The organism is Aeromonas sp. MR16, from assembly GCF_022549315.1.
GTDB classification, from domain to species: domain Bacteria; phylum Pseudomonadota; class Gammaproteobacteria; order Enterobacterales; family Aeromonadaceae; genus Aeromonas; species Aeromonas aquatica.
Window position 1 is genome coordinate 1 of sequence record NZ_JAKZFK010000006.1, and the last position, 112,283, is coordinate 112,283.

The window sequence follows — 112,283 nt, forward strand, 5'->3', positions numbered from 1 at the left end:
GGCGAACCCGACTGCATCGATGAACGGGACAAGTGGTTTATCACGCTGAACTAGCCGCACGGCGGCGCTGGATCGCCCCTCTTCATGATGTGCCGCATCCATGAGGTGCGTCTTTTAATCTGCCGCGCGTTCGAGATGGGTGAACCCGACTGCATCGACGAGCGGGACAAGTGGTTTATCACGCCGAACTCGCCACGACACCCGACGCCGATTGGGTACGCCATGTTCTATTGCAGTTAATAAAACGTTGCTGCTATCATCCGCGCCACCCAAGGTTCCACCTGCCGTAACCTTTCACACCGCCGCAAGGATCAGAGATGAAAACTCACGATGCGAATCATTACCAACGGATCTGGCGCTGGCACTTCTACGCCGGGCTCTTCGTCGCGCCCTTCCTGATCCTGCTCTCCCTCACCGGCATGGTGTATCTGTTCAAGCCTCAGCTCGACAACATCATGTACCCCGAGCTGATGAAGGTGATCCCCGCTAGCCAAACCCTGAGCGCCGATGCCCTGCTGGCCAAGGCGATGATGGCCATGCCGGACGCCAGCCTCAGCAAGTACCTGCCCCCTGCGGCCCCCGATCAGAGCGCCCAGTTCATCGTCCGCCAGCAGGGCAGCGAACTGACCCTGTTTATGGATCCCGCCAGCGGCGCCCTGCTCGGCACCATGGACAACCAGTGGAATCTACAGGCGGTCGCCCGCGCCCTGCACGCGGAGCTGCTGATCGGCACCACGGGGGATCGCCTGATAGAGCTGGCCGCCGGCTGGGGCATAGTGCTGCTCATCAGCGGCCTCTATCTGTGGTGGCCGCGCAAGGGCCCCGGCGTCGGTGGCATCCTCTGGCCCAGAATGAGCCAGCGTGGGCGCCTCTGGTGGCGGGATCTGCATGCCGTGGTCGGCTTCTGGGGAGCGGGCTTCCTGCTGCTGTTGTTGCTGAGCGGCATGACCTGGACCGGCTTCTGGGGCGATCAGTTCGCCAACGTCTGGAATCGCTTCCCTGCCGCCATGTGGAACGAGGTACCGAAATCCGCCCCCCTCACCCGCAGCCTCAACCAGGCTCACTCGCAGACCGTCCCTTGGGGGACTGAGACCCTGCCCATGCCGAGCTCGCAGCCAGTCGCCGAGGGTCATGACCACAGCGCCATGAACCACGGCGACGGGCACGATGGCATGGTGATGCCAAGCCATCGCATCCCGCTGCAGCAAGTGGTGGAGATCGCCAGAGAGCGCAAGGTTACCCCGGGTTACAGCATCACCCCGCCCGCCGGTGAGAGCGGCGTCTACACCATCGCCCTGTTTGCCGACGATCCGCGCAACGACGCCACCCTGCACATCGATCAATACAGCGGCAAGGTGCTGGCCGACGTGCGCTGGCAGGATTACGGCCCGGTCGCCAAGACGGTGGAAACCGGCGTCATGCTGCACACCGGCAAGCTCTACGGCTGGCCCCACCAGCTCGTCATGCTGATCATCTGCCTGATGGTGTTGCTGAGTGCGGTGAGCGGCCTCTGGATCTGGTGGAGCCGCCGCCCGCAAGGCCGGCTCGCCGCCCCCCCCCTGCCCGCCAAACTACCGCCGATGCGCGGTGCCATCGCCGTGCTGGTGCTGCTCGGCGTCTGTTTCCCGTTGGTCGGTGCCTCCATGCTCGTCATCTGGCTGCTGGACAGCCTGATCTTTTCCCGCCGGGAAACCGAAGCGGCGCAGACCAGCTGAGCCATCAGGCATAAACGGCGGCCTTGGCCATCAGTTCTATTAATGCAATAAGGGCTCCCATTAGGAGCCCTTATTAATTTATTCATCCCTAGGCAGTGGCTTCCACCAGCCTGATGATCTTGCTGGCCTTCTCGAAGTGGTCGAGCTCATGGGTCTGGATCCACCAGGTGGCGGCCTCCATCAACAACGCCGGATCCTCATTCTTGTTGGCAAAGAAGGCGTAGAAGGAGACGCCAACCCCCTCCCCCTTCCGGGCGATTTTCTGGTGGCAGACCCGGATCATCTTCTCTCTCAGTGATGCGCGCATCGGCGGATATTCCTCACTCTTGTGTCTGCAGAAAACCGGCTCGCAACTCGTCGACGGGCAGGTAGCGGCCGATGATCACCAGCTTTGAGCGCGGGATTTCCTCTCCCCAGGGGGAGCCATAATCGAACCCCGCCACCTTGTGCACCCCCTGCACTATCAGCCGGCGTGGCTCACCCGCGATGGCCAGCACCCCCTTGTAGCGCAGCATGTCATTGCCATGCTGATCTATGCACTGCTCCATGAAGGCGTCGATCCGCTTCAGATCCAGCTCGCCCCCCTCGAACAGCTGGGCCGAGATGGCGTCGTGCCAGGAGCGCGGCTGGGCCGAGAGCGGCGAGAAGGCCTCGAAGCCCTGGCGCCCGGCCCGCACTATGTTGAGGCCAGGACTCAGGCCGAGCTCGTCGCTGAGGGTAAAAGCATCGAGATCCAGCCAGAGTGCGGCCGGGCACTCCCCCTGCACTATGTCGATGATCTGCGCCCTGGGGTTGATCCTGTGAACGCGGGTGATGGCGGCCTCCCGCGTCCCCTCGTCCACCCTGTCGGTCTTGGTGAGCAGGATGCGATCCGCAAAGCCGAGCTGGGCCGCCGCCACCGGATGCTCGTCCAACTGGCGGGCGATGTGCTCACAGTCGGCCAGGGTGATGACGGCGTCCAGGCGCAGGGCATCGCGCAATTCTTCTTCGACGAAGAAGGTCTGGATGATGGGGGCGGGATCGGCGAGCCCCGTGGTCTCGACGATCAGCCGCTCGAACTTCAGCTCTCCCGCCGTCCGCCGGGCCAGCAGATCGGCCAGCGCGGCCCTGAACTCACCGCGCACGTTGCAACAGACGCAGCCGTTGCTGAGCTCCACCACGCTTATCCCCTCACCCCCCTCAAGCAGGGCGCCGTCGATATTGGCGGCGCCGAACTCGTTCTCGAGGATGGCCACGGAGGCATCGGCCTGGTGGCGCAGGAAGTGGTTGAGCAAGGTGGTCTTGCCGGCGCCGAGAAAACCGGTCAGCAGGGTGACCGCTACAGCCTGGGTCATGATGAAAGTCCTGTGGTGAGGGGATATATCTAGCCAGAGCCGAGAAAACCATTCAAGCAAGGGTGACCACTACCGCTTGCGTCATGATGGGCTCCGGTGATGGATGTATGAGGGGCCGTTGAGGTTTCATCGCGACAGCGCCGAAACCTCAACGTCTCCTAACAGCAGCGTCCGCCATTCTTGCCGCCGTAGCGGGCATCCTGGCGTTCGCGAAAGAACTCGTCGTGGCTCATGGGGGTCTGCTCTGGATGAGTCAGCCGCATGTGCTGCACGTAGTTGTCGTAATCGGGCACACCCACCATCAGTCTGGCGGTCTGCCCCAGATACTTGCCCGCCTTGGCCAGGGTATCGAACATGCTAGCTCCTTGGGGCTATCGATGAGGGCCGGCACCCAGGGGTGCCGGCCTGCTGACTCGCTTACTTGAGGCTGGGGGCCAGATCGCCGTCGTCATCAGACTCGGGCTGAGCCGCCCCCTTGCCCGCCGGCATCGGCTGATAAGGGGTCTCGTTGGCGGTCGGCTGCGGGTTTTGCAGCGCCTTGAGCGCCGTCTTCAGGGAGAAGGCGGCGAGCACCACTACCACCAGCATGAAGAACATCGTCAGCCCCGCATCCAGCCGGTTGTTGAACACCAGCTGAGCCAGCTGGGTTTCGGTGTACTGGGCCGGGATGCTGCCGCTGTCGATCATGGCCTGGAACTTGTTGGCGATGGCCAGGAAGCCGAGCTTGGGATTGTCGCTGAAGGTCTTCTCCCAACCGGCGGTCAGGGTACAGATCAGCAACCAGCTGGTGGGCAGCAGCGCCACCCAGGCATAGGCCTGACGCTTCATCTTGAACAGCACCACGGCGCACAGCATCAGCGCCATGCCCGCCAGCATCTGGTTGGCAATACCAAACAGCGGCCACAGGGTATTGATGCCACCGAGGGGATCCACCACCCCCTGATGCAGGAAGTAACCCCAGGCCAGCACGCACAGGGCAGTGGCCAGCAGGTTGGCGGGCAGGGAGTCGGTGCGCTTGAGGGAGGGCGAGATGACCCCCATCAGATCCTGCAGCATGAAGCGTGCGGCCCGGGTACCGGCATCCACCGCCGTCAGGATGAACAGCGCCTCGAACAGGATGGCGAAGTGATACCAGAAGGCGACGTTCATCAGGCCGCCGAGGGCGCCGTGCAGTATGTAGGCCATGCCGACCGCCAGGGTCGGGGCGCCGCCGGCACGGGAGATGATGCTCTGCTCACCCACTTCGCTGGCGATGCGGGTCAGGGTCTCCGGGGTGATCTGGAAGCCCCAGCTGCTCACCACGGCGGCGGCGGAGACCACCACGTCGGCGGTGCCCGCCGGTGCCAGCACCGCCATGGGGCTGTTCATGGCGAAGTAGACGCCCGGATCGATGACGCAGGCCGCCACCAGCGCCATGATGGCGACGAAGGATTCCATCAGCATGCCACCGTAGCCGATGAAGCAGGCCTGGTTCTCGTTGGCCAGCATCTTGGGGGTGGTACCGGAGGCGATCAGCGCGTGGAAGCCGGAGACGGCACCACAGGCGATGGTGATGAACAGGAAGGGGAACAGATCCCCGGCCCAGACCGGGCCAGTGCCGTCGATGAACTGGGTCAGCGCCGGCATCTGCAGGGTCGGTTGGGTCACCAGTATGCCGATGGCCAGACCCACTATGGTGCCGATCTTGAGGAAGGTGGAGAGGTAATCCCGCGGGGCCAGCAGCAGCCAGACCGGCAGCACCGAGGCGACGAAGCCGTAGCCCACCAGCATCCAGGTCAGTTGCACCCCGTCGAAGTCAAAATAGGGCGCCCAGGTCTCGCTCTCGGCCACCCAGCCACCGGAGACGATGGCGAAGATGAGGCACACCAGGCCGATGATCGACACCTCACCGATGCGCCCTGGCCTCAGGTAGCGAGTGTAGATCCCCATGAAGATGGCGAGCGGTATGGTGAAGGCCACAGTGTAGGTGCCCCAGGGGCTGTGGGCGAGCGCCTTGACCACTATCATCGCCAGCACCGCCAGGATGATCACCATGATCATGAAGGTGGCGACCAGGGCGATGACGCCGGCCGTCGGCCCCATCTCCGCCTTGACCAGCTCACCGAGGGAGCGACCATCGCGACGAGTGGAGACGAACAGCACCATGAAGTCCTGTACCGCCCCCGCCAGCACCACCCCGGCCAGCAGCCAGAGCATGCCGGGCAGGTAGCCCATCTGGGCCGCGAGCACGGGGCCGACCAGGGGGCCGGCACCGGCGATGGCGGCAAAGTGGTGGCCGAACAGCACCTTCTTGTCGGTCGGCACATAGTCCAGACCATCGTTGTGGCGCACCGCCGGCGTCATGCGAGTGCCGTCCACCGCCAACACGTGCTTGGCGATAAACAGGCCGTAGTAGCGATAGGCGATCAGATAGACGCACACCGCCGCGACCACTATCCAGAGTGCGTTGATCTGTTCGCCCCGATTGAGGGCGATATAGCCGAGGGAGCTGGCACCGACCAGCGCCATCAGCATCCATCCCAGGTGTTTCCCTAACTTGTCCATAAGTCTCCCTTCATCGTTTTTACATATACGTCCAGGTACGGTTACATCTCTATAGCAATCCCCCGAACGCCACAATCGGGGACCGTCACAAGTCGGCGAGCTGCCCCGAGAATTTATCAATATTGCCGACCGGATCACGGCCGCTTGAGGAGACGTGACATAGATGAGACTGAATTAATTGGAAAAAATGGCGGGAAGAGCCACAAAAAAGCCCCTCGAAGGGGCCTTTCATACCAAGGATTGGACGCTTCGTTTTGCCTAGGAAAGCGCCAACCCGATGGCGAGCAGCAGGCTGAACAGGAAGGCGCTGATGGCGGTCTTCTTGAGGGCGCCCGTCAGCACCTCGCCATCGAAACTTTCCCGCAGGGTGCGGGCGGCATCGGCGAGGGGCTTCATGGCAGGCAGGAAGATCCAGGGCCAGAGGCTGGCGGGCTGGATCAGCAGGAAGCCGACGGTGGCGAGCAGCGCCGCCCCCAGCAGCACCCAGTGGTAGGCGATGGCGCGGTTGCGACCGAGCCGTACCGCCAGGGTGATCTTGCCGCTGGCGGTATCGGTCTCGATGTCGCGCACGTTGTTGATGTTGAGCACCGCCGTCGCCAGCAGGCCGCAGGCGCCGGCCGGCAGCAGCAGATCCCACTGCAGGCTGTGGGTGAACAGGTAATAAGAGCCGAGCACCCCCAGCAGGCCGAAGAACAGGAACACCGAGATGTCGCCGAAGCCGCGATAACCGTAAGGGGTCTTGCCCACCGTGTAGGTGATGGCCGCGACGATGGCCGCGCCGCCCAGCAGGACGAAGGTCAGGATCTGCTGCCAGGCCTCACCGAAGGCGCAGACCAGCAGGGCGAGCCCGCTCACCACCGCTGCCAGTGCGGTCAGCCCCATGGCCACACACATCTGCTTGCGGGTGATGAGGCCTGAGACAACGGCGCGCTGGGGGCCGATCCGCTCGCCGTTATCGGCGCCGGACACCGCATCGCCGTAGTCATTGGCCAGGTTGGAGAGGATCTGCAGCAAGATGGCAGTCAGCAAGGAGAGGCCCATGATGGCACCGTCGAAGGCACCCCGGCTGGCAGCCAGTCCGGCGCCCAACAAAATAGAAGAACAGGCAAGGGGCAGTGTGCGCAAACGCGCCGCCAGCAACCACACAGAGAAGGTATTTGTCATATTGTGTTGGCCAAACAATCAGATATTGATCGTGTTAAGGGTTATCGAACCGGATTTAGGTATACTTGGCTCCGTGGGGGCTCAGGCTCCCTCGGGCAATTTACATGGACGAATGGGCAGATAATATATAGGAAATCATCGCCCTTTGGCATCAACCTGCGCCATCCTCCCCCAGAGCGATTGCGACTATCCGGCTCAGACAAGACATCCATGTTGGCTCAGACCCATATCAAGCAACAACTGGACGCCCTGCGTCACAACAATGTCAGTGGCTTCGTGCGGTTGCGCGTGGCGGCCCCGGTGCACTCCTTTCTGGGCTGGCTGACGGCGCAGAGCCTCTATCCCCGCATCTATTGGCAGGCACGCGGCCCCAAGAGTCCCGAATATGTCGCCCTCGGCCGCATCCATGAACTGAACCAGCCGCAGGATGTTCGCCGGGTCTGTGACAACACGGCCGCCAGCAGCGAAGACAGCCCCCGTTACTACGGCGGGCTGGCATTCGATCCGACCCAGCCCGGCTGGCCGGATTTTGGCCCCTGCCGCTTCGTGCTGCCGCGCATCGAGCTGGTGCGCCGGGGCGAGTGTGTCAGCCTCTGCCTGAACCTCTGGTTGCCCAAGCGGGAACGGGTGGCCGACTTCGAGGCCGAGATGCAGGCCGCCCTGGCCGCGCTGGATAGGCTGCAACCGGAAGCGCCTCTGCCGCCCCTGCACAAGCACGATTGGCAGCGAGAAGATTGTCCCTCCCGTGCCCAGTGGCAGCAACTGGTGACCCGGGTCACGGCCCCCGAATTCCAGGCTCACACCCCCAAGGTGGTGCTGTCCCGGGAGAGCCGGCTCACCCATGGCGACAGCACAGGCGAGGAGGCCGTTCCCTCCCCCTGGTCCCTGCTGGCCCAGTGGGCGCAACACGCCCAGGAGTGCTTCCACTTCGGTTTCCAATTCTCCCCCGAGCAGAGCTTCATCGCCTGCTCCCCCGAGCGACTCTATCGTCGGGAGGGGCGCCACCTGTTTACCGAGGCGCTGGCGGGCACCATTCGCCGCTCCGGTGACGAGGCGACCGATGCGGCCCTGGCCGCCGAACTGCTGGCCGACAACAAGAACCGGCTGGAGAACCGCCTGGTCCACGCCGACATCCTCAGTCGGTTGGCGCCGCTCACCACCAGCACCAGCCTGACCGAGCCGCGCATCCTCAAACTGCGGCTGCTGCAACACCTCAAGTGCGACATCGAGGCCGAGCTCGAACCCGGGGTGGGCGACTGGCAACTGCTGGATGCCCTGCATCCCACCCCGGCGGTGGGCGGCGCCCCGCGCGAGGCGGCGCTGGCCTTCATCCGCGAGCACGAGCCCCATGATCGCGGCTGGTACGCCGGCGCCTGCGGCATGCTGAGCCGGGAGACCTCGGAGTTCTCCGTCGCCATCCGCAGCGCCCTCGTCAGCGAGCAGGCCATCCACCTGTTCGCCGGGGCCGGCATAGTGGCGGGTTCCGAGCCCGCCGCCGAGTGGGCCGAACTCGACAACAAGATAGCCAATGTGCTCTCCCTGCTGGGATAGCGTTTTCCATTGTTTCCTCACTGCGAGAGCCCTATGCCCGCCAGCCCAGTGTCTGTGCACCAAGCGTTTGCCAGTCAACATGCCACCTTCAACCACGTCTGGTCTTCCCTCCTACTGGAGGAGCTCCATCGCCTCGGCGTGCGGGACATAGCGCTGGCCTCCGGCTCCCGCTCGGCGCCGCTCACCATGGCCGCCGCCGCTCACCCCGGTTTTCGCCGCCACCTGCACTTTGACGAGCGGGGCCTCGGCTTCATGGCACTGGGCCTCGCCAAGGGCAGCGGCCGACCGGTGGCGGTGATCATGACCTCGGGCACCGCGGTGGCGAACCTCTGGCCTGCGGTGGCCGAGGCGCAGCTGACCGGGGTGCCGCTCATCATCCTCTCCGCCGACCGGCCCCCCGAGCTCATCGACAACGGCGCCAATCAGGCCATCGACCAGCAGGGGATCTTCGGGCGCTACCCCGTCTATCAGCAGAACCTGCCGAGCCCGACTCCGACCATACCGGCCGCCTTCGTGCTGAGCTCGGTGGATCAGGCGCTGGCCCAGCAGGCGCACACCCCCGGGCCAGTGCACTTCAACTGCATGTACCCCGAGCCGCTCTATCCCGGCGACCACTATCTGGACTTTGCCGACTACCTGGCGCCGCTGGGCGACTGGCTGCGCTCGGACGCGCCCTGGAGCCCCTGGCTCGCGATCGAACCAGGCTGCCCCGTTCAACCCGACTGGGCCGAGCTGCAGGGCAAGCGCGGCGTCATCATCGCAGGGCGCATTCAGGATCCCCTACAAGGGCAGGCGGTGGCCGAACTGGCGGAGCGCCTCGGCTGGCCGCTGCTGGCGGATCTGCAGAGCCAGATCCGCTTCGACAGCCGCAACCTCATCCACGTGGATCTCGCGCTGCAAGACGACTGCTTCGTCGCCGAGCTGGCCCGCGCCGAGGTGCTGCTGCAGTTCGGCGCCCGCCTCATCTCCAAGCGGCTCGGCCAGTTCATCAAGCAACACCCCTGGCAGGACTACTGGCTGGTGGACTCGCAACCGGCCAGGCTGGATCCGGACTACCGGCTGCGCCGCCGCCTGCTGTGCGAACCCGCCGCCTTCGCCGCCAGCCATCCGCTCGCCACTCAACAGCCGCCCTGGCATCGGCTGGGGGAGCGCCAGCAACGGGCGACCCTCCAGATCCGCACCGCCTGCGATCGCTTCTCCGAGCTCGGGGTCTGCCACCGCCTGAACGCGCTGATCGAAGGCCAGCTGTTCGTCGGCAACAGCATGCCGGCCCGGCTGATGGACATGCTCGGCGAACCCGGCAAGGGGCCGAGCCGGGTGATGACCAACCGCGGCGCCTCCGGCATCGACGGCCTGATCGCCACGGCCTATGGCTTCGCCCAGAGCCGCGATGAGCCAACCACCTTGCTGCTCGGGGATCTCAGCGCCCTCCATGACCTCAACAGCCTGGCCCTGCTCGGCAAGACGAGCCGTCCGCTGGTGGTGATCCTGCTCAACAACGATGGCGGCAGCATCTTCCGCATGCTGCCGGTGCCCACCGGCGATCGGCTACTGGAGACCTACTACTGTCTGCCCCACGGCCTGCACTTCGAGCACGCCGCCGCCATGTTCGGCCTCCAGTATCGGGCGCCGACCACCCTGGCCGAGTTTGAACTGGCCTATGCCGCCGCCCTGGAAAAGGGCGTAACCCTGATTGAAATCAAGGTACCGAGCCAGGAAGTGGCCGAGGATCTGAAGGCATTGGGAAGCGCGATCCGTGGCAGCTAGAGCACAGGCAAGCATCATCCAGATTGAAATCAAGGTTCCACATCACAGCGAACTGGCCGAGGATCTGAAGGCATTGGGAAGCGCGATCCGTGGCAGCTAGAGCACAGGCAAGCATCATCCAAATTGAAATCAAGGTTCCACATCACAGCGAACTGGCCGAGGATCTGAAGGCTCTGGGAGTGGCGATCCGTGGCCATTGAAGCCAGAGAACAAGTGCCGCTGGTGCTGCTGCACGGCCTGCTCGGCGACGGTCACGACTGGCAGCAGGTTATCGATGCCCTGCCGAGGTACGAATGCCATGCGCTGGATCTGCCGGGCCACGGCCACAACCAGCCTCTGCGGGTGAGCGGCTTCGAAGAGGCACATCAGTGGCTCTGCGGCGAGCTCAGAGCCCGTGGCATCGTGCGCTATCGGCTGGCGGGTTATTCCCTCGGCGGGCGGTTGGCGCTCTATCACGCGAGCCAGTCCCCCGCCGGGCTGCAGGCCCTGTTGCTGGAGAATTGCCATCCTGGCCTGGCCGCCGCCGAGCGCCCAGCCCGCATCGCCCACGACCAGGGTTGGGCCAGCCGCTTCGAGTGCGAACCGCTGGCCGAGGTATTGGCAGACTGGTACCGGCAGCCGGTGTTCGCGGATCTCGACGCCGCCGAACGGGCCCGCCAACTAGCCAGGCGCCTCGGCAACGATGGCAAGGCCGTCGCCGCCATGCTGCGCGCCACCTCGCTCGGCAAGCAGCCGGATCTCGCCCCCTGGCTTCGGAATCCCCGGTTGCCGGTGAGCTGGATCTCAGGCACAACAGATCAGAAATTCCATGCGCTGGCTTGCCAGTTGGTCGAGCAGGGCTGCAATATCAATCACTTGACGCTGGATGGCGGCCATAATCTGCACGCCAGCCAGCCAGAACGCTTCGCCGCCTGCCTGCGGGAGTGGCTGGCAAGCGACGCCGATCCGGCCTGATCTCAGCCGGACATCTTTGCCCCGGCCTGCGCGAGCGGGCTTATCACCCATAACAAGAGAGTGAACATGATTGAAGCAATGACAGAAGCGGAACTCTACGCACCCGTGACGTGGCAGGATTGCTCCGCCGGTTACGAGGACATCCTCTATCACAAGTCCCAAGATGGCATTGCCAAGATCACCATCAACCGTCCCCAGGTGCGCAACGCCTTCCGCCCCCGCACCGTCAAAGAGATGCTGCAAGCCCTGGCCGATGCCCGCTACGACGATCATATCGGCACCATCATCCTCACCGGCTTCGGCGAGAAGGCGTTCTGCGCCGGTGGCGATCAGAAGATCCGGGGCGACTACGGTGGATACCAGGATGACGAAGGCACCCACCACCTCAACGTGCTCGACTTCCAGCGCGACATCCGCACCTGCCCCAAACCCGTGGTGGCCATGGTGGCCGGTTACGCAGTCGGCGGCGGCCACGTGCTGCACATGATGTGCGATCTGACCATAGCGGCGGACAACGCCCAGTTCGGTCAGACCGGCCCCAAGGTCGGCTCCTTCGACGGCGGCTGGGGCGCCTCCTACATGGCCCGCATCGTCGGCCAGAAGAAGGCCCGCGAGATCTGGTTCCTGTGCCGCATGTACGATGCCAAACAGGCCCTCGACATGGGACTGGTCAACACAGTGGTGCCGCTGGCCGAGCTGGAGCGCGAAACCGTGCGCTGGTGCCGCGAGATGCTGCAGAACAGCCCGATGGCGCTGCGCTGCCTGAAGGCGGCGCTCAACGCCGACTGCGACGGCCAGGCCGGCTTGCAGGAGTTGGCGGGCAATGCCACCATGCTGTTCTACATGACCGAGGAGGGTCAGGAAGGGCGCAATGCGTTCAACGAGAAACGCCGTCCCGACTTCTCCAAATACAAGCGGAATCCCTGATGACACTCGCCCTCTATCGCTATCATCTGCCCTTTACCCAGCCCCTGACCTTTCACGGCAAGGTGGAGGTGGCGCGAGAGGGCCTGTTGGTGCGCATCGGCGATGGCTGGGGGGAGATAGCCCCCCTGCCCGGCTTCTCCAGGGAGACGCTGGCCGAGGCGCAGACCGAAACCCTCGCCTGCCTGGCGCAACTGGCCCGGGGGCAAGCCATCGCCCCCGCGCTCCCCTCGGTGCAATTTGGCCTCGACTGTGCCCGCCGTCACTGGCCCGCACAGACGGCCTCCCTGCCCGAGCCCTATCCCCTCATTCAGGGCTCCCCCCAGGAGCTGCTCAAGCACTGGAAGGAGTGGCTGCACCAGACTCCCAACAAGGCCAAGCTGAAGGTGGCCCGCTACCCCATGCGGGACGAGCTGGCGCTGATCCGCCTGCTGCTCGATCGGCGCCCGACCCTCAAGCTGGTGCTGGATGCCAACCAGGGCTGGACCCGCGAGGAGGCCTGGGCCTTCTGCGGTCACCTGGATCCGAACCGGATCGAATACCTGGAAGACCTGTGCGCCAGCTTCGACGACATCGCCTTCGTGGCGGCCCGCACCGGCATGCCAGTGGCGCTGGATGAACTGCTGACCCGGGGCGAACCCTGGCAGCCCATCCCCCAGCTCAAAGCGCTGGTGCTCAAGCCCATGCTGCTCGGCGCCCTCGCCAACAGCGAGGCGCTGGTGGCCCGCGCCCGCGAGCTGCGGCTGAAGGTGATCGTCTCCTCCTGCTTCGAGTCCGGTGTCGGCCTCGGCCAACTCGCCCGCCTCGCCGGGGAGTGGGCACCGGATCAGGCCCCCGGCCTGGATACCCGCCGCTGGATGACCGGCGATCTGCTGGATAAACAGGGCCAACCCGACCTGAGTCTGCTCGAGCCCCTGTTCCACCGTGATTGAGGCCAAGTCCCCCCTGATCGGGCAGGGCAGCGAGCCCTGCCCGGTGCGCCACTGGGCCAGGGTTGCGCCGGAGCGGATCGCCATCCACGGCAACGAACCTCTCAGCTACCGACAGCTGGATGCGCGGCTCAACGCCCTGTGCCGACAGCTTGGATCTGCTGGCCTGAGCAAAGGCGACAGGTTGGCCGCCGTGGTACGAGGCGCTCTGGCAGATGTGTTGATTGCCTGGGCCTGTGTACGCAGTGGGATCGTCTTCTGCCCGCTCAATCCCGCCTTTCCCCTCCCCAGACAAGCCGAGCTGGCGGCCCAGCTAGGGGTTGCCGCCTTCTGGTCGGCAGGGGAGATCCCGGACGGCCCCTGGCAGCCCCTGCGGCTGGATGTCGAGGCCGAGCTGGCCGCAAGGGAGGAGCCCTGGCCGCTGGATCCCGCGCAACTCGGCAATATGATCCTCACCTCCGGCTCCAGCGGCACGCCCAAGGCGGTGGTGCACCGCCTCGCCAACCATCTGGCCTCGGCCCGGGGCTCCGCATCCTTGATCCCGCTGGACGGCGACTGCGGCTGGTTGCTCTCCCTGCCGCTGTTTCACGTCGGTGGCTACGCCATCCTGTTCCGGGTCTTCCTGGCGGGGGCCAGCCTGGTGCTGGACGATCGCGGCCAGCCCCTCAAGGAGCGGCTCGAATGCCAGCCCGTCACCCATCTCTCGCTGGTACCGACTCAGCTCTGGCGCCTGCTGGCACAAGGCTTCGACCCCGCCCGCACCCGGCTGCGCGAGCTGCTGCTCGGCGGCGCCGCCATCCCAGAGCCGTTGGTGAGCCGACTCAGGGCCATGGGGCTCACCCCCAAGGTGAGCTACGGGCTGTCGGAGATGGGCAGCCAGGTCTGCACCGGACTGCCGACCGGGGCCGGCGTGGTCGGCAAGCCGCTGCCGGGGCGAGAAGTCTGCATCCGGCAGGGGGAGATCTGCGTGCGCGGCGCCACCCTGTTCGCCGGCTACTTCAAGGCCGGGCAGCTGGCGCGACCGCTCGATGAGGCCGGCTGGTTCCACACCCGCGACAAGGGCCACTTCACCCCAGCTGGCGAGCTGGTGGTGGAGGGGCGGCTCGACAATCTCTTCATCTCCGGCGGCGAGAACATCCAGCCCGAGACCATAGAGCAGCGGCTGGTGGATCACGGCGCCGTTGCCCAGGCGCTGGTGGTCCCCATCCCGAGCGACGAGTGGGGCCAGCGCCCCGCCGCCTTTATCGACTGGCACGGCGAGCCGGTGCCCCATGACGAGCTGGCCGCCTGGATCCGCGCCGCCCTGCCCGGCTTCATGGTGCCGGACCGTTGGCTGCCCTGGCCGGATCTCGGTGGTAACCTGAAACCTTCCCGCACCAAGCTCGCCATGCTTGCCGCCTCGACCTGAAGCCCGCACTCGGCATCCGCTGCCCGACCCTTCCGCCCGACTCGCCCCCTCTGATACTGACCCCCATATGGGACTAAGTCCTTGCTATCGATACAGCCCCTAATGGGGCTGTTTTTGTGATGTCGCATGGGAAGGGGATGATTCCCCCGCCCCATCTGGCTGGTTGATGTTCTTTTGGAACCCAATACCTTGTCTGGTCCCCCACGCCCATCCATTCATCAAAGGGATCACCATGAACCACCTGGGTACCCGGCTGCTGTTATTGGCAGCCCCCGGCCTGCTCGCCACCTCGGCGCTGGCCAACTATTCCCCCGACTGGCAGCACTACCGGCTGAACGGCGAATCGAGCCGCCAGCTGGGGGATCGCCTCACCGAAGTCACCTATGAGCTGAGCGCAAGCGATGCCGGCGTCCCCTATCAGCAGCTGAGGGTCTATCGCCGCTTCGACTGGCAGGCCACCAAGCTGGACGCCCTGGCCGAGCAGCAGTGCGGCGAGCCACAGCTCAGGGTCGAGCAGGGCTGGCAGATCCGCTATCGCAGTTGCGAGCAGGTGGTGCCGGTGGGCAAGGTCGTGCCGGCCAGCAGCTATGACTTTGGCTACGGCCTGAAGCAGGGGCGCTGGGAGCCACTGGCGGGCACCCCGACCGCCCCGCGCCAGGATACCCTGCCGCTGCCCGAGCGCCTCGTTCTCGGTCACAGCGAACAGGAGCTGGATCGCTGCGAGCTCAACGCCCAGGGTCGCTGCGCCGAGCAGAGCTGGCAGTATCGACCGCAAGACTGGCAACAGCTGAGCGTGCTGGAGGAGACCCCCAACGAGCGGGACGGCCGCCTCGAGCAGATCTTCTTCCGCCTGCAGCCGGTGGCGGGCAGTCTGGCCGCCAGCCAGGTGCGTGAGCTGCACGTCTGGCGCCAGTACAGCTGGCTGCTGGACGAGGCCAGGGCCCAGCAGGAGTGCGACCAGCCCCAGACCCGCCAGGAGGGGGACAAGACCATCAGCTACCGGATCTGTCGCCAGACCCTGCCCGCCGGCAGCGAGGTGCAGGTGGTGCTGAAAGACAGCGGCTATCAATATCCTGTGGGTGGCAACGAGTGGCAGGCCCTGCCGGACACCCCCGAGTGGCAGGAGAGCCGGGTGCTCAATCGCCCCATCGTGCTGGCCAGCGTGGAGGAGCAGCTCGACTGCCGCCGCGCCGATGGCCGTGCCTGCTCTGAGCCGGAGCAGCCGGGCACGGATCTGCTGGACGCCGAGGCTGCCAGGATAGTGCAGGATGCCAGCGGCCAGCCCGCGCCTGTGTGGCAGGAGAACTATGGCCACGACGACCGCAAGCTGCTGGCCGTCTCCCGCGGCATCCAGAGCCTGCTGGCGGCCAACCAGCCCACCCACCCGGCCATGAAGCTGCTGCTCGAATACGTGCGCGCCCACAACTACCACAACCATGGCAAGCACAGGGAAGACGGCACGGCCGCCGCCGAAGCGCTGGCCGAGGCGTTGACCGCGCTCGGCGCCCATCCGCTGCTCTATCCGGCACAGGCAAACGACGAGGTGGGGACCGTCATCGGCGCCTGGAGCATAGCCCTGCACGGCCAGTTCAGAAGCCCGGCGGTGCAGAGCCGCTTCGGCGCCTTGCTCGCTGAGTTCAACCAGATGCTGGCCTACAGCAGTCGTCATGCGAGCGAGATCAATGGCCGCCATGCCTGGGCGACCGGCCTGTTCGATCTGCTCAACTTCCTCGATTTCGCCAGCGACTACGCCGAGCCCTTCGCCAACGACTTCCGCCAGCAGGATGGCGAGCTACGCCAGCAACTGCACGCCCTCGGCATGAGCGAACTCGCCCTGTGGAAGGGACGGGAGGGGGCGGATCTCTTCCTGCTCAACAACGTGCTGGATGCCTATACCCGCCTCTACCGGATCGCCCGTTACACCAGACCCGACGAGAGCGAGGGTTATCGCACGCTGCTGGATGACGCCGTCATCGCCCAGATCCGCCACCACGGCCTGATCCCGGGGGGTGCCCAGAATCCGGCGCTGCTGGAAGACATGTCCCTGACCCTCTCCACCTACTACCTGACCTACACGGATCGCACCGCCGAGGCCTGCATCAGCGGCGACTTTGCCGGCCTCTGCACCCCCATCCGGATGGAGGACGTGCTGCCGTTCGAGCACACCTGCTCGCCGACCCTGCGCCTGCGGGCCCAGGACTTGAGCCAGGATCAGGCAAGCAACATCTGCCGCGAGCTGGGGGCCGAGGAAGAGCAGTTCCATCGGCAGCTGGAGACCGGCGGACAGCCGGTGGCCGACGACCATAACGAGGCCCTTGAGCTGGTGATCTTCGACTCCTCCGCCGACTGGAAACGCTATGGCAGCGCCCTGTTTGGTGGCGTCTCCACCGACAACGGCGGCATCTATATCGAGGGAGATCCGGCTCGTCCCGGCAACCAGGCCCGCTTCTTCGCCTATGAGGCGGAGTGGAAGCGCCCCGCCTTCCAGGTGTGGAATCTGCGCCACGAGTACGTGCACTACCTGGACGGCCGCTTCAACCAGTACGGCAGTTTCGGCCACTACCCCCTCAACCGCACCACCTGGTGGTCGGAAGGGCTGGCGGAATTTGTCGCCCACGGCCAGTGCTTCGCCCGCGGCCTGGACAACGTGACGGCTCGCCCGGCCGGCGAGCGCCCCAGCCTCGCCGACATACTGCACCTGGACTACGACAAGGGCGGCGAGATGGTCTACTCCTGGTCCTACACCGTGCACCGCTTCCTGAACGAGACCGGTCGCGGCGCCAGCTGGCTCGCCATGGCCGAGGCCCTGCGCAACCCGGATCAGGGGCAGGCCATGGGCGCCTTCGAGGCCGAGCTGGATCAGCTGATCACCGGTGACAGCGAGGCCTACCAGCAGTGGCTGGCAGGCGAATTGCTGCCCTGGTGGGAGTCCAACAAGGCGTCCGATGCCTGCAAGGGCAACGACTCAGCCCACTGAGGCGCAGAGGCAAACGAGGGGCCGGTTACCTGCAAAGGCGACGGCTCCCCCCACCGAGAAACCGACACATACACGGGGCGGCCAGGGCCGCCCCTCATTCGAAACGAAGCCCCCCAGCGACAGTCTCTGCCCGAGTGACATTCCTCGCGGTCATCAAGCCTGACGCGGCACACCAAGTTGTAATAGAATGGCTCCCTGTCATTCCCTATTTCAGATCCGAACCGCATCGCGCATGAAGAAGTTTGCCAAGATCCTGCTCGCCTGCCTCTGCCTGCTGCTGGCCTCCGCCATCGCGCTGCTCGGCTACAGCGAGTGGACCGTCTCGGACGCCCGTCACTACACCTATGACGACGTCAATGCGGTGCCCTACAACCGGGTCGCCCTGGTGCTCGGCACCTCCAAATACCTGATCGGCGGCAGCCCGAATCACTACTTCAAATACCGGATCAAGGCCGCCGCCGAGCTCTACAACAACGGCAAGGTGGACTACATTCTGGTCTCCGGCGACAACGCCACCGTGCAGTACAACGAGCCGCGCCAGATGCGGCGCGCCCTGATCCAGGCCGGCATCCCGGCCAGCGCCATCTACAGCGACTACGCGGGCTTTCGCACCCTGGACTCCATAGTGCGGGCCAAGGAGGTGTTCGGCCAGGCTCAGTTCACCGTGGTTTCCCAGGCCTTCCACAACGAGCGCGCCATCTTCATCGCCCGTCACTTCGGCATCGATGCAGTCGGCTTCAACGCGCTGGATCCCAGCGCCTATCAGGGGATCCGCACCCGGGTGCGCGAGGTGTTCGCCCGGCTGATGGGGTTGCTCGATCTCTACGTGCTGGACAAGGGGCCCAAGTTCCTCGGCGAGCCCATCGTCATCGGCGGTCCCATCCCCTGCCAGGCCCTGAGCACCCTGGGCGCGAGCCAGCCCTGCCTGCCCATCCCGGCCAAGACCACTGCGGCGAAAGCGGCCCCGAGCAAGCCGCTCGACAAGGCCGTCGGTGTGGCCAGCGCGGCGGTGGCAACCAGCGCAGCGACCGTGACAAGCTCGGCAGCGGCGACGGCGACCACCGAGGCCAGTGCGGTAGCAGCGACAGATGCAGACAAGGCGACCAGTGCCGCAACGGCAACCCACGCCGCCCCCTGAGCAGACAGAAACAAGAGACCCGCCTGATGGCGGGTCTCTTGTTTTGGCAGGGGCAAAGCGCGGTGCTTACGCCAGCGCCAGCCGGTAGCGGCGTGCCACTTCCGGCCAGTTGATGACGTTGTAGAAGGCGGCGATGTAGTCGGGACGCTTGTTCTGATACTTGAGGTAGTAGGCGTGCTCCCACACGTCCAGCCCCAGGATGGGCACATTGCCCTGCATCAGCGGGCTGTCCTGGTTGGCGCTGCTCTCCACCTGCAACCTGCCCTCCCTGTTCACCGTCAGCCAGGCCCAGCCACTGCCGAAACGGCTCAACGCCGCCTGGGTGAAGGCCTGCTTGAAGGCATCCAGCCCCCCCAGATCCCGCACTATCGCCTCGGCCAACTCGCCACCGGGCTCGCCGCCCCCCTGCGGACTCATCACCTGCCAGAACAGGCTGTGGTTGGCATGGCCACCGCCGTGGTTGCGCACCGCCCCCTGTACCTTGGCCGGCAGGCTGTCGAAGCTCAGTAGCAGCTCATCCACCGGCAGGGCCGAAAACTCGGGGGCCCCCTCCAGCGCGACGTTGAGGTTGGTGACATAGGTCTGATGGTGACGGCTGTGATGGATCTCCATGGTCAGCGCGTCTATGTGGGGTTCCAGTGCGTCGTAGGCATAGGCGAGGGCAGGCAGGGTATGGCTCATGTTCGTCTCTCTGTTGTGATCAGTGCAGTCGGGAGGCGGGCTCGGCCTGGCACAGGCATTGGCCGAGGCAGCGTTGAATGCCGTCGTGGGTGCCGTGCTTGCGCACGAAGGCGAGCAGCTCGGTGCGGGTGTTGTGGCTATGGCGCGAGGCGGAGGCGCGCAGCGAGTCTGAGCAGGCGGGGGACTGGCTGGTGGCGAGCAGGCAGTCGTGCACGTGGCACAGTATGTCGGCGGCCCTGTCCGGCAGCGTCATGGCCACCAGCAGATCCGCCAGGTTGTGGTGCGCCACCACCAGTGCCGCCACCGCCTCGTCCGCATCCTGCCAGCAGGAGAACTGCTGGCGGGCCAGCCAGAGCGCCTGCTGGTAACAGTCGAGGGCCTTGGCATATTCGCCGGCATCGAAGTGACGGTTGCCGCAGAGGGTCTGCTGCTTCCAGTGCACCATGCTGTTGTCCGTCTCGGTGGCACCGACCCACCCTTTTACCCAGCTTGCTGTCATGGCTCCATCACCCAAGTGATAATAGTTATTATTTAACTTATCTGGGGGACGAACACAAGGGATAGTTCAATCCCGGGCCTCTGCCCATATGGGCAGTGCTTTATCGAGATGGCCAGTTTAGTGATCGTCCCCACAGATACAGTCGAGTGCGGATACCATGCTGATGGCACTGGCATGAGGCCGGTGGCTGCCCATTGGCAGCCTTGGACACAAGGATGATGACAATGAAGAGATGGCTGTTGATGCTGTTGTGCGCCCTGCCCATGCTGACTCAGGCGGCAGGCTATACCCAGACCCGTTACCCCATAGTGCTGGTGCACGGGCTCTTTGGCTTCGACAAGTTGCTCGGGGTCGATTACTTCTACGGCATCCCCCAGGCCCTGACCCGGGACGGCGCCCGCGTCTACGTGGCCCAGGTCTCCGCCACCCAGAGTTCCGAACTGCGCGGTGAACAGCTGCTCAAGCAGGTGCAGCAGGTGCTCGCCATCACGGGGGCCGAGAAGGTGAACCTCATCGGTCACTCCCACGGCGGCCCCACCATTCGCTACGTGGCCTCGGTCGCCCCCGAACTGGTCGCCTCCGCCACCAGCGTGGGCGGGGTCAACCAGGGCTCAGAGATAGCAGATCTGGTGCGCGCCAACGTCAAACCCGGCTCTGTGACCGAGCGGCTCGCGGTGGCGGCGGCTTCGGCGCTCTCCGGCGTCATCTCCCTGCTCTCCGGTGGTAGCAAGCTGCCGCAGGATCCCCTCGCCTCCCTCGATGCCCTGACCAGCGCCGGCGCCCAGCGCTTCAACCAGCGCTATCCGGAAGGATTGCCCAGCCGCTACTGTGGCGAGGGACCGCTGCAGGCCGCCAACGGCGTCTATTACTTCTCCTGGAGCGGGCGCGGCAACATGACCAACATCCTGGATCCGGTGGATCCGGCGCTGGCGCTGACCGGCAGCTTCTTTCACGAGCCCAATGACGGCCTGGTGGGGGTGTGCAGCAGCCACCTCGGCAAGGTGATAGGCACCGGCTACCGGATGAACCACCTTGACGAGGTGAACCAGTCCTTCGGTATCCACCATCTGTTTGACACCGATCCCCTGACCCTCTATCGCCAGCACGCCAATCGCTTGCAGGGGCTGGGGCTATGAACAGGAGCGTGCTGATACTGGCGCTGCTGTGCCCGGCCCTGCTGCTGGGAGTGCTGGCGATATGCCCCAGTGCGGAGCCCTCCCTGGATGCGGCCCCCGAGCAGGGCGCGCTGCGCCATCAACTGGCCCAGCGCCTCGAGCAGGGGGAGGCGGGGGAAGGCGACGAGCTGATGGCCCGCTACCAGCGCTTTCTCCAGGCCGAGGGTGGCCTGAGGGTGCCGACGGATCCCGGCCTCGCCAGCCTGCAACTGCTGTTCGATGAACGCGAGCAGTTGCGCCAGCAGCGCTTCACCCCGGCCGAGCAGGAGCAGCTGTTTGCCGAGGATCGGCTGATGGAGCAGTGGACCCTGCGCCGCAAGGCGCTGGCAGAAGCGAACGAGGCCGACAAGCAGGGGCTGGCCACCGAGCTGGAACTCTGGCTGGCGGAGCAGCCCCAATGGTTCAGGGAGGCCGATACCAACAGCCAGCTGCTGGGGGAGTTGCAGACCCTGGACCGGCTGGCACCGGCCGAGCGGGACGCCGTGCTGCAGGAGAAAGTGGGACAGGAGGCGGTGGATCGCCTGCACCAGCTGGATCAGAGCCGACAGGCGTTCGACCAGCAGCTGGCGGGCTATCTAGGGGAGCTGACCCCTCTTTCCGTCGATGACAGGGCCATGCAGCAGCAGGAAATTCTGGCCCACTGGTTTCAACCAGAGCAATGGCGAAGGGTCGAGGCCCTGACCCGCCTAAAACTCGGGACAACCCCATGAAAAAAGGGGCCAGATTGGCCCCTTTTTTCATCTCCTGCCGGCTCATTGCGGCTTGTTGGCGCCCGGCAGCGGCTGCCAGGTGAGGCGAGTCACCTGGGTGCCCTGCACCTCACACTTGAGGCAGAGATCCTGCCAGCCCTGGTCCTGGCGCAGGGAAACCTCCCCCTCCAGCCCCTGCTCGCTCACCTTGATCTTCGGGGGCTCGACCTGCACCTTGTCGCCCTTGGCCAGGGTCATCAGCTTGCCACTGCACAGCCACTGGGTCAGTTCGGCCCCCTTCAGCTTGACGCCCTTGGCGGCCTTCTGCTCCGCCGGGCTCGGCACAAACAGCTGGCTCAGCTCGGCGGCCCGCTTGGTGAGCCACTCCTGACGCTGCTGCATGCTCATCTTGCTGACAAACTCGGCTGGCTGGCCCTTGTCGTCCAGCCACTGGGACAGGCTGCCCTTGTCGTCGAAGGCAAACTGGGCCGCAGGCTCTTTCACCCCGAACAGCTGGCCACCCTTGAAGTAGTAACGGCTCTCCCCCTCCAGCTTGCCCTGCTCATTCATGATGGGCACGGCGATGATGACGGGCTTGCCGTCGATCCAGGCCTTGATGTCCACCCCGTCGTGACTGAACAGGCGGGTGTCGAGGGCACTCTGTGCCCCCTTTTCCATCAGGGTGAACTGCTCGGCCAGGGTGGCGGCCAGCGAAGGCAGGGAACAGAGTCCCAGGGTCAAAGCGATCAGGGTATTGCGCATAAGTGTCCTGTGATGGGCCCGCGGGCCAGGATTAACTCTCTACCAACCAGGCCCGCAGCCCCTCCCGGTGAGTCTCGCTCAGGGGACGGGATTGGCGGGTCCGGTAGTCAAAATGGATCAGGGTCGTCTCGGCGGTGACGGCCAGCTCGCCGCCCTGCCAGGCCTCCTGCCAGGCCGTGAAGGAGCTGGTGCCGATACGGCGCACTCCGGTCTTGATCGATACCTGCTGACCGTAAAACAGCTCCCGTTTGAACTGCACCCCATAGCCCGCGATGATCAGATGCCAGTCATGCACATCCAGCTCGGGGGAGAAGAGACGAAACAGGGGATCCCGGGCCGACTCGAACCAGACCGCCGGCACAGTGTTGTTGATGTGGCCTAGGGCATCTGTCTCTTGAAAACGGGGTTGGATCTGCATTTCCAGCATGGCTATTCGACTCCTTGTCGTGGGACCGCGCACAGGCTAGCGCGCCAACCGCTACGACTCAAGCGTCCCGGCGTCCGGGTGGGAGCGAGCTCCGCTTTCCGGCGCTTGGGTCCCCTGTTCGGGTTTTAACCAGGCGCTGCGAAAATCGAACCAGCCGAGGGCCGTCATGCGCACCCCGTGCACGCCGACCCGGCTCTCCAGCTCCAGCCAGTGGTGAAACAGCGGCACAAACCAGTGCTGACGCTGCACCTCGGCCAGCAGGGCGCGCGGTCCCGGCTCGGCGCCGCCGGCGCGCCACTGCGTCAATCCCTGCCACAACCCGGGCTGGCGACCCCATACCCGCTGCAGCAACGGCGTGCCCAGCAACCAGGCATAGGGGGCGAACGCCTGCTCGTGTTCCAGGTTGAGGGTGCCGAGCCAGAGATCCACGTCCTCATCCTCCCCGCTCACCCAGCGGTCGTAATCCAGAGAGCGTACCTCCAGCCGGATGCCCTGCTCTGCCAACAGGCTGGCCATGGCGCCGGCGCACTCGTTGAACTCCAGATGCTGGTTGAAGCAGGCCAGCACCAGCCGGGTCGGCAACTGCACCGGAGCCGGGTGCGGGGTCGGCAGGGGCTCGCGCCAGTGGGGCAGCAAGCCGAGGGCGCTGGTCCAGCCCCGTTGCAGCTCGGGGGCGACCCGCGCCATCAGGGCGATGGGGTTGAGCAGGGTCGCCAGCCACTGGCGCAGGGCCGGATCCTGCAGGACGGGGGATCTGTCGTCCTGCAGCAGGAAGTAGCAGCCAGACTCGAGCTCGGACTCGCCGCGCATGGTGCCGAGCTCGGGGTTGTCATGGCCAAGCTGCAGGTGGCTCTCCAGCCGCTCCGCCAGCTCGGGCAACATCCAGATGTCGATCTCGTCGAGCAGGGCGCGCAGGCCGAAGTAGTCGTCGAAGGCACTGAGGCACAGGTGCAGAGGATCGTTGGTGGTCACCTGGTAGGGGCCCGTGCCCACGGGTTGCAGGGCAAAGCCCGGTTCCCCCTTCAGCTCCCGGGGCAGCACGGCCGCCACCGGTTCGGCCAGCAGGTGGAGCAACCAGGGATCCGGGCTGTCGAGATGCAAGTCCAGGGTTCGTGGCCAGGGGCTCTCCAGCCGCACGAGATGGGCGAACAGCGGCCGCTCGCGCAGGGCCAGCAGGCTCTCCATCACGTCCTCCACCCCCAGCTCGCGGCCGTGGTGAAAGCGCACCGCCGGCCGCAGATAGAAGCGCCAGTGGCAGGGGCCGAGCCGCTCCCAGTGGTGGGCGAGATCCCCCTCGATTTCCCCATTTTCCTCATTTCGCCTAGTCAGGCCGTTGAAGATTTGGCGGCTCAGGTGGATTTCGGAGCGGCGCAAGGGATCCGTGGGCAGCAGCCGGGGCAGCGGGCGGTAGTAGGGCACCCGCAGGATCTGGCGCCCCGCCCGGGTGGCCTGGCCGAGCTGCTCGATGAGCAGCGGGGTGAGCAAGTCCAGCCGCCCCTCCGCCACCCGCACCGCCTGGGTCAGCAGCCCCTGTTGCAGCAGATCCCGCAGTCGGCGCCGGGTCAGGTTCTCCTGGTTGTCGAGCAGAGTCAGCCGGGAGCGGCGCCCCCGCCCCGCCTCGGCGGACCAGCTGAGCCAGCCCTGATCCTGCATGCGGCGCAGCAACAGACGGGCGTTGCGCGGGGTGCAGCACAGCAATTCGGCCACCTCGGCGAGGCTGAGATCTCGCTCGTCGGCACCCAGCTGTTGGGCGAGTCGTTGAAATTGCTGATGGAGGCGACCGGTCGGCATAAAAGAGGAAATCCTTGGTAGAGAAGTCGTCAGTTTTTACTTCCTCATTTTAGCTCAATACTGTTGTCGAACATGAGCACAACCTCACAGGAGCACCATCATGAGCCAAGCATCTTCCCCCAAACCGAGCCAGATCCAGCAAACCCTGCGCCGTTACTTCCAGCGGATCCTGCCCCGCCCGTTGCCGTCAGTCGAGGATCCCATGGCCCAGCTCAACCGCCTGATGCAGTGGGACATGCACCAGATAGACGACAGGGAGTATCGCCGCCGCCTCTGATTGGGCCAGGACTCCGGGCAGGGAAGGGCGCCGCAGGATCACTGCAAGCCCCTGACAATGCTTTGCCGGATTGGGTGGTTTACATCGGCGTAGGGCCTGCTAGATTGGACGTCTATCCATCCATAATGGCGACGACGTCCAACAAGGAGTGTGTGATGAAAGATGCGACCCTGGCCCTGCACCACGGCTTTTCCCACGATCCCGCCACCAAGGCTGTGGCCGTGCCCATCTACCAGACGGTGGCCTACGAGTTCGACAGCGCCCAGCACGGGGCGGATCTGTTCAACCTGGCGGTGCCTGGCAACATCTACACCCGCATCATGAATCCCACCAACGACGTGCTGGAACAACGGATGGCCGCCCTCGAGGGGGGCATCGCCGGGCTGGTGGTCTCGGCGGGTTCCGCCGCCATCACCTACGCCATCCAGGCGCTGACCGCCGCCGGCGACAATATCGTCTCCACCCCCCAGCTCTATGGCGGCACCTACACATTGTTCGCCCACATGCTGCCGAGCTTCGGGGTCGAGGTGCGCTTCGCCGCGGATGACAGCGCCGAGGCCATCGCCGCCCTCATCGACGACAAGACCAAGGCGGTCTATTGCGAGAGCATCGGCAACCCGGCGGGCAACATCGTCGATCTGGCGGCCTTCGCCAAGGTGGCCCACGCCCGCGGCGTGCCGCTCATCGTCGACAATACCGTCGCCACCCCTGTGCTGTGCAAACCCATCGAACACGGCGCCGACATAGTGGTGCACAGCCTCACCAAGTACGTGGGCGGCCACGGCAACTCCCTCGGCGGTGTCATCGTCGACTCGGGCAAGTTCCCCTGGGCGGATCACCCCGCGCGCTTCCCCCAACTCACCCAGCCGGAGCCCTCCTACCACGGGGTTGTCTATACGGAAGCCTTCGGCCCGGCGGCCTTCATCGGCCGGGTGCGCACAGTGCCCCTGCGCAACACAGGGGCGGCGCTGGCCCCCATGAACGCCTTCCTGCTGCTGCAGGGGCTGGAAACTCTGAGCCTGCGCATGGAGCGCCACGTGGACAACGCCCTGCGGGTCGCCCATCACCTTAAAGGTCACCCCAAGGTGGCCTGGGTCAGCTACGCCGGCCTGCCGGGCCATCCCCACTACCCGCTGGCGGAGAAGTACATGGGCGGCCGCCCCTCGGCCATCCTCTCCTTCGGTCTGAAGGAAGGGTATGAGGCCGGGGTCCGCTTCTACGACGCCCTCAAGATCTTCAAGCGGCTGGTCAATATCGGCGACGCCAAGTCCCTGGCCTGCCACCCCGCCTCCACCACCCACCGCCAGCTGAGCGAGGCGGAGCAAGCCAGGGCCGGGGTCAAGCCGGAGATGATCCGGCTGTCGGTGGGGATCGAAGCCATCGAGGACATACTGGCGGATCTGGATCAGGCGCTGGAGGCCTGAGTCAGCACAGAGCGGGCATCTGCCCGCTCTTTTTTGCCTGCCGATGAACCAGTCACCACGCCAGCGCGTATCAGCCGTTTCCGCCACCCATTGAGGTTCCCATGATAGTCCTGCACCACCTGAACAAGTCCCGCTCCCAACGCATCATCTGGCTGCTCGAAGAGCTGGGCCTGCCCTACCAGATCAAGGCCTACCAGCGCAACGCCACCAGCTTCCTGGCGCCCCCCGAGCTCAAGGCCATCCACCCCCTCGGCAAGTCACCCGTCATCGAGTTCGACGGCCGGGTGCTGGCGGAGTCCGGCGCCATCACCGAGTACCTGATCGCCCGCCACGCCCCGGAGCGGCTGGCGCCAGCCACCGACAGCCCCGACTACCCCGAGTACCTGCAATGGATCCACTTCGCCGAAAGCTCCGGCATCTTGCCGCTGCTGCTGGACATGTTCGTGCGCAAGGATGGCAGCCCGATGCGCTTCCTGCCGGGTTACGCCAAGGCGGAGTGCGCCAAGGTACTGGGCTATCTCAATGAGGTGCTGGCCAGCCGCCACTATCTGGTGGGGGATCGCCTCTCCGGCGCCGACATCATGAACTCCTTCCTGGTGGATCTGCTGGCCCAGAGCGGTCAGCTGGCCCAGTTCCCGCACCTTAAGAGCTACTGGGAACGCCTTAATACCCATCCGGCCCGCCAGAAGGCGGCCGCCCTGGAGCGCGAGCTGGATCAGAGCGCCTGATCGACTGCCCGTGCCCTGGAATGCAAAACGCCCCGACAATCGGGGCGTTTTGCGTTCAGGCCAGATCCTGAAGATCACAGCGCGTGGGAGAGGATCCTGGCGACCTTGTCCGGATCTATGTCCTGCTGCTCCCCGAGCGAAGTTAGGCCGAAGCGCTTGAGGTTGGAGCACAGAACGCAGGGATCACAGCGCGTGGGAGAGGATCCTGGCGACCTTGTCCGGATCTATGTCCTGCTGCTCCCCGAGCGAAGTCAGGCCGAAGCGCTTGAGGTTGGAGCAGATCGCCGGGATGCTGCTCTCCGTCAGGCCATAGTCGACGAGGCGGGTGCCCACCCCCATCTGCTGGAAGAACTGCTCGGTGCGGATAATCGCCTCCTCGATGCGCAGTGCCCTGTCCTCCCGGCTGGAGTGCCAGACCCGCTCGGCAAACTGGGCCAGCTTCTCCTGCTTCTGGGCGGCCTGCTCCCGCAGCAAGGAGGGCAGCACCACCGCCAGGCTCTGGGCATGATCCAGCCCATAGAGGGCGGTCAGCTGATGGCCGATGGCGTGGGTGGACCAGTCCTGGGGCACCCCACGGCCGATGAGGCCGTTGAGCGCCAGGCTGGCGGCCCACATCAGGTTGGCCCGCACCTGATAGTTGGTGGGCTCCTTCAGCGCCCTGGGCCCGTTGTCCACCAGCACCTGCAGCAAGCCTTCCGCCAGCCTGTCCTGCACCTCGCCACCCACCGGGAAGGTGAGGTACTGCTCGATGATGTGGACGAAGGCATCCACCACCCCATTGCCAATCTGGCGCGTCGGCAGGCTGTAAGTGGTGGTGGGATCCAGCACCGCAAATTGCGGCAGCACCTGCGGGCTCATGAAGGAGAGCTTGGCATCCCCCCGGCTCACCACGGCGGCGGGATTGCTCTCGGAGCCGGTGGCGGGCAGGGTCAGCACGCAGCCAAGGGGCAGCGCCGCCTTGACCGGCGTCTTGTGCAGCAGCAGGTCCCAGGGATCCTCCCCCTCGAAACAGGCGGCGGCGGCCACGAACTTGGTGCCATCCACTACAGAGCCACCACCGACCGCCAGCAGGAAGTCGATGCGCTCGCGCTTCACCAGGGCCACCGCCTCCATCAGCTGATCGTATTGGGGGTTGGCGCCGATACCGGGGAACTCCTGCCAATCCAGGCCAGCCAGGGCGTCACACAGCTGCTGATAGACCCCGTTTGTCTTGATGCTGCCACCGCCGTAGAGCACCAGCAGGCGACTGCCGCTCGGGATAAGCTCCGGCAGGCTGGCTATCTGGCCCTCCCCGAAACAGATGCGGGTGGGATTGGCATATTGGAAGTTGTACACGGCAGAGCCCTCGGTTGAATGCATGCAGAAGGATTGTGCGCCCGCACTCGCGGGAGGTCAAAAAACGGGAGCGGGCTACCAAAATGGGGTGGTCAGGCATTCGGTATGAGGTTCTCGGGTGTGACTTTGCTATGGTGTCACTGGGAGGAGGCGGCACAGCCCCTCCCCATCATCATGGCGCCAACGCCGTTTCGCCATCGAGGCGCCTCTGACGAGGTGCCATCTCCCAGCCACAGGGTCTCAATTATGAAACTGAAACACGCATGGATCGCCGGTCTGCTCAGCCTCTCCCCCACCGCCCTGGTGTACGCCGCCGAGGTGGCCACCAATGTGGCGATCGCCCCCGGCCAGGCCAGCCTGGCGGAAGAGGTGACGGCCAAGGCGACCATCACCGCCATCGACACCGCGACCCGCAAGGTCAGCCTGAAGAATGCCGAAGGCCAGGTCTTCGATATCGTCGCCGGCGACGAGGTGACCAATCTGCAGAACCTCAAGGTGGGGGACGAGGTGGCGCTGCGCTACCTGCAACTGCTGGATCTGGAGCTGCTCAAGGGCACCGCCGGGGTGAGAAAACGGGTAGTGGAGGTCGAGGGGAGCAAGGCCGCCGCGGGGGATAAACCGGGCGCCGGAGCCGGCATGCAGGTGATCATCTATGCGGACGTCATCGACGTCGACAAGGCGCAGCAGAGCATCAGGGTCAAGGGCGTGGACAAGACCCTCACCCTCAAGGTGAAGGATCCGGCGCAGTTCGCCCTGATCGCCAAGGGGGATCAGATCAAGGCGGTCCAGACCACCGCCATCGGCATCGGAATAGTGCCGGAACAGAAATAAGGCCCTCGCCCTTCAACATCCACAGGGAGGGCCAGCCCTCCCTGCTTCGTCCCCCTGCCTTGCCACTCTCTCGCCAGCCCCAGGGGCAATCCCTTGCCTCCATGACGTTCAAGATTGCCGTTTGGGCCTGACTCGCGGCGCTAGGCGATCTTCTCTTCCGATTTCTTGCCGGTGAGCTTGTCCATGGCCGCCTTGAGCATGGCGTCGCGCTGCTCGGTCAGGGCCTTGGTCTGCTGCTCCCGCTCCTCGCTCGACAACTGTTTGTTGTCGGCCACGCTCTTGATCTGACTCTCGAGATCGTCAAATTTCTTGCGATCGAAGCCCAGCGCCTTGTCCACCAGCTGCTGCACCAGCGCATTATTGGCGCCGCCACTCTGGCTCGCGCTCTTGCCGCTCCTGGCCAGATGTTCGTAAGTCAGCACCTGCTGCGCCTTGCCGGTCAGCACCTGGCTGGAGAGGCTGACCTGCTGATCCCAGCCGCCGCCCTGCTGGCTATCGTCGCCGCTGAGGGTCGCCAGGGCACGGCTATAGGATGCACTCTGGGCGAGTTGCTGGGTGTAGGGTTTGATATCCATGGGGACTCCAAGCTGCCGGCCGAGCCGGAAATCGGGGACAGACTCCCCGCCATGGTCAGGGCTCAGCAAGTAGCAGGCCAACTTGTCAGCACACTCCCGCCGACTTCCCCATCATTATTCTGCCTCTGCACCCAGCAACCACAGATGCCACCAACCATCTTTTCTTTTGCCGAACTAAACACAGGAATGAACGGTAGATCACAAAATAAACAACCATGGAGGCATACCATGCCAGCGCACAATCTGGTCAGGACGCAGTATTGTGGATGATATGTTTGAAATATCAATAACATGCAGACCCATTCTTCGGCATCAATGCAGTGCCGCACCCGGCCTGCGGCGATCCGCCTCTCATCCCCTCCCCTGACTCACACTCACCTCACAGCTTCAGGCACAATAATGAAAAAACACACCTTGAGTCTCCTCTCCGCTACCCTGCTCAGCCTGCTTGGCACCAGTGCCGACGCCTGCACCGGCCTCATCGTCGGCAAGGGCGCCAGCGCGGATGGCAGCATCATGATCGCCAGAAACGAAGACTTCGGCATCAACAACTGGAACAAGTACCTCGCCTTCCACCCGGCCCAGCAGAACGAGGGCAAGCTATGGAAACTGGGCAATGGCCTGGAGGTACCCATGCCCAAGGCCTTCCTCGCCTACTCCTCCATCCGTGACTGGGATGCCGCCACCAGCGATCCCGCCGGCAAGTATTACGAGGAGCGCGGCATCAACGAGTACAACGTCGCCCTCTCCGCCACCACCAGTGCCGAGGTCAACGACAAGGCCCAGAAAGCGGATCCGCTGATCGAAAAAGGGATCATAGAAGCCATCATCCCCACCCTGATCCTGCCCCAGGCCAAGAGCGCGAAAGAGGGGGTCGAGCTGCTCGGCCACTATGTGGAGACCCATGGCGCCGGGGAGGGCAATAGCCTCTATCTGGCGGACGTGAACGAGGCCTGGTTGATGGAGATAGGCTCTGGCCACCACTGGATAGCGGTGCGGGTGCCGGACGACAGCTACGCCATGGTCGCCAACGGCCTGCGCATCCACGGGGTGAACCTGGACGACAGCCAGGTGTTGCACTCCCCCAAGCTGCTGGAGTTCGTGCGTGAGCACAAGCTGCTGGATAACGCCGACCCCAAGGACTTCAACTTCGCCAAGGCGTTCGGGGTCATCGCCGATCCCTACAACGTGGACAGGGAGTGGCTCGGCCAGCAACTGCTGAGCGCCTCCCACAAGCAGCCCACCCGCCAGGCGCAGTACCCGCTGTTCATGAAACCGGATGCCCCCATCACGGTGCCGGACGTGACCAAACTGCTCAGCGCCACCTATGAGGGCACGGCGCTGGCGGACAAGGCGGAGCGGCCCATTCGCATCGACAGGCAGCTCGAGTCCCACATCATCCAGCTGCGCAAGGAGATGCCCAAGGAGTTGCAGGGCCTCATCTGGCAGAGCTACGGCGTGCTGGCCGAGTCGGTGATGGTACCGCTCTACCACAGCCTGGAAACCTACCCCCTGCCCTATCGCAGCGGCAGTGACAGCTACTCGGATGATTCCGCCTACTGGCAGTTCCGCAGCCTGACCGCGCTGGCCAACACCAATCCGGACAAGTACCTGCCGCTGCTGCGCGGGGTCTGGGGCAAGCAGAGCGAGAAGTTCTACAAGGAGGTGGCGGTACTGGACAAGACCCTCAAGCAGACCTACGCCAGCGACAAGGCCACGGCGCTGCAACTGGCGGCCGACTACTCCTACGGTCAGCTGGAGCAGAACTATCAGCTGGCGAAAGAGCTGCGCTACAAGCTGATGACGGATCTCACCAAGAGCACTGAGAAGAAATACTCGGAGGAGGAGTTCAAGAAGATCATGAGCCTGTAGGGCCCATCAAAACAAAGAGGCACCCCGGGGTGCCTCTTCTCGTTTCGGCAGGGCGCAGAACTCAGCGACGGCTGATATTGAGCGGGCCGAAGGTCTGGGCCACCGGCATGATCTCGATGCTGTTGATGTTGACGTGGGCGGGCTGCTGGCTGACCCAGAGCACTGTGTTGGCGATGTCTTCCGGCTGGATCGCCTGCACCCCCTGATAGACGGTGGCCGCCTTGGCGTCGTCCCCATGGAAGCGCACGTTGGAGAACTCGGTGCCGCCGCACAGGCCCGGCTCCAGGTTGGTGACGCGCACCGCGCTGCCCGCCAGATCGGCCCGCAGGTTCAGGCTGAACTGCTTCACGAACGCCTTGGTAGCGCCGTAGACGTTGCCGCCCGGGTAGGGGTAGGTGCCGGCGATGGAACCGATGTTGATCACGTGACCGCGATTGCGTTCGACCATGCCCGGCAGCAGCAGGCGGGTGAGCAGGGTCAGACCGCTGACGTTGGTGGCGATCATCTGCTCCCAGTCCTCCAGATCCGCCTTGTGGGCGGGCTCGAGCCCGAGCGCCAGGCCGGCGTTGTTGACCAGCAGATCCACCTCTTGCCACGCAGCCGGCAGGCCCTCGATGGCGGCCTTGGTGGCGGCCTTGTCCTGCACGTCGAACACCAGCGGCAGGAAGCCGGCGCCCAGCTCCTCGGCCAGGGCGGCCAGCCGCTCGGCGCGTCGACCCGTGCCTATCACCCGGTAGCCCGCGCTCACCAGCAGGCGACTGATCGCCTCACCGAAGCCGGACGAGGCACCCGTTACCATTGCAATCATCTGAACCTCCATTATCTACACCGCCATAGTTATCTATCTTGTTGAAACGAAATGCATTCACTCATGAGCCCGCGCCCTCGTCGCCGGCGACCAGCGGCAGCACCAGACGGTGCGCATGCTGGCCCGGCCCATAGTAGTCGGGCAGCCTGAGCTGGGCACGAAATCCCAGCCCCTGATAGAGCGCGAGGGCCTCGGCGTTGGCATCGGCCACCTCAAGTCGGATGGCGCCCCAGCCGGCCGCCCTGCCCTCCGAAATGACCTGCTCCAGCAGGCGGCGGGCCCAGCCCTGGCGGCGCACCGTCCAGCGGATGGCGAGGGTCTGGATCACCAGTCGATCCCAGCCCCTGTGCTCCAGCACGCTGAGATAGCCTAGCAGCTGTTCCTTGTCGTCTTGCAGCAGCAGGGTGCGGCCCTTGGCCTGATTCAGCAGATAGTGCCAGCGGCTGCGGCCGAAGGCGACTTCGGGGGGAAAACAGTAGCGCTCAAGCCTGACGATGGCGCCCACATCATCGGCTCGGGCCGTGCGCACGGTCAACACGGGGTGTCCTCATTCGGTTATTTATCCTCAGCACCAACAATGCGACTTGTATCACAGGTTACCAAGGCAGAATATTAGGCACTGTAACCTCTTGTTTCCCCTCGCGCCATTGTCGTGCTTGTCGGTGCATCGAAGCCCACTGGGGATACTGCCGTCCTGGCAGTCTGATCCGTGGAGCCAACAATATGAGTACTTATGTCATCGTCGAGGAGCCGGGCGACTGGCCCTGCCATGCCGATTATCTGCTGACCGCCCGCACCTATCTGCAGCACGGCCTGCCCACCACCGGGGGCCGCCCCCGCATCATCAACCTGTGCCGCTCGCTGGAGCACCTGAGCGCCGGTTATTACTGCTCCCTGCTGGCCCAGGCCCGCAGCCACCACTGCCTGCCGGGCTTGCAGGCCATCAGCGTGCTGCAACCCCAGCAGCCGCCCGCCAAGCTGTGGCGCAAGCTGCAGGGCTGGCTGGCCCGCCAGAGCGAGGACAGGATCCGGGTGCGCGCCATCTTCGGCCAGTGCGAGCAGAACGAGCTGGCGGGGCTGGCCCGCTACTACTACGGCCTGAGCCAGCTGCCGCTGCAAGAGTTGACCCTCAAGCGCGGCCGCCACGGCTGGTCGGTGCGCCGGCAGCAGAGCCTCTCCCCGCAGGATCTGAGCCCGCGCGAGCGGGAGCTGATGCTGCAACACGCCCAAGCGCTGGTCGGCGCGGGGGACGAGGAGCAGGCCGCCCCCCTCTATCAGCTCGCCATCCTGGTGGATCCCGATGACGGCCGCGCCAGCAGCGATGCCCTGGCCCTGACACGTTTCATCGAGGCCGCCGCCGCCCAGGGGATCCGGGCCGAGATCCTGGCACCCTCCGCCATCGAGCGGCTGCCGGAATTCGACAGCCTCTGGCTGCGCGCCGAGACGGCGGTCGGCCACTACACCTTCGAGTTCGCCCGCAGCGCCGAGCAGCTCAAGATGCCGGTCATCGACAGCTCCCGCGCCATCCTCGCCTGCAGCAACAAGCTCTATCTCTACGAGCTGATGGTGCGCAGCGGCGTGCCCATGCCGCCGACCATGGTGGTGACCCGCCGTGGCCGCCACCACACCGGCGAGCTGGTGCAACGGCTCGGGCTGCCGCTGATGGTGAAGGTGCCCGATGGCGCCCAGGGCCGGGATCTTGCCATGGCCAGCGACGAGCAGCAGCTCGCCCGCCTGCTGGACGAGGGCCTTGGTCGCTCCGCCCTGCTGCTGGTGCAGAGCCGGATCCCCGCCGAATTCGACTGGCGCATCGGCTTTCTCGACGGCTCGCCCTTGTTCGCCTGCCGCCGCTTCCGCCCGGAGCCCGGCAACCGCATTCGCCGCCGCAAACACCCCCTCGACATGAGCCGGATCGAGGCGTTGCCCCTGAACGAGGTGCCGGAGCGGGTGCTGCAGACCGCCCGCCGCGCCGTCCATCAGCTCGGCAACGGCCTGTTCGGGGTGGACCTGCGCCAGCAGGGGCAAGGCTGCGTGCTGCTGGAAATCATCGACAATCCCTGGATACGTGGCGATATTGAAGACAGGGAGGCGAAGGACCTCTACGAGCGCCTGGCCAGGGCCTTCCGGCAGCGGCTGGAGAACCGGGGGCAGGGCGCGGCAGGATAACAAGCAGCGATTGCAGAGGTGGTTATGATGACAACGCAGTGGTGGGACATAGCGCCCCTTGGCTGGGAGAACATCCTGGTCTGTCTGGTGTGTGGCACCCTGGTGGGGCTGGAGCGGCAACTGCGCGGCAAGCCGGTCGGCATTCGCACCTCCTCCCTCATCATCCTCGGGACTTACTGCTTCCTCGCTCTCGGGTCCGTGGTCAGCCCCCAGAGCGCGGATCAGGCGCGGGTGCTTGGCCAGCTCATCACCGGGGTCGGTTTTCTCGGCGCCGGGGTCATGATGACCCGGGATGGCCACGTGCTGGGGGTCACCTCGGCCGCCACCATCTGGATGCTGGCGGCCCTCGGCGCCCTGATCGGCATGGGCATGCTGCACCAGGCGCTGCTGCTCACCGGCGTCACCCTGGCCATCCTGGTGGGGGTGGATTACCTGGAGACCAGCTTCAAGAGCCTGCGCCGCGGCGTGCACAACCGGCTGGAACACTGGCGCAACGGCAACGAGCGCGGCGTGCAGGCCCGCCCCCGTCAGGAGGAGCTCGGTGGCGGCCTCGAGAAGTGACCCTACCGCCAGCTGGCAACAAAAAGGGCTCCCGCGGGAGCCCTTTTGCTGTTTGCCGTCTTATTGCAGCAGCAGGAAACGGCCGCTGAGGGGCGGCAGGTCCACCGTCACTGTGCTGCCCCCCATCGCCAGGCTCTCGCCGCTCTGCAGATCCAGCAAGGCGCTGCCGCTGCGCAGCTTGCCAACCGGCAGGCTGTAGCTCTGGGGCATGGTGGAGACGTTGAGCAGGTAGACGATCTGCTCCCCTTTCGTCTGCTTGATGTCGCCGTAGATGCTGCCGTCGGCCACCAGCTTGACCCGCTCCCCCTGATAGAGCGCGGGGTGCTTGGCCCGCAGGCCCAGCAAGGTGCTCAGCCACTGCTTGAGCTCGGCCTGCTCGCTGCTCGCCACGAAGCCGGCGACACCGGGTACCTTGCCGTCGCTGCGGGCCACGTGATCGTCGCACAATCCCTGGGCCGCACAGTTATCGGTCACCTGCTTGGCGAAGCCCGGCACCTCGTCCCCGAACTCCTCGCCGTAATAGAGGGTGATGGGACCGGAGCGGGCCGCCAGGAAGCTGAAGGCCGCCTTGTGGCGCTGCCAGTAATCCGCCGGGTTGAAGTTGCCGCGCTGGACCAGATCGCCGAAGCGCACCAGATCGTGGTTGCCCAGCATCAGGTTCGGCATGGCGTGGTTGGGATAGTTTTCCACCTTGTTCCAGCTGGCATCGAGCACGCTGGCCCCCTGCCCGCCCTTGCCGGACTCCTCCACCGCCAGCGCCTGCATCAGGCCATAGCGCAACGGGAAGTCGAACGCCGAGGGCAGCGCCGGATTGTCGCTCGGGCCATAGGCCTCGTTGCGGATGTCGTCAGCCCCCTTCCACACTTCCCCCACCAGGTAGCCGAGCGTGCCCCACTGCTGGCCTGCCGCCTTGCGCGCCGCGCTCGCCTGCTCCACCTCGGTGCGAATGGCGCGCCAGTCATCCAGCCCCAGCTGATAGGCCTGATCGAGGCGCCAGCCGTCGATGCCGTACTGCTCGACCCAGTAGCGTGCCACCTCCTTGAAGTAGGCCAGGCTCTCCGGCTTGCCGTAGTCCACCAGCTGGCCCGGATAGCCGGCGCCGCCGCTCTTGAGGGCGGGCAGCCGTCCCTCGGGCGACGGCTTGCTCACCCCCACCTTGTTGACGTGGCCGAACACACCGTCGAGGAAGACGTAGAGACCGCGTTTGTGCGCCTCCTCCACCAGGGTCTTGAGTTTGGCGTTGCTGCCGAAGTTGGGGTCGACGTTGAAGAAGTCGCAGGCGAAGTAGCCGGTGGCGTCCAGCCTGTCGTCCCCGGCCTGGCCGGCGCAGGAGTCGAACACCGGGGTCAGCCAGATGGCGTTGACGTTGAGGCTCTTGATGTGGTCCAGGCTGTCGATGATCCCCTGCAGATCGCCGTTGTGCTGGGAAGGACCGTAGCCAACCCCGTAGTTGGCGGCGCCATCTCCGTCGACGAAGGACTCCACCATCAGCTGATAGGTTCGCAGGTTGCAGGCGGGCTGATCGGCGCCATAGCAGGCGCGGCTGGCCGTCGCCACCGGTGGCTGAGTGACCGGCGGATTGACCACGGGGGGCTGGGGCTCGGTGCTGGATCCACCGCCCCCGCTGCCGCAGGCCGACAAGAACAAGGCAGCCCCGAGCAGGCCACCGTAGCGCAACGTTCCCTGTTTCATTGTTATCTTCCCGCTGTGGAGGTACAGGCGCAGGGTGCGCCTTACTGGGGTCATGATAACCAGCGGAAAAAAACGGGTCTGTGACTGAAAACGTTATCTGGCTCAGTGGGTTAGCCAGCCATTCTCAGTGTGGATTGCGCTCGTTGAAGGCGCTGCGCTCGTCGACGGCCTTGATCAGGTGGTAGACCTCCTGGGCGGCCAGCATGCAGCCTCCCGGCCACTCCAGCTGATGGCGACGATTGATGAAGACCCGGGCGAAGCGACGCTCCGAGTCGATGGCGGCAAACAGCGGTTGATCCCGCCAAGGGGCCAGATCCAGCGCCCCCGTGGTGCCATCCGAGAGCACCACGAACAGGCACCACCCCTGCAAATACTCGACATCGAGAAAGACCGGCATGATAGCGGCTCCGATTGAGAGACTCCCGCGCCATTATAGGCACGCCCCCTTCCCCGCTTTGCAGTGGGGATCACACTTCTTCCAGCCGTTTATCTCGTACTGGTCCGAGGACTCCGTCACAATGAGGCCATTGCAGCGGCGGTGTCTGCGTCTTTTTCCTGTCCCGTACGCAACCTTTTCCAGGCCCCATGGTCATATCCCTGCAACATAAAAAAATGCCCGAGGACGGGCATAAAAAATCAGGCTTTTATCAGGAAAAACAATGACAAAAATAAGGAATTGGCTGGGTCCATTTTGGCCCATTGCCATCTTTTCGGTGATCGCGCTACTCAGCCTCACCGCCAGCCGGGCAGCCCTCGGACTCTGGCAACAGGAGCGCGTCGACGCCGTCGCCGGCTGGTCACAGATGCTGCTGCAGGGATTGCGCGTCGACGTCGCCACCCTCTGCTGGCTGTGGGGCGTCCCCGCGGTCTTCACCCTGCTGCTGGCAGGCCCTCACGCCCTCGGCCGGGCCTGGCTCATGCTGATCCGGGTCTGGCTGACCCTGGGGCTCTGGCTGATGCTGTTCCTGGAGATCTCTACCCCCTCCTTCGTCACCGAATACGGGGTGCGCCCCAACCGCCTCTACATCGAATACCTCATCTACCCGAAAGAGGTGCTCGCCATGCTGTGGGCCGGTCGCAAGGGGGAGCTGCTGCTGGCCCTGGTGTTCAGCACTGCGGTGCTGGGCGGCGGCTGGTGGCTCAGCGGCCGTTTGATGCGCGGACTCAGCTTCCCCCGCTGGTACCTGAGGCCCGTCTTCGCCCTGCTGATCCTGGCCATCGGTTTCCTCGGCGCCCGCTCCAGCCTGGGGCACAGAGCCCTCAACCCCGCCATGGTGGCCTTTGCCAGCGATCCCCTGATCAATGCCCTGGTGGTCAACTCCTCCTACTCCCTGTTCTTCGCCATCAAGCAGATGGGGGCCGAGGAGCACGCCGGGGAGTTCTATGGTGAGTTGCCAAGGGAGCGGATCCTGGCACTGGTGCGCCAGGAGAGCGGCCGCCCCGACCAGGACTTCAGCTCGGAGGCCTTGCCGAGCCAGACCTTCAACGAGGCCAGCTACGGCGGCAAGCCGAAGAACCTGGTGATCCTGCTGCAGGAGAGCCTGGGGGCCCAGTTCGTCGGCTCCCTCGGTGGCCTGCCACTCACCCCCCACATAGATGCGCTGTCGAAGGAGGGTTGGACCTTCAACCAGCTCTATGCCACCGGCACCCGCTCGGTGCGCGGCATCGAGGCCGTGCTGACCGGCTTCACCCCGACCCCGGCCCAGGCCGTGGTCAAGCTCGGCAAGAGCCAGACCAACTTTTTCACCATCGCGGACCTGCTGAAGCAACGGGGCTACAGCACCAGCTTCATCTACGGCGGCGAGAGCCATTTCGACAACATGCGCAGCTTCTTCCTCGGCAACGGCTTCAGCCACATCGTCGAGCAGAAGGACTTCGAGAACCCGGTGTTCGAAGGCTCCTGGGGCGCCTCGGACGAGGATCTGATGGCCAAGGCGGACGAGACCTTCCGGGCCCTGAGCAAGGAGGGCAAGCCCTTCTTCAGCCTGGTGTTCAGCTCCAGCAACCACGATCCGTTCGAATTCCCGGACGATCGCATCGCCCTCTATGAGCAGCCCAAGCAGACCCGCAACAACGCCGCCAAGTATGCGGATTACGCCGTCGGTGAATTCTTCAAGAAGGCCCGCCAATCGGACTACTGGAAAGACACCCTGTTCCTGGTCATCGCCGATCACGACAGCCGGGTCGGCGGCGCCAGCCTGGTACCCATCCCCCGCTTCCACATCCCCGGCGTCATCGTCGGCGAGGGGATAAAGCCCCGCCAGGACGAGCGCGTCGTGAGCCAGATCGACATGGCGCCGACCCTGCTCTCCCTGATGGGGATAAGCGCCGACTACCCCATGCTCGGCAAGGATCTGACCCGGATGCCGGACGACTGGCCGGGGCGCGCCATCATGCAGTACGACAAGAACTTCGCCCTGATGCGGGGCAAGGACGTGGTGATACTGCAGCCGGAGCGGCCAGCTGAGGGTTATGTCTACGATGCCGTCCGCCAGCAGCTGCGCCCGGCACCCCAGCCGGACGAGATAAAGGAGATGGCGCTGGGACTGGTGCTCTGGGGCAGCCTCGCCTACCAGCAGGGGCTCTACCAGACGGCGCCTGACAGTCGACTCGTGCTGAACTGATGAGATTCCACAGACAAAAAAACCGCCGAATGGCGGTTTTTTTCTGGTCTCTGCTGCTCAAGGCTGGGTAAAGCAGGGCAAGGAACGGCTGAATCTGTGCTCGAACACCAGGGAGGTCTCGAGGTGCACCACCTCTTCGCGCGAGGTGAAGTGATCGAACACGAAGTTGCGCAGGTGCTCGGTGTCGGCGACGCAGAGGTGCACCAGAAAATCGTCCTTGCCCCCCATGTGGAACAGGCTGATCACCTCGGGCAGGGCCAGGATGGCATCGCGGAACGCATCGATGATCTGACGGCTGTGGCGCGCCAGCTGCAGGGAGACCATGGCCTGGATGTGGCCGCCCAGCGCCTGATAATCCACCTCGCAGTGCGCTCCCTTGAGCACCCCGTCCTGTTGCAGCTTGCGTACCCGCTCCAGGCAGGTGGATGGCGCCACCCCGACCAGGGCCGCCAGATCCTTGTTGGTCATACCCGCATCGCGAAACAGATGGGCCAGGATATCCAAGTCCAGTTGATCCAGGTTTCTCATCTCTACTCCTTGCTCGCTCAATTTTTTTAGACTCTGCCCGTAAACCGGGCCGAACACAACGCAGATTGACATCCTGAGCCGGGCCTCTATGCTCTGCCCCGCTCAGGTACGGCGCCAATGAGCTCATTTGACACCAAACAGGCCCCCCACAAGGATCCCCATGCACCCTTCTCACCCCTTCTGGAGCCTGGAGGTCCCCCGCCTCGACGGGCAGTTGCTGCTCACCCCCTGCCCCGGCACCCAGCACGTGCCCATGCCGCACGCTCTCAGCCAGTTGCAACTGGCCGGTGCCCACGCCCTGATCACCCTGATGACGGGTGACGAGCTGGCCGCGTGCGCGCTGACACGGCTTGGCAAGCAGGTGGAGGCCAGGGGCATGGGCTGGTTTCATCTGCCCATCCTGGACGACGAGGCCCCCGATGCCGATTTCGAGCTAGCCTGGCAGCAGGCGTTGCCGCAGCTGATCGCGCTACTGCGGGACGGCAAGCAGCTGGCCATTCACTGCCGTGGGGGAAGCGGTCGCACCGGGCTGGTCGCCGCCCTCCTGCTGATGACGCTGGGTCAGCCACAGCGGGAGGCCATGGCCGCCATCCGGGCCCGTCGGCCCAACGCCTTCACCCTGGCTTGCCACCGCCACTGGCTGGATAGCCAGGCGGCGCGGCTGCAGGCCGACTAAGAGGGAGCCTTGGGCTGCGGGTAAGCGAACACCTTGCCGATGCCCTCCAGCTCACTGTCAGTGAGTTGGCTCGATGACATCTATGCCTTGGGCTGCTCGTAGGTGAACACCTTGCCGATGTCCTCCACCCAACTGCTAGTGAGCTGTCCCGATAGCACCTATGCCTTGGGCTGCTCGTAGGTGAACACCTTGCCGATGTCTTCCAACCGGTAGCTGGTGAGCTGGTAGACGTAGTAGTTGAGCCAGTTGGAGAACAGCAGATGGCCATGACTGCGCCAGCTGGCCCGCGGCGTCTGGCCGGGATCGTTGTCCGGGTAGTAGTTGACCGGGATGACGGGGGTGAGCCCGGCCGCCAGATCACGCTGATATTCCCCGTCCAGGGTCAAGGCATCGTATTCGGGATGGCCGGTGACGAACACCTGGCGGCAATCCTTGGTCGCCGCCAGATAGACCCCCGCCTCCTCTGACTCGGCGAAGATCTGCAGATCGGTGTGGGCGCGGATGAGATCCCCGTCGAACGCCGCATAGCGGGAGTGGGGGGCGACGAACTCGTCGTCGAAACCCCGCAGCAGCGCCTCGTGCTCATCGAGGCGATGGTGGCGATAGACCCCTGACAGCTTCTCGCCGTGGGTCTGTTTCTCCATGCCATACAAGGCCTTGAGCGCCGCCTGCACGGCCCAGCACAGGAACAGGGTCGAGGTCACATGCTGATGGGACCACTCGATGATCTCGACGATACGCGGCCAGTAGACCACCTCTTCGAACTCCACCAGCCCGAGTGGCGCCCCCGTGATGATCATGCCGTCGTAGTTGTTGCCACGCACCTGCTCGAAGTCGTGATAGAAGTTCTCCAGGTGCGCCTGGGGCGTGTTCTTCGACTCCCGATCGTCGATGCGCAGCAGATCCACGTCCACCTGCAGCGGCGAGTTGGAGAGCATCCGCATCAGCTGGATCTCGGTCTCGATCTTCTTGGGCATCAGGTTGAGGATGAGCACCCGCAGCGGGCGGATGTTCTGGGTGACGGCCCGGGATTCCGTCATCACGAAGATGTTCTCCTGCCCCAGCACTTCGGCGGCGGGCAACTGGTCCGGGATCTTGATCGGCATGCTGACTCCCTGTACTGCATCGGTAAATATGTCTGGACATCTAGAAGCCTATAATAAAGCGCCCAGCCTGTCATCAGTTACCTGTGCATTCGTCCTCCCTCGACGACACTGACAACAAGGGCGCCTGTTGGCGCCCTTGTTGTTACTTGTTTTTGTTCTTGTTGTGGCCCTTGCCAGGGTTGTTGTCCCCATGCACGCTGCTGTTTTCCTTGTTCTTGTTCTTGTTCTTGTTCTTGTTCTTGCCTTTGCCGTCGCACTCCTCATTGCTCATCTTGACGTTGCCTATCTCGACCGTCGAGCAGTTCTCATCGTGCTTGTCTTTCCACTCATCGACGTCATCGCCGTCTACGTTGATGCGCACATCGTTGGAGTTGATCTGCAAGCCAGCCCAGGCGGGGGTGCCTACCAGCAGGGCCAGCAACAAGGCTGCGTGTTTCATGGTCATGACCTTCTTTTTGAACAATTGAACAATTGGTGAGCATTTTACCCCACCTCTGTCATGGAACGTGACTGTTGCCACCGGAATACATGCCCACGCTTAAGCCAGGGTTCACCCTTGTTGCGCCTTGGTTAACAACGAGAGGCTCACCGTGCTGCCAGGACGGAGGGGATGTCGCCAGCGGCCGATGGATATTGCTACAATTGCAACCCCATCGGCGCCTGCCGCCACCCCGTTTCAAGGAGTTTGCATGCGTATCGAGATCATCAGCACCGGTGATGAGATAGTGACCGGCCTGGTGGTGGACACCAATGCCGCCTGGCTCAGCGCCCTGTTGCTGGAGCAGGGCTGGCAGGTGCGCCGCCGGCTCACAGTCGGGGACAACCTCGCGGATCTGAAAGCCGCGTTGCAGGAAAGCGCCAGCCGCGCCGAGGTGGTGCTGGTGTGCGGCGGGCTCGGCCCCACCGCCGACGATCTCACCGCCCTGGCGGCGGCCGAGGCATTTGCCCAGCCGCTGACCCTGTTCCCGGACTGGCTCGCCACTATCGAAGCGCGCTACGCCAGCCGGGGCCGTCCCATGCCGGCGAGCAACGCCAAGCAGGCCTGGCTGCCCCGGGAGTGCGAGATCCTCGACAACCCGGTCGGCACCGCCTGCGGCTTCCTGATCCAGCATCAGGCCAGCCACGGCCTGAGCCAGCTGTTCTTCACCCCGGGCGTGCCGTTCGAATTCAAGCAGATGGTGCGCGAGCAGATCCTGCCACGCCTGAAACGGCTGGCGGGGGATCAGACCGACACCGAGCTGCGCCGCTTCTACAGCTTCGGCATCTCGGAGTCGGCCCTCTCCGACAAGCTGGACGCCACCCCCTGGCCGAGCGGCATCGAGCTTGGCTACCGCTCCTCCATGCCGCTGATCGAGCTCAAACTCATCGGCCATGGGGCGGGTGCCGCCGATATGGAGGCCGCCGAAAGTCGACTGCTGGGGGAGATTTCACCCTGGCTGGTGGGACGGGGAGAGGAGGATCCGGCGCGCCAGATCCTGGCCCTGCTGGGGGATCGCAACCTGACTCTTCGGGAGGGAGAGAGTCGGGGCGCCCTGCTCGGTTTTTGCCACGAGCATCCCCATCTTGAGGCGCACTTCGATGGGCGGCTCCCGAATGAGCTGGCGCAGTTAACCGGCACGGACACAGGGCTGAGCCTGACCATAGGCAGTGCGGGAGCGGACGGGGTGCCGCTGCTGCTGTGCACCGATGGCAAGGGGATTGGTCAGACCCTCAAGGTCAGCCACCCGGATCCACAGAGCGGTCGCAAGATCCTCGCCTTCGCCGCCCTCGACATGCTGCGCCGCCACCTGCTGGGGCTGCCGGTGATCGCCGACTACCTCACCCTCCCCAGAACCGCGCAGCGCCACACTTAAGGCCCTTTATCCCCCTTCCCCTCTCTCACGAGGGGTGCAGCGCTCGGCCTGGACCGAGCGCTGTAACGCCAGACACATTCACCGAGACCCGATAGGCGGGATATCCCCGCGATCAGAGCGCCGTCAGGCGGGCGAGCGCACTGAAGGCCGTCCCGCCATGCACCCAGTAACCGGCCAGCGCCAGGGTCAGCAGACAGAACGCCGTCTCATAGCCACTGCCGCTCTTGAGCGGCAGCCAGGGCAGGCGATAACGCCGGCGCAGCGGCCAGAACAGGGGGATGCCCGCCGGGGTGAGCCAATCCCCGAGCAGATGGCTCAGGTAGCCGATGATGAGCGCATCCTTCACCACCGCCGACAGCGTGCCGGGGGCCTGGAACTGCGCCAGTCCCCAGACCGCGATGCCGACCGCCAGCAGGCTGTGGGTGAAGCCACGGTGGCCGAACAGGCGGGAGAGCGGCCCCGAGATCCAGGGCAGGCGCCGGCCGAGCAGGGAATTGGGGTGGTCGAGATCCGGCAGCAGGGCGCTGGCCAGGGCGACCGGCACCAGCTGCCAGAGGCTGGCATCGGCCAGGGCCGGGGTGAGCTGCAGTTGGTGGGCGAGCAGGGTGCAGGTAACGGAAAACAGCAGGTGGCCTTGGGCGGTCATGGATGGGTTCGATGAAGCAAGAGATGGACGGATGCGGTGCGGGCCCGGCGAGACCGGGCGGCAGATTAGAATCCCTCCCACCGTAATGAGCAAGACGAATGTTGCTCAAACCTCACTTTCACAGTCATTTATTCCACAAAATGCCCATGTCACACATCAATTGCGCCTCATACGGCGCCTAATTCATCGCCAGACAAGGGGGTCGGACGGCCTGAGGGAGCTGGCCGCCCCCCAGGTCAATCCAGGCTCTTCTTGAAACGGTGGGCGGCCAGGGTCAGCATCAGCAGGGTGAAGCCCAGCAGCCAGAGCACGTCCGGCAGCAACTCCGACAGCTCCCCGCCCCGCAGCACCACTCCCCTGATGATCCGCATGAAGTGGGTGGCGGGCAGCACCTCGGCGATCCACTGGGCCGGGGCCGGCATCCCCTCGTAGGGGAACATGAAGCCCGACAACAAGATGGACGGCAGCAGGATAAACACCGTCATCTGCATCGCCTGCAACTGGGTCTGGGCCAGGGTGGAAATGAGCAGCCCCAGGGTCAGGCTGGCGGCGATAAACAGCAGGGTCGCCAGCAACACCTGGCTCAGGGCGCCGTTGATGGGCACCGCGAAGATGAAGTGGCCGAGGCCGAGGATGATGGCGACCTGGATCAGTCCCACCCCTATGTAGGGCAGGATCTTGCCTATCATCAGCTCCATCGAGCCGACCGGGGTGGTGATGAGCAACTCCAGATTGCCGCGCTCCCGTTCGCGCACTATGGCCGCCGAGGTGAACATGATCATGGTCATGGTGAGGATCACCCCGAGCAGGCCGGGCACTATGTTGACCGCCGAGCGGCGGGACGGGTTGAAGTAGAGCACCGTCTCGAAGGTGGGGGGGACAGGCTTGAGATCGGGCTTGAGCACGGTCAGCGGCATGGTGCGCAAGCCGAGCAGAGCCCCCGCTATCATGGTGTCCGAGCCATCCACCAGCCACTGGCCCGCGCTCTCGCCGGTGCTGAGTCGACGGTCCAGATCCGTGGGCAGCACCAGCACGGCCCGCACCTCCCCCCGGGTCAGGGCGGCTTCCGCCTGCTGGATACCGACATAACGCTGCTTGATGCTCACCACCTGGCTCGCCTCCACCGCCTCCGCCAGCAGCCGCCCCGGCACGCTCTGGCTCATGTCCACCAGCCCGGCCGGGATCTGGCGCACATCGCTATTGATGGCGTAGCCAAACAGCAGCAGCTGGATCAGCGGGATCATCACCACCATCCCAAACGTGAGCCTGTCCCGCGCCAACTGCCTTAGCTCCTTCTGGGTGATGGCCCAGAGCCGCCGCAGGCTGTTCATCGGCTCGCTCCTTCGACGTGGATCCGCGGGATCATCACCACCATCCCAAACGTGAGCCTGTCCCGCGCCAGCTGCCTTAGCTCCTTCTGGGTGATGGCCCAGAGCCGTCGCAGACTGTTCATGCCCTTGGCTCCTGACCGGTGCAGCTGACGAAGACGTCTTCCAAGCTAGGCCTGACCAGGGCCATGGCGGCGCCGGCCAGGGCCGGACAGGCCTGCTGCAGCCAGGGCACGGGATCCGCCAGCGACTTGTCCACCAGCACCCGCAGCCGCTGACCGAGCTGGGCGGCGGAGCGTACCGGCGCCAGTTGCAACAGCTGCTGCTTGAGCAGGCGCAGATCCTCCGCCTGCACCTCCACCACCCGGGTATTCATGGCTTCCATCAGAGCCTGGGGCGAGCCCTGAGCCCGCACCTTGCCCGCCTCCATGATGGCGAGCCCGTGGCAACGCTCCGCCTCGTCCATGTAGTGGGTGGTGACCAAGATGGTGGTGCCCCCTTCGCTCAAGTCGAACAGCTTCTCCCAGAAGTCGCGCCTGTTCTGGGGATCCACCGCCGAGGTGGGCTCGTCGAGCAGCAGCAGATCCGGGCGGTGGATCACCGCCGCCGCCAGCGCCAATCGCTGCTTCTGGCCGCCGCTCATGGCCCCGGCCCGGCGCGTCGCCAGCGCCGTCAGCTCATAGGTGGCGAGCAGCTCGTGCAGCCTGGCGGTCAGGGTCCCGCCGCTCATGCCGTGGATGCGGCCCATAAACTCCAGGTTCTCCCAGCCCGTCAGCTCGTCGTAGAGGGAGAACTTCTGGGTCATGTAGCCCATCCGGCGGCGCAGCGCCTCGGCTTGCTTCGGGATGGCGAGCCCCAGCACCTCTATCTCTCCACTGGAAGGGGTGAGCAGGCCGGTCAGCATCCGCAGGGTGGTGGACTTGCCGCAGCCGTTGGGACCGAGAAAACCGTGGATCTGGCCGCCGGGGACGCGCAAATCCAGCCCGTCCACGGCGAGAAAATCGCCGAAGCGGCGGCTAACGCCCTGCGCCCGGATCGCGAACTCATTCATCGCCGGGTTCCGCTTGCAGGGGCAGGCCGCTTGGCAGCGCTTGCGCCGTGGGCAGGTCGATCTCCGCCAGATAGACCAACCGGGCCCTGTCCTGCTCGTTGAGGGCGTAGTAGGGGGTGAAGGCGGGCTCCCTGGAGATCCAGCGCAGCCGCCCGGTCAGGGGCTCGGGCACGCCGTCCACCCGCACCCGGATGGCCTGGCCAATCTGGTAGCTGGCCAGCGCCGTCTCGGGCACATAGACCCGGGCGTAGGGCGCCTGATCCGCCTGGATGGCCGCCAGCACGGCACCGACCGGGACGCGCTCTCCCAGGTTGTAGGGCAGGCTGTCGAGCCGACCGCTGCGGGTCGCGATGATGGTGAGATCCGCCAGCTCCCGCTCGGCCAGTGCCACGTCGGCCCTGGCGGCCGCCAGCTTGGCGCTGGCCTCGTCGATGTCCTCGACCCGCACGCCCCGGCTCAGTTTGTCGAGCTGCTGATGGGCGCCATCCCGTTCGGCCAGGGCGCCGTCACGCTCGGCCCGCGCCTTGTCGAGTTCGGAGGGGCTCTGCAGCTTCTGCGCCACCAGCCGCTCGGTACGTTGGAAGCTGCGTTCCGCCTCCCTGAGGTTGGCCTGCGCCTTGTCGAGGCTGGCGCGGGCGGCGGCGATGTCCTCCGGCCGCTCACCATTGGTCATGCGAGCCAGGGCCGCCCTGGCGCTGGCCTGCTCGGCGCGGGCCCGGGCCAGCACCGCCTGCTGGCGGCGATCGTCCAGCTGCACCAGCAGGCTGCCCTCCTCTACCCGACTCCCCTCTGCCACCGGCAAGGCCCGGACTATCTCGTTGGCGGTGGCGGTCAGCAGCACCCGATCCCGCTCCAGGGTACCCAGCGCCATCCCCTGGTTATCGGGCTGGCAGGCGGTGAGCAGGCTAACCACCAACGGCAGGGAGAGGGGCAGCAGGATCCGCAACAGGGGGGGACGCGACATGGGGTTCCTCGCACAGGCCGTCATCGCATTTCGCCGACGGCCTCACAGATAGGGATGGACACAATGGACATGGCTATCGCCAGCATACCCTCCGTCACGAACAATTTCCTCAGTCCAGCTCACTCATTTGAGTTCAGCTCGTTGACCCGGAAAGAGAAATGCCAGAATACTGCGGTTCAGGGCCGCCAAGAGGGCAAGCCGGATTTGGATAACCAGGGAGGATCCCGGTGTTAAGCAAAGAGTGGTTTCAGCTGTCAACGGACATGACCTATGTCTGCCTGCGCATCGCCCCCGGCCTGGTCCAGCCCGTCACCGAGGCCGAGGTCCTGACCCTGCTGCTGGCCTCCAACTGCCGGCGCTACCAGCCCCTGACCGAAGGGATCCGCCAGGCCGTCGCCCTGCTCAACGCCCTGCTGACCAATCCGGACGTCCCCTCCCATGCCCCCGTGCCCATCGCCCAGCGCCAGGATGCCCGGCTGCTGATCCAGGTCGAGCAGGACAAGATGAGTGCCAGCGCCCAGATCACCGCAGACTGGGGCGGCCAGCCCCTGACCCTGAGCCAGTTGCAGGCCGCCGTGGCGGCGAGCGAGATCAGGCTGGGGCTCGACGAATCCCGGCTCGCCAGCCTCGTCCAAACCGCGAGGGAGGCTGCCCCCGGCACCCGGCTCAGGCCCGTCATCGCCCTGGGCAGAGCGGTCGAGCACGGTCTGGATAGCCGGCTCGAGCGGCTGGTGGAGACCCCGGCCGAGCGGATCCTCAGGCCCCAGGAGCGGGATCATGGCAAGGTGGACATGCGCGATCTCGGCACCCTGCTCACCGTCAAGGCGGGCACGCCGCTGATGCGGCGCCATCCCCCGACTCAGGGGATCGACGGTTTCACCGTGACGGGCCAAACGCTGCCGGCCAGAGCGGGCAAGGAGAGCGCCATGACGGCGGGGGAAGGGGCCTGCCTCGCCCCCGAAGACCCGGATCTGCTGCTGGCGACACGCCCCGGCCTGCCCTGCCAGGAGCGGGCCGGCATGAGGGTCGATGAGGTGCTGAGCGTCAAGCAGGTCGACATTCGCCACGGCCACGTCATCTTCGAAGGCTCCTTGCTGGTCACCGGGGATGTCATGCCCGGCATGCGGATCAAGACCAGCGGTGACGTGGTGATCGGTGGCTTCGTCGAGGGGGGCTATATCGAATCGGGCGGCACCATCACGGTGCGCAACGGCATCATCGGCCGCAAGCAGGAGGAGGATGAGTACCTGTGCCACCTGAACGCAGGGGGCGAGATCCACGCCAGCTATGCCCAGTACGCCAGGCTGGAGGCCGATGGCGACATCCATATCCAGAGCCAGCTCAGCCACAGCTATTGCCGCAGCGGCCAGGATCTCAAGGTCGGGGACAGCGCCATGCGCAAGGGTCACCTGATCGGGGGCGTCAACATCGCCAACCGGCTGATCATGGCCCCGGTGCTCGGCGCCTCGGCACAGAACCGGACCCGGCTGCAGATCCTCGGCGGCTACTTCAGCCACAAGGAGCAGGAGCAGGCCCTGCGTCAACGCAAGCAGGCCTGCCGGGAGCAGCTCGACAAGCTGCAGGATCTCATCCTGCGGTTGCTGCAACTGCCCCGGGACAAGCGCAGCCCCGAGACCCTGCAGAAGATCAAGACGCTGCGCAGCCAGCAACTCGAGGAAAGCAAGTCGCTGGACGAGCAACTGGCCAGCGTCCAGGCCGAGCTGCAGGCGCTGATGGCCAACATGGACATCATCGCCACCCAGCGGCTGTTCCCCGGTGTCGAGGTGGAGATGGCCCACCATCACAACAGGGTCGACATAGAGCACGGCCCCATCCACTTCGCCATCCGGGAAGATCAGTTGCAACTGACCCCCTATCAGGGCCACCGCTGAGGGCCGCCCACTCTCTCGCCTTGGCGGGATCACGGCATGGCGTGATCCCGGCGGCGATTTTCGCTACACTCGGCCTCCCCCAGGCCCCATCGGGCGGGCCGGCCAGACTCAGGTAGTGAGAAGATGTACAAGCTGATCGCATTGGATATGGATGGCACCCTGTTGACCCAGCAAGGTCAGATCACCCCCCGCACCCACGCCGCCATCGCGGCCGCGCGCGCCAGGGGCGTCACCGTAGTGCTGACCTCGGGCCGCCCGCTGGAAGGCATGACGGCCTATCTGGCCGAACTCGGTCTCACCGGACCGGATGACTACGTCATCTGCTACAACGGCGCCCTGGTGCAGAAAGTCGCGGACCAACGCATCATCCGCAGCCAGCTGCTGACCGGCAGCGATGCCAGCGCCATCGCCCACCTGGCCGATGAGCTGGGGGTGAACATCCACGGCTTCTCCGTGCGCCAGGGCCTCATCAGCCCCAGGGTCAGCACCTATACCGAGCACGAGTCCCGCCTTGTAGACATGCCCATCAACCTGGTGGACTTCGCCACCCTGCCCGCCGACGAGCAGATCATGAAGGTGATGATGATAGACCCGGAGCCCCAGCTCTCCCGCGCCATCGCCCAGCTGCCCGCCGAGCTCTACCAGCGTTACACTGTGGTGCGCAGCTCCCCCTACTTCCTCGAGTTCATGAACAAGCAGAGCAACAAGGGCACCGGCGTCGCCGCCCTGGCCGAGCATCTGGGCATCACCGCAGACGAGGTGATCGCAGTGGGGGATGCGGGCAATGACCGCCACATGATCGAATACGCCGGGCTAGGGGTTGCCATGGGCAATGCCACCGACGAGATCAAGGCGCTGGCGCAGCACATCACCAGCCGCAACGACGAGGAAGGCGTGGCCAGGGTGATCGAGCAGTTCGTGCTGAATGCCTGATCCCCGCCGGGGCACCCGAGGGTGCCCCGCATGTTTCACCACAGAATCTGCATGTTTAATATATCCACCACGATAACCTGCCCAATCCCCTCCGATACGCGCACAGCCCCCTGATACTGGGACTCAAGCTAGCTCAGCCGCCACAAGATTTAACATTAACGCATCATTTCGTTTGACATATTGAACGGCCTTGGCAGACTGGGATCAGGATCCAGGCTGTCATTGCCCAGGCTGACCGACGATTCTGGCACCGCGGCGCGACCCGGATCCCATGACCATGCCTTGAGGCATGCCCTTGCTGCTTAGCCGCCGCAAGGGCCTTCCCAAGGCGCAGGATGAGACACCACAGCCAAGGATAGCCAAGGTGACCTATGCCCAACCCCGCCCCCCGTACCGATCGTAAACCCGTCGTCCTGATGACCATGGGCGCCCAGCCCCGTAACGGTCACCCCTATCAGGTCATGACCCACAAATACATCACTCCCCTGGTGGAGATCAGCGGCTGCGTGCCCCTGCTGGTGCCGACCTGCTGCGGTGCCGAGGATCTGGAGCAATATCTGGATCTGGCGGACGGCGTCTACCTGAGCGGCGCCGGCTCCAACATAGATCCCGCCCTCTACGGCCAGGAGAACCTGACCCCGGAGAAACCCCAGGACAGGGACAGGGATCTGTTCGATATTCCGCTGGTGCGCGCCGCCATCGACAGGGGCTTGCCGCTGCTCGGCATCTGCCGCGGCATGCAGGAGATCAACGTGGCCCTCGGCGGGGACATTCATCAGAAGGTCTATAACGAGCCCGGCTATGCGGATCACCGGGAGGACGCAGAGGATCCGGTGGAGGATCAATATGGCCACAGCCATCAGGTCAGCCTGGTGCCCGGCAGCTGGTTCGCCGAGCTGATGGGAGAGGAGCAGATCCCGGTCAATTCCCTGCACGGTCAGGGGATCAGGACGCTGGCCAAGGGACTCGCACCGCTGGCCTACGCCGAGGATGGCTTGATCGAGGCCATTTATGCCCCCGCCTTGCCCCAGTTCACCCTGGCGGTGCAGTGGCACCCGGAGTGGAAGGCGAGCGAAAACCCTCACTCCATCAAGCTGTTCGAGGCCTTCGGCGCCGCCTGCCGCGAGCGCAGACAACAGGCTGGCTAGTCGCCTGATCCTTACGCTGGCCTGCGCCCATAGGGCGCAGGCCAGCACAACTCTTGTAAGCTGTTCACCTCTCTTCGTCAGCCACGCCGGCATGGCAAACGGGCGATGGCGTAGCACCGACGCCATGCGCTAGCATGGTGCGCATCAGCCACCACCGGGATCCCCTCATGTTACTGATGGCCCTGGCCTTGAGCGCCAGCCTGCAATTCGATTGCCCACCCCAGATAGCGAGCCGCCAGCAACTGCTCTCCCCTACCACCGGTTGGCAGGGGGTGACTCGGGACCGGGAGGGAAAGCCGAGCCAGACGCTGCACCACAGACTAGTGGCGCTGGCCCTGTTCGATGGTGAGCCGGGGGAGTTGGCGCAGCTGAAACCGGACAACGGTGACAGCGCCGAGACACACTACTGGAGCCTGACGGGGGACGGGGCTCGCCCCCTCTATCTGGTCTGCCACTATCAGGACAGCGCCATCACCCTGCAGCAGGCGCTGCCCTCAGGCATCACCTATTGCCGGGTCAATCAGACGGACTGGGGCCCCAGCGGCCTTATCTGCCGCAAGTAACTCACGCACTTCACTCACGCCGGCAAGGCTCAGAGCAGCAGTTCCGCCAGCTCGCCGAGGGCACAGATCTCCACATCCGGCAGCAGTCGCAGCCGTTGGCGGGGCTGATTGCGCTCATTGAGCCAGGCGGCCCGAAAACCGTGCAGACGAGCCCCCTGCACATCGGTCTCGGGGTCGTCCCCCAGGTGCAGTATCTGGTCGGGGGGCAGCTTGAGGGCTGCCTGAGCCTGCAGGAACATGTCCGGTGCCGGTTTCATCCGGGCGCCGGCTCCCGCCTTGCAGACCAGGGTGAAGTAGTCGCTCAAACCGGCCTGCTTCAGATCCAGGTTGCCGTTGGTGATCACCACCAGCGGGTAGCGCTCCGCCAGTCTCCCAAGCAGCGCGTGGGTCGCCGCGCTCACTTCTATTTTCGAACGCTCGGCGAGGAAGCCGGCGAACACCCGGCCAGCCTCCCGCTCGGCCAGCTCCAAGGGCATGCCGCCCTGCGTCATGGCCACACGGATGCAATGCCGGCGCGCCAGGCTGACGTCCTGGCATAGTTCGGGATGGGCGAGCAGTTGCTCGCGCTTGAGCGCCAGCCAGCGCGGCTTGTCCAGCATGGCGGTGGCCAGGTATGAGCTGCGCAGGTGCGCCAGCATCCACTGCTCGGCCCGCAAGATAGCGGGGCCGTTGTCATAGAGGGTGTCGTCGAGATCGAACGAGATGGCGGCCACCGGCTGCCAACGACGATAAAACTGCATGCTTACTCCTCTTGGTGGGACAAGATTCCCGCAGATCCATTGACTTGCCCCCTCATCCCCAACCCTTCTCCCGCGAGGGGAGAAGGGCGCAGATCGGCGATTGCGGATAGATCGTGGTTAACCGGTGGCCAAAAAATACGTGGTCGATGGCCGCCTTCGGCATTAACACAACCTCAATCGGCCCCCCTCCCTTTGGGAGAAGGCCAGGGTGAGGGAAGCAGGGCACCGAACCATTCGAGCACAGCACCTTTTACTCATCTTCCGGGGTCGCGGCATCCCGCTTGGCCCTGGCGAGTTGGACGCTGTCATTCCCTCGGATAACAGGTCACCGTCATACAAGGTCACTCATCATCCGGGGTTGCGGCATCCCGCTTGGCCCTGGGGTGGGCATTGTCATACACCTTGGCCAGATGCTGGAAGTCGAGGTGGGTGTAGATCTGGGTGGTGGAGAGATCCGCGTGCCCCAGCAGCTCCTGCACCGCCCGCAGATCGCCGGAGGATTCCAGCATGTGGGTGGCGAAGCTGTGGCGCAGCTTGTGGGGGTGGACGTGGGCATTGAGCGCCTGCTTGTTGCCCCAGCCATCGAGCCGCTCCTGCACAGATCGCGCCGACAGCCGCTGCTTGCGCTGGGAGACGAACAGCGCCTCGGCCTCATCCCCCGCCAGCAGTGGCCTCACTTTGAGCCACTTCTGCAACCACTCTACCGCCATCCGTCCCATGGGCAGCACCCGCTCCCGCGAGCCCTTGCCGGTCACCCTGAGCTGGCGCTCATCGAGTTTGATGTCCACCAGGTTGAGCCCCACCAGCTCGGCGAGGCGCAGGCCGGAGGAGTACATCAGCTCCATGATGGCGCGATCCCGCACCGCCAGCGGATCCTGCTCGTCGGTGATGTTGAGCAGCTGGTACATCTCGTCCACGTCGAGATTCTTGGGCAGCGGTCGCCCCTGCTTGGGGGTCACTATGCCCCGGGCCGGGTTGGCGGCGAGCCGCCCCTGACGCACCTGCCAGTCGCAGAAGCTGCGCAGGGCCGAAACCTTGGTGGCGAGGGAGCGGGGGGCGAGGCCAGCCTTGTGCATCCGGGTCACCAGGCTGCGCACCTGGCTCGCCTCGAGCCGGCCCCAGTCATCGAGACCGAGGCGCACCAGCTCCGCCGTCATGGCCTGCAGGTGCGCCTCGTAGTTGCTGCGGGTGTGGGGGCTGAGCTGGCGCTCGACCCTCAGGTATTCGATAAAGGCCGCCAGCTCATCGGCTAGCGCGGCCGGCAGAGGCTCGGCGGCAGGCGGCGCCGCCTTGGTGGGTGATCTGGCGGGCTCCCTAGCCACGGGTCAGCTCGGGCAGACGCTGCTGCAGCAGGCGACCCAGCTGGCCCAGCAGCAGGGTGTCGTTGTGGGGGGCGAAGTGGCTGGGATCCGAGCTGGCGAAGGCCAGCACGCCGAACTCCCCGAGCCGCATCAGGGCCACAGAATTGACCAGCACGTCGTTGCCAAACAGCGTCTGTTTCTCGCTCTGGTTGAGCCGGCCGAAGTAGTAATCCGTCCCCGGCAGGCGCTGACCCAACAATTGATCGAGCTGCTTGCCCTCTGCCAGGAAGCGCTGCTCAGAGCCGCTGAGCTGGAATTTTTTCGGGTTGAGCCAGAGTCGCAAGCCGGTCAGGCGCAACCGCTGCACGAAGGCCTTGCCCAGGAGCACGCTCGCCTCGAACAGGGTCCGGCAGCCATAGAGTTCGCCATAGAGGTCCGCATAGACCCGGAAGATCCGCTCGTTCTCGCTGGCGATCCCCATCAGCTCGGTGATCTCCTGCTCCAGCTGCTCGATGCGCTCGCGCTGCCTGTCCATCTGGCGCTCCACCAGGGAGACGGTGCCCTTCTGCTCATGGGGAATGCGGATCCGGTCCAGCATGGCCGCGTGGCGCTGGAAAAACTCGGGATAACGGGCCAGGTACTCCAGCACTGTGGCTTCGTCCATCAGTGATTCCTGCCGTTTGAGTTCGCTCATAACTTGGTTGGTCCATCATAGAAAAAGGGCACGGGGCCCTGACATTATCGTTGTGCAGAGGGGGCTTGTGCCCCCTTTATCTTTCCCTCCCGGCGGGAGAGGGTTACAGCTCTATCTGGCCATCGAACACGTGCTCGGCCGGTCCCGTCATGTAGACCGGCTGGCCCGGCCCCTTCCAGGCGATAGTCAGCTTGCCCCCCGGCAGGCTGACGGTGACCCGCTCCTTGAGCTTGCCCTGGCTGATGCCGATCACCGCGGCGGCGCAAGCGCCTGTGCCGCAGGCCAGGGTCTCCCCCACCCCGCGCTCGAACACCCGCAGCTTGATCTCGGTGGCGTTGACCATCTCCATGAAGCCGACGTTGACCCGCTCGGGGAAACGCTCGTGCCGCTCCATGATGGGACCCAGGGTCGATACAGGCGCATCGTCCACCGAGGGCACTTCGATGACGCAATGGGGGTTGCCCATGGAGACCACGCCACACATCACGGTGTGTTCCTGGGCCCGCAGCAGGTAGGTTTTTTCCGCCTTCTGGGCGCGAAACGGCACCTTGCCCGGTTCAAACTGGGGGACCCCCATGTTGACCGTGACCTGGTTTTCACCCTCGAGCTGCAGTGTGATGCGGCCACGGGCGGTGCTGACGCCGATCCTGTCCCGGTTGATCAGCCCCTTCAGGCGCACGAAACGGGCGAAACAGCGGGCGCCGTTGCCACACTGCTCCACCTCGCTGCCATCGGCATTGAAGATCCGGTAGTGAAAGTCGAGCTCGGGATCATAGGGCGGCTCCACCAGCAGCAGCTGATCGAAGCCGATGCCGAAGTGGCGATCCGCCAGCTTCTTGATGATGTCGTTACTGAAGAACACCTTCTGGGTGACGCCGTCCACCACCATGAAGTCGTTACCCAGGCCATGCATCTTGGAAAAATCTATCAACATCCTGCATTCCTGTACCGTTGATCAGGCGCTCACGCAGTGAAACGCCGTCTGCCAGCCCTGCCAACCTCCCTCCGCGCAAGGGGAGAGAGGGGTTGTCGTTACCATCTCACGACGCGGGTTTCTAGGGTAGCAAATGCTCACCGCGCCAGAGATCGGTCAGCTGCTCGCGTTCCCGGATGAGATGAGCCTGGTCACCGTCCACCAGCACCTCGGCCGCGCGGGGACGGGTGTTGTAGTTGGAGGACATGGTGAAGCCGTAGGCGCCGGCGGAGCGGACCGCCAGCAGGGAGCCCTCACCTATGGCCAGGGTTCGCTCCTTGCCGAGGAAGTCGCCGGTCTCGCACACCGGGCCAACCACGTCGTACAGCGCAGGCTCGTGGGTCGTGCGGCTGTCCACCTCGATGATGTTCATCCAGGCGCCGTAGAGGGAGGGGCGCAGCAGATCGTTCATGCCGGCGTCGATCAGCGCGAAGTTGCGGGTCTCGCCAGGCTTGAGGAACTCAACCCGGGTCAGCAGCACGCCGGCGTTGGCGACGATGGCGCGGCCCGGCTCGAACAGCAGGGTCAGATCCCGACCCGCCAGCTTCTGCTTGAGCGCCTCGGCATATTCGGTGGGGTGCGGTGGCTGCTCGGCGCCATAGTTGACCCCCAGGCCACCGCCCACGTCCAGGTGATGGATGTGAATGCCTTCGGCGGCCAGCTCGTCGATGAGCCGCAGCAGCTTGTCCGCCGCCTCCATAAAGGGATTCAATTCTGTGAGTTGAGAACCGATGTGGCAATCCACCCCCTTGATCTCGATGTTCGCCATGGTCGCCGCCTTGCGGTAGATGGCGGGGGCCTGCTCGATGGGGATGCCGAATTTATTCTGCTTGAGGCCGGTAGAGATATAAGGATGGGTGCCAGCGTCGATGTCCGGATTGACCCGTACCGAGACCCGCGCCACCTTGCCCATGCTGCCGGCCACCCGGTTCAGGCGCTCCAGCTCGGCTTCAGACTCCAGGTTGAAGCAGAGGATCTCTTTCTCCAGTGCGAGGCGCATCTCGGCCTCGCTCTTGGCGACGCCGGAGAAGACTACCTTGGCCGGATCCCCCCCCGCCGCCAGCACCCTGGACAGCTCCCCGCCGGAGACGATGTCAAACCCTGAACCCAGACGGGCAAGCAGGTTCAGCAGCGCCAGGTTGGAGTTGGCCTTGACCGCATAGCAAATCAGATGGGGAATATCGCCGGCCGCCTGATCGAAGGCGTGCCAGTGACGCTCCAGAGTCGCGCGGGAGTAGACATAGAGCGGTGTGCCGTATTGTTCGGCGAGCTGTTGCAGGGGAAGCTGCTCGGCCTGCAGCTGGCCGTCGGCGTCGTAGTTAAAGTGATCCAAGGGGGCGGTTCCTTCCTAGATTATTGCGGCGCGGCCTCGGAGGCCGGTTTGGCGGTCGCAGGCGAAGCGGCTTGCGGTGTACTCTCTGTCTTGGGCGACGCTGGTTTTGGCTGCTCGGCGGGAGCCGGTTGCTCCGGCGGCGGCATGTAAAGCGGCCCCGTCAGACCACAGGCGCCCAACCCGAGGGACAGAAATGCGGCCAACAGGCACTTGGTGAACTGGCTGGTCATAATGGTTCGCTGCGAAAAAATTTTTGGCCCTCTATAATCGCACTCACATTGTTAAAAGCAACAGGATAAACCGATGAAGGATCACGAGTATCACGCCCTGACAGACACCTTTTTCCAGTATGTGGAAGACGTTATCGACGAGGGGTATCCGGATATCGACTGTGAACGGGCCGGCGGTGTGCTGACCTTAAGTTTCGAGAACAAGACCAAGGTCATCATCAACAAGCAGGAGCCCCTGCACCAGGTCTGGGTCGCCACCCGGGAGAACGGCTTCCACTTCGAACTGCGCGGGGAGAGCTGGATAGACAACCGCTTCGGCGAGGAGCTCAAGGCCCTGCTGACCCGCGCCTGCACCACCCAGGCCGGCGAGCCAGTGGTCTTCCCATGATAGATCTGCATCCCGACGGTGCCCGCCACGCCGTGATCTGGCTGCACGGGCTGGGGGATTCCGGCGCCGGATTGGCCCCCTTGGTGGACGCACTGGACTTGCCCGCCTCCCTGCCGGTGCGCCACCTGCTGCCAGACGCTCCCGAGCGGCCCATCACCATCAACATGGGCCACAAGATGCGCGGCTGGTACGACATCAAGAGCTTCGAGCACCCGGCGGATCGCGCCGTGGAGTCCCATGTGCGGGAATCTGCCGCAAGCATCCAGGGCTTGCTGGACAGCCTGATCGCCGAGGGCTTCGCCCCCGAGCGCATCATCTTGGCCGGCTTCTCCCAGGGGGGCGTCATCGCCTCCTTCACCGCCCTGCGCTGCCCTCACCCCCTGGCGGGCCTGCTCTGCATGTCCACCTACCTGGCGGCGCCCGACGCCTTGCTAGCAGAAATGAGTGAGGCCGCCCGTGCCCTGCCCATCTGCTACATGCACGGCATCTATGACGATGTGGTGGCGCTCTCCATGGGCTGGGAGGCGAAGAACCGGCTGGAAGCGGCTGGCCTCAGCCCCGAGTGGCACGAATACCCCATGCGCCACGAGATCTGCCGGCCCCAGCTCGCCGACATCCGCGCCTGGCTGCTGGCTTGCCTCGACGCCTGACACCGGATCACGCATACGACAACGGCCTGCATAGCAGGCCGTTTGCATTGGAGTCGTGGAGCGTCAGCAGCACATCATCCTACTTCCCGCGCCGGGCCCGGATTGTCTCGCTGTGGGCTCTGGCTGCGGTAGGGGATCACCGCCAGCACCTCGCCCTGCTGCACGATTTCGTAGTACTGGGGCAGGTTGAAGTTGCTGAACTGGCCCGCATCACTGAAGCGCTCGTGGCCCGAGGTGTAGAAGCGATTCACCCCCTGCACCAGCTCATCCTTGTTGCCGGCGAAGTGCTGGTAGATCTCCACCCGATTCGCCTCGTCCAGGATATAGATGTTGGTGCCCGCATTGCGGGTGTCGAAGAAGAACTGCACCAGCCCCTCGCTGGCGTAGGCATCGACGATGCCGGGCAGGTGCTGGCTGTGGGTCTTGTCGAGCCGCAGCGGCAGGTGATCCAGCTTGTTGTGGGAGATGTGGCGGTAGAAGTCGATGGCATTTTCCAGCTTCTTGACCGAGACCCCGCGCCGCTCGAAGAAGATGCCGTATTTCTCTTTGCCGAGGGCCAGGGTCTTGACCAGCTGCTGCTTGTCGCGGGCGAGGCGTAGCTCGATGCACTCGGCCAGCAGTTGCTGGAAGCGGGAGCGCACCAGGGAGCGGAAGTGCTGGCTGTAGCAGAACACCTCTATCATCTCGGGGGCGGCCGCGTCCTGATGCATCTTGCCGAGTATGGTGGTGAGGGCATCCACCACCGCCTCTTCCCCCTGGAAGTGCAGGGTGCGGATCTCGCTCCAGGAGTTGCGATAGACCAGATCCACCGAGCCCACCAGACACTCCTGATTGCGACCGAACGAGAAGACGTCGGCGGCGTTGGCGTCGAACTCGATCACCTGCCCGACCCAGTGGCTGGTGGGATCCGTCTCCAGGTTCAGGAAGATGGAGAGCTGATGGATCTCGCAGGGGCGACTCAGGGCCAGGTTGGTAGCCCTCGGGTACTTGACCGGGAAGGTGCCGGACAGATCGCGGCAGAACTGGTGCAGGTTGTCGGTGTGCAGATCCGAGCCCTGATTGAACAGGTGCACCCGGGACTGGGGCGTCATCAGGCCATTGAAGTAGGCCCAGGCGATCAGCTTGCTGATGTAGCCGTTATATTCGAGCGGCGCCCGACCGATGATGTTCACCGGCTCCAGCGAGTGCTTGTAGAGATACCAGCCGGCGCGGTTGAGGCGGCCGTGGGGCACCTGCACAAAGCTGAGATCCGGCTCGCTGAGATCCGGCGCTATCTTGAGGTTGATGCGCTGCACCTTGCCCGGCAGGCTCTCGAAGGCGGCATAGAGCTTGCGCGACAGTATGCCGATGTCTTCCGGGTTGATGGACTCGCTGATGTTGTTGCGCCGGGCAAACTGAATGAGGTTGCGATAGCTCTGCATCAGGGCCTCGAGCAACTCGGCGTAGGCCACCTTGACGTCCTCGACCTTCCACTCCTGGCGGTGATCCAGGTGGTGCAACCGCTCCTGACTCCAGCCCCAGTAAGCCACCAGCTGCGCCATCTGCGCGCGGCGCCAGTCCGGGCTGTGCTCCTCCTTCGGATGGCTCAGGCCGTCACACACCTTGAGATAGAAGCAGCGGCGCACCAGATCGAGGCGCTGCATGTCGCCGATGGACTTGAGGTAGTTGGTCACCTTGTCCAGCATCAGGCAGTAGTTGTCGAGCCGGTAGTGCATGCCCTCGTTGTGCTGGAACCAGTCACGGCTGGTCACCGACAGCAGGCGGGTGCTGGGATACTCGTGAGAGTAGGCCTCCATCAGCACCGACTTGAGCACGGCTTTATAAGGGGAGTCGATGCCCTTGTAGAGCTGCCAGAGGGCGGAGCCGAAGTACTCCTCAGCCGGAATGCGGTCAAAGCCACCGAGATCGAGCCAGTCATCCTGGCTCAGCTTGCCGTGGGCAAACAGGCCGCTCACATAGTCGTCGTAGTGATCGTCATATTCGGCGGGCACCAGATACCAGAGCAGGCGCTTGCCGGCGATGTGCATGGCGCTGCGGTAAAACTCGTCGAGCAACAGCAGGTGCTGGGCACTGCCGCAGCTCTCCCCCTGCATCTGGGCGTCGTTGCGCTGACGGAACTTGTCTTCGGGGATCAGGAAGAAGTTCAGATCGACCCCGCGCTGCTCGGCCCACTTGGAGAGCAGCTGACATTTCTGCTCCAGCAGGGCGAGCCGCTCCACCGACAGACCTGCGGCATGGCAGACCCAGATGTCGAGATCCGAGTGACAGCACTGACCGATGGACGAGGTGCTGCCCATGGAATAGAGGCCCTGGATGGACTTGTCGTGGGTGCTGAGGCCGCCCTGACAGTTGGCGTTCTGGCACAGATCTTCGATGAAGGCCTGCTGAGCCTCGTTGGCGACAAAACTCCAGATACCATGAGGCACGTCCCCCGCCACATAGCCGGGCAAGAGGGGATGATTGAAGTGCAGCATGACAGGCAGCAACTGGAAGACCTGCTGCCCATAGCGACTCATGAGATCCAGCGCCCGTTGCGTCTTGAGACGATTGAGTTCGTCGTAGCGCGCCACCAGCGTGTCGAGTTTTACCAGCAATGCCCTACCTATGGGGAAGAGAAATGACGCACCAAAACGGGGAGACGTCAAAAAAGTGTGATCATGTTAACAATGCAAACTGCCGTGGTAAACAAGCCCGTACGGAATCATCGGATTATTTCTGACCAGCGCGGTGACGGTATCAACGGAAAGCAATAAAAATAAATAAATTCAATAAATTACATTTAATTTCCGACTGGATGAAAATCATTTTCAACCCGCTTTTTTGACGCTGCCCCCGCTTTTGCCGGCTACGCCATGAAAGCCCCTGTAAAGGGTGGTAAGATCGTTTTCCTCACTAAAGATGAAACAACTGATTGATATGGCAGCCCGAACCCTGAAAATCGCCACTCGCAAGAGCCCACTGGCCCTGTGGCAGGCCAATTTTGTCAAAGATCGACTGGAAGCCCTCTACCCCGATCTGCAGGTCGAACTGGTGCCCATGAGCACTCAGGGTGACAAGATCCTGGATACGCCGCTCGCCAAGGTCGGTGGCAAGGGCCTGTTCGTCAAGGAGCTGGAGACTGCCATGCTGGAGGGCCGTGCCGACATCGCCGTCCACTCCATGAAAGACGTGCCGGTGGACTTCCCCGAGGGGCTGGGCCTGCACACCATCTGCGAGCGAGAAGATCCGCGAGATGCCTTCGTCTCCAATCGCTTCACGCAGATCGACGAGCTGCCTCAGGGCGCCGTGGTCGGCACCTCCAGCCTGCGCCGCCAGTGCCAGCTGCGCGCCGCACGCCCGGATCTGGTGATCCGCGACCTGCGCGGCAACGTCAACACCCGCCTCGCCAAGCTGGATGCCGGTGACTACGACGCCATCATACTCGCCGCCGCCGGCCTGAAACGGCTGGAGATGGCCCACCGCATCACCGCCTTCATCGAGCCGGAGCAGAGCCTGCCCGCCAACGGTCAGGGTGCGGTCGGCATCGAATGCCGCATCGACGATCAGGAGCTGCACGCGCTGCTGGCACCGCTCGAACACGCCGAAACCCGGGCGCGGGTGCTGACCGAGCGGGCCATGAACCGCGCCCTGCAAGGGGGCTGTCAGGTGCCTATCGGTGCCTATGCCCTGGTGCAGGGAGAGGAGATCTGGTTGCGTGGCCTGGTGGGCAGTCCGGATGGCACCCGGGTGATCCGCGACGAGATCCGCGGTCCCCTGGCCGACGGCGAGGCGCTGGGCCATGCGCTGGCCCAGCGCCTGCTGGCCGATGGTGCCGACGTCATACTGGCCGAGGTCTACCGCGCATGAGTGCGGGCCCGGCCAGGCCAGGGTCGCGCCCGGCGAGCCGGATCCCATGATCCCGCTGGTGGTGCGCCCGGCGCAGCAGGCCGAGGAGCTGGTGCAGTTGCTGCGCCAGTGCGGCCACCACCCGCTCTGCTGCCCGCTGCTGGAAACCCGGCCGGGGGACGAGCTCTCCCGCCTGCCCGAATTGCTGTCTGCCGCGGATATCGTCGTTGCCGTCAGCGCCCATGCCGTTAAATTTGCTCATCATTTTCTGTTGCAAACTGGTCAGACCTGGACACATATTGACTACTTTGCGGTCGGTCAGGCCAGTGCAGATGCCTTCGCCGAGGTGGGGATCCGGGCCCAGAGCCCCGAGGATCCCCGCAGCGAAGGCTTGCTGCTGTTGCCGACCCTGCAAGAGATGGCGGGCAAGCGGGTACTGATCCTGCGCGGCAACGGCGGCCGGGATCTCATCGCCCGGACACTGGCCTCACGCGGCGCACTGGTGCACTATTGTGCCACCTATGAGCGCCACTACCCCGCGCTCGACGGAGACGCATTGACTCGCCATTGGCAGGGGGCCGGCCTCGACAGCCTGCTCATCACCAGTGGTGAACTGCTGCAGCGGCTGCTGGAACTGGTGCCAAGCCAGCAGCAGCCCTGGCTTTATGACCGCCTGCTGGTGGTGCCCAGTCCCCGGGTGGCCGAACTGGCCGAGGCGGCTGGCTTTACCCGTATCGTGATTGCCCAAGGTGCATCCAACCAGGCTCTGGTGGCCGCCCTGGAACTGAGGAAGATGGAATGACTGAACAGCAAGAAGTCCAGCCGAGTGCTGCGGCCCCCGCGGCCGACAACAACAAGCCCGAGAACAAGGCCGTCGGCAACAAGAAGGGCGGCGCTGGCGTCGTCCTCGGTGGCGTTGGCATCCTGCTGGCCCTGGGGCTGACCGGTGGTCTCTATCTGCACGGCCACAAGAATGCCGTCATCCAGCAGGCGGAGATCGGCGCCCTCAAGCAACAGCTCGCCGAGGTCATGGGCAAGCTGGATCAGAGTAACAGCAAGGATGCCGAGCAACTCGCCACCCTCGGCAAGAGCCAGCAACAGTTGCAGGACGCGCTGGATGCCCTGCAGCACAAGGTGCTGGACTTGGATGACAAGCGTCCCAACGACTGGATGCTGGCCGAATCCGAATACCTGGTGCGCATGGCGGGCCGCAAGCTGTGGCTCGAACACGACCTCATCTCCGCCATCACCCTGCTCGGCAACGCCGACGAGCGGATCAAGGCGCTCAACGATCCCAGCCTGATGCCCATTCGCAAGGCGCTGGCGGAAGACATCGCCCAACTCAAGGCCATGCCGCGCGTCGACCGCGAGGGGCTGACCCTGAAGCTGGCCGCCCTGTCCGATCAGATAGAGCTGCTGCCGCTCTCCACCGTCAGCATGCCCGATGCCAAGGCCGAGCCGGATCAGGCGGTCAGCACCAATCCGGACGAGTGGGAAAGCAACCTGAAGAAGAACTGGGTCAAGTTCACCGAGAACTTCATCACCATCCGTCGCCGCGATGGGGCGGCGGAGGCGTTGCTCTCCCCGCAGCAGGAGATCTTCCTGCGCGAGAACCTCAAGACCAAGCTGCTGCAGGCCCAGCTCGCCGTTTATCGCGAGCAGCAGGCACTCTACACCGACAGCCTGGAAAAGGCCCAACGCTGGCTGACCCAGTACTTCGACGTCGACAACAGCGCCACCCAATACATGCAAACCGAGCTCGACAAGCTCAAAAGCGAGCAGATCCAGTTCGACTATCCGGATCAGTTCAAGACCCAGGCCATGCTGGAACAGGTGCTGACCGAGCGCCTGCAACGCATCCTGGCCGGCAGTTGAGGAGGAGACCATGATTCGTCTGATCCTAGTGGTCGCCGTGATGGTGGCCGGCCTGATGTTCGGCCCCGAAGCATCCGGCAACAAGGGCTATGTGCTCATCGCCCTGGGCAACTACACAGTGGAGTCCTCGGTCACCAGCGCCGTGATCCTGGCGGTACTGTTCTACGGAGCCCTGCTCATCCTCGAGTGGCTGCTCGGCCGGGTGTTCGGCCTGCGCCGCAAGACCCAAGGCTGGTTTGGCACGCGCCGGCGCCGCAAGGCGAACCAGCAGACGGTGAATGCGACCCTGGCCATGGCCGAGGGGCATTACAGCCAGGCCGAGAAGCTGCTGCTCAAGGGCGCCGACAACAGCGACACTCCGCTGCTCAACTACCTCAGTGCCGCCAGGGTGGCTCAGGCGCGCGGTGATGACGCTCGCCGGGATCAATACCTGCAAAAGGCGCAGGAGGAGAACCCCAAGGCCGAGCTGGCGCTGACCCTGATCCAGACCCAGCTGCAGATTGAGCAGGGCCAGTACGACAGCGCCCTCGGTCGGCTCGAATCCGTCTACGCCCTCAATCCGCGCCACCCCATGGTGCTGGATCAGCTGCGCCAGGTGTATCTGGCCCGCCAGGACTGGGCGGCGCTGATCGATCTCGCTCCCGCCCTGCGCAAGGTGGGCAAGCTGACGCCCCAGCAGGAAGAAGATCTGCTGCATCAGGCCTGGCGTGCCCGCCTCGACGCCGCCAGCGGCGCACTCGAGACCCTTCGCCCGGTCTGGCAGGCGCTGCCACGCAAGCTGCGCCAGGATCCTGCCCTGCTGGCCAGCTACGGCGATCGGCTGCGCCAGCTCGGTGCCGACAGCGAGGCGGCCGAGCTCTGGCTGGAGGCGCTCCGCAAACACCCTGCCCCCGAGCTGTTCAGCCTGTTGCCCAAGCTCAAGCTGAATGACTATCAGCCCATGCTGACCCTGCTCAAGAAGATGCAGGATCAGCCGGGTGCCGAAGCGGCTCTGGCCCGGATCTATTTGCTGGCTGGTCAGCTGGACGAGGCCCAGCGCCTGCTGGAGCAGGAGGTGCAGCGCGCACCGAGCCCTGTCCTCTGCCACGCCCTCGGTCAGCTGATGGACAAACGCCGGCTCACCAACAAGGCCAACGAATACTATCGCCAGGCCCTGGAACTTGCCGGGATCTAAGACTAATTTTTCCATGCAAAAGAGGCCGCAATTGCGGCCTCTTTTATTGGTGTTGATCCGAATTATTTTTCTCCCTTCTCCCCTGGCGTGAGAAGGGCCGGGAATAAGGGGGCGCCTGACCTCAGCCGCATAGGTTTGATTAGCCGCGCAGCGGCGTAATCGGACTCAGGCGGTCAACCGCTCCAGCTCACCGATCAGCCAGATGGCCTCCTGCCGGTGGGATCCGCAGACATCCGCCATGGGGCTGAAACCACCGCACACCGCCGGGCGTTCGGGTTGACCGAAGATCTTGCAGCCCAGTTGGGCATCGAGCTGAACACAGGGGACACCGGCCGGTTTACCCGCCGGCATGCCGGGGATGGCGCTGCTGATGCTCGGGGCGATGCAGCAGGCACCACAGCCTTGACGACACTCCATATGATGCTTTCCTGTCCATGGCGAACCAGTCTAGCAAGGAGTCGTGATTCCCCTTAGCCTTATCCTCCGGCATCCCTGAAATAAAGGTCGGCCCGCCACCCAGACAACAAAAAGCCCGACGAACGTCGGGCTTTTTCAGACAGTTGCAGCACTCAGCGCATCACAGGATGATGTCGCGCACCACGCTGTCCTTGCGGTTCAGGAAGTGGATCGACTTGATGCGGCGGCATGAGAGTACGTGACTTGCCACCACAGTGCTCATCCGATTACAGGATGATATCCCGTACCACAGTGTCCTTGCGGTTCAGGAAGTGGATCGACTTGATGCGGCGGCATGAGAGTTCGTGACTTGCCACCACAGTGCTCATCCGATTACAGGATGATATCCCGTACCACAGTGTCCTTGCGGTTCAGGAAGTGGATCGACTTGATGCGACGGCATGAGAGTACGTGACTTGCCACCACAGTGCTCATCCGATTACAGGATGATATCCCGTACCACAGTGTCCTTGCGGTTCAGGAAGTGGATCGACTTGATGCGACGGATGGTGCGGGACTTGCCGCGGATCAGCAGGGTCTCGGTGGTCGCCATGACGCCATCGCTGGTGATGCCGTCCAGCAGATCACCCTTGGTGATGCCGGTGGCCGAGAAGATGACGTTGTCATTCTTGGCGAGATCTTCCAGCTTCAGCACCTTGCTCAGATCGATGCCCAGCTCCTCGCAGCGAGCAATTTCCTGCTCGCCCAGGGCGCGGACTTCCGGGCTGTCGCCCTTGACCTTGTGACGGGGCATCAGGCGTGCCTGCATGTCGCCATCCAGCGCGCGGATCACCGCCGCCGAGATGACCCCTTCCGGTGCGCCGCCGATGCCATACAGCATGTCCACTTCGCTGTCCGGCAGGCAGGTGAGGATGGACGCCGCCACATCACCGTCGGGAATGGCGAACACTCGCACGCCCAGTCCCTGCATCTCTTTGATCGCCTTGTCGTGGCGCGGTTTGGCCAGGGTGATCACGGTCAGACGGGAGAGTGGCTTGCCGAGCGCCTTGGCCACGGCCTTGAGGTTCAGCTCGAGGGCCTGGTTCAGGTCGATGGCACCTTTGGCCTTGGGACCGACGATGAGCTTTTCCATGTACATGTCGGGGGCCTTGAGGAAGGAGCCCTTGTCGCCGACGGCCAGCACGGCCAGGGCATTGGACTGCCCCATGGCAGTCATCCGGGTACCTTCTATGGGATCGACCGCGATATCCACCGCATCCCCCAGACCCGTCCCCACCTTCTCACCGATGTAGAGCATGGGGGCTTCATCAATTTCGCCTTCGCCGATCACAATCTCACCATCGATCTGGATCTGATTGAGGATATGGCGCATGGCCGCAACGGCCGCACCATCGGCGATATTCTTGTCACCACGTCCGAGCCACTTGTAGCCAGCCAGTGCCGCCGCTTCCGTCACTCGGGAAAACTCGATTGCCAGTTCACGTCTCATCGCATATCCAACCTTAGGTGCTCGAAAACGGGCGGCATTCTACCACAAGGGCAAACCTTTGCGCGCAAAAGTGGTGGATCGCCATATAAATCGCGCCGTCACCCAACTGACACCAAACCGCCATAGGTTGTTCACGCCACGGTCACCCCGCTGTCATCTGCCCTGCCTAGCATGGCCCCGTCTTTTAAAACAAAGCTTGTAACACAAGGGATTAAGATGAAAAAGCTGACAGTAGTAGCATTGGCACTCACCGCGGCCTTCCAGGCGCAAGCCGTCGAAGTATACAAAAACGACAGCACCCTGCTCGATCTCTACGGCCGCATCTATGCCGGTCAATTCTTCGGTGAGAAGAAGGAGCTGGATGCCAACGGTGACATAAAAAACGAATATAGCGACAAACAGGGTGCCAACCAGTTTGTTCGTCTGGGTGCCAAGGTTGAGAGCGAAATCAACCCGGGTCTCAAGGCCCTGGCCCAGTACGAGCTGCAGCTCTATATCAACGACAGCGAGAAGACCGTCAGCGAGAACTCCGACAACTTGCGCACCCGTCTGGCCTTCGCCGGGGTCGGTGCCAACTGGGGCAACGTCACCTTCGGCCGTCAGCAAGGCGCCCCCGGCATGCTGGCCAACTGGACTGACGTCTCCCTCTCCGACGGCTACGGCAACGACGCCCTCGGCGCCAAGACCGATACCTTCGCCACCAACCGCGCCGGCTCGGTGCTGAAATACTCCGGCCTGTTCAACGGCTTCCAGGTCGATACCAGCTACAAGTTCGACGGCGGTGACACCGAGGAGACCACCAGCAAGGACAGCGATGCCGCCTACGGTGCCGCCGTCTCCTATACCTTCCCGTTCAATCTGGCGCTGGGCACCGCCTACAACGTGGGTATCCGCGACAAGAGCAACGAAGAGGATGCCAAGCTGTGGCTGCTCTCCGCCAAGTACGACAACAAGGCCGTCTACGCCGCCCTGAGCTACGCCGACGGCAGCGACTTCCTGGCCACCGGCAAAGATCACGCCGGTTGGGAAGCGGCGCTGGGCTACAACTTCGAGAGCGGCTTCGGCCTGATGGCCCTGTGGAACAAGCAGACGGTGGAGCAGGACGGCAAGTCCGACTACGACTCCATCGACTACTACACCCTGGGTGCCCAGTACAAGTTCAACAAGAACCTGCGCGTCATCGGCGAGTACCGCATCAATAACCTGGACAGCCAGGACAGCGGCAAGCTGAACACCAAGGATGACTTCCAGCTGGCGGCTCGCTACGACTTCTGAGTCGGGCCTCAGCCAAGCTGACCCCCCTAAAAAAGCGGCGCGCAGAGGACTCTGCGCGCCGTTTCTATTTACCTCTCAGATCAACGCAATGGCTTTTGCACCGCCACCAGCAGCAGCATGGGGCGCTCGGCCTCCTCCGTCAGCGCCGGATTGGCGGCGATCTGCTCGGCAGTCGGCCCCCATTCCTCCAGGTGACGGATCGCAAATCCCGCCGCGATCAGGGCATTGAGATGGGTGCCCAGGGTGCGGTGGTACTTGATCACCCCCTCCGCCAGCCAGTTGCTGATCCGCTTGCCCTCGGCCTGATAGCCGTTGACGGGCCAGGAGCGGCGCCCCTCCCCATCCACCAGCCAGCCCTGGGGCTGCGGGCAGGTGAAGATGGGATGCTCCACCGAGAACACCAAGCTGCCCCCCGCCACCAGCGAGTGGTAAACCGTCTCGAACAGGGTTGTCAGCTCGGGCAGGTAGTGCAGTGCCAGCGAGCTGTAGACCAGATCGAACGACCCGGCAGGCAGCTCGAGTCCGTTCAGATCTCCCTGCCGATAGTGGATCCCCTCGTCCCGGGTCAGCTCGGCGGCGCGGGCCAGCATCCTGGCGGAGAGATCGATGCCGAGCACCTCGGCCGCCCCCTGCTCCCGGGCCACCCGGCAGAACCAGCCATAGCCGCAGCCCAGATCCAGCACCCGCTTGCCGTCCAGCGGCGGCAGCATGGCCTGCAACGCCGGCCATTCGGGCGCCCCCGCCAACCCCTGCCGGGAGCGGGGCAACTGGGCATAACCTTCAAAAAAGCCTAGGTTATCATAGATATTCTGTGACATCTCACTCTTCCTTATCAGCATCATTCAGGCCCGGTCGCGAGGCGGATATCCCTGAGCATACCCTCACCTTTGCCACCACAAGCCAAAAAAAAGCAGAGCACCCGGGCGGGCCTCTGCTCTGCTTCGCACCCGCATCCTGGATGCGGGCCAACAAAAAAGGCCATAGACGATGGAGCGTCTATGGCCTTCTGTTTTCTTCGTACCCGCATGGCTCAGGCCTCATGTATCAACGAGGTCCGATAGGCAGAATACGATGAATGGGTGGGAGGCTCAGGCCTCCCCAGGCTCCGGACAATGCTTCATCGTGCGCATCTGTACGGAGTTCACTCGGGTCACTCGCTGATCCGAGGCATAAAGCGTCATCTTGATCACCGGGCCAAGGCTGGCCGTTGAGAGAATGGGGAAATTGGACGCCACTCTAGAGGCTGGTCGGCCCGATGACAATCAGAGGGATCCGTTTTTGCCGGCCGGCTCAACGCAGTTTCTTCTGCCAGAACAGGGCCCGTCCCACCTCGGGGTTCAGTTCGTATCCCGCAAACCCGCTGGCACGATAGGCGGCCTGCGCCACCTTGTTGCCCTCCAGCACCTCCAGGGTCAGCTTGCAGCAACCGAGTTCGCGGGCCAGGCGCTCCACCTCCGCCAGCAGCCGCTTGCCAAGGCCGCGACCGCGAAAATCCGGGTGCACGGCGATGTCGTGGATGTTGAGCAGGGGCTGGCAGGCGAAGGTCGAGAAGCCCTCGAAGCAGGTGGCCACCCCGGCCGGCTCGCCATCCACCCAGGCCAGCAGAACATGGGCATCCCCGCGGGCAGCCAGCACCCCGGCCAGATTGGCCTGCACCTCGTCGGGCAAGGCACAGCCGCCCCCCATCTCGTCTTTCGCGTATTCATTGAGCAGGCAGACCAGCGCCTCGCCGTGCTGCCGGTTATTCAGATCCGCCCTGATGATCTCTTCCATCTGTCGCCTTCCCTTTGCGTGAGTCTGAGGTGACAACCCGCCACCGGCCTCAGATGGTAAACCAGCCCCGGGCCACCACCAAGGCTCAACTACCAGGTCAATGCCGCCAGCCAGCGCCATCTGACTGCGCCCACAGCCATAGATGTAACTTTTTTACACCTTTCCCTTGCTAGTCAAATGAAAATAAATATCATTAGCGTCCTCCCTCGTCGGGAGCCAAAAAATAATTACAAATAAATCAATAAGTTCAGGCCATCAGGTCGATTAAAAGAGTCACACGCAGATGCATAACCCCAACCCAGAGCGCGCCCTGCTGGGCGCCGCCTTGCTGGCCCTCAGTGCCGGCACCCAGGCCGCTGACGAAACCATGACGGTCGTCGGCAAACGCAGCCAACACGAGGAGGTCGCCACCGCGACCCGCACCGCGACCCCGGCCAAGCTGGTGCCCCAGACCATAGAGAGCGTCCCGGTCAGCGAGCTGACCGCCTACGGCCAACCCACCCTGAGCGAGGCCCTGAGCGGCATCCCTGGGGTCAACGCCAGCGGTGACACCCGCTTCGACAGCATCAACATCCGCGGCTTCAACGCCAGCAACGACTTCTATCTCGACGGTCTGCGGGACGACATGCAGTACACCCGGGATCTCGGCAACATAGAGCGGGTCGAGGTGCTCAAGGGCCCCGCGGCCGTGCTCTACGGCCGTGGCAGCACCGGTGGCATCGTCAACCGGGTCAGCAAGAAGCCCCAGCGGGGCCAGGCCTCCAGCGTCACCGCCCAGGTCGGCAGCTTCGACAGCCAGCGCCTCGCCGCCGATCTCAGTGCCGAGGCAGGCGAGCAGGTGCAACTGCGGCTCAACATGGCGCAAGAAGACAAGGAGAGCTTCCGCGATGGGGTGACCAGCAAGCGCACCCTGCTGGCGCCGTCCGCCAACTGGGAGATCAGCGACAACCTGAACTGGCTGGTGCAGTACGAGCGCAACGGCAGCGATCGCACCCCGGATCGCGGCATCCCCGGGGTCGACGGCCGCCCGGCCGATGTGCCCATCGAGAGCGTCTACAGCGACACCAGCCGCGACTTCATCGATGACGTGGCCCAGTCCACCCGCTCCCAGCTGACCTGGGATATCAACGAGCAGTGGCAGTTGCGCCAGCAGCTCGGCTACACCACCCTCGACAGCCAGTTCGACAACACCTATGTCACCAGCGTCAAGGGCGATCAGGTGACCCGCGCCCGCTGGCAGCAGGACTTGAAAGCCAAGAGCCTGACCAGCAACACAGAGGCCGAAGGTCAGCTGCAGACCGGTCCCGCCCTGCACCGTCTGCTGGTCGGGCTGGAGCAGAACTGGCAGGAGCGCACCCCCAAGCTGTATCAGAACACCACCCCGATCCCGCCGGGCAACCTCTACGATCCGGGCTCCCTGCCCACCTACAACGGCGCCATGAAGCTCTCCAGCGACGCCAACCACAAGGTGCGTGGCTACGGCCTCTATGTGCAGGATCAACTCAGCCTGGGTGACTGGCACCTGCTCGGCGGCCTGCGCCGGGACGAGTTCACCGTCACCAGCCGCCGTAACGACCTCAACAAGGAGGAGACCCTCTCGGTCACCAGCCTGAGCCCGCGCCTGGGCCTGGTGTGGAACCCCATCGAGGAGCACGCCTTCTATACCGCCTACAGCAAGACCTTCACCCCGGTCGGCGGTGAGCTCATCGGCATCACCCCTGGCGACAAGAACAACAACCTGGATCCCCAACACACCCGGCTGTACGAGGGTGGGGTCAAGAGTGACTGGCTGGGCGGCCGACTGGCCACCACTCTCTCCATCTACCGGTTGGAGATGTACAACAAGCGCAGCAAGGATCCGCTGGATCCCACCAAGGTGATCCTCACCGGTCTGCAGCGTACCGACGGCATCGAGCTGAGCGCCCGCGCCCAACTGACCGACGAGGTCTACCTGCACGGCGGCGTCGCCATTCAGGATGCGGAGCAGGTCAAAGCGGATGCGGATCTGCAGGGCAAGCGGCCGAGCAACGTCTCCCGCGAGAACGGCCAGCTGTTCGCCGGCTACCAGAGCGGCCAGCAGGGCTGGTTTGGGGAGACCGGGGTGACGGCGGTGGGGGATCGCTTCGCCGACAACGCCAACACCACAGTGCTGCCGGGCTACGCCCGCTACGACGCCCGTGCCGGTTACCGCTGGCAGCAGTGGGATGCCCAGCTCAGCGTGGAGAACCTGACCGACCATGAGTACTACGTCAGCGCCACCAGCGCGGCCCAGATCATGCCGGGCAGCCCCCGTCAGCTGAACCTGACCGCGGCCTACCGCTTCTGATCCCCTCCTGACCAGACTGGCCGGCGCAAGCCGGCCAGATATGTATGAAAACCAAGAAACTCCCCCTGCATAACAACAAGTGGGTGCGCCGCATCCACGCCTGGGCCGGCTTTGCCACCCTGGCCCTGCTCCTGATCTACGGCCTCACCGGCCTCTGGCTGCAACACAGGGCCGTGCTGCCCCTGCCCGGGCCCCATACCGACAAGCGCAGCGAGGTGCTGACGCTGACGGCGCCGCTCAGTGAGCCCGCCGCGCTCACCATCCTTGTGCAACAACATTATTCCGAGGGGCTGGAACAGGCCCATACCACTGTCACCCCACCCCAGCACCTGCCCACCCCGAGCGGCCCCCTCATACTGCCCGCTCGCTGGGAGCTCAAGGCCGTGACCCTGAGCCAGAGTCTCGCCGCCAGCTATGTGGCCGGCACCCTGGAGGTGCGCATCGAGCGCCAGCAGGCCAACTTCGCCGCCAGCCTCAACCGGCTGCATCGCGGCATGGGCACCGGCCTCCCCTGGCAGCTGTTTGGCGACCTCGCCGCCCTAGCGCTGCTGCTGCTCGCCCTCACCAGCCTGCTGATGTGGAACAAGCTGCACGGGCCACCCCGGCGCGGCATCGCCCTGCTGCTGGCGGGCGCCCTCGCCACCCTGCTGATCGCCCTGCTCTAGGCGCCGGCCTGGCCAGGGGTGTCGACCCGTTACATACACCAAAGCGGGATCTCCCTCTCACAGGGGGTAACGTCCCTTTCGGGGAGGTAACAAAGGGTAACCGGCCGCCGGCCGGGGTCACAGTTGTGCTCCCCGCGGCTGGCGGGGGTCAGGTGCGGCTGTTAGGGTGCGGCCAGAACTCCAGACGCCAAGAGGTATCATGCGCATCTCCAGCATCGAGTGCGGGCGGGTACTGGCCATCCTGGCCGTGATGACCATTCACATCTCCCCCTTCAGCAATCCCTTCGATCCCAGCCTCTGGGGTGATCCTCTCTATTTGTGGCTGGGGGGCACCATCAATCAGCTGAGCCGCTTCGCGGTGCCACTGTTCTTCCTGTGCGCCGGCTACTTCCTGCAACCCAGGCTGGCCGCAGGCAACCCCATGGAGGTCGCGCTGCGCTACTGTCGCCCCCTGCTGCTGCTCTGGCTGGGGTGGAGCCTCATCTATCTGCTGGTGCCCTTCAACCCGGTGGCCGCGGTGCAGCAGGGCTATCTGCCGGCCATGGCGGGTCAGTGGCAGATGCAGGTGGGGGATCTCCTCAACGTCTGGTGGGTGGGGGGCATGATCCACCTCTGGTTCCTGCCCGCCCTGATGCTGGCGGTGCTGATCCTGGCGCTGTGCCAGCGGGGCGGACTGCCCCAGTTGGCCCTGGTGATCGGCGTCCCGCTCTATCTGCTGGCCCTGCTCGGTGGCTCCTACGGCAAGCCGCTGCTGGGGGGCGAGTGGGCCCTGCTGACCCGCAACGGCCCCTTCTTCTCGCTCTTGTTCGTGGCCCTCGGCGCCTACCTGCGCGCCCGCAAATGGCGACCGGATACCAGACGCAGCGCCCTGCTGATGGCGACGGGTCTGGCGCTCTACGCGCTGGAAGCTGTCGGCCTGCTGCACTTTGCCGAGGTGCCCCTCAATCGCCATGACTTCCTGCTTGGCTCCCTGCCCTGGGCCCTCGGCCTGTTCGGCCTGCTGCTGGCCAATCCCGACTGGGGCAAGGGCAGGTGGCTGGAGCGTCAGGCCCCCAAGGTGCTCGGCCTCTACTGCCTGCACATGATGCTGGTGGTCTGGCTGATGATCTTCGGCCCCCAGGGCAAGCTGGTGTGGTGGGAATTGCTGAAGGTGCCGGCGCTGGTCGCCTGCACGCTGCTCGGCTACCGGTTGCTGGACATGACCCCGGCCAGCCGCTGGCTGCTGCGCGCCCGTTGATGGAGCCAATGGCAGAGGGGCCATAGCGGCCCCTCTTGATATCTGATACCGGCCTTAGCCCCAAGAGGGCCAGAAGATCAGAACCGCAGCGTCAGCCCGATATTGGCCTGCCACTGGGTGATGAGGTCCCCCCGCACCCGGAAGGCACAGATCTCGGGGTTGCAGAGGAACTGGCTGTCGTCGTTGACCAGGGAGCCGTAGCCACGCACCTCGGCGCGCAGCGCCAGCTGCTTGGTCAGGCGCGGCTGCACCCCGAGCGCCAGAGACATGGAGGGCGCCACTTCACTCTCATAGGCATCGAAGCGCGTCACCCCGATCCCGGCACCTATGTAGGGCGCCATGACGTTGTCAGAGAGGATCAGGGCACCGGCGAAGTGCAGGGTGTCCACCGTCAGCTTGTCCGGCTGATCCGGTGACATCGGGGTCGACTGGTGGCTGTAGAGCAGCTCTATCATGCCGGGATCGTCCACCTCCTTGCTGATGAAGAAGCCCCAGTTGCCCGAGCTCTCCCCCTGTAGCGAGTCGATCCGGGTCGCCACCGGCGCGGGGGCGGGATCCTCCATCGCCTCGAAGTCGATCGACGAGCTGTAGCCCGCGAAAGGCGTCAGCTGCCAACCCAATTCATCGGGCTGGGCCGCCCAGCCCTGGCCCAGTGGCAACAACAACCCCACCACCATCATTCCCGCTCGCATCACGACCTTCCCCCTGATCTGCTTATGTGTGCATGGCTCGCGCCAAAAGCATATCAGAGCCTTCTGCATCCGATCCTAAATAGGGGCTGTATCGGCCCATCAAGACAGGCCCTGTTTCTGCATTGCCCCCTCCCACCGAGGCACCATTCATCTGGGATTAACCTCGACCCCGTAAGCTAGCGGCGCCACAGAGCTGGCATTAACAAGACGAGGATTTCAGGAATGGTTGCCGCGCAACTCAACGACCCACAGAACAAGCTTTCCGACACCCTGCGGGCCACCGCTCATGCCATCGAGGAGAGCCACATCAGCCTGCGGGACATGCTCAGCCTGGTGGGTGAACAGGGCATGCTGCTGTTTTGCGTGCTGCTCACGGTGCCCTTCCTGCTGCCGGTCTCCATTCCCGGCGTCAGCACCCCGTTCGGCCTGCTGATCCTGTTTATCGGCGTCGGCATCACCCTCAACCGGGTGCCCTGGCTGCCCTCCATCCTGATGGAGCGCCGCTTCGCCGCCGACCAGCTCAAGCCCACCCTGCACAAGGGGGCCGATCTGCTGGCTCGCATCGATCGCTTCATCCGGCCGCGCCTGCTGCTGTTGACCGGCAGCACCGTCATCAATCGCTGCAACGGCCTGCTGATCATGCTGGCGGCCCTGTTGCTGATGCTGCCGCTTGGCGCCATCCCCTTCACCAACGCCATGCCCGCCTGGGCCATACTGCTGCTGGCCATCGGCATGTTGCAGCGGGACGGCCTCTTCGTCGCCGGTGGCTACGCCCTGGTGACCGCCACCCTGGTCTGGTTCAGCGTGCTGGGCATAGGCCTGCTGATGGCGGGCCAGAACGTCTCGACCCTGTTCAGCTAAGGCGGATCTGGCCAAGGCCGAGGACAAACAACAAGGGCGACCCCAGGGTCGCCCTTGTTTGTTATGTGGTCGTGCCGCTCAGGGATCCGAGTCGTGGGCCACCCGGTTGCGCCCGCCCCGCTTGGCCCGATAGAGCCACTCGTCGGCCCGGGCCAGCACGGCACTGACCTCCTCGCCAGGCCGGATCAGGGTGGTCCCCAGGCTCACCGTGATGGGAGCCGGATCCGGCGCCATGGCTGCCACGGCGGCGCGGATGCGCTCCGCCACCTTGCGCAATATCTCCTCGTCTATCTCCGGCAGCAGGATCAGAAACTCCTCGCCCCCACTGCGCACGAACATGTCCTCGGCCCTCAACTGGGCGGCCACACACTCGCAGAAGCGGCACAGCACCCGATCCCCGGCCTGATGGCCGAAACGATCGTTGATCTGCTTGAAGTGATCGAGATCCAGCATGATGAGGCCGGTGCTCTGCTGGCCCTGCACCCTGTGGTGATAGTGCTCGAAGAAGAAGTGGCGATTGTAAAGACCGGTGAGTTGGTCCGTCTCGCCGAGCCGTTTGAGCCGCTGCTGCAACTCATACTGGCGGGTGACATTGCGGGTCATCCAGGCCACCGCCCGTTTGCCGTCGTAGAGGGATGGCAGCGGCGCTATCTTGCCCTCGAAGCGCTGCATCCCCTGGGGACCCGCCTCGGTGTTGATCCCCTCGACCTCGGCGGGGGAGAGCTCATACTCCACCACCTGCACCTCACCGGTGGCCAGGGCGCGCGCCACCTGCGCCATCACCCAGAGCGCCTTGTCACCGGGCAGGATATCGAGCAACTGCTTGCCGATCAGCGGATTGCCGTCCTGATAGGATTGCTGCTCAATCCCGCCGATGTATTCAACGTAATAACCGTCTTCACTGAGGATAAAGACGGGATCCGGCAGCTGGGTCATCACTTCGTAGAGCTGTGCCACTGAGAGAGCCATCTGTGTTCCTTCCGGGCCTTGGGCGAGCAACCCTTTGTTGATTGTTATACACGACCCGTTAAGTATCGCACACGCCCGCCATCCGTGAGCGGCGGGTATTGAGCGGCAGGACGGAGGTGAACGAGGGCTGCGGGGGAAAAGGCGCCATGGGCTCGGCTGACCGGCGAGCTGGGCGAGAGTGTGGGAGCAAGTGTGGGCGCAGCCATCCTTGACCGAACGGATCCCGTTTGGGTATTAATGTGGTCTTCGCAATAGGAGAACAGATGAAACTGACACAACCCCTGCGCCCGGACGCGCGGGATCTCGACGCCCTGCGCATCGGCCTGTCAGGCTACAACCAGGCTATCGCCGGCACTCATCTGCGCGAGCAGATAGCCAGCTTTATCAAGGACGAACGGGGAGAGGTGCTTGGCGGTATCCTCGCCGACATCAAGTGGGGCTGGCTGCACGTCGACTGGCTCTGGATCGACGAGCGCATCCGCAAGGATGGCTGGGGCGGCCGCCTGCTCGCCACCATGGAGGAGTATGCCCAGAGCAAGGGCATCACCCGCTTCCATCTCGAGACCACCAGCTTCCAGGCCCTCCTCTTCTACCAGAAACAGGGCTACACCGTCTTTGGCGAGCTGCCGGACATGCCGCCCGGGCATATCACTTACTTCCTGAAGAAACTGCAAGATTAGGGCTTGATGGATGAAGGCAAGAGCGACCAGCCTGCTTCCCCTCACCGACTCTTACAATGCGATAAAGCCATCGAGACAGGCTCGATGACTTTATCGGGGTCGATACGACGGGATCAACGGCTGGCGGTGCGGCTCCCGTTCCACAGCAGCTCGCCGCTTTTCAGGTCCATCAGGCTCATGGCGAGCCGGTAACGACTCCCCTCAGAGACCAGATCCCCGTAGAGCATGTAACCGGCCCCGGTCTGACGGCCGAGCCGCACCAGGGAGGCCGGATTCATGCCCCCCTGCTGATATTCGAGCTGGCCGGTGATGGCCGAGACCTGGCCAGGATCGGCGAAGCTGAAGCCACCGTGCTGCTGAATTCGCTGGCTCATGGCCACCGCCATGGGCTGGGTATTGAACGGCTCACCCGTGCCATTCTGGGGCGGCATCAACAACAGAACAGGGCTGCCACTCTGGGTCAGTGCCTGCACCTCGGGGGCCTTGAGGAAGGCATCCGCCATGGCGAGTGCCAGCCCGGTCGGGGCCACTGGTTTGGGTGCTGGCTTCTCGACCTCGGGCTTGGTCACCGGCTTCTCCGGCTGGCTCACCGGTTGATCCGGCGGTGAAACAGGTGCCTGGGAGCCGCTATAGGGATTGACCGCACAACCGCCCAGCACCAGGGCGCTCAACACGAGCAAGGAACGCATCTTCATCTTTTCTCTCCGTCAGAAGTTCGTAAAACGGACGCCGCCAAAATTCCGTGTGACGGAGCCGCACCCCGCATCTGCCCATGCTAGAGAAAAACCCGCCCAAGATCGACGTCCCAGCCGACAGAGGGCGACAAGGACTGGCCAACGGGCATCCAACCAGTGATAAACAACCGAAAAAGGGTGGCAAAGGGTCATCAAACTCCCTTAGGGTTAGGTGCCAACAGATTCGAAAGGAGAGCACCTTGCACGGACCCGACCCCACCAATCCCCACCCCATGAAGGGCTTCCCCCAGGTGTGCTTTATCAAGAACACCATCAAGGGGCCCAATATCGAGGTGGGTGACTACAGCTACTACGACGACCCGGAAGATTCGGCAGGCTTTGAGCGCAACGTCCTCTACCACTTCCCCTTCATCGGCGACAAGCTCATCATCGGCAAGTTCTGCGCCATCGCCCGCGGGGTCAAGTTCATCATGAACGGCGCCAACCACCAGAGCTCCGGCTTCTCCACCTACCCCTTCTTTATCTTCGGCAACGGCTGGGAGAGCACCGCCCCCGCACCGGGCAGCCTCCCCTACAAGGGGGATACCGTCATCGGCAACGACGTCTGGATAGGCTATGACGCCCTGATCATGCCAGGCGTTCAGGTCGGCAACGGCGCCATCATCGCCGCCCGCTCCGTGGTCACCGGCGACGTGCCCGACTACGCCGTCGTCGGCGGCAACCCCGCCAAGCTGATCCGCTACCGCTTCGACGACGACACCATAGCCCGCCTCAACACCCTCGCCTGGTGGAACTGGCCGGTGGAGCAGATCAGCCGGAATTTGAAATTGATTGGTGGTGGGGATATTACGGAGTTGGAGAGGGTGGGTTTATAGCAAACCATCTGGAGACATCGAGGAGAGCCTCCCCATCCGATCGCAGCACAGCGGTCTGCCCCTTGGAGAGAACACATCAATCCCCCAGACCAATGCGGTATATGCGAATTTAATTCAATCAGGCCCCACAGGAGTTATCCAAATGACCGCACCAACACCTGCTTTCACTGTCGTCCACTCAACGCCGCTCGTCGAAACCTATCGCTATCTTCGAACAGCTGCGGGACTTAGCTCGAAGACTATTGAGGCCGCAGAACGTGGCCTGCCCAATACGCTGTTTGCCGTCCAGATATTTTGCGGTCAGACCGCAATCGGCATGGGTCGCATCATCGGAGATGGCGGGATATTTTATCAAGTCGTTGATATTGCAGTCCTGCCTGAATATCAGGGTCAAGGTGTAGGCAAAAAGATCATGGCGGAGATCGCGGACTATATCGCCCGCGAGGTGCCGGAATCAGGCTATGTCAGCTTGCTGGCAGATGGGCAGGCTCAGCGACTCTATCAGCAATTCGGTTTCTCACTCACGGCTCCTGCCAGTGTTGGCATGGGGCTTAAGCGGGTTGCCGTCGAAAAGGCCTAACCATTCATCCAAATGAAAAAGCAGGACAGCCCATGACATTCCAACCACTTGCCAATGCCAATCTCGTTATTCGCCCCTTCGAACCGACTGATGCCGATGAGTTTGTCCGCGCGGCGCACGAATCCATCGAGACGGTCGGCACCTGGATGAGCTGGTGCTCCCACTCCTTCACTAGGGACAAGGCGCTGGCGTGGTTTGCCACCTGTGATCAGGATCGTGAGGCGGGACGTGCCTATGATATGGGCCTCTTTTGCGCCGTCACCGGCCAGCTACTGGGTGGCGCCGGCATCAATCAGCTAGCAGCTCATCATCGCTACGGCAATATCGGCTATTGGGTAAGACAATCCCGACAAGGCCAAGGAATCGCCCGGCAGGCGGCCGCCCTGTTATGCGACTTCGGTTTTCGGCAACTGGGCCTGTTCAGGCTGGAGATTGTGGCAGGCGCCGGCAATTCGGCGAGCGAGGCCGTGGCTATCGCCGTTGGCGCCACTTTCGAATGTCGGGCCAAAAATCGTATCTTCCTCCATGGCCAACCTCTGGATGCTCATGTGTACTCCCTCATCCCCGCCAAGATAAAGATCCAAGCAGAGCCACTCCGTTGCAGTACCATAACCTTCTCTGAAAAAGGCGGCACGTTGTCCATGAAGTGATTCATTGGCTGCCGGGCCATGGCCACATCCCTCACAAGCCATCTTCCCCTATGGCCATGATGTCACCTATTGAATCGTCCCCTCAATGTCTGCCAGACATTAACAACATCACGGCTAGCATGATAAATACTGCACCAAATATTAAATTCAAACGCTTTAAATGAGATGACTCAGAGAGATATCGCAATAAAACATGAGAGAAAGATGCATATGACAACATTGCGATGCAGTCTACCAAAACAATGAAAAAGCCAAGTTTAATGTATTGATAACCACCATCTGAACCGTCGACAAACTGTGGAAGAAATGCGACCAAAAACACAATGGATTTTGGGTTTGTTATATTGACAACAAAACCATTAACCAAGCTATTTAACTTTCCGCCTTGCGTCTCAGTATTACGCAACAAAGTATCCCCTGAGTTTTTTATTTTCATCACACCCAAGTAAATAAGATAGCCGCCACCTATATATTTTATGAAATCAAACGCAATTTCTGATGACGCAACAAAGGATCCCAGTCCGACACTTACAATGGTGAGATGCACCAGCAGTGCCAGTTGCAAACCAATAATATTGTACCTGGCTTGAACTATGCCACCTTCTATCGATCTTGACATAGTTGCAATTGCCCCCGCCCCTGGAGAAAAACTAAAGGCGACACAACTAAAAACAAATGCCAGCATGATACTAGATGTCATAATAGTTCCTTTGAAATGGCTATTTATCGACTGCCATTCCGACAAATAGCACCTCGATTCAACCCATGAAAGTCGGTTTAGATAGTCAGCATATCTGCGGAGCCGAATCCAAACCGTCGATTAACAGATAATGCTATTGCATTGCGGTAAGAACATAGCATGTGGTAGCATGTTTCTCATATTTAGCATTTTGTTAATCCTCACTTAATGGCGATGTTAATGCTGGCTATAAATGATATAAAATTTTTTATTACCATTGCTGCCTGCAAAAACTTCTCCACCGCAGCAAAACAACTCAATGTTTCGGCACCTTATGTTACTCAGAAGCTCAGGTCCCTCGAGGAAAAGCTTGGACTTATTCTGATTGAACGACAGGGTCGACAGCTAAAAGTCACCGAGCATGGCCAGATATTGATCGACATGGGGTCAGGAATTATCAGACAAATGGCCTCAATTGAAGAATCGCTAAGAGCGGCCAAGGATGACCTGTGCGGCCATATCAATATAATTGCACCTATTGGTTTCGGTGAGAAAAAACTGTCTCCCATTATTGGCCAATTCAAGCAGCAATACCCGGCAGTATCCATCGATCTTACCCTGTCCGATCGCCCTTCTTGGACAGACGCCCCTCTCCAACCTGACATCATGTTTTATATTGGTGAATTAACCCAGGCACATCTCTATAGAATGGTGATCTCACCTACTCGTCGTGTCCTCTGTGCATCACCAGACTATATTTCCACCATGCCAGACCTGACAACACCAGAACAACTGATGACTAATCAGCATGATTGCATCGTATTGAGGGAAAATAATGAAGATGTTTCCCTCTGGCGTTTCCAGCATATCGAATCAGGCAGAGAATGTCGTCTCAGGGTGACGCCTTCACTTACCAGCAATATTGCCGACGTGGTGAAGCAGTGGGCTCTAGATGGATTGGGTATAATCAATCGTTCGGAATGGGATCTCATTACTGAGCTCAACACTGGCACTTTGGTAGAGCTACTCCCAGAATATGCTTTACCACAAGTTGACATTGTCGCACTTATGGCCACAGGTGAGAGTGCCCGTTCCCGTAAAATCAGTAGATTTCTGGAATTCGCCAAAGACAGACTCAAAGAGACACTTTAATAACTAACTCTAAAATGAGTGGCAGCACCAACTATTTTAAAATCCCTAGCAGACAACAAAAAATAACAAGATGCAATAAACAAAGTTAAATGCATCCTGTTATAGCCAGCCAGAAACCTATATACGCTTGTGGTCCAGCTAACTGGCTTTATTACCTCCCCAAAAACGGTTCCCAATCCTTGAACACCGGCTGCAATCCGGCCTGCCGCACGGCATTGGCCACATCCCCCACAGAACGATCATCGTGGATGGCGAACTGCTCCAGCTCCTCCTCATCCCCTTCCGCGTAGCCGCCCGGCTGGGTGCGCGACTCCGCCGACATCTGGGTGATGCCGAGGCGCAGGGCGCCGTTGCGAAAGGCCGGCGATTCCCGGGTGGAGAGGGATAAGTCCAGGGTCGGCGAGAGCAGCCGCCAGGCGCAGATGAGCTGCACCAGCTGGCGGTCCGTCATGGTCACCTCGGGCTGCAGGCCGCCGGTGCAGGGGCGCAGCCGCGGGAAGGAGAGCGAATAGCGACTCTGCCAGTGGTGGCGCTCCAGCCAGGCCAGATGCTCGGCGACAAAATAGCTGTCGGCGCGCCAGTCCGGCGACAGGCCGATCAGCGCCCCCAGCCCAATCTTGTCGATACCGGCGCGGCCCAGCCTGTCCGGGGTGGCGAGCCGCCACGCGATATCTTGCTTGTTGCCGCGCAGGTGGTGACGGGCGTAGGCCGGGGCGTGATAGGTCTCCTGATAGACCATGACCGCATCCAGCCCCAGGGTTTTGAGCTCGGCGTATTCGGCCTGCGACAGGGGCTGCACCTCCATCGCCAGGGTGCTGAAGTGGCGGCGGATCTGCGGCAGGTGCTCACGAAAGTAGTCCATGCCGACCTTGCTCTCGTGCTCGCCGGTCACCAGCAGCACGCTGTCGAAACCGCGCGTCTTGAGGGCCAGACACTCGCGCTCAATTTCCTCGGAATTCAGGGTCTTGCGCTTCAAGCGGTTGCTCATAGAGAAGCCGCAATAGCTGCAATCGTTGGCGCACAGGTTTGAGAGATAGAGGGGCACGTAGAAGCCGACGGTGTTGCCGAACCGCTGGCGGGTGAGCCGCTCCGCCAGCTCCGCCATCTGCGGCAGGAAGGGCTCGGCGGCTGGGGAGATCAGCGCCATAAAATCATCCAGGCCACGGCGTGGGTTGGCCAGCGCCAACTCCACATCCCGCGCCGTCTTGGCGCGGATGCTCATGCCCACATGATCCCAGTCCAGCTCGCGCCAGCGGTCGGCAAAATCCAACCCCCACCCGGCCTCTCCCTTGGGAGGGGGAGGAGCGCAGGGCTCAACCAATTCAAGTGCCGCGTCAGCCGGTTCCCTCACCCCCGGCCCCTCTCCCAATGGGAGAGGGGAGCATGCAGACACCACATCTTGCCCCATGCTCTGGCTCATAGCGCCTCCAGAAAATCGGTAAGCGGGCTGGAGGCCTGGGCCTGGCTGCCACGCGCCCCCAATCCGGCCAGATAGGCGCCGCGACCCGCCTCGCAGGCGAGGGCGAAGGCGCGACCCATGGCGACCGGATCCCGGCTCACGGCGATGGCGGTGTTGACCAGCACGGCGTCGGCGCCGAGCTCGAAGGCCGCCGCCGCGTGGCTGGGGGCCCCGATCCCTGCGTCCACCACCACGGGCACCCTGGCCTGCTCGACGATGATCGACAGAAACTCCCGGGTCACCAGCCCCTGATTGGAGCCGATGGGGGCGCCGAGCGGCATGACGGCGGCGCAGCCCACCTCTTCGAGCCGCTTGCACAGCACGGGATCGGCGCCGCAATAGGGCAGCACCACGAAGCCTTCTTTCACCAGCTGCTCCGCAGCCTTGAGCGTCTCTATGGGATCGGGCAGCAGGTACTTGGGATCTGGGTGGATCTCCAGCTTGAGCCAGTTGGTGCCGAGCGCCTCGCGGGCGAGCCGGGCGGCAAATACCGCCTCGGCGGCGGTCTTGGCGCCCGAGGTGTTGGGCAGCAGCTTGACCCCGAGCCTGAGCAGGGGGCTCAGGATATCGTCATGGCGCTTGCCCGGCTCCAGCCGCTTGATGGCCATGGTGACGAGCTGGGAGCCGCTCGCCTCGATGGCGGCGGCCATCAGCTCCGGACGGGCGAACTTGCCGGTGCCGGTAAAGAGGCGCGATGAGAAGGTGTGATTGGCAATGGTCAGCATCTCAGCCTCCGGCGATGGCAGTGAAAAGGTGGATCTCGTCCCCGTCATTGAGGCGGGTCTCTGGCCAGCGGCTGCGGGGCAGCACGGCGCCGTTGAGGGCCACCGCCACCCCCTGGGGGGCAATCTCCTGCACCGCCAGCAGCTCGGTCAGGCGCTGGCCGGTGGGCAGCGTCAGCTCGATATCGTTCAATCGAATATTCATTGGTCATCCTTATGGCTGCCACACACCGGGCAGTCGGGATCAGGGGGCAGGCGCAGCGTCTGCCACTCATGGGCCAGGGCATCGAAGCGGCGCAGGGTGCCCGCCACCGGGCTGGGACGCCCGAGCAGCAGTTTCAGTGCCTCCAGCGCCTGCAGGGAACCTATCACTCCCACCAGGGGGCCCGTGACGCCGCTGCTCTGGCAGCTCTCCTTTATCTCGGTGCCCGCCGGGTAGAGACAGGCGTAGCAGGCATGTTCAGGCGCGCTTCGCACCATCAGTTGCCCTTGCCAGCCGACGGCGGCGGCGGAGATCCAGGGTTTCCCCTGGGCCACGCAGGCGGCGTTGATGGCGTGGCGGCTGGCCAGGTTGTCGCAGCAGTCGACAACCAGATCCACCTCGGCCACGAAGGCTGGCAGGCTAGCCCCATCGAGGCGCTGGTTGATGGCGATCAGCTCGACGTGGGGGTTGTGGGCCGCCAACCGTTCCCGGGCCAGCTCGGCCTTGGAGCGGCGCAGCCCCTCCCCATCGAACAGGATCTGGCGCGGCAGGTTGCTCGAATCCACCACATCGCCGTCGGCCAGCCACAGGGTGCCGACCCCGGCCCCGGCGAGATAGAGGGCGAGGGGCGAGCCGAGGCCGCCGAGGCCGACGATCAGCACCGACTTGGCTTTCAGCCTCACCTGCCCGGCTTCCCCTATCTCGGCCAGCATCAGTTGCCTGCCGTAGCGCAGATACTCTTCGTCACTTAGAGATGCCTCGTCAGAGAGCATGGCTGGCCTCCTTTTCCTGGTTCGGCAGGGCCGACAGTGGCTCATCCCCGGCCCCGATGGCGGCCAGCAGACGGACGGTGGCCCCCTGCCAGTCATCGCTGGCGGTGATGGCGGAGACCAGGGCTATGCTGCCCACCCCGCTCTCCTGCACCGGCCCCACCCGATCCTCGCCTATGCCGCCTATGGCCACGGTCGGCCAGTCGCGCATCAGGGCACGGTAGTGGTGCAGCCGCACCAGCCCCTGGGGGCGGGACGGCATCTGCTTGGTGTTGGTGGGGAAGATATGGCCGAGGGCAATGTAAGAAGGTGCCAGTTCCCGGGCCCGCATCAGCTCGAAGTAGCCGTGAGTGGAGATGCCGAGGCGCAGGCCGGCGGCCTGGATGGCGGCGAGATCCGCCGTCTCCATGTCCTCCTGGCCCAGGTGTACCCCGTAGGCGCCAGCCTCGATGGCTTGCTGCCAATAGTCGTTGATAAAGAGCCGGGCCCCGAAGCGACGGCCCAGCGCCACCGCCTCGACGATGGCGGGCATCACCTCTTCGGCGGGTAGGCTCTTGATGCGCAGCTGCAGGGTTTTGACTCCTTCCTTCAGCAACCGCTCCAGCCACTGCACCGAATCCACCACGGGGTAGAGGCCGAGGCTGTGTTCGGTTGGGGCGAAGGGGCCTCGGGGCAAGCGTGCATCGCCGGCAGGACAGAGACCGAAGCGGCGATCCAGCGCAGATCCCGCCAGCACGGCGCGGGGGAACTGGGCGAGATCTCCGGGCCAACCGAGGTGGGCTATGGGGCCGGGGCCGGCCCCCACCCCTTGCGCGGCCGCCAGCCCTTGCTGCAGATAGGCGCGCGCGAGCGTGATGGCATCCTCCAGCGGATAATCCAGCGCCACGACGGCGGCGATGGCGCTGGCATAACAGCAACCGGTGCCGTGGCCGTGGCGGGTCGCCAGGCGCGGCGCCCCTAACCAGAACTCCCTGTGCTCATCCTGGTAGTAGTCGAGGCAGAGCTCGCCACTCCACGCCAGATGACCACCCTTGACCAGCACGGCGCGGGCGCCGAGTTCGCGCAGCCGGGCGGCCCCCGCCCGCACCAGCGCGGGGCTGGTCGCCGGGATGCCGGTCAGCGCCTCCAGCTCGGGGCCGTTGGGGGTGATGAGAGACAGACGGGGCAGCAGGTGCTCGCGCACCGCCGCCAGCATGTTCGGCTCGGCCATGGGGGTGCCGCTGCTGGCGATGGCCACGGGGTCGTAGACCACGAAGGGGGCGGCGATCACCTCCAGCCGGCGTGCCAGCACCTCCACATGCAACCGGGTCGGCAGCAGGCCTATCTTGATGGCGGCCGGCGGCAGATCGACGCCGAGGGCGTCGATCTGGGCGCAGAAGCTCTGCATCAGCACGGGGTCGACCATCTTAACCGCCACCGAATTCTGGGCGGTGATGGCGGAGATGACGGAGCAGCCATGCACGCCGAGGGCGTGCATGGTATGCAGATCGGCCTGGATGCCGGCACCGCCCCCCGAGTCGGAACCGGCTATGGTCCAGACGATGGGCTTGGTGCTCATGCTTCTTCCCGCTCCTGCTTGAGGGCCGCCGCCTGATGGTAGAGCTCGCCCCCCTTTTCCTTGAAGGTCTCTGCCATACGGTTCATCCCGCTTTCCACCTCGGCCACCACTCGCTCCTGCTGGCCATCCATGCCCACCAGCTTGATTTCCACCGCCTCGAGCTTGGCGGCGTAGTCGCGCACGTCCTGGGTGATCTTCATTGAACAGAACTTGGGGCCGCACATGGAGCAGAAGTGGGCCACCTTGCCGGACTCCTGGGGCAGGGTCTCGTCGTGGTAGGCGCGGGCTGTCTCGGGATCCAGCGCCAGGTTGAACTGATCCTCCCAGCGGAACTCGAAGCGCGCCTTGGACATGGCGTTGTCGCGGATCTGGGCGCCCGGATGACCCTTGGCCAAGTCGGCGGCGTGAGCGGCGATCTTGTATGTGATGAGGCCCTGCTTCACGTCCTCCTTGTTCGGCAACCCCAGGTGCTCCTTGGGGGTGACGTAGCAGAGCATGGCGCAGCCGTACCAGCCGATCATGGCGGCGCCTATGCCGGAGGTGAAGTGATCGTAGCCGGGGGCTATGTCGGTGGTGAGCGGACCGAGCGTATAGAAGGGCGCCTCGTGGCAGTGCTCCAGCTGCTCGGTCATGTTGCGCTCGATCATGTGCATGGGTACGTGGCCCGGCCCCTCGATCATCACCTGGACGTCGTATTCCCAGGCGATCTTGGTGAGCTCCCCCAGGGTGTGCAGCTCGGCGAACTGCGCCTCGTCGTTGGCGTCATAGACGGATCCCGGACGCAGGCCGTCACCGAGGGAGAGCGCCACGTCGTAGGCCGCGCAAATCTCGCAGATCTCCCGGAAATGCTGATAGAGGAAGTTTTCCTTGTGGTGTGACAGGCACCACTTGGCCATGATGCTGCCGCCGCGCGACACGATGCCGGTGAGGCGCTTGGCGGTCATGGGCACGTAGCGCAACAAGACGCCTGCGTGGATGGTGAAGTAGTCCACCCCCTGTTCGGCCTGCTCCAGCAGGGTGTCGCGGAACAGCTCCCAGGTCAGATCCTCGGCGATGCCGTTGGTCTTCTCCAGCGCCTGATAGATGGGCACAGTGCCGATGGGGACCGGGCTGTTGCGCAGGATCCACTCGCGGGTCTCGTGGATGTAGCGGCCGGTGGAGAGATCCATGACGGTGTCGGCGCCCCAGCGGGTGGACCACACCAGCTTCTCCACTTCCTCCTCGATGCTGGAGGTCACCGCCGAGTTGCCGATGTTGGCGTTGATCTTCACCAGGAAGTTGCGGCCGATGATCATCGGCTCGGCTTCCGGGTGGTTGATGTTGCTGGGGATGATGGCGCGGCCGGCGGCCACCTCATCGCGCACGAATTCGGGGGTGATGTTGCCCGGCAGGCGGGCGCCGAAACCCTGGCCCGGATGCTGGCGCAGCAGCAGCTCGGAGCGCACCCGCTCGCGGCCCATGTTCTCGCGAATGGCGATGAACTCCATCTCGGGGGTGACGATACCCTGGCGGGCATAGTGCAGTTGGGTCACCCGGCGGCCCGGCCTGGCACGCAGCGGCTTGGGCAAGTTATCGAAACGCAGGTGATCCAGCCCCTCGTCGGCGAGGCGCTCCTGGGTGAAGGCGGAGCTAAGACCCTCGAGCGCTTCGGTGTCGCCCCGCTCCAGCACCCAATTTTCACGCAGGCGCGGCAGACCGCGGCGCACGTCTATCTCGGCACTCTCATCCCCATAGGCCCCCGAGGTGTCGTAGACGGGCACGGGATCGTTGGGCTCGAACTGGAGGTCTTCCTTGCTGCCGCCGACCAAGGTGTCGGCCAGGACGATCTCCCGCAGCCCCACCCGGATGTCGGGACGGGAACCTTGGATGAAGATGCGTCTGGAGTTGGGATGGGCCATGCCCTTGAGGTTGTCGATAAAGGCCTGGGCACTGGAACGCTGCTCGCGGCGACCGGCAGGAACGGCCTTGGCGTTGTCGAGAACGGACTGGACTTCTGGTGCGGACTGGATTGGGGTAGACATAGCAAAACTCACATTAACTGGTTGAAGTTATGGGTGTTTGCTTGTCTGGAGTTCGAGGAGAAGATGAACCTGCGAGCGAATATGCGTCGAGAGGGAGTGGTGCCAGTCTGCTGACCCCTCCTGCCCTGCACAGACCCTCCCTGATGGGCGGTTCGGCGAGGCTGGCTCCCTCTCGTGCGCCGGCTTACCGGGGCTGGCCCTGTAGCAAGTAGGAAGCAGATGCTCCCAAGCGCGGCAACTCGCAAGTTACCCTTGTTTCCCTTCGCAGGTTCTAGCCTGATCAGGTTCCACGGATCCCGAATTAACGGTCTCAGCTTAGCGTCGTTCGACGGTCAGCACTCCGACAAGATGGCGCCAGTATAAGTGGGGAATTTGAAAGTACAAGGCATTAACACAGCTGACCAGTGGGGTGCTCTGGCCATAATGCCGCGCTGACCGGCGAAGAGGACGGTTGAATAAGCCAGCTCCGTTTCATAGCAGCTGACGGGGCGGCAGATTCGCGCCCAGGATCGGGAACACACTCCGGACGCGGCCAGACAAGCGCGCCAAAGGCAGCTAAAATCACTAAAAATTAGACATTCTAAAAATAAAAACCGGGCGAAAGCCCGGTTTTACATTCCAATTTAACTGCCACCAGATCACTTGTCGGTAGCAGGTTTCAGCTCGATCTGGACGTTGTCGAAGCCCAGTGCGGAGAGCTCGCTGGCATCGAGCGGGATCTCCAGACGCAGGCCGGTTGCCTGGCCGTCGACGCTGCGGGCACGACGCACCTTGCTGTCACCACCGATGGGCACGGGCGCACCTATCTCGATGTTGCCGGCGAACTGGCTCTCGGCATGGAAGTCCCCCGTGATGCTGGCGCGCACCGGGCGCAGCACCCTGGCCAGAGCATTCTTCATGGTATCGGCACCGTTCTGCTGTATGGTCCAGTTCCAGTCCCACCACTTCACCTCACCCGGGATGTAACGCTTGTCCCACTGGTAGCGGATGCTGCTCGCCTTGTCCTTGAACGGACCGATGACGAAGCTGTGGTTCCAGGTTGGCCGGTTGTCCGGATGGGTGTGCCAGGCGTTGCCGCCCCAGCGCAGGAAACCGTTCAGGGCGAGATCGTAGCTGACGTCCGCCTTGAACTCGTAGGGGTAGGAGATGTTTGCCTTGTAGAGCTCGATCTTCACCGGGATCTTCGAGTGGGCGGGCACGGTCGGGCGCGCCGACTGGGAGAGCGAGGTGGTAGTCGCCCCACCGTTCTGCTGAGCCCAGGACTGGCTCGCGGCGATCTCGATGGAGAGTTCGGTCTCACCCACCAGCGGCCACTTGAACTTGTTCTTGGTGGAGACCTTCTCGCTCAGGCCATAGGTGTTGGTCTTGGACCAGTTGGTGGCCGTGTCGTAGCGCAGGGTCACGTCATAGCCGGACTGGGGCGTGTCGCTGTCGTTGACGGCCCAGCCCACCACCGTCTTGATCAGGACGCGATCGGACTGGGTCACCTCACCGTGACTGAAGCTCTCGGGATCCAGGGTGTAGGCGAAGTTGCTGACCCGGATGCTGCTCTTCTCGCCGCAGCGATAGCCGTCGCAGCCGCCGCCGTTGTTGCCACGGATCAGCCAGCCTCCGCCGTCCTGAGTCACGTCCATGTCCTCACCCACGTAGGGGCTGTGGTCGCCACCGACCCAGGCATAGCCGAGATAATGGGCGAGGTAACTGGCCGGCTTGATGAAATTGGCGCTGTCATGCACCAGTCGCCATTGCACGTCCACTTCATCCCCATCTGGAATATTCAGCGCAGGCAATACTGGTATTTCACTGGTGACCGGATTGGTCGGATAACACCAGGTATCCGAGGCCGAACCGGGTTTTATTTCACCGTTGTAACCCGATCCCATGATCACCCAGTTATTGGCCAAACCACTTATTTGCCACTGGCCCATCATGCCCACAATATTATTGCGGACACTCTGCGCTTCTTCCCGATTGATCGGACGATAGTTGGCACCACAGACCTCTTTCCCGAGCGAGAAGAGACGCAGTTGGTCAGGATAGACGGGCTCGGCCCCATGGGCCTGGCTCATCAACAGCGTCGAAATGGTCAACGCCAAACCCGTTATTTTTAGTTTATCCATAGCTCCCCCAATATTGTAGGTATAGACATGCAAATGCTATTTATCTTGCTGCATGCCAGGGGGACAATATCAGCCACATAAGCCTACGAATGCGATCGAATCCACATTTTAATTATTCACAATCGATGTAAACACAATTAACAGGCAGGTTATTAATTAATGACAAAACAAATATCAGAGTCATTACTTTATTATTTAATTTATAATTTTCGTGGTGTTAAAGTTTTTAATTATTGAATGTAAACGTCAGCGATACTCGGCCAGATTACATATCCGCCAAATGACTGAGCCATATTCTGGCTATTTATTCGGGATCCTCTTCCGGATTGGGGAGCAGCACCTCGGTCAAGCGTCCATCCTCATCGCGGCTCAGCACCAGCTTGCGGCCCGGTTGCAGGTCGGCGGGGCTGCCGTTCACCCAACGGGTCTTCGCATCGAACGCCAGCACTCCCAGCTCCGGCAACAGCAAGGTCTCCCCTGCGGTGGCGAGCAGCCTGTCCTCCGCCCGCAGCCACTGGCTGCTCTGCGCCAGATCCGGCGCCGTGGCAAGCACCCGGATCTGCTGGGCAACGCCGTACCGGCTCAGGATGGCGAGCCGCATGCCGGGCTTGAGATCGTCGGGCTGGTTCACCCCGGTCAGCGCGGCGCTGCCCAGCTCCAGTTCGGCACCCTGAAATTGCAGATGGATGCCGTCGTTGTGCTCCAGCTCCACCAGCCAGAGTTCGGCCTCGGTGGCCAGGGTGCAAAACGGTAACACCCACAGCAGCAATGCGGTTCTGGTCATAGCAAACAGGCCCATGGTCAACCGGCGATGAGGTTTAACTATGGGCCTGGATGGGCACTTTTTCCGGTCGGCGCTGCTGCGGGCGCCTCAATCATCTTCGCGGCAACGGCTCAGGCGCATGCCATCGAACCGGCACTCCAGCTCCAGCCAGCGCCCTTCGAACGGCGCCAGGCTGTCGTCCGAGGTGACATAGCCCCAGATCCGCCCCTGGGCCACAGGTCCTTCCAGCTCCATCTGGTCTTTTTCTTCCAGCGTCTCCACCTCGCGGATCAGCCTCTGCTCCCCCTGCACGACCCCTTCCAGATCGACCCAGCTGCCCCCGAGATCGTCTTCGTCCAGACCATCCTTGAAGCGGGTCTGTCCATCGATGACGAAGGGAATGCCGTTGACCATCAACTGACCCAGCTGCCAGCTGGTACGGCCGGTCAGCTTGAACTCGGCCGCCTGCGCCAGACCAAAGGGCAATAAAATCAATAGCCAGAGGGCACAGAGAGACTTCTTCATCGGGGATCCTCGGGGTTACACTGGCACACAGGATGCTTCATCCGGTGTGAAATGGCCGTGAAATGCCGGCCGAAACCAGGAGATCTGAACATGAAAATACTGGTGGTGGAAGACAATCCCCAGGTGGCGGAAACCATCATGGACTACCTGGAGCTGGCGGGACACCGGCTGGACTGTGCCTATCATGGCCAGGCGGCCCTGCAACTGCTGGCGGAGCAGCGTTTCGACGTCATCATCATGGACGTGATGATGCCACGCCTCGACGGCCTGCGCACGGTAGCGCAGCTGCGGGCCGACGGCATAGCGACCCCGGTGCTGTTTCTCACCGCCCGCGACAGCCTGGACGACAAGCTGGCGGGCTTTCGCGCCGGTGGTGATGACTACCTGGTCAAGCCGTTCGCCATGGAGGAGCTGGAGGTCAGGTTGCAGGCCCTGGCCCTGCGCGGCCCCCGCGCCGATCTGGGGGCCCTGCGCTTCGGCGAGCTGGAGGTGGATCCCGCCAGCGGCCGTGCCCGGCGCGCCGGCGTCGAGTTGAAACTCGGCAAGATCCCGTTCCAGATCCTCAGCCTGCTGGTGAAGCGTGCGCCGCAACTGGTGACACGCCAGGAGGTGCTGGACACCGTCTGGGGGGATGAGGAGCCCGACTCCGATGCCCTGCGCAGCCACATCTATGCCCTGCGCAACGCCCTCGACAAGCCTTTCGAGACCCCCATGCTGGAGACCCTGCACGGCCAGGGCTACCGGCTGGTCAAACCATGAGCCTCCCGGCCTCCCCGAGCCAGCCAGCCTTGAACCTGCCGAGCCTGCGCAAGCGCCTGATCCTGGCGCTGGGCGGGGCCGGCTTGCTGCTGCTGCTGATCCTGAGCCTGCTGATGGTGGTGGCCGAGAACAAGATGGAGGAGCTCAGTCTGCGCCACTGGCTGGAGGCCGAAGTCACCCGCTACAACGATGACTGGCTGCGGCTCGGTCAAGAGGCCCCCGCCCCCAGCCCGCGTCAATTCTCCAGCTACTGGACCCAGGCCGGCCGGCTACCCGTCTGGCTGAAACCCTACCGGACCCCCGGTTTCTTCGAGCACCAGCTCGGCAAGGAGGACAAGCACTTCCTGGTGCGGCCCCACCCCTCCGGCCAGGGCCTGCTCTATCTGGTATTCAACGATGACGCCGACGATTACCTGGACCCTTACGAAGACAAGCTGCATCTGGTCACCCGCTTGATCGGGCTGGCCCTGCTGCTGGGCTGCATCGCGTTCGGCATCTGGCTGGTGCGCCACATCACCGGACCCCTTGAGCGACTGCGCCAGCGGGTCGCCCACCTCACCCCGGATCAGGCGGACTTCGTGCCGGATGCCCCCTGGCAGGAGCTGCGGGAGATCGAGCTGGCGCTGCTGGCAGGCAAGCAGGAGGTGGCCGCGGTGTTCGCCCGCGAGCAGGAGTTCAGCCGCTTCGCGAGCCACGAGCTGCGCACCCCCAACATGGTGATCCAGGGCTCGGCGGCCCTGCTCGGCAAGGTGACGGACTTGCCCGCCCCCGCCGCCCGTGCGGCTGGCCGCATCCGCGCCGCCAGCGACGAGATGGCGCTGCTCACCGAGACCTTCCTGCTGCTGGGCCGCAAGGAGGCCGTGGAGCGACCACCCCAGCGGGTGGCCCCGCTGATCCGGCGGGAGCTGGCCCGCCTCGCCCCCCTGTTGCAGCGGGAGAGCCTGGAGATCCGGCTCAATCTGGACGAGCAGAGCGAGGTGCAGGCGCCCCTCTCCCTGCTCGCCATCGCGCTGGGCAACCTGCTCAAGAATGCCCTGAGCTACGCCGATGGCCATATCGAGATCGCGCTCGCGGAGCAGACCCTCACCATCAGCAACCCCACGGCGGCGGCACCGGATCAGATCCTCGGCTACGGCTGCGGCCTGACCATCATCCAGCGCATCTGCGAGAAGCTGGGCTGGGGGATAGAGACCCGGCTGGAAGAGGGCCTGTTCAGCGCCAGGTTGGTGATGGGTCAGGGCGCTGTGATTGGCGAGGACTCATCACCCGCCGATAAGGCCTGAGGCTTGTAACCCGTCTCTTCGAAAAAAGCGGGAGAAGGGAGCAAACAAGCCCATCGGCCAAGCAATGGAGTCCATCCGTATTTCTTCCCCCTGGCCACCGCCAACACAGCTATCTGGCCAACACTCGGTAGGTCCCCTCTCCCTCTGGGAGAGGGTTAGGGTGAGGGGATAACTTCTCAACGAAATGAACAGAAACAACAAGGCGCCCGAGGGCGCCTTGTCTGTTCCAACCATCCCGATTACCGAGGTCACTCTGCCGGCTTGTGCTTGCGGCTCGCCTTGAGTTCCAGAAAATCGATGATCTTACCCGCCACATCCTTGCCGGAGGCGGCCTCCACCCCTTGCAGACCGGGGGAGGAGTTCACCTCCAGCACCAGGGGGCCGCGGGCGCTGCGCAGAATATCCACCCCGGCCACGTCCAGCCCCATGATCTTGGCGGCCTGCACCGCGGTCGCCCGCTCTTCGGGGCTGATCTTGATCGCCTCGGCGGTGCCGCCACGGTGCAGGTTGGAGCGAAACTCCCCCGGCTGGGCCTGACGGCGCATGGCCGCCACCACCTTGCCGTTGACCACCAGGCAGCGGATGTCGGCGCCGTTGGCCTCGCGGATATACTCCTGCACCAGGATGTTGTTGTTGGTCTGGATGAAGGCCTCGATCACGCTCTCGGCGGCCTTCTGGGTCTCGCACAGCACCACGCCTATCCCCTGGGTCCCCTCCAGCAGTTTCACCACCAGCGGCGCCCCACCGACCATGGTGATGAGGTCGGGCACGTCGTGGGTGCTGTGGGCATAGCCGGTGATGGGCAGGCCTATGCCGTGGCGGGAGAGCAGTTGCATGGCGCGCAGCTTGTCCCGGGAGCGACTGATGGCCACCGAGCTGTTGAGGGCCATGGTATTCATCATCTCGAACTGGCGCAGCACGGCGGTGCCATAGAAGGTGATGCTGGCACCGATGCGCGGGATCACGGCGTCATAGCTCTCCAGTTCCCGTCCTTCGTAGTGGATGGAGGGGCTGTGGGAGGCGATGTTCATGTAGCAGCGCAGGGTGTCGAGCACCTCGACCTGATGCCCGCGCGCCTGCGCCACCTCGACCAGGCGGCGGGTGGAGTAGTTATTGGGCTCGCGGGATAAAATGGCAATATTCATGGAAATGGCAGACCTGATAATCGGACTGGAGAGTATAAGGTGCCACAGACTGCTGGCAACGCTAATCCTTTCCCCTCACCATTCGTCTTTCTGCAAGACCATCTAAAACAGAGTCAATGAGGCCCTCGCAGTTGCTGCTGCAGATCCAGTAGCAGCCCCACCTCCCGCAGGCGGCGGGCCGTCACGCCGTGCCACCCTGCGACCGGAATCGGCGCCAGCAGGGTCTGGGCGATGCAGTGGCGATAGAGTGGCCCCTCCAGTTGCCAGCGCTGCAGCACGCCGTTCTCATGATGATGCAGCCAGGCCTGATTGCCGCTACGCAGCAGCTCCAGCCGTCGCCCATCTTTCAGCAGGAGACTGAGCCCCTTCTTCTCCACCCCGGCCCCGGCGTATTTGTCGAGCCAGAGGGTCAGTGGCACCCCGGCCGCCTCACCGCGCAGGCAGGCACGCCCCTCGGCGGTACGCAGATCCCCGAGCACGATGGGCTGCCCCAGCCGGTCGCAGACGCCCTCGGCGATCAGATGCAGGCTGTCGCCCCCGCCGAGGGCCACCAGCAGCTCGCGGATCATCGCCAGCACATGGGTGCCGATGTCGAGGATGACGCCATCCGGATGGTGGAAGGTCCGTTGATCCGGCTCGCCGGTCGCGAAGTTGAGGGCGAAGGGGTGACCTTGCTCATCGATCCCGCAGGGCTCCAGCAGGAAGCCCTCCACCTCGGCCACATCCTGGATGGTCGCGGGCCGAACCCGGGCCTCGCCCGTCAGGGGCTGCCAGCTCGCATCCAGCTCACCACGGAGCAGTTGCTGGACGGCAATGCGCGCCATCCAGTGATCCAGCGCCAGCACCCGGCCCGCCACTGCGGGATCGGCCAATAACGCCTGCAAGCGGTCGTGCTGGGCCAGGCTGGCCACCAGGGGTTTCTCCACCAAGATGAGGGGGATCTGGCTCGCCAGCGCCTGCTCCAGCACCGGCAGGTGCAGCAGAGAGGGGGTGGCGATGACCAGCCTGTCCAGCGGCAAGGCCAGCAGGGCTTCCAGACTCGAGGCCTGATTCACCCCCGACAGCGTCAGCTCCGGGTCAAAACCCCAGATCTCGGCATCTTCTGCCAATGCAGCGAGCGCAGGCAGATAGGCCGTCTGCACCACGGCCCCCAGGCCGACAAATCCAATCTTCATCATCACCTCGATTCAGGGTCCATGGACCCGTGAATGGGCCAACCGGGTGGCCAGGTCACACCGAGCTGGCGCAGGCAAGGTGACACGCCCAGAGGAGGCATCACCTTCATATCAATAAAAAGGGGAAGCTGGCTCAATGGAGGGGGCCGACCCCGCTTTGCTCCATGCGCCAGCGCAGCACAGCCCGATCAAAGTCTGCCCTGGCCCGGGTGATGTATCGCTCCGACCGTTGCAGAAAGCATGCGAGATGATCCCGATGGATCTGCGCCTGCTTCACCACGAACCGGGCTGGTTCATGGGACGTGCCGTCCCGCCGCTTGCGTTCACGCCACTCTACCCTGTGGTTTAACCCTTCACGTAGGGCCACCATCTCCGGCGAGTCATAGAAGCGATCGCGCTCATGGAAGAAGCCGGCCAGCGCAGAGGCAGATACATCCAGAGCCCGACAGAACACCTTGAAATCGATGTATCCCTCTTCATCCGCTTCGGCCAGACAGCGGGCAATCAACACCTCATCCGGCCATGCCTCATCATCTCTTGCCTTGTCCATTTCCTCTCCTGACCACTTACACCCGATCAATGCAGGTTAGGCCCCAGCCAGCGCTCGGCTTCCACCAGGGTCATGCCCTTGCGCTGGGCGTAGTCTTCGACCTGATCCTGCTGGATCTGCGCCACCGCGAAGTACTTGCTGTCGGGGTGGGAGAAGTACCAGCCGGACACCGCCGCCCCCGGCCACATGGCGTAGGATTCGGTCAGTTTCATGCCGATGGCCTGCTCGACGCCCAGCAGCTCCCAGATGCTGCCCTTCTCGGTGTGCTCAGGGCAGGCCGGGTAACCGGGGGCCGGGCGTATGCCCTGATAGTTCTCGCGAATGAGCTCCTCGTTGCTGAGGGCCTCATCTTGGGCATAACCCCAATGCACCTTACGTACCTGCTCGTGCAGGTACTCGGCGAAGGCTTCCGCCAGGCGGTCGCACACCGCCTGCACCAGAATGGCATTGAAATCATCATGCTGGGCCTTGTAGGCGTTGGCGATGGCCTCCTCGCCTATGCCGCCGGTCACCGCAAAGGCGCCGATCCAGTCCGGCTTGCCGCTCTCTTTCGGCGCCACATAGTCCGCCAGGCAGTAGTTCGGGAAGCCCTGCTTCTCGCTCTGCTGGCGCAGGTGGTGCAACACCTTGCGCACCTCGGTGCGCGATTCGTCGGTATAGACCTCGATGCTGTCGCCGACGCCGTTGGCGGGGAACAGGCCTATGATACCGGCGCAGCGCACGCTGCCATCCCGTTCGAGCTGATCCAGCATGGCGTTGGCATCGGCAAACAGCTTGGTCGCCTCCTCACCGACGACTTCGTCCTCCAGGATGCGCGGATACTTGCCCGCCAGCTCCCAGCTCAGGAAGAAGGGCGTCCAGTCGATGTAGGGCCGCAGCACCGAGATGGGCACGTCTTCGAAGTTCTGCACGCCAGGCTCGCGGGGGGCTGGCGGCTGATAGCCGACCCAGTCCAACTGCTGGCGGTTGGCGCGGGCATGGGCCAGGCTGACCGGCTTGGATCTCGGTTGCTTGCGGGCGTGCTGCTCCCGGGCTATCTCGTACTCCTTGTCGATGCGGGCCACGAAGGCGGGCTTGAGCTCGGGATTGAGCAGGCTCTGGGCCACCCCGACCGCCCGCGATGCGTTCGACACATAGACCACGGGTTCGGAGTAGTTCTGCTCTATCTTGACCGCGGTGTGCGCCTTGGAGGTGGTGGCGCCACCGATCAGCAGCGGCAGTGTAAACCCCTGACGCTCCATCTCCTTGGCCACGTGCACCATCTCGTCGAGGGAAGGGGTGATCAGGCCGGACAATCCGATCATGTCGGCATTCACTTCCCTGGCGGTTTTGAGGATCTTCTCGCAGGAGACCATGACCCCGAGATCGACGATTTCGTAGTTGTTGCACTGCAACACCACGCCGACGATGTTCTTGCCGATGTCGTGCACGTCTCCCTTCACCGTGGCCATCACTATCTTGCCGTTGCTGGAGCCCCCCTCCTTCTCCTGTTCGATATAGGGCTGCAGGTAGGCCACCGCGCGCTTCATCACCCGCGCCGACTTCACCACCTGGGGCAGGAACATCTTGCCCGCGCCGAACAGATCGCCGACCACGTTCATGCCGTCCATCAGCGGCCCCTCGATGACGTGCAGCGGCTTCTCGGCCCCGGCCCGCGCCTCTTCGGTATCCTCCTCGATGAAGTCGGTGATGCCCTTGACCAGGGCATGCTCCAGCCGCTTGCCCACCGGCCAACTGCGCCACTCCTGATCCCGCGGATCCTCGGCCTGGGCGCCGGCGCCGCGATACTTCTCGGCGATGGCCAGCAGATCCTCGGTGGCGTTGTCGTTGAGGTTGAGCACCACGGCGATGACTTTCTCTTTCAACTCCGCCGGGATGTCTTCATAGATGGCGAGCTGACCGGCGTTGACTATGCCCATGTCCATGCCGTTCTGGATGGCGTGGTAGAGGAAGACGGCGTGAATGGCCTCGCGCACCGGCTCGTTGCCACGGAAGGAGAAGGAGACGTTGGAGACGCCGCCGGAGATCATGGCGTGGGGCAGGTTGTCCTTGATGTCCTTCACCGCCTCGATGAAGTCCACCGCGTAGTTGTTGTGCTCGTCGATGCCGGTGGCGACGGCGAAGATGTTGGGATCGAAGATGATGTCTTCCGGCGGGAAGCCGACCCTGTCCACCAGGATGCGGTAGGCGCGCTGGCAGATCTCGAACTTGCGGGCGCGGGTATCGGCCTGGCCCACCTCGTCGAACGCCATCACGATGACGGCGGCGCCGTAGCGACGCAGCAGTTTGGCCTGCTGGATGAACTTCTCCTCCCCCTCCTTCATGGAGATGGAGTTGACCACCGGCTTGCCCTGCACGCACTTGAGGCCCGCCTCCAGCACCTCCCACTTGGAGGAGTCGATCATCACAGGCACCCGGGCGATGTCCGGCTCGCCGGCGATCAGATTGAGGAAGCGCACCATGGCCGCCTCGGCGTCCAGCATCCCCTCGTCCATGTTGATGTCGATGATCTGGGCGCCGCTCTCGACCTGCTGCTTGGCCACGTCCAGGGCCTCGTCGTAGAGCCCCTCCTTGATCAGCCGCTTGAACTTGGCCGAGCCGGTGACGTTGGTGCGCTCCCCCACGTTCACGAACATGGACTCCGCGGTGATGATCAGCGGTTCCAACCCTGACAGCCGGCAGGCCACCGGCAGCTCGGGCAGGGCGCGCGGTCGGATACCCGCCACGGCATCGCTCATGGCGCGAATGTGGGTCGGGGTGGTGCCGCAGCAGCCCCCCACCAGGTTCAGGAAGCCGCTCTGGGCCCACTCGCGGATGTGCTCCGCCATCTCTCCCGCATCCAGATCGTACTCGCCGAAGGCGTTGGGCAGACCGGCGTTGGGGTGGGCGCTGACATGGCTCTCGCTGATGCGCGACAGCTCCTCCACGTACTGGCGCAGCTCATCCGGGCCGAGCGCACAGTTGAGGCCGAACGACAGCGGTTTGACGTGGCGCAGGGAATGGTAGAAGGCTTCCGTGGTCTGGCCGGAGAGGGTGCGACCGGAGGCATCGGTGATGGTGCCGGAGATCATCACCGGCAGGGCATGGCCGAGCTCCTCGAACACCAGATCCACCGCGAAGGCGGCGGCCTTGGCGTTGAGGGTATCGAAGATGGTCTCGATCAGGATGATGTCGGCGCCGCCCTCGATGAGGGCGTGGGTCGATTCGGTGTAGGCGACCACCAGCTGGTCATAGGTGACGTTGCGCTTGCCCGGATCGTTGACGTCCGGCGAGATGGAGGCGGTGCGGTTGGTCGGGCCCAGAACCCCGGCCACGAAACGCGGCTTGTGGGGCTCTCTTGCCGTCCACTCATCGGCGACGGCGCGGGCGAGGCGAGCGGCCTCCCGGTTGATCTCGGCAGAGAATTCTTCCATCTCGTAATCGGCCATGGCGATACGGGTGGCGTTGAAGGTGTTGGTCTCGAGGATGTCGGCCCCGGCGGCGCAATACTGATCGTGGATCTCGCGGATGACCGCCGGTTTGGTCAGCACCAGCAGATCGTTGTTGCCCTTGATGTCGGTATGCCAATCGGCAAAACGCGCACCGCGATAATCGGCCTCACCCAGCTTGTAGCCCTGGATCATGGTGCCCATGGCGCCATCGATGATCAGGATCCGTTCCTTCAGGCTCGCTTCCAACCCCTGTTTCTTGTTCAGCTTTTCGTTAGACACCGCTCGTTCCTCTTACATCCATGCCACTGAGTTAACCTCATCCTAACAGCAAACGAATGGTATGGAAATCTAGCCGTCTATCTGTCCGTGCGGTTGATTAAATATAACCATAAATAGGTAATGAGTACCCCCTGAGCCGAGAGTACCCTATGCCCGTCCTCAATGGGGATACGTGCTTGCTGTTTACTAAAGAGAAAAATAACTATGAGCGTCTACTACACACTCTGCTTCCTGGCAGCGCTGGCGATATTCATCGCCTTTGCCAACCAGTATGTGGTGAAGATCCAGACCACCATCGCCATCACGGCAGGATCCATGCTGATCTCCGCCCTGCTGGTGCTGTTTGGTAAGCTGGGTTGGTTCAATCTGGAACCGCTGGCCGTCGAGACCATGGAGAGCATCGACTTCCAGAACTTCCTGCTGAAGGGGATCCTGGGCTTCCTGCTGTTCGCCGGCGGACTCGGCATCAATCTGAAGGCCCTGCGCAGTCAGAAGTGGGAGATCACCATCCTCTCCATAGTGGCGACCCTGCTCTCCACTTTCCTCATCGGCTATGGCTTCTGGTTCATCGCCAAGCTGCTGGGCTGGGAGCTGCCGTTGGTCTACTGCATGCTGTTCGGTGCACTGATCTCCCCCACCGACCCCATCGCCGTGCTGGCCATCGTCAAGAAGATGAAGGCGCCACCCCAGATCGCCATCCAGATCGAGGGGGAATCCCTGTTTAACGACGGGGTCGGCCTGGTGATCTTCGCCACCGTGTTTGCCGTCGCCTTCGGCGGGGTCGAGCCGACCTTCGGCAGCGTGGCCGGCCTGTTCTTGCACGAGGCCCTCGGCGGCATCCTGTTCGGCGCCGTGCTGGGGCTCATCGCCCACGTGATGATCAGCGCCACCGACGACGGCTCCCTCGAGCTGCTGCTGACGCTCTGCATCCCGACCGCGGGCTTCGCCTTCGCCAACATGATCGGCGTCTCCGGCGCCCTGGCCATGGTGGTCACCGGCATCATGATCGGCAACTGGACCCGCCAGTCCGGCTTCTCCGAGCAGAGCCGCCACCACCTGGATCACTTCTGGGAGTTGATGGATCAGTTCCTCAACGCCCTGCTGTTCCTGCTGATCGGCCTGGCACTGGTGCTGCTGGATCTCGCCTGGCAAGACTGGATCCTGCTGGTCATCGCGGTGCCGCTCTGCCTGGCCGCCCGCTTCATCAGCGTGTCCCTGCCCTACGTCGCCTTCCGCCGTTTCCGCAGCTACAACACCTTCTCCATCCGCATCCTGACCTGGGGCGGCCTGCGCGGTGGCCTGGCCATGGCCATGGCACTGGCGCTGCCCTCCGGCGTCATGGTGCTGCCGGAGCAGGGTGTCGATCTGCGGGAGGTGATCCTGGTGATGACCTACTCGGTGGTGATGTTCTCCATCGTGGTACAGGGCATGACCATCACGCCCATGATCACCGCGGCCAAAAAGGCCAGCGGCAGCTACTAAGCCGAGGGGGAAACCTCATAAGGCGACCAACGAAAAGGGCTCCCGACGGGAGCCCTTTTGCTGAGCCGTCGCTGGTGAAGCCTGTGGCTTTTTTACGCACCAGCGAAATATCTGTTTGCTTTTCATTCATTTTGCAGAGAGAATGCGCCCCGGCTAGTTAATCAGCCCTGTTTATGTTACCCCTGCAATGCTTCACCTTTGGTTGAATCCAGTCAGTACCCGCATAACCTCCCTCTGATTTACTCGCCTTGAGAACCGTCAGGCTGTCTGCCTGCGTTGCCCGGCTCTCACGGTGCAGACCCGATCTGCCCACTCCCAAGTAGCACCATGCATCTGCATGTTCCTTGGCGCATTTCCTTGAAAAGTGCAGACGCCCTTAAGGGGCTGGGTATTCCTGCGTGGATCTGACCACGCCCATTGACCTGAAATTTGCAAAAACAAGGAGCAAACACTTAATTTATATAGAGAAATACCATGATGAAAGCCGTACAAACACACAAACCCCTGCGTCGTAGCAAACCCGTCAACCTGCCCCTGCAAGAGCAGGATGCCGATGCCTTCCTGATCCAGTTCAGTACCCGTTTCAGCGGTGGCTTCGCCATCTCCTGTGATGGCATCCCTGGCGAGTTCTCCATCGAAGACCTCAACTGATCCGGCCCACCGACAGCCACGACACAAACAGGCCGCAACTCACGGCGGCCCTTTTGCTATTTTGCCGTTTACCGATTCAGACCGGCACGCTTTCCCTGCTTGGATCTTCCAGCAGCAGGCACTCCTCTTCGCTCTCACCCAGCCTGACCAACCGACCCTGACTCAGCCCCAGCTTGGCCAGCAGTGCGACCGAGCGCTCGTTGCCCGGGGTGACGATGGCGATCACTCGCTCGATTCCCAGCCGCTCCCGACCGTCTTGCAGCGCCGCCTGCGCCGCTTCTACGCCATAACCCAGACCACGATAAGCAGGCAGGAAGGCATAGCCGATATCCTCGCACGGCAGGGTATCGCGCTTGATCAGGCCGCAGATGCCGATCCTGGCCTCATCGTCCCGCCGCATCACCAGATAGAGACCATGCCCATGCTGGGCATAGCTGATCGCCGGCCCCTGCTGGATGTAGTCTTCGGCATCGCCCAGGGTGCGTACCCCGCGATCGCCGATGTAGCGATGGAAATCGCCGTCGTTGAGCAGTTCGAGAATAAAGGGGGCGTCAGCCGTGGTTAATTCGCGCAGGATGAGTCGCTCGGAGAGGATCATGGCAAGGGCTCTTCTTTTAGGAATAAACGGAAACATAACAGGCCATCAAGACTGCCCCCGCGACGGCCCCTTGGCAAGGTCTGGCGGGCGGAAGTGACAGGATCGGCGACAAAAGTCCCGGGCATGACGCCAGGGGCCTGTCATCCTCGCCGACATGAACTCCATTTCGGCGCGAGCCGCGGGCCGGTTGCGGCTATACTGCTCCCCCTATTCAGACTATCAGTGCAACGTTCAGGACAGACACCATGACGGAATCCACCGAATTTTTCGACGAACAGACCCTGCTCGAGATGGTTGATAACCAGCTCGCCGACGGCCATCCCCTGCAGGTCAAAGCCACCCTGATGCGGCTGGTGATGAAAGGCACCCCCCGCGAAGAGGCGCTGCAATACATCGCCTGCGCCCTCGGCGCCGAGCTGATGGCGATGGAGGCGGAACAGGGCCCCTTCAACCTGACCCGCTACGCCGAGTTCCTCGACAGCCTGCCCGAGATGCCCTGGGCCAAATGAGGTCCCCTCGTGAGGCAAGGTGGGCGGCCAGCCATTATCATTACTGCCACAGCCAATAACGGGAGTAGGCAGACATGCGCTGGCAAGATCGCCGTGAGAGCAGCAATGTGGAAGACAGGCGCCAGGAAGGCGGTGGCAGCGGGGGCGGCGGCCTGCCCATCGGTGGCAAGGGTCGTCTCATCCTGATTGTGGTGGTGATGGTGGCGGGTTACTACGGCGTGGACCTGAGCCCCCTGCTCAACGATCCGGCCCCGCAAACCCAGGCGCCGCGCCAGAATATGTCTCAGCCGGCGAGCGATCCCCTGGCCAAATTCACCTCTGTGATGCTTGCCTCCACCGAGGATGCCTGGGGGGAGATCTTCAAGGGCAGCGGCAGCCAATATCAGCCCCCCAAACTGGTGCTCTATCGCGGCGCCACCCGCACCGGTTGCGGTCAGGGCCAGTCGGTGATGGGCCCCTTCTACTGCCCGGCAGATCGCTCCGTCTACATCGATCTCTCCTTCTATCAGGACATGCGCGACAAGCTCGGGGCCGACGGTGACTTCGCCCAGGGCTATGTGGTCGCCCACGAGGTGGGTCACCACGTGCAGGCCCTGCTCGGCATCTCCACCAAGGTGCGTCAACAGCAACAGGGGCTGAGTCAGGCCGCGCAGAACAAGCTGTCGGTCAAACTCGAACTGCAGGCCGACTGCTTCGCCGGGGTCTGGGGCCACTATATGGAGCGGGAGCAGGTGCTGGAGCACGGCGATCTGGAGGAGGCCCTCAACGCCGCCCAGGCCATCGGCGACGACCGGCTGCAACAGCAGGGTCAGGGCCGGGTGGTGCCGGACAGCTTCACCCACGGCAGCTCGGCCCAGCGCCTCGCCTGGTTCAAGAAGGGCTTCGACAGTGGCAAGCCCGCCAGCTGCGACACCTTCGCCGCCCGCTAGGAAAGCATGCAACAAGCAAAGAGCCGACCCTTGGGTCGGCTCTTTGTTGTGGGCTGGCGGCGTTGCCGGCTCAGGACTTGTCGCTCATCTCATCCACGGCGTCGACCGGTAGCAGATCGGTAAAGACGAAGCCGTCTCTCACCACAGTTTCCCCTGTTTTTATGGCCAGAGGCAGCATGAACATGGGGCCGTCATAGGCCAGGGTGTGGAACTCGCCGTTCTCGCCGCAAGGGTCCACTCCCTCCGGCAGGGCCGCCAGCAGCGCCTCATCGAAGTCGTGGCCGCCGAGGCTCACCTCCAGCTTCTTGGGGTCGAGGGTGCTGATCCGCGCCTTGAGCCCCGCCGTCATCATCTCCCGCGCCAACAGCCGGGTGTCGCTGCCCCAGAGCGGGAACAGCGCCGTGATCCCGGTGCCCTCGAGCTGGCGCTCCCGATAGGCGCGCACGTCCTCGAGGAAGAGATCCCCGAACGCCATATGCCGGATACCCTTGGCCACCACCTCGGCAATGAAGCCGGTCATGATGCGGCCGTAATCCTCGTTGCTGCAGGGCCAGGGCAGATCGATGGTCAGCAGCGGCAGCCCCACGCACTCGGCCTGCTGCACCAGCAACTGCTTGCGCACCCCGTGCATGGCAACCCGCTCGAACGCCTGATTGAGGGTGGTGAAGAGTCCCACCACCTCGATGGCCGGGTCCTGGCGCAGCCGATGCAGTGCCCAGGCACTGTCCTTGCCGCTGCTCCAGGAGAGCAGCACCTTGGTTTTTGTCATCATCTATCCAACTCTTGTATAGGGAGCCGCCAGCCAGCGCCTCTGCCGCGGATCCGCGACCGGTCACCATCAGGTCCGTTTGTGGCTTCAGTGTTGCAAGACTGTGTTGCGAATTGTGCGATTTACATCTCGGGACACAAAAGCATACCCTCATGATTGAGCGCGTCCCCGCACAAGGATGGGGAACAATAACTAAAAAATCATGGGAAACATAAGGATATGACTACAGTCCGCACCACGCATGACCATAATCGCCCCCTCAACCGACAGGATTACAAGACCCTGAGCCTGGCGGCCCTCGGCGGCGCCCTCGAATTCTACGACTTTATCATCTTCGTCTTCTTCGCCGTGGTGATAGGCGAGCTGTTCTTCCCCGCCGATATTCCCGAGTGGCTGCGCCAGTTCCAGACCTTCGGCATCTTCGCCGCTGGCTACCTGGCCCGCCCCCTCGGCGGCATCATCATGGCCCACTTCGGCGATCTCATCGGCCGCAAGCGCATGTTCACCCTGAGCATCATCCTGATGGCGCTGCCGACCCTGCTGATCGGCCTGTTGCCCACCTATGCGGCCCTCGGCATCGCCGCACCGCTGTTGCTGTTGCTGCTGCGCATCCTGCAAGGGGCCGCCATCGGCGGCGAAGTCCCCGGTGCCTGGGTGTTCGTGGCCGAACACGTGCCGGCCAAGCGGATCGGCATCGCCTGTGGCACGCTCACGGCAGGGCTGACGGCCGGCATCCTGCTCGGCTCCCTGGTCGCCACCGCCATCAACCGCGGCATGAGCCCGGTCGAGGTGAGCGAGTGGGGCTGGCGTCTGGCCTTCGTCCTCGGCGGCATCTTCGGCATCGTCGCCATGTACCTGCGCCGCTGGCTGCACGAGACCCCGGTCTTCGCCGAGATGCAGGCCAACAAGGCCCTGGCCGAGGAGCTGCCGCTCAAGACGGTGCTGCGTGAGCACAAGGGCAGTGTCGTCATCTCCATGCTGCTGACCTGGCTGCTCTCCGCCGGCATAGTGGTGGTGATCCTGATGACCCCGACCTACCTGCAAAAAGTCCATGGCATCAGTCCCGCCGATGCCCTGACCGCCAACTCCCTGGCCATAGTCGCGCTCACCCTGGGTTGCATCTTCTACGGCAGGCTGGCCGACGCCCTCGGCAGCGGTCCCACCTTCGTGTTCGGCTCCTTGCTGCTGGCGGGGGCGACTTACGCCTTCTATCACGGTCTGGCGGCGGGCATGGAACAGCTGGTGCCGCTCTATGTGCTGGCGGGTTTCGCCGTCGGCATCGTCGGGGCTGTGCCCTATGTGATGGTCAACGCCTTCCCGGCCGCGGTGCGCTTCTCCGGCCTGTCGTTCTCCTACAACGTGGCCTACGCCATCTTCGGTGGTCTGACCCCTATGCTGGTCACGCTGTGGATGAAGAACGACGTGCTGGCGCCCTCCCACTATGTGGTCAGCCTGGCCGTGCTCGGCTTCGTGCTCGGCCTCTGGCTCTGGCTGCGGCAGCGGGGTCAACGTCAGGCTGCACCGCAGACGGCATGATCAAGACAGGGACCCCGACTTTCGGGGCCCCTTCGTTCCGGCTATATTCAGCCGGGCTCCCGTAGAGTAGCCCCCCCTTAGGCCAGACCCGCGTCTGGCCCCTGTTTTTTGCCAACCACCCCGAGGTGCAAGATGTTTTTCCAGGTCGTATTCATCGCCTTGCTGGCCCTGCTTCCCATGGTCAATCCCCCCACCACGGCGACCCTGCTGCTGGGTCTGAGCAAGGGCATGTCCCGCGAGCACATCCGCCGCCAGATCAATCTGGCCGCCATCTATCTGTTCGCCACCCTCTGCGTCAGCTTCTTCATCGGCTCCTCCATCCTGGATCTGTTCGGGATCTCCATTCCCGGTCTGCGGCTGGCCGGCGGTCTCATCATCGCCTTCATCGGCTTTCGCATGCTGTTCCCCGCCCCGAGTCAGGCCGCCGGGGTCGACATCAACCAGAGCATCGCCTTCGTGCCGCTCACCATGCCCAGCATGTGCGGGCCGGGCACCATGGCCCTGGTGATCAGCGGCGCCGCCCAGATCGCCGAGCTGCCGGCCGACTACAACCGCTTCGTCATCTATGCCGCCATGGTCACCGCCTTCGCCCTGATGAGCCTGCTCAGCTGGGGCGTGCTCAAGCTGGCGGATCCGGTCTGCAAGATCCTGGGGGCCACCGGCATCGATGCCATGACCCGTATCATGGGCTTCCTGCTGGTGTGCATGGGCATGCAGTTCTGCATCAATGGCATCAAGGAAGTAGCGCAGGACCCCGTGTTCCACGGTGCCCCTGTCGCCCAGATCCAGCATCAGACACCGGGCGCTGCCGAGCAGGCCATCGAGCAGGCGCTGGAACCAAAAGATGCCAAATAAACCAGGTTAAACGAGGGGGGGATGAGGGTTTCGTCTATTTTTTATACAGCCCAGGTTCAGCTAGCGAGGCCTAAGGTGGTATTGCCACACCAATCTACCCCTCAGGAGATATTGAATGGAAAAGATGCTGACCGAGATCAATGGCTACAGCCTGTTTCATGAATACCTGAACGTGGTCGGCATAGCCAGCCCATCCCCCGCCCGACTGAGCAAGGGATGGGAACACCGGAAATCCAACCGTCTGGTGGCCCAGATAAGGATCGATCCCCAGGGCAATCCACACTATTACATCGACGCCCGCGTCATCTCGGTCAACTGACCCGCCCTGCGTCGACCAGCCCCGGTATCAACCGGGGCTTTTTATTACCCCTTCTCTGGCGCAATAAAAACCCCGGCCTTGAGCCGGGGTCTTTATCAGGTAAGGGTGCGGATGCTCAACCCTATTGGGTGCCGCCCACGGTCAGCTGATCCAGCTTGAGGGTCGGCTGGCCGACCCCGACCGGCACGCTCTGCCCCTCCTTGCCGCAGACGCCGACCCCGCGATCCAATGCCAGATCATGGCCCACCATAGAGACCTGGCTCATGGCCTCTGGGCCGTTGCCGATGAGCGTGGCGCCCTTGATGGGGGCGGTGATCTTGCCATCCTCGATGAGATAGGCCTCGGAGGCGGAGAAGACGAACTTGCCGGAGGTGATGTCCACCTGACCGCCACCAAAGTTCGGGGCGTAGATCCCCTTCTTCACCGAGGCGATGATCTCCGCCGGATCGTACTGACCCGCCAGCATGTAGGTGTTGGTCATGCGCGGCATCGGCAGGGCGGCATAGGATTCGCGGCGGCCGTTGCCGGTGAGCGGTACCCCCATCAGCCGGGCATTCTGCTTGTCCTGCAGGTAGCCCTTGAGAATACCGTTCTCGATCAGCACGTTGTAGCCACCCGGCGTCCCTTCGTCATCGATGCTGACGGAACCACGCAGACCCGGCAGGGTGCCGTCATCGACGATGGTGCAGTGCTTGGAGGCGACCTGCTCACCGATACGACCGGCGAAGGCGGATGAGCCCTTGCGGTTGAAGTCCCCTTCCAGGCCGTGGCCTACCGCCTCGTGCAGCAGCACGCCGGGCCAGCCGGCGCCGAGCACCACCGGCATGGTGCCGGCCGGCGCATCGATGGCCTCGAGGTTGACCAGCGCCTGGCGCACGGCTTCCCGCACATAGCCGAAGGCCCGGCTCTCCAGCCCGTCCAGCTCCAGGAAATGGTCATAACCACAGCGACCACCGCCGCCGGCGCTGCCGCGCTCACGGCGATCCCCCTTCTCGGCGATGACGGTCACCGACAGTCGCACCAGCGGGCGCACATCGGCGGCGAGCGTGCCATCGGTGGCAGCCACCAGGATCTCCTCATAGACGCCGCTGATGGAGGCCATCACCTGATTGATGGCGGGATCCAGGCTGCGGGCAAACTTGTCCATCTGCTCCAGCAAGGCGATCTTCTGATACTTGTCGAGGGTTTGCAGGGGATCCATGGCCGGATAGAGCAGATTGGCTTCTGTGCGGGCCCAGGCCTTCACCTTGCCCTGGGCGCCGGCGGCGGCGATACCACGGGCGGCGGTGACCGACTGTTGCAGTGCCAGCAGGCTCAGCTCATCGGAATAGGCGAAGCCGGTCTTCTCGCCACTGACGGCACGCACCCCGACCCCCTGATCGATGTTGTAGCTGCCATCCTTGACGATGCCGTCTTCCAGCATCCAGGACTCGTGCCAGCTGCGCTGGAAATAGAGGTCGCCGAACTCCACCTGATGGCTCATCAGGCTGCCGAGCAGCTGCTGCAGCCGCCCTTCATCGAGGTCGTTCGGGGCCAACAATGAGGCACTAACCTGGCTCAATAGACTCAATCTTCTTCTCCATTCTCGCTGGGAGATGTCGTAACGGTATTTCTTCAGCCTCTCTCATCGGGAGAGAGTGCAAAGTCGTGACCTCATGCGATCCGGCTTCCATAGGTCCGATCAGGCTTCCCTAATCGAACCGGCGGGAAAGTCACATCGACGAGGCTAAAGCAGGCGGGCGTGTTGCAGCACCGGCATGGTTCGCTTCAATTTTTCGATAAGCCCGGCATCCATCTCTGCCAGCACAGTGCCGGCGCCGCTCGGCCGACAGGCCAGCACCCGACCCCAGGGATCGATCACCATGCTGTGGCCCCAGGTCTGGCGCCCCGTCTCATGGGTACCGCCCTGGTTGGCGGCCACCACATAACATTGATTCTCGATGGCGCGGGCCCGCAGCAGCGGTTCCCAATGCGCCTCGCCAGTCACGGCGGTGAAGGCGGCAGGCACCAGCAACACCCGCGCACCGGCAAGGGTCAGCTGGCGATAGAGCTCGGGAAAGCGCAGATCATAACAGATAGAGAGGCCGAGGGGACCAAAGGGGGAGTCCACCACCACGCAGTTCTGACCAGGACTGAAAGTTTCCGATTCCCGATAGCGGCCGTGGCTGTCGGCCACATCCACATCGAACAGATGAATCTTGTGGTAATGGCCCCTGCGATCCCCGTTGGGATCGAACACCAGCGAGCTGGTGTGGATGTGGGTCGAGCCGGGGATCCGGGTCGGCATGGCACCGGCCACCAGCCAGATCCCGTGCTCCCTGGCCCAGGCGGCCAACTGCGCCTGAATGGGGCCGGCGTCGCTCGGCTCGGTCCCAAGCGCCTCGGCACCGTCCAGATAACCCTGCCGCTCACCAAACAGGGCGAAGTTTTCCGGCAGCAACGCCAGCAGCGGCCGCTCTTTTGGCAGGGCCGCCAGCTCGGCGGCGATCTGTGTCTTGTTGTCCTGCCAGTGACGGCCGGAGATCAACTGTATGGCGGCTAACAACATTGCTCTCTCCTTGTCCGTGTTAACCACGGCCTGCGATATTCGGGTCTTTATCCATCTCACCCAACAGTTTGCGAAGATGGTGTCTGACCAAACCCCGTTGGCCCCGCTCGGCCCACTTGAGACAATCAAACAATTCCCATACCAGACCATCACCTGCAGCCATATAGGCGGGGAAATCCCAATGACTCGGAGCAGGGCCACCAACCTCCAGTGCTGGCAGACAAGAGGTTTTATCAAAGAGGGGCAAGTAAGGTTTGGCAAGAGGGAATCCTGCACCACTGTCAAGGATGTGGATCTCTATGCTGGACATGTCCAAGAAGATGTAACGCCAGTAAGAACAAACCTCTTCATGCCTTCCTCGCCAACAGTGAAATACGGCCCGATCCCCCACGATTGAGTGCACCAGAGCCTCACCCTGTTTATGGAAGCCTGGCGTTGCCAGCAGCAAGACATCGACATCGGATACCCTGTCTGCCTTGCCCTTGGCGAGTGACCCAACCACCACGCCAGCCTCTATGGCAGGGTGAGCCTCTCCCTGCTCAATAACGGCTTGCATTAGAGCTTGTTGAAGTGGTGGGATGGTAGACCAGCGTTCATCAACCATCACAACCGCTCCTCAGCAAAAGCCACATCTCCGGCCTGCGGGGTATAATCCAGCACTATGATACGTTCCAGCACGGAGCGGAAAATGATTTTGAGCACCTCGTGATCCGGGTGGGGCAGATAACGCTGGCGGTCCACCTCAATCTGCTCGGCTTGGGTATCAAGCTGGAACGCAATCAGCAGGATATGTCTAATCATGGCTCACTCCTTGTGATGACAGTACCACCCTGTCAGCGCTGACCGGACCCCTGATGTTTGGGATTGAGCAGGAAGGGGCTGACTTCCTCGGCAGGCAGCTTGGGTGCCACCGCATCGACCGCGTCCTTCTGTTGCTGATTGAGCTTGATGCGCGCCCGGTCCCGGCCGGCCTCGATCAGTTTCGGATCGTTGAGCGGGCCCGAGACCCGGAAATCGATGCGAGTCACCACATCCACCACCGGCTCCAGCAGCTTGGAGAGCGCCAGCACATAGAGCCCGGTGATCGGCGTCAGCGAGAATGCGGCTACCACCGGCA

Annotated in this window: 109 protein-coding genes and 1 riboswitch (1 of these 110 running past the window's edge); of the genes, 50 read left to right on the top strand and 59 right to left on the bottom strand. The window is 63.6% G+C overall.

What is annotated here, in order from left to right; translation table 11 throughout:
* Positions 1–317 precede the first annotated feature (317 nt).
* A complete protein-coding gene (locus tag MM194_RS06560; protein ID WP_033131439.1) occupies positions 318–1,715 on the top strand; it encodes a PepSY domain-containing protein in 1,398 nt (465 codons plus the stop codon).
* Between the two features lie 88 nt (positions 1,716–1,803).
* Here MM194_RS06560 and MM194_RS06565 read toward each other — a convergent pair whose 3' ends face one another.
* From MM194_RS06565 to MM194_RS06585, 5 genes are all read right to left on the bottom strand, one after another.
* Complete coding sequence (locus MM194_RS06565; protein ID WP_033131440.1) at positions 1,804–2,022, bottom strand: DUF6500 family protein; 219 nt, start codon at positions 2,020–2,022, stop codon at positions 1,804–1,806.
* A gap of 13 nt (positions 2,023–2,035) precedes the next feature.
* The gene (locus MM194_RS06570) at positions 2,036–3,049 is read right to left on the bottom strand and encodes a GTP-binding protein (protein ID WP_241343082.1); all 1,014 of its coding nucleotides are present in this window, start codon (positions 3,047–3,049) and stop codon (positions 2,036–2,038) included.
* 158 nt (positions 3,050–3,207) lie between these two features.
* Positions 3,208–3,405: a YbdD/YjiX family protein gene (locus tag MM194_RS06575; protein WP_025325546.1), complete on the bottom strand. Its 198-nt coding sequence runs from the start codon at positions 3,403–3,405 to the stop codon at positions 3,208–3,210.
* A gap of 61 nt (positions 3,406–3,466) precedes the next feature.
* Positions 3,467–5,593: a pyruvate/proton symporter CstA gene (gene cstA, locus MM194_RS06580; RefSeq protein ID WP_241343083.1), complete on the bottom strand. Its 2,127-nt coding sequence runs from the start codon at positions 5,591–5,593 to the stop codon at positions 3,467–3,469.
* 258 nt (positions 5,594–5,851) lie between these two features.
* Positions 5,852–6,757: a 1,4-dihydroxy-2-naphthoate polyprenyltransferase gene (locus MM194_RS06585; RefSeq protein WP_241343084.1), complete on the bottom strand. Its 906-nt coding sequence runs from the start codon at positions 6,755–6,757 to the stop codon at positions 5,852–5,854.
* A 210-nt stretch (positions 6,758–6,967) separates the two neighbouring features.
* Here MM194_RS06585 and MM194_RS06590 point away from each other — a divergent pair, with 210 nt between their 5' ends.
* The 8 genes from MM194_RS06590 to MM194_RS06625 all read left to right on the top strand — a co-directional run bounded on the left by MM194_RS06590 (position 6,968) and on the right by MM194_RS06625 (position 18,405).
* Positions 6,968–8,308 carry an isochorismate synthase gene (locus MM194_RS06590; protein WP_241343085.1) on the top strand — a complete coding sequence of 447 codons (1,341 nt, stop codon included), beginning with the start codon at positions 6,968–6,970 and terminating at the stop codon, positions 8,306–8,308.
* 33 nt (positions 8,309–8,341) lie between these two features.
* Positions 8,342–10,075 carry a 2-succinyl-5-enolpyruvyl-6-hydroxy-3-cyclohexene-1-carboxylic-acid synthase gene (gene menD, locus MM194_RS06595; protein ID WP_241343086.1) on the top strand — a complete coding sequence of 578 codons (1,734 nt, stop codon included), beginning with the start codon at positions 8,342–8,344 and terminating at the stop codon, positions 10,073–10,075.
* Between the two features lie 195 nt (positions 10,076–10,270).
* Positions 10,271–11,029 (top strand): 2-succinyl-6-hydroxy-2,4-cyclohexadiene-1-carboxylate synthase, encoded by a 759-nt coding sequence (menH, locus tag MM194_RS06600; protein ID WP_241343166.1) that lies wholly within the window; start codon positions 10,271–10,273, stop codon positions 11,027–11,029.
* Between the two features lie 78 nt (positions 11,030–11,107).
* Positions 11,108–11,956 carry a 1,4-dihydroxy-2-naphthoyl-CoA synthase gene (gene menB, locus MM194_RS06605; protein ID WP_202963162.1) on the top strand — a complete coding sequence of 283 codons (849 nt, stop codon included), beginning with the start codon at positions 11,108–11,110 and terminating at the stop codon, positions 11,954–11,956.
* The gene (menC, locus tag MM194_RS06610; protein WP_241343087.1) at positions 11,956–12,885 is read left to right on the top strand and encodes an o-succinylbenzoate synthase; all 930 of its coding nucleotides are present in this window, start codon (positions 11,956–11,958) and stop codon (positions 12,883–12,885) included. The genes menB and menC overlap by 1 nt, the downstream gene beginning before the upstream one ends.
* The gene (locus MM194_RS06615; RefSeq protein ID WP_241343088.1) at positions 12,878–14,290 is read left to right on the top strand and encodes an AMP-binding protein; all 1,413 of its coding nucleotides are present in this window, start codon (positions 12,878–12,880) and stop codon (positions 14,288–14,290) included. The genes menC and MM194_RS06615 overlap by 8 nt, the downstream gene beginning before the upstream one ends.
* Positions 14,291–14,522: 232 nt before the next feature.
* Complete coding sequence (locus tag MM194_RS06620) at positions 14,523–17,267, top strand: collagenase (protein WP_241343089.1); 2,745 nt, start codon at positions 14,523–14,525, stop codon at positions 17,265–17,267.
* A 187-nt stretch (positions 17,268–17,454) separates the two neighbouring features.
* Positions 17,455–18,405, top strand: coding sequence for an ElyC/SanA/YdcF family protein (locus tag MM194_RS06625; RefSeq protein WP_033131449.1), 951 nt, complete (start codon positions 17,455–17,457; stop codon positions 18,403–18,405).
* Positions 18,406–18,471: 66 nt separating this feature from the next.
* Here MM194_RS06625 and MM194_RS06630 read toward each other — a convergent pair whose 3' ends face one another.
* Together MM194_RS06630 and MM194_RS06635 are read right to left on the bottom strand one after the other, a co-directional pair.
* Positions 18,472–19,086: a superoxide dismutase gene (locus MM194_RS06630; protein WP_033131450.1), complete on the bottom strand. Its 615-nt coding sequence runs from the start codon at positions 19,084–19,086 to the stop codon at positions 18,472–18,474.
* Positions 19,087–19,105: 19 nt separating this feature from the next.
* A complete protein-coding gene (locus MM194_RS06635) occupies positions 19,106–19,531 on the bottom strand; it encodes a hypothetical protein (protein ID WP_033131524.1) in 426 nt (141 codons plus the stop codon).
* Positions 19,532–19,809: 278 nt separating this feature from the next.
* Between MM194_RS06635 and MM194_RS06640 the strand changes: the two genes are divergently transcribed.
* Both MM194_RS06640 and MM194_RS06645 read left to right on the top strand, forming a co-directional pair.
* On the top strand, positions 19,810–20,721 hold the full coding sequence (locus MM194_RS06640) for a triacylglycerol lipase (protein ID WP_241343090.1): 912 nt from the start codon (positions 19,810–19,812) through the stop codon (positions 20,719–20,721).
* The gene (locus MM194_RS06645) at positions 20,718–21,470 is read left to right on the top strand and encodes a lipase secretion chaperone (protein ID WP_241343091.1); all 753 of its coding nucleotides are present in this window, start codon (positions 20,718–20,720) and stop codon (positions 21,468–21,470) included. Before MM194_RS06640 ends, MM194_RS06645 begins: the two co-directional genes overlap by 4 nt.
* A 42-nt stretch (positions 21,471–21,512) precedes the next feature.
* Here the strand turns inward: MM194_RS06645 and MM194_RS06650 are convergent, their stop codons facing one another.
* The 3 genes from MM194_RS06650 to sgrR are packed head-to-tail and all read right to left on the bottom strand — an operon-like array spanning position 21,513 to position 24,429.
* Positions 21,513–22,211, bottom strand: coding sequence for a hypothetical protein (locus MM194_RS06650; protein WP_241343092.1), 699 nt, complete (start codon positions 22,209–22,211; stop codon positions 21,513–21,515).
* Between the two features lie 31 nt (positions 22,212–22,242).
* On the bottom strand, positions 22,243–22,638 hold the full coding sequence (locus tag MM194_RS06655) for a thioesterase family protein (protein WP_033131454.1): 396 nt from the start codon (positions 22,636–22,638) through the stop codon (positions 22,243–22,245).
* A 51-nt stretch (positions 22,639–22,689) separates the two neighbouring features.
* Positions 22,690–24,429, bottom strand: a complete 1,740-nt coding sequence (gene sgrR / locus MM194_RS06660) for an HTH-type transcriptional regulator SgrR (protein WP_241343093.1) — start codon at positions 24,427–24,429, stop codon at positions 22,690–22,692.
* A gap of 100 nt (positions 24,430–24,529) precedes the next feature.
* On the opposite strand from sgrR, the gene MM194_RS06665 reads away from it, so the two are divergent.
* From MM194_RS06665 to MM194_RS06675, 3 genes are all read left to right on the top strand, one after another.
* Positions 24,530–24,706: a hypothetical protein gene (locus MM194_RS06665; protein ID WP_152599308.1), complete on the top strand. Its 177-nt coding sequence runs from the start codon at positions 24,530–24,532 to the stop codon at positions 24,704–24,706.
* Positions 24,707–24,861: 155 nt separating this feature from the next.
* Positions 24,862–26,130, top strand: coding sequence for an aminotransferase class I/II-fold pyridoxal phosphate-dependent enzyme (locus tag MM194_RS06670; protein WP_241343094.1), 1,269 nt, complete (start codon positions 24,862–24,864; stop codon positions 26,128–26,130).
* 101 nt (positions 26,131–26,231) lie between these two features.
* Positions 26,232–26,858: a glutathione S-transferase family protein gene (locus MM194_RS06675; protein WP_241343095.1), complete on the top strand. Its 627-nt coding sequence runs from the start codon at positions 26,232–26,234 to the stop codon at positions 26,856–26,858.
* A 183-nt stretch (positions 26,859–27,041) separates the two neighbouring features.
* Here the strand turns inward: MM194_RS06675 and MM194_RS06680 are convergent, their stop codons facing one another.
* Positions 27,042–28,217, bottom strand: coding sequence for an iron-containing alcohol dehydrogenase (locus tag MM194_RS06680; protein ID WP_241343096.1), 1,176 nt, complete (start codon positions 28,215–28,217; stop codon positions 27,042–27,044).
* 222 nt (positions 28,218–28,439) lie between these two features.
* Here MM194_RS06680 and MM194_RS06685 point away from each other — a divergent pair, with 222 nt between their 5' ends.
* The gene (locus tag MM194_RS06685) at positions 28,440–29,024 is read left to right on the top strand and encodes a hypothetical protein (protein WP_241343097.1); all 585 of its coding nucleotides are present in this window, start codon (positions 28,440–28,442) and stop codon (positions 29,022–29,024) included.
* Between the two features lie 140 nt (positions 29,025–29,164).
* On the opposite strand, the gene MM194_RS06690 is transcribed toward MM194_RS06685, so the two are convergent.
* A complete protein-coding gene (locus MM194_RS06690; protein WP_033131460.1) occupies positions 29,165–29,599 on the bottom strand; it encodes a hypothetical protein in 435 nt (144 codons plus the stop codon).
* A 399-nt stretch (positions 29,600–29,998) separates the two neighbouring features.
* Here MM194_RS06690 and MM194_RS06695 point away from each other — a divergent pair, with 399 nt between their 5' ends.
* Entirely contained in the window at positions 29,999–31,471 is a 1,473-nt protein-coding gene (locus MM194_RS06695; RefSeq protein ID WP_241343098.1) for a C69 family dipeptidase, read from the top strand.
* Between the two features lie 61 nt (positions 31,472–31,532).
* Here the strand turns inward: MM194_RS06695 and MM194_RS06700 are convergent, their stop codons facing one another.
* The gene (locus MM194_RS06700; RefSeq protein WP_241343099.1) at positions 31,533–32,279 is read right to left on the bottom strand and encodes an SDR family oxidoreductase; all 747 of its coding nucleotides are present in this window, start codon (positions 32,277–32,279) and stop codon (positions 31,533–31,535) included.
* A gap of 61 nt (positions 32,280–32,340) precedes the next feature.
* Positions 32,341–32,817 carry an N-acetyltransferase gene (locus tag MM194_RS06705; RefSeq protein ID WP_241343100.1) on the bottom strand — a complete coding sequence of 159 codons (477 nt, stop codon included), beginning with the start codon at positions 32,815–32,817 and terminating at the stop codon, positions 32,341–32,343.
* Positions 32,818–33,002: 185 nt separating this feature from the next.
* Here MM194_RS06705 and MM194_RS06710 point away from each other — a divergent pair, with 185 nt between their 5' ends.
* Positions 33,003–34,445 carry a RimK family protein gene (locus MM194_RS06710; protein ID WP_241343101.1) on the top strand — a complete coding sequence of 481 codons (1,443 nt, stop codon included), beginning with the start codon at positions 33,003–33,005 and terminating at the stop codon, positions 34,443–34,445.
* 24 nt (positions 34,446–34,469) lie between these two features.
* Positions 34,470–35,006: an MgtC/SapB family protein gene (locus tag MM194_RS06715; protein ID WP_241343102.1), complete on the top strand. Its 537-nt coding sequence runs from the start codon at positions 34,470–34,472 to the stop codon at positions 35,004–35,006.
* A 60-nt stretch (positions 35,007–35,066) separates the two neighbouring features.
* Here the strand turns inward: MM194_RS06715 and MM194_RS06720 are convergent, their stop codons facing one another.
* Positions 35,067–36,698, bottom strand: coding sequence for an alpha-amylase family protein (locus MM194_RS06720; RefSeq protein WP_241343103.1), 1,632 nt, complete (start codon positions 36,696–36,698; stop codon positions 35,067–35,069).
* Between the two features lie 124 nt (positions 36,699–36,822).
* Entirely contained in the window at positions 36,823–37,095 is a 273-nt protein-coding gene (locus tag MM194_RS06725) for a DUF2442 domain-containing protein (RefSeq protein ID WP_033131468.1), read from the bottom strand.
* 262 nt (positions 37,096–37,357) lie between these two features.
* Here MM194_RS06725 and MM194_RS06730 point away from each other — a divergent pair, with 262 nt between their 5' ends.
* Positions 37,358–39,322 carry an LTA synthase family protein gene (locus MM194_RS06730; RefSeq protein ID WP_241343104.1) on the top strand — a complete coding sequence of 655 codons (1,965 nt, stop codon included), beginning with the start codon at positions 37,358–37,360 and terminating at the stop codon, positions 39,320–39,322.
* Between the two features lie 57 nt (positions 39,323–39,379).
* Here MM194_RS06730 and MM194_RS06735 read toward each other — a convergent pair whose 3' ends face one another.
* Positions 39,380–39,850 (bottom strand): Lrp/AsnC family transcriptional regulator, encoded by a 471-nt coding sequence (locus MM194_RS06735; RefSeq protein WP_033131470.1) that lies wholly within the window; start codon positions 39,848–39,850, stop codon positions 39,380–39,382.
* Positions 39,851–40,010: 160 nt separating this feature from the next.
* Between MM194_RS06735 and MM194_RS06740 the strand changes: the two genes are divergently transcribed.
* Positions 40,011–40,526, top strand: a complete 516-nt coding sequence (locus tag MM194_RS06740; protein ID WP_033131471.1) for a tyrosine-protein phosphatase — start codon at positions 40,011–40,013, stop codon at positions 40,524–40,526.
* 158 nt (positions 40,527–40,684) lie between these two features.
* On the opposite strand, the gene metA is transcribed toward MM194_RS06740, so the two are convergent.
* Both metA and MM194_RS06750 read right to left on the bottom strand, forming a co-directional pair.
* The gene (gene metA / locus MM194_RS06745; protein WP_033131472.1) at positions 40,685–41,632 is read right to left on the bottom strand and encodes a homoserine O-succinyltransferase; all 948 of its coding nucleotides are present in this window, start codon (positions 41,630–41,632) and stop codon (positions 40,685–40,687) included.
* A 142-nt stretch (positions 41,633–41,774) separates the two neighbouring features.
* Entirely contained in the window at positions 41,775–42,071 is a 297-nt protein-coding gene (locus MM194_RS06750) for a CG2 omega domain protein (RefSeq protein ID WP_152599314.1), read from the bottom strand.
* Positions 42,072–42,321: 250 nt separating this feature from the next.
* On the opposite strand from MM194_RS06750, the gene MM194_RS06755 reads away from it, so the two are divergent.
* Entirely contained in the window at positions 42,322–43,485 is a 1,164-nt protein-coding gene (locus MM194_RS06755) for a CinA family nicotinamide mononucleotide deamidase-related protein (RefSeq protein WP_241343105.1), read from the top strand.
* A gap of 112 nt (positions 43,486–43,597) precedes the next feature.
* Here the strand turns inward: MM194_RS06755 and MM194_RS06760 are convergent, their stop codons facing one another.
* The 5 genes from MM194_RS06760 to MM194_RS06775 all read right to left on the bottom strand — a co-directional run bounded on the left by MM194_RS06760 (position 43,598) and on the right by MM194_RS06775 (position 47,474).
* On the bottom strand, positions 43,598–44,131 hold the full coding sequence (locus MM194_RS06760) for a metal-dependent hydrolase (RefSeq protein ID WP_052101116.1): 534 nt from the start codon (positions 44,129–44,131) through the stop codon (positions 43,598–43,600).
* 236 nt (positions 44,132–44,367) lie between these two features.
* Complete coding sequence (locus tag MM194_RS06765; protein WP_241343106.1) at positions 44,368–45,462, bottom strand: ABC transporter permease; 1,095 nt, start codon at positions 45,460–45,462, stop codon at positions 44,368–44,370.
* Entirely contained in the window at positions 45,459–45,584 is a 126-nt protein-coding gene (locus MM194_RS21920; protein WP_277605058.1) for a hypothetical protein, read from the bottom strand. The genes MM194_RS06765 and MM194_RS21920 overlap by 4 nt, the downstream gene beginning before the upstream one ends.
* Positions 45,581–46,510 (bottom strand): ABC transporter ATP-binding protein, encoded by a 930-nt coding sequence (locus tag MM194_RS06770; protein ID WP_033131476.1) that lies wholly within the window; start codon positions 46,508–46,510, stop codon positions 45,581–45,583. Before MM194_RS06770 ends, MM194_RS21920 begins: the two co-directional genes overlap by 4 nt.
* Entirely contained in the window at positions 46,503–47,474 is a 972-nt protein-coding gene (locus MM194_RS06775; RefSeq protein ID WP_241343107.1) for an HlyD family efflux transporter periplasmic adaptor subunit, read from the bottom strand. The genes MM194_RS06770 and MM194_RS06775 overlap by 8 nt, the downstream gene beginning before the upstream one ends.
* Before the next feature lie 227 nt (positions 47,475–47,701).
* Here MM194_RS06775 and MM194_RS06780 point away from each other — a divergent pair, with 227 nt between their 5' ends.
* The 4 genes from MM194_RS06780 to MM194_RS06795 all read left to right on the top strand — a co-directional run bounded on the left by MM194_RS06780 (position 47,702) and on the right by MM194_RS06795 (position 52,010).
* A complete protein-coding gene (locus MM194_RS06780) occupies positions 47,702–49,366 on the top strand; it encodes a FapA family protein (RefSeq protein WP_347006499.1) in 1,665 nt (554 codons plus the stop codon).
* 123 nt (positions 49,367–49,489) lie between these two features.
* Positions 49,490–50,299, top strand: coding sequence for a sugar-phosphatase (gene yidA, locus MM194_RS06785; protein ID WP_033131479.1), 810 nt, complete (start codon positions 49,490–49,492; stop codon positions 50,297–50,299).
* 371 nt (positions 50,300–50,670) lie between these two features.
* Positions 50,671–51,447: a gamma-glutamyl-gamma-aminobutyrate hydrolase family protein gene (locus MM194_RS06790; RefSeq protein ID WP_042642931.1), complete on the top strand. Its 777-nt coding sequence runs from the start codon at positions 50,671–50,673 to the stop codon at positions 51,445–51,447.
* 167 nt (positions 51,448–51,614) lie between these two features.
* Positions 51,615–52,010, top strand: a complete 396-nt coding sequence (locus MM194_RS06795) for an STY0301 family protein (RefSeq protein WP_241343108.1) — start codon at positions 51,615–51,617, stop codon at positions 52,008–52,010.
* Positions 52,011–52,039: 29 nt separating this feature from the next.
* On the opposite strand, the gene MM194_RS06800 is transcribed toward MM194_RS06795, so the two are convergent.
* The 6 genes from MM194_RS06800 to MM194_RS06825 form a co-directional block, all read right to left on the bottom strand.
* Positions 52,040–52,750, bottom strand: a complete 711-nt coding sequence (locus MM194_RS06800) for an HAD-IA family hydrolase (protein ID WP_241343109.1) — start codon at positions 52,748–52,750, stop codon at positions 52,040–52,042.
* A gap of 341 nt (positions 52,751–53,091) precedes the next feature.
* Positions 53,092–54,072 (bottom strand): tyrosine recombinase XerC, encoded by a 981-nt coding sequence (gene xerC / locus MM194_RS06805; RefSeq protein WP_347006500.1) that lies wholly within the window; start codon positions 54,070–54,072, stop codon positions 53,092–53,094.
* Complete coding sequence (locus tag MM194_RS06810) at positions 54,065–54,745, bottom strand: DUF484 family protein (protein WP_033131483.1); 681 nt, start codon at positions 54,743–54,745, stop codon at positions 54,065–54,067. Before MM194_RS06810 ends, xerC begins: the two co-directional genes overlap by 8 nt.
* A 103-nt stretch (positions 54,746–54,848) precedes the next feature.
* Positions 54,849–55,679 (bottom strand): diaminopimelate epimerase, encoded by an 831-nt coding sequence (gene dapF / locus MM194_RS06815; RefSeq protein WP_033131484.1) that lies wholly within the window; start codon positions 55,677–55,679, stop codon positions 54,849–54,851.
* Positions 55,680–55,800: 121 nt separating this feature from the next.
* Complete coding sequence (lysA, locus tag MM194_RS06820) at positions 55,801–57,051, bottom strand: diaminopimelate decarboxylase (RefSeq protein WP_033131485.1); 1,251 nt, start codon at positions 57,049–57,051, stop codon at positions 55,801–55,803.
* Between the two features lie 20 nt (positions 57,052–57,071).
* Entirely contained in the window at positions 57,072–57,281 is a 210-nt protein-coding gene (locus MM194_RS06825; protein WP_081966201.1) for a lipoprotein, read from the bottom strand.
* A gap of 73 nt (positions 57,282–57,354) precedes the next feature.
* On the opposite strand from MM194_RS06825, the gene cyaY reads away from it, so the two are divergent.
* Complete coding sequence (gene cyaY, locus MM194_RS06830) at positions 57,355–57,669, top strand: iron donor protein CyaY (RefSeq protein ID WP_033131486.1); 315 nt, start codon at positions 57,355–57,357, stop codon at positions 57,667–57,669.
* A complete protein-coding gene (locus MM194_RS06835; protein WP_241343110.1) occupies positions 57,666–58,319 on the top strand; it encodes an alpha/beta fold hydrolase in 654 nt (217 codons plus the stop codon). The genes cyaY and MM194_RS06835 overlap by 4 nt, the downstream gene beginning before the upstream one ends.
* Before the next feature lie 74 nt (positions 58,320–58,393).
* Here the strand turns inward: MM194_RS06835 and MM194_RS06840 are convergent, their stop codons facing one another.
* On the bottom strand, positions 58,394–60,913 hold the full coding sequence (locus tag MM194_RS06840) for a class I adenylate cyclase (RefSeq protein ID WP_241343111.1): 2,520 nt from the start codon (positions 60,911–60,913) through the stop codon (positions 58,394–58,396).
* Positions 60,914–61,235: 322 nt separating this feature from the next.
* Between MM194_RS06840 and hemC the strand changes: the two genes are divergently transcribed.
* Genes hemC through MM194_RS06860 form a run of 4 tightly spaced genes read left to right on the top strand, consistent with a single transcriptional unit; the run spans position 61,236 to position 65,193 of the window.
* Positions 61,236–62,165 carry a hydroxymethylbilane synthase gene (hemC, locus tag MM194_RS06845; RefSeq protein WP_152599318.1) on the top strand — a complete coding sequence of 310 codons (930 nt, stop codon included), beginning with the start codon at positions 61,236–61,238 and terminating at the stop codon, positions 62,163–62,165.
* Between the two features lie 46 nt (positions 62,166–62,211).
* Complete coding sequence (locus tag MM194_RS06850) at positions 62,212–62,946, top strand: uroporphyrinogen-III synthase (protein WP_241343112.1); 735 nt, start codon at positions 62,212–62,214, stop codon at positions 62,944–62,946.
* Positions 62,943–64,019, top strand: a complete 1,077-nt coding sequence (locus MM194_RS06855) for a uroporphyrinogen-III C-methyltransferase (protein WP_241343113.1) — start codon at positions 62,943–62,945, stop codon at positions 64,017–64,019. Before MM194_RS06850 ends, MM194_RS06855 begins: the two co-directional genes overlap by 4 nt.
* 10 nt (positions 64,020–64,029) lie before the next feature.
* Positions 64,030–65,193, top strand: coding sequence for a heme biosynthesis HemY N-terminal domain-containing protein (locus MM194_RS06860; protein WP_241343114.1), 1,164 nt, complete (start codon positions 64,030–64,032; stop codon positions 65,191–65,193).
* A 165-nt stretch (positions 65,194–65,358) separates the two neighbouring features.
* Here the strand turns inward: MM194_RS06860 and MM194_RS06865 are convergent, their stop codons facing one another.
* Both MM194_RS06865 and glpX read right to left on the bottom strand, forming a co-directional pair.
* On the bottom strand, positions 65,359–65,610 hold the full coding sequence (locus MM194_RS06865; RefSeq protein WP_033131493.1) for a zinc/iron-chelating domain-containing protein: 252 nt from the start codon (positions 65,608–65,610) through the stop codon (positions 65,359–65,361).
* A gap of 478 nt (positions 65,611–66,088) precedes the next feature.
* Positions 66,089–67,099 (bottom strand): class II fructose-bisphosphatase, encoded by a 1,011-nt coding sequence (glpX, locus tag MM194_RS06870; RefSeq protein ID WP_241343115.1) that lies wholly within the window; start codon positions 67,097–67,099, stop codon positions 66,089–66,091.
* A gap of 216 nt (positions 67,100–67,315) precedes the next feature.
* Between glpX and MM194_RS06875 the strand changes: the two genes are divergently transcribed.
* Entirely contained in the window at positions 67,316–68,374 is a 1,059-nt protein-coding gene (locus MM194_RS06875; RefSeq protein ID WP_241343116.1) for a porin, read from the top strand.
* A gap of 80 nt (positions 68,375–68,454) precedes the next feature.
* Here the strand turns inward: MM194_RS06875 and MM194_RS06880 are convergent, their stop codons facing one another.
* Both MM194_RS06880 and MM194_RS06885 read right to left on the bottom strand, forming a co-directional pair.
* Positions 68,455–69,192 carry a class I SAM-dependent methyltransferase gene (locus MM194_RS06880; RefSeq protein WP_241343117.1) on the bottom strand — a complete coding sequence of 246 codons (738 nt, stop codon included), beginning with the start codon at positions 69,190–69,192 and terminating at the stop codon, positions 68,455–68,457.
* A gap of 472 nt (positions 69,193–69,664) precedes the next feature.
* Positions 69,665–70,147 (bottom strand): GNAT family N-acetyltransferase, encoded by a 483-nt coding sequence (locus MM194_RS06885; protein WP_241343118.1) that lies wholly within the window; start codon positions 70,145–70,147, stop codon positions 69,665–69,667.
* A gap of 283 nt (positions 70,148–70,430) precedes the next feature.
* Between MM194_RS06885 and MM194_RS06890 the strand changes: the two genes are divergently transcribed.
* The 3 genes from MM194_RS06890 to MM194_RS06900 all read left to right on the top strand — a co-directional run bounded on the left by MM194_RS06890 (position 70,431) and on the right by MM194_RS06900 (position 74,375).
* Positions 70,431–72,473, top strand: coding sequence for a TonB-dependent siderophore receptor (locus tag MM194_RS06890; RefSeq protein ID WP_241343119.1), 2,043 nt, complete (start codon positions 70,431–70,433; stop codon positions 72,471–72,473).
* Between the two features lie 44 nt (positions 72,474–72,517).
* Positions 72,518–73,138, top strand: coding sequence for a PepSY-associated TM helix domain-containing protein (locus MM194_RS06895; RefSeq protein WP_033131499.1), 621 nt, complete (start codon positions 72,518–72,520; stop codon positions 73,136–73,138).
* A gap of 199 nt (positions 73,139–73,337) precedes the next feature.
* Entirely contained in the window at positions 73,338–74,375 is a 1,038-nt protein-coding gene (locus MM194_RS06900) for an acyltransferase family protein (RefSeq protein ID WP_241343120.1), read from the top strand.
* A 77-nt stretch (positions 74,376–74,452) separates the two neighbouring features.
* On the opposite strand, the gene MM194_RS06905 is transcribed toward MM194_RS06900, so the two are convergent.
* The gene (locus MM194_RS06905; RefSeq protein ID WP_241343121.1) at positions 74,453–75,070 is read right to left on the bottom strand and encodes an outer membrane beta-barrel protein; all 618 of its coding nucleotides are present in this window, start codon (positions 75,068–75,070) and stop codon (positions 74,453–74,455) included.
* 219 nt (positions 75,071–75,289) lie between these two features.
* Here MM194_RS06905 and MM194_RS06910 point away from each other — a divergent pair, with 219 nt between their 5' ends.
* Positions 75,290–75,928: an exopolysaccharide biosynthesis protein gene (locus MM194_RS06910; RefSeq protein WP_033131502.1), complete on the top strand. Its 639-nt coding sequence runs from the start codon at positions 75,290–75,292 to the stop codon at positions 75,926–75,928.
* 78 nt (positions 75,929–76,006) lie between these two features.
* Here the strand turns inward: MM194_RS06910 and MM194_RS06915 are convergent, their stop codons facing one another.
* Positions 76,007–76,897, bottom strand: coding sequence for a sensor domain-containing diguanylate cyclase (locus MM194_RS06915; RefSeq protein WP_241343122.1), 891 nt, complete (start codon positions 76,895–76,897; stop codon positions 76,007–76,009).
* A gap of 263 nt (positions 76,898–77,160) precedes the next feature.
* Between MM194_RS06915 and MM194_RS06920 the strand changes: the two genes are divergently transcribed.
* Entirely contained in the window at positions 77,161–77,577 is a 417-nt protein-coding gene (locus MM194_RS06920) for a GNAT family N-acetyltransferase (protein WP_241343123.1), read from the top strand.
* Positions 77,578–77,690: 113 nt separating this feature from the next.
* On the opposite strand, the gene MM194_RS06925 is transcribed toward MM194_RS06920, so the two are convergent.
* On the bottom strand, positions 77,691–78,272 hold the full coding sequence (locus MM194_RS06925; protein WP_241343124.1) for a penicillin-binding protein activator LpoB: 582 nt from the start codon (positions 78,270–78,272) through the stop codon (positions 77,691–77,693).
* A gap of 239 nt (positions 78,273–78,511) precedes the next feature.
* Here MM194_RS06925 and MM194_RS06930 point away from each other — a divergent pair, with 239 nt between their 5' ends.
* The 3 genes from MM194_RS06930 (at position 78,512) to MM194_RS06940 (ending at position 80,377) form a co-directional block, all read left to right on the top strand.
* Entirely contained in the window at positions 78,512–79,147 is a 636-nt protein-coding gene (locus MM194_RS06930) for a Vat family streptogramin A O-acetyltransferase (RefSeq protein WP_241343125.1), read from the top strand.
* Between the two features lie 142 nt (positions 79,148–79,289).
* Positions 79,290–79,727, top strand: a complete 438-nt coding sequence (locus tag MM194_RS06935; protein ID WP_241343126.1) for a GNAT family N-acetyltransferase — start codon at positions 79,290–79,292, stop codon at positions 79,725–79,727.
* Between the two features lie 32 nt (positions 79,728–79,759).
* Positions 79,760–80,377 carry a GNAT family protein gene (locus MM194_RS06940; RefSeq protein ID WP_241343127.1) on the top strand — a complete coding sequence of 206 codons (618 nt, stop codon included), beginning with the start codon at positions 79,760–79,762 and terminating at the stop codon, positions 80,375–80,377.
* Between the two features lie 82 nt (positions 80,378–80,459).
* Here MM194_RS06940 and MM194_RS06945 read toward each other — a convergent pair whose 3' ends face one another.
* Entirely contained in the window at positions 80,460–81,077 is a 618-nt protein-coding gene (locus MM194_RS06945) for a LysE family transporter (RefSeq protein ID WP_241343128.1), read from the bottom strand.
* Between the two features lie 219 nt (positions 81,078–81,296).
* Between MM194_RS06945 and MM194_RS06950 the strand changes: the two genes are divergently transcribed.
* Positions 81,297–82,208, top strand: coding sequence for a LysR family transcriptional regulator (locus tag MM194_RS06950; RefSeq protein WP_241343129.1), 912 nt, complete (start codon positions 81,297–81,299; stop codon positions 82,206–82,208).
* A gap of 151 nt (positions 82,209–82,359) precedes the next feature.
* On the opposite strand, the gene thiH is transcribed toward MM194_RS06950, so the two are convergent.
* The 9 genes from thiH to MM194_RS06995 all read right to left on the bottom strand — a co-directional run bounded on the left by thiH (position 82,360) and on the right by MM194_RS06995 (position 92,348).
* Positions 82,360–83,616: a 2-iminoacetate synthase ThiH gene (gene thiH / locus MM194_RS06955; RefSeq protein ID WP_277605064.1), complete on the bottom strand. Its 1,257-nt coding sequence runs from the start codon at positions 83,614–83,616 to the stop codon at positions 82,360–82,362.
* An 8-nt stretch (positions 83,617–83,624) separates the two neighbouring features.
* Complete coding sequence (locus MM194_RS06960) at positions 83,625–84,392, bottom strand: thiazole synthase (protein ID WP_241343130.1); 768 nt, start codon at positions 84,390–84,392, stop codon at positions 83,625–83,627.
* A 1-nt stretch (position 84,393) separates the two neighbouring features.
* Positions 84,394–84,594: a sulfur carrier protein ThiS gene (gene thiS / locus MM194_RS06965; protein WP_042042049.1), complete on the bottom strand. Its 201-nt coding sequence runs from the start codon at positions 84,592–84,594 to the stop codon at positions 84,394–84,396.
* The gene (locus MM194_RS06970) at positions 84,591–85,364 is read right to left on the bottom strand and encodes a HesA/MoeB/ThiF family protein (protein ID WP_241343131.1); all 774 of its coding nucleotides are present in this window, start codon (positions 85,362–85,364) and stop codon (positions 84,591–84,593) included. The genes thiS and MM194_RS06970 overlap by 4 nt, the downstream gene beginning before the upstream one ends.
* Positions 85,354–86,919 carry a thiamine phosphate synthase gene (thiE, locus tag MM194_RS06975; RefSeq protein WP_241343132.1) on the bottom strand — a complete coding sequence of 522 codons (1,566 nt, stop codon included), beginning with the start codon at positions 86,917–86,919 and terminating at the stop codon, positions 85,354–85,356. The genes MM194_RS06970 and thiE overlap by 11 nt, the downstream gene beginning before the upstream one ends.
* Positions 86,916–88,940, bottom strand: a complete 2,025-nt coding sequence (gene thiC, locus MM194_RS06980; RefSeq protein WP_277605059.1) for a phosphomethylpyrimidine synthase ThiC — start codon at positions 88,938–88,940, stop codon at positions 86,916–86,918. Before thiC ends, thiE begins: the two co-directional genes overlap by 4 nt.
* 239 nt (positions 88,941–89,179) lie before the next feature.
* Positions 89,180–89,293, bottom strand: a riboswitch (TPP riboswitch).
* Between the two features lie 285 nt (positions 89,294–89,578).
* The gene (locus tag MM194_RS06985; protein WP_241343133.1) at positions 89,579–91,060 is read right to left on the bottom strand and encodes an aerolysin family beta-barrel pore-forming toxin; all 1,482 of its coding nucleotides are present in this window, start codon (positions 91,058–91,060) and stop codon (positions 89,579–89,581) included.
* A gap of 304 nt (positions 91,061–91,364) precedes the next feature.
* The gene (locus MM194_RS06990) at positions 91,365–91,844 is read right to left on the bottom strand and encodes a hypothetical protein (RefSeq protein WP_241343134.1); all 480 of its coding nucleotides are present in this window, start codon (positions 91,842–91,844) and stop codon (positions 91,365–91,367) included.
* A gap of 87 nt (positions 91,845–91,931) precedes the next feature.
* Positions 91,932–92,348, bottom strand: a complete 417-nt coding sequence (locus MM194_RS06995) for a hypothetical protein (RefSeq protein ID WP_241343135.1) — start codon at positions 92,346–92,348, stop codon at positions 91,932–91,934.
* Positions 92,349–92,438: 90 nt separating this feature from the next.
* Between MM194_RS06995 and MM194_RS07000 the strand changes: the two genes are divergently transcribed.
* Positions 92,439–93,107, top strand: coding sequence for a response regulator transcription factor (locus tag MM194_RS07000; RefSeq protein WP_241343136.1), 669 nt, complete (start codon positions 92,439–92,441; stop codon positions 93,105–93,107).
* 29 nt (positions 93,108–93,136) lie between these two features.
* Positions 93,137–94,390, top strand: a complete 1,254-nt coding sequence (locus tag MM194_RS07005) for a HAMP domain-containing histidine kinase (RefSeq protein ID WP_241343171.1) — start codon at positions 93,137–93,139, stop codon at positions 94,388–94,390.
* A gap of 248 nt (positions 94,391–94,638) precedes the next feature.
* Here the strand turns inward: MM194_RS07005 and rimK are convergent, their stop codons facing one another.
* From rimK to metH, 4 genes are all read right to left on the bottom strand, one after another.
* The gene (gene rimK / locus MM194_RS07010) at positions 94,639–95,535 is read right to left on the bottom strand and encodes a 30S ribosomal protein S6--L-glutamate ligase (RefSeq protein ID WP_226170614.1); all 897 of its coding nucleotides are present in this window, start codon (positions 95,533–95,535) and stop codon (positions 94,639–94,641) included.
* A 113-nt stretch (positions 95,536–95,648) separates the two neighbouring features.
* Complete coding sequence (locus MM194_RS07015; protein ID WP_241343137.1) at positions 95,649–96,710, bottom strand: Gfo/Idh/MocA family oxidoreductase; 1,062 nt, start codon at positions 96,708–96,710, stop codon at positions 95,649–95,651.
* Between the two features lie 133 nt (positions 96,711–96,843).
* Positions 96,844–97,260, bottom strand: coding sequence for a hypothetical protein (locus tag MM194_RS07020; protein ID WP_241343138.1), 417 nt, complete (start codon positions 97,258–97,260; stop codon positions 96,844–96,846).
* Positions 97,261–97,286: 26 nt separating this feature from the next.
* Complete coding sequence (metH, locus tag MM194_RS07025; RefSeq protein ID WP_241343139.1) at positions 97,287–100,970, bottom strand: methionine synthase; 3,684 nt, start codon at positions 100,968–100,970, stop codon at positions 97,287–97,289.
* Positions 100,971–101,174: 204 nt separating this feature from the next.
* Here metH and MM194_RS07030 point away from each other — a divergent pair, with 204 nt between their 5' ends.
* Positions 101,175–102,452: a sodium:proton antiporter gene (locus MM194_RS07030; RefSeq protein ID WP_033131521.1), complete on the top strand. Its 1,278-nt coding sequence runs from the start codon at positions 101,175–101,177 to the stop codon at positions 102,450–102,452.
* Positions 102,453–102,926: 474 nt separating this feature from the next.
* Positions 102,927–103,103, top strand: a complete 177-nt coding sequence (locus tag MM194_RS07035; protein ID WP_152599339.1) for a hypothetical protein — start codon at positions 102,927–102,929, stop codon at positions 103,101–103,103.
* A 76-nt stretch (positions 103,104–103,179) separates the two neighbouring features.
* On the opposite strand, the gene MM194_RS07040 is transcribed toward MM194_RS07035, so the two are convergent.
* Entirely contained in the window at positions 103,180–103,701 is a 522-nt protein-coding gene (locus MM194_RS07040; protein ID WP_033131685.1) for a GNAT family N-acetyltransferase, read from the bottom strand.
* Positions 103,702–103,946: 245 nt separating this feature from the next.
* On the opposite strand from MM194_RS07040, the gene MM194_RS07045 reads away from it, so the two are divergent.
* Together MM194_RS07045 and MM194_RS07050 are read left to right on the top strand one after the other, a co-directional pair.
* Positions 103,947–104,210, top strand: a complete 264-nt coding sequence (locus tag MM194_RS07045; RefSeq protein ID WP_241343140.1) for a hypothetical protein — start codon at positions 103,947–103,949, stop codon at positions 104,208–104,210.
* Between the two features lie 74 nt (positions 104,211–104,284).
* Positions 104,285–105,139 (top strand): neutral zinc metallopeptidase, encoded by an 855-nt coding sequence (locus MM194_RS07050; protein WP_033131683.1) that lies wholly within the window; start codon positions 104,285–104,287, stop codon positions 105,137–105,139.
* A gap of 70 nt (positions 105,140–105,209) precedes the next feature.
* Here MM194_RS07050 and MM194_RS07055 read toward each other — a convergent pair whose 3' ends face one another.
* Positions 105,210–105,908: an adenine nucleotide alpha hydrolase gene (locus MM194_RS07055; protein ID WP_241343172.1), complete on the bottom strand. Its 699-nt coding sequence runs from the start codon at positions 105,906–105,908 to the stop codon at positions 105,210–105,212.
* Positions 105,909–106,127: 219 nt separating this feature from the next.
* On the opposite strand from MM194_RS07055, the gene MM194_RS07060 reads away from it, so the two are divergent.
* From MM194_RS07060 to MM194_RS07070, 3 genes are all read left to right on the top strand, one after another.
* The gene (locus MM194_RS07060) at positions 106,128–107,444 is read left to right on the top strand and encodes an MFS transporter (RefSeq protein WP_241343141.1); all 1,317 of its coding nucleotides are present in this window, start codon (positions 106,128–106,130) and stop codon (positions 107,442–107,444) included.
* Between the two features lie 132 nt (positions 107,445–107,576).
* Entirely contained in the window at positions 107,577–108,299 is a 723-nt protein-coding gene (locus MM194_RS07065; RefSeq protein WP_347006501.1) for a MarC family NAAT transporter, read from the top strand.
* A 115-nt stretch (positions 108,300–108,414) separates the two neighbouring features.
* Entirely contained in the window at positions 108,415–108,618 is a 204-nt protein-coding gene (locus MM194_RS07070; RefSeq protein WP_033131680.1) for a hypothetical protein, read from the top strand.
* 121 nt (positions 108,619–108,739) lie between these two features.
* On the opposite strand, the gene tldD is transcribed toward MM194_RS07070, so the two are convergent.
* From tldD to MM194_RS07095, 5 genes are all read right to left on the bottom strand, one after another.
* Entirely contained in the window at positions 108,740–110,188 is a 1,449-nt protein-coding gene (gene tldD / locus MM194_RS07075) for a metalloprotease TldD (protein WP_241343142.1), read from the bottom strand.
* A gap of 156 nt (positions 110,189–110,344) precedes the next feature.
* Positions 110,345–111,166 (bottom strand): carbon-nitrogen hydrolase family protein, encoded by an 822-nt coding sequence (locus MM194_RS07080; protein ID WP_241343143.1) that lies wholly within the window; start codon positions 111,164–111,166, stop codon positions 110,345–110,347.
* A gap of 19 nt (positions 111,167–111,185) precedes the next feature.
* On the bottom strand, positions 111,186–111,770 hold the full coding sequence (locus MM194_RS07085; protein ID WP_241343144.1) for a nucleotidyltransferase domain-containing protein: 585 nt from the start codon (positions 111,768–111,770) through the stop codon (positions 111,186–111,188).
* Positions 111,770–111,967 (bottom strand): Dabb family protein, encoded by a 198-nt coding sequence (locus tag MM194_RS07090; protein ID WP_241343145.1) that lies wholly within the window; start codon positions 111,965–111,967, stop codon positions 111,770–111,772. The genes MM194_RS07085 and MM194_RS07090 overlap by 1 nt, the downstream gene beginning before the upstream one ends.
* A 32-nt stretch (positions 111,968–111,999) precedes the next feature.
* A protein-coding gene (locus MM194_RS07095) for a YhdP family protein (RefSeq protein ID WP_241343146.1) crosses the window boundary here: on the bottom strand, positions 112,000–112,283 show its final stretch. 3,688 nt of this gene lie beyond the right edge of the window; 284 of the gene's 3,972 nt are visible here — the last part of the coding sequence; its start codon lies beyond the right edge, outside the window; the stop codon is at positions 112,000–112,002.

What these genes read in the sequence shown, in the direction of transcription:
- MM194_RS06560 (WP_033131439.1), top strand. Translation starts at nt 318, where the DNA reads ATGAAAACTCACGATGCGAATCATTACCAACGGATCTGGCGCTGGCAC.
- MM194_RS06565 (WP_033131440.1), bottom strand. Translation starts at nt 2,022, where the DNA reads ATGCGCGCATCACTGAGAGAGAAGATGATCCGGGTCTGCCACCAGAAA.
- MM194_RS06570 (WP_241343082.1), bottom strand. Translation starts at nt 3,049, where the DNA reads ATGACCCAGGCTGTAGCGGTCACCCTGCTGACCGGTTTTCTCGGCGCC.
- MM194_RS06575 (WP_025325546.1), bottom strand. Translation starts at nt 3,405, where the DNA reads ATGTTCGATACCCTGGCCAAGGCGGGCAAGTATCTGGGGCAGACCGCC.
- cstA (WP_241343083.1), bottom strand. Translation starts at nt 5,593, where the DNA reads ATGGACAAGTTAGGGAAACACCTGGGATGGATGCTGATGGCGCTGGTC.
- MM194_RS06585 (WP_241343084.1), bottom strand. Translation starts at nt 6,757, where the DNA reads ATGACAAATACCTTCTCTGTGTGGTTGCTGGCGGCGCGTTTGCGCACA.
- MM194_RS06590 (WP_241343085.1), top strand. Translation starts at nt 6,968, where the DNA reads ATGTTGGCTCAGACCCATATCAAGCAACAACTGGACGCCCTGCGTCAC.
- menD (WP_241343086.1), top strand. Translation starts at nt 8,342, where the DNA reads ATGCCCGCCAGCCCAGTGTCTGTGCACCAAGCGTTTGCCAGTCAACAT.
- menB (WP_202963162.1), top strand. Translation starts at nt 11,108, where the DNA reads ATGACAGAAGCGGAACTCTACGCACCCGTGACGTGGCAGGATTGCTCC.
- menC (WP_241343087.1), top strand. Translation starts at nt 11,956, where the DNA reads ATGACACTCGCCCTCTATCGCTATCATCTGCCCTTTACCCAGCCCCTG.
- MM194_RS06620 (WP_241343089.1), top strand. Translation starts at nt 14,523, where the DNA reads ATGAACCACCTGGGTACCCGGCTGCTGTTATTGGCAGCCCCCGGCCTG.
- MM194_RS06625 (WP_033131449.1), top strand. Translation starts at nt 17,455, where the DNA reads ATGGCTCCCTGTCATTCCCTATTTCAGATCCGAACCGCATCGCGCATG.
- MM194_RS06630 (WP_033131450.1), bottom strand. Translation starts at nt 19,086, where the DNA reads ATGAGCCATACCCTGCCTGCCCTCGCCTATGCCTACGACGCACTGGAA.
- MM194_RS06635 (WP_033131524.1), bottom strand. Translation starts at nt 19,531, where the DNA reads ATGGTGCACTGGAAGCAGCAGACCCTCTGCGGCAACCGTCACTTCGAT.
- MM194_RS06640 (WP_241343090.1), top strand. Translation starts at nt 19,810, where the DNA reads ATGAAGAGATGGCTGTTGATGCTGTTGTGCGCCCTGCCCATGCTGACT.
- MM194_RS06645 (WP_241343091.1), top strand. Translation starts at nt 20,718, where the DNA reads ATGAACAGGAGCGTGCTGATACTGGCGCTGCTGTGCCCGGCCCTGCTG.
- MM194_RS06650 (WP_241343092.1), bottom strand. Translation starts at nt 22,211, where the DNA reads ATGCGCAATACCCTGATCGCTTTGACCCTGGGACTCTGTTCCCTGCCT.
- MM194_RS06655 (WP_033131454.1), bottom strand. Translation starts at nt 22,638, where the DNA reads ATGCTGGAAATGCAGATCCAACCCCGTTTTCAAGAGACAGATGCCCTA.
- sgrR (WP_241343093.1), bottom strand. Translation starts at nt 24,429, where the DNA reads ATGCCGACCGGTCGCCTCCATCAGCAATTTCAACGACTCGCCCAACAG.
- MM194_RS06665 (WP_152599308.1), top strand. Translation starts at nt 24,530, where the DNA reads ATGAGCCAAGCATCTTCCCCCAAACCGAGCCAGATCCAGCAAACCCTG.
- MM194_RS06670 (WP_241343094.1), top strand. Translation starts at nt 24,862, where the DNA reads ATGAAAGATGCGACCCTGGCCCTGCACCACGGCTTTTCCCACGATCCC.
- MM194_RS06675 (WP_241343095.1), top strand. Translation starts at nt 26,232, where the DNA reads ATGATAGTCCTGCACCACCTGAACAAGTCCCGCTCCCAACGCATCATC.
- MM194_RS06680 (WP_241343096.1), bottom strand. Translation starts at nt 28,217, where the DNA reads ATGCATTCAACCGAGGGCTCTGCCGTGTACAACTTCCAATATGCCAAT.
- MM194_RS06685 (WP_241343097.1), top strand. Translation starts at nt 28,440, where the DNA reads ATGAAACTGAAACACGCATGGATCGCCGGTCTGCTCAGCCTCTCCCCC.
- MM194_RS06690 (WP_033131460.1), bottom strand. Translation starts at nt 29,599, where the DNA reads ATGGATATCAAACCCTACACCCAGCAACTCGCCCAGAGTGCATCCTAT.
- MM194_RS06695 (WP_241343098.1), top strand. Translation starts at nt 29,999, where the DNA reads ATGAAAAAACACACCTTGAGTCTCCTCTCCGCTACCCTGCTCAGCCTG.
- MM194_RS06700 (WP_241343099.1), bottom strand. Translation starts at nt 32,279, where the DNA reads ATGATTGCAATGGTAACGGGTGCCTCGTCCGGCTTCGGTGAGGCGATC.
- MM194_RS06710 (WP_241343101.1), top strand. Translation starts at nt 33,003, where the DNA reads ATGAGTACTTATGTCATCGTCGAGGAGCCGGGCGACTGGCCCTGCCAT.
- MM194_RS06715 (WP_241343102.1), top strand. Translation starts at nt 34,470, where the DNA reads ATGATGACAACGCAGTGGTGGGACATAGCGCCCCTTGGCTGGGAGAAC.
- MM194_RS06720 (WP_241343103.1), bottom strand. Translation starts at nt 36,698, where the DNA reads ATGAAACAGGGAACGTTGCGCTACGGTGGCCTGCTCGGGGCTGCCTTG.
- MM194_RS06725 (WP_033131468.1), bottom strand. Translation starts at nt 37,095, where the DNA reads ATGCCGGTCTTTCTCGATGTCGAGTATTTGCAGGGGTGGTGCCTGTTC.
- MM194_RS06730 (WP_241343104.1), top strand. Translation starts at nt 37,358, where the DNA reads ATGACAAAAATAAGGAATTGGCTGGGTCCATTTTGGCCCATTGCCATC.
- MM194_RS06735 (WP_033131470.1), bottom strand. Translation starts at nt 39,850, where the DNA reads ATGAGAAACCTGGATCAACTGGACTTGGATATCCTGGCCCATCTGTTT.
- MM194_RS06740 (WP_033131471.1), top strand. Translation starts at nt 40,011, where the DNA reads ATGCACCCTTCTCACCCCTTCTGGAGCCTGGAGGTCCCCCGCCTCGAC.
- metA (WP_033131472.1), bottom strand. Translation starts at nt 41,632, where the DNA reads ATGCCGATCAAGATCCCGGACCAGTTGCCCGCCGCCGAAGTGCTGGGG.
- MM194_RS06750 (WP_152599314.1), bottom strand. Translation starts at nt 42,071, where the DNA reads ATGAAACACGCAGCCTTGTTGCTGGCCCTGCTGGTAGGCACCCCCGCC.
- MM194_RS06755 (WP_241343105.1), top strand. Translation starts at nt 42,322, where the DNA reads ATGCGTATCGAGATCATCAGCACCGGTGATGAGATAGTGACCGGCCTG.
- MM194_RS06760 (WP_052101116.1), bottom strand. Translation starts at nt 44,131, where the DNA reads ATGACCGCCCAAGGCCACCTGCTGTTTTCCGTTACCTGCACCCTGCTC.
- MM194_RS06765 (WP_241343106.1), bottom strand. Translation starts at nt 45,462, where the DNA reads ATGAACAGCCTGCGGCGGCTCTGGGCCATCACCCAGAAGGAGCTAAGG.
- MM194_RS21920 (WP_277605058.1), bottom strand. Translation starts at nt 45,584, where the DNA reads ATGAACAGTCTGCGACGGCTCTGGGCCATCACCCAGAAGGAGCTAAGG.
- MM194_RS06770 (WP_033131476.1), bottom strand. Translation starts at nt 46,510, where the DNA reads ATGAATGAGTTCGCGATCCGGGCGCAGGGCGTTAGCCGCCGCTTCGGC.
- MM194_RS06775 (WP_241343107.1), bottom strand. Translation starts at nt 47,474, where the DNA reads ATGTCGCGTCCCCCCCTGTTGCGGATCCTGCTGCCCCTCTCCCTGCCG.
- yidA (WP_033131479.1), top strand. Translation starts at nt 49,490, where the DNA reads ATGTACAAGCTGATCGCATTGGATATGGATGGCACCCTGTTGACCCAG.
- MM194_RS06790 (WP_042642931.1), top strand. Translation starts at nt 50,671, where the DNA reads ATGCCCAACCCCGCCCCCCGTACCGATCGTAAACCCGTCGTCCTGATG.
- MM194_RS06795 (WP_241343108.1), top strand. Translation starts at nt 51,615, where the DNA reads ATGTTACTGATGGCCCTGGCCTTGAGCGCCAGCCTGCAATTCGATTGC.
- MM194_RS06800 (WP_241343109.1), bottom strand. Translation starts at nt 52,750, where the DNA reads ATGCAGTTTTATCGTCGTTGGCAGCCGGTGGCCGCCATCTCGTTCGAT.
- MM194_RS06810 (WP_033131483.1), bottom strand. Translation starts at nt 54,745, where the DNA reads ATGAGCGAACTCAAACGGCAGGAATCACTGATGGACGAAGCCACAGTG.
- dapF (WP_033131484.1), bottom strand. Translation starts at nt 55,679, where the DNA reads ATGTTGATAGATTTTTCCAAGATGCATGGCCTGGGTAACGACTTCATG.
- MM194_RS06825 (WP_081966201.1), bottom strand. Translation starts at nt 57,281, where the DNA reads ATGACCAGCCAGTTCACCAAGTGCCTGTTGGCCGCATTTCTGTCCCTC.
- cyaY (WP_033131486.1), top strand. Translation starts at nt 57,355, where the DNA reads ATGAAGGATCACGAGTATCACGCCCTGACAGACACCTTTTTCCAGTAT.
- MM194_RS06835 (WP_241343110.1), top strand. Translation starts at nt 57,666, where the DNA reads ATGATAGATCTGCATCCCGACGGTGCCCGCCACGCCGTGATCTGGCTG.
- hemC (WP_152599318.1), top strand. Translation starts at nt 61,236, where the DNA reads ATGGCAGCCCGAACCCTGAAAATCGCCACTCGCAAGAGCCCACTGGCC.
- MM194_RS06850 (WP_241343112.1), top strand. Translation starts at nt 62,212, where the DNA reads ATGATCCCGCTGGTGGTGCGCCCGGCGCAGCAGGCCGAGGAGCTGGTG.
- MM194_RS06855 (WP_241343113.1), top strand. Translation starts at nt 62,943, where the DNA reads ATGACTGAACAGCAAGAAGTCCAGCCGAGTGCTGCGGCCCCCGCGGCC.
- MM194_RS06860 (WP_241343114.1), top strand. Translation starts at nt 64,030, where the DNA reads ATGATTCGTCTGATCCTAGTGGTCGCCGTGATGGTGGCCGGCCTGATG.
- MM194_RS06865 (WP_033131493.1), bottom strand. Translation starts at nt 65,610, where the DNA reads ATGGAGTGTCGTCAAGGCTGTGGTGCCTGCTGCATCGCCCCGAGCATC.
- glpX (WP_241343115.1), bottom strand. Translation starts at nt 67,099, where the DNA reads ATGAGACGTGAACTGGCAATCGAGTTTTCCCGAGTGACGGAAGCGGCG.
- MM194_RS06875 (WP_241343116.1), top strand. Translation starts at nt 67,316, where the DNA reads ATGAAAAAGCTGACAGTAGTAGCATTGGCACTCACCGCGGCCTTCCAG.
- MM194_RS06880 (WP_241343117.1), bottom strand. Translation starts at nt 69,192, where the DNA reads ATGTCACAGAATATCTATGATAACCTAGGCTTTTTTGAAGGTTATGCC.
- MM194_RS06885 (WP_241343118.1), bottom strand. Translation starts at nt 70,147, where the DNA reads ATGGAAGAGATCATCAGGGCGGATCTGAATAACCGGCAGCACGGCGAG.
- MM194_RS06890 (WP_241343119.1), top strand. Translation starts at nt 70,431, where the DNA reads ATGCATAACCCCAACCCAGAGCGCGCCCTGCTGGGCGCCGCCTTGCTG.
- MM194_RS06895 (WP_033131499.1), top strand. Translation starts at nt 72,518, where the DNA reads ATGAAAACCAAGAAACTCCCCCTGCATAACAACAAGTGGGTGCGCCGC.
- MM194_RS06900 (WP_241343120.1), top strand. Translation starts at nt 73,338, where the DNA reads ATGCGCATCTCCAGCATCGAGTGCGGGCGGGTACTGGCCATCCTGGCC.
- MM194_RS06910 (WP_033131502.1), top strand. Translation starts at nt 75,290, where the DNA reads ATGGTTGCCGCGCAACTCAACGACCCACAGAACAAGCTTTCCGACACC.
- MM194_RS06915 (WP_241343122.1), bottom strand. Translation starts at nt 76,897, where the DNA reads ATGGCTCTCTCAGTGGCACAGCTCTACGAAGTGATGACCCAGCTGCCG.
- MM194_RS06920 (WP_241343123.1), top strand. Translation starts at nt 77,161, where the DNA reads ATGAAACTGACACAACCCCTGCGCCCGGACGCGCGGGATCTCGACGCC.
- MM194_RS06925 (WP_241343124.1), bottom strand. Translation starts at nt 78,272, where the DNA reads ATGAAGATGCGTTCCTTGCTCGTGTTGAGCGCCCTGGTGCTGGGCGGT.
- MM194_RS06935 (WP_241343126.1), top strand. Translation starts at nt 79,290, where the DNA reads ATGACCGCACCAACACCTGCTTTCACTGTCGTCCACTCAACGCCGCTC.
- MM194_RS06940 (WP_241343127.1), top strand. Translation starts at nt 79,760, where the DNA reads ATGACATTCCAACCACTTGCCAATGCCAATCTCGTTATTCGCCCCTTC.
- MM194_RS06945 (WP_241343128.1), bottom strand. Translation starts at nt 81,077, where the DNA reads ATGACATCTAGTATCATGCTGGCATTTGTTTTTAGTTGTGTCGCCTTT.
- MM194_RS06950 (WP_241343129.1), top strand. Translation starts at nt 81,297, where the DNA reads ATGCTGGCTATAAATGATATAAAATTTTTTATTACCATTGCTGCCTGC.
- thiH (WP_277605064.1), bottom strand. Translation starts at nt 83,616, where the DNA reads ATGGGGCAAGATGTGGTGTCTGCATGCTCCCCTCTCCCATTGGGAGAG.
- MM194_RS06960 (WP_241343130.1), bottom strand. Translation starts at nt 84,392, where the DNA reads ATGCTGACCATTGCCAATCACACCTTCTCATCGCGCCTCTTTACCGGC.
- thiS (WP_042042049.1), bottom strand. Translation starts at nt 84,594, where the DNA reads ATGAATATTCGATTGAACGATATCGAGCTGACGCTGCCCACCGGCCAG.
- MM194_RS06970 (WP_241343131.1), bottom strand. Translation starts at nt 85,364, where the DNA reads ATGCTCTCTGACGAGGCATCTCTAAGTGACGAAGAGTATCTGCGCTAC.
- thiE (WP_241343132.1), bottom strand. Translation starts at nt 86,919, where the DNA reads ATGAGCACCAAGCCCATCGTCTGGACCATAGCCGGTTCCGACTCGGGG.
- thiC (WP_277605059.1), bottom strand. Translation starts at nt 88,940, where the DNA reads ATGTCTACCCCAATCCAGTCCGCACCAGAAGTCCAGTCCGTTCTCGAC.
- MM194_RS06985 (WP_241343133.1), bottom strand. Translation starts at nt 91,060, where the DNA reads ATGGATAAACTAAAAATAACGGGTTTGGCGTTGACCATTTCGACGCTG.
- MM194_RS06990 (WP_241343134.1), bottom strand. Translation starts at nt 91,844, where the DNA reads ATGACCAGAACCGCATTGCTGCTGTGGGTGTTACCGTTTTGCACCCTG.
- MM194_RS06995 (WP_241343135.1), bottom strand. Translation starts at nt 92,348, where the DNA reads ATGAAGAAGTCTCTCTGTGCCCTCTGGCTATTGATTTTATTGCCCTTT.
- MM194_RS07000 (WP_241343136.1), top strand. Translation starts at nt 92,439, where the DNA reads ATGAAAATACTGGTGGTGGAAGACAATCCCCAGGTGGCGGAAACCATC.
- rimK (WP_226170614.1), bottom strand. Translation starts at nt 95,535, where the DNA reads ATGAATATTGCCATTTTATCCCGCGAGCCCAATAACTACTCCACCCGC.
- MM194_RS07015 (WP_241343137.1), bottom strand. Translation starts at nt 96,710, where the DNA reads ATGAAGATTGGATTTGTCGGCCTGGGGGCCGTGGTGCAGACGGCCTAT.
- MM194_RS07020 (WP_241343138.1), bottom strand. Translation starts at nt 97,260, where the DNA reads ATGGACAAGGCAAGAGATGATGAGGCATGGCCGGATGAGGTGTTGATT.
- MM194_RS07030 (WP_033131521.1), top strand. Translation starts at nt 101,175, where the DNA reads ATGAGCGTCTACTACACACTCTGCTTCCTGGCAGCGCTGGCGATATTC.
- MM194_RS07035 (WP_152599339.1), top strand. Translation starts at nt 102,927, where the DNA reads ATGATGAAAGCCGTACAAACACACAAACCCCTGCGTCGTAGCAAACCC.
- MM194_RS07040 (WP_033131685.1), bottom strand. Translation starts at nt 103,701, where the DNA reads ATGATCCTCTCCGAGCGACTCATCCTGCGCGAATTAACCACGGCTGAC.
- MM194_RS07045 (WP_241343140.1), top strand. Translation starts at nt 103,947, where the DNA reads ATGACGGAATCCACCGAATTTTTCGACGAACAGACCCTGCTCGAGATG.
- MM194_RS07050 (WP_033131683.1), top strand. Translation starts at nt 104,285, where the DNA reads ATGCGCTGGCAAGATCGCCGTGAGAGCAGCAATGTGGAAGACAGGCGC.
- MM194_RS07055 (WP_241343172.1), bottom strand. Translation starts at nt 105,908, where the DNA reads ATGACAAAAACCAAGGTGCTGCTCTCCTGGAGCAGCGGCAAGGACAGT.
- MM194_RS07060 (WP_241343141.1), top strand. Translation starts at nt 106,128, where the DNA reads ATGACTACAGTCCGCACCACGCATGACCATAATCGCCCCCTCAACCGA.
- MM194_RS07065 (WP_347006501.1), top strand. Translation starts at nt 107,577, where the DNA reads ATGTTTTTCCAGGTCGTATTCATCGCCTTGCTGGCCCTGCTTCCCATG.
- MM194_RS07070 (WP_033131680.1), top strand. Translation starts at nt 108,415, where the DNA reads ATGGAAAAGATGCTGACCGAGATCAATGGCTACAGCCTGTTTCATGAA.
- MM194_RS07080 (WP_241343143.1), bottom strand. Translation starts at nt 111,166, where the DNA reads ATGTTGTTAGCCGCCATACAGTTGATCTCCGGCCGTCACTGGCAGGAC.
- MM194_RS07085 (WP_241343144.1), bottom strand. Translation starts at nt 111,770, where the DNA reads ATGGTTGATGAACGCTGGTCTACCATCCCACCACTTCAACAAGCTCTA.
- MM194_RS07090 (WP_241343145.1), bottom strand. Translation starts at nt 111,967, where the DNA reads ATGATTAGACATATCCTGCTGATTGCGTTCCAGCTTGATACCCAAGCC.